Source organism: Aromatoleum petrolei (genome assembly GCF_017894385.1).
In the GTDB taxonomy this organism is placed as follows: domain Bacteria; phylum Pseudomonadota; class Gammaproteobacteria; order Burkholderiales; family Rhodocyclaceae; genus Aromatoleum; species Aromatoleum petrolei.
In genome coordinates this window covers 115,343-229,021 of record NZ_CP059560.1, presented here as the reverse complement: position 1 = coordinate 229,021, position 113,679 = coordinate 115,343, and the positions used below count along the sequence as shown (strand labels likewise).

Below are 113,679 nucleotides of genomic sequence, written 5' to 3'. Positions count from 1 at the left end.
TGCGGAAGGTCGCCATGCTCGCGCTTTCCTTTCGGTCTGCGGGCATCAGGAGATAGTAGGTGTAGTCGCCCATGTCGACGTTCTGGCGGAATGGGGCGACCAGCTTGCCGGAGGCAAGGTCGTCAGTGACCAGGAACTGCTGTGCGATCGCGAAGCCTTGACCTTCCACTGCGGCTGCATAGGCCATGGCGGAGCTCTGGTAGGTCATCCCGCCGCGCGCATCGACCTGCGCCTCGACGCCCGCCGCTTCGAGCCAGTGGCGCCAATCGTCCGGACGCGCGATCGAATGGAGCAGTGTCTGGTGGCGCAGGTCGGCCGGTTTGCGGATCTTCGCGCTGGCGGCGAGCAGGCTCTGGCTGCACACCGGGATGAGCACGTTGTCGACCAGGCGATAGGCGTTCACGCCGCTCCATTTGCCGTCGCCAAGACGGATCGCGCCGTCGATGTCTTCCTTGCGGAAGTCGACCGGGTCGAGCGATGCGGTGAGCAGCACTTCGATGCTGGGATTCGCCGCATGGAAGCTGGAGAGCCTGGGGATCAGCCAGCGCATCGCGAAGGTGGTGTAAGCGCGGATCTTGAGCTGCTTGCGCTTGGCGCGCTTGGTCAGTCGGCGGGTCGCCTCGCGCAGTCCGTCGATGGCCTTCGTCACCGCGCGGTAGTAGTCCTCGCCCGGTCCCGTCAGCGTGATCTGGCGATGGCCGCGGTGCAGGAGTTGGATGCCGAGCGTCTCCTCGAGCGACCGGATCTGCCGGCTGACGGCGCCGGGCGTGACGTGCAGTTCGTCGGCGGCGACGGTGATGCTCAGATGTCTCGCCGCGGCTTCGAAGGCGCGTATCGCGTTGAGGGGAGGCAGGCGGTCCATGCGTGCGAGTCTGTCACACGCTTGAGCTCTGCTCAATCCGCGCGCGGCGCGCGGCGCGCCTCGTGCAGACGGGCAACGGTGAAATCGATGAAGCGGCGCGTGCGCGCCGGCAGGTGCGCACGCTGCGGATAGTAGATGTACAGGCCGATGCGTTGGCTGGTGTGCTTCGCGAGCAGATGCACGAGCCGGCCCTCGCGCACCAGGGGGGCAGCGATGTAGTCGGGGATCTGGCCGATGCCGACGCCCTCGACGACGGCCTTCGCTTCCGCGTCGACGTCGTTGGTGGTGAAACGCGCGGCCACCTCTGAATAGACGGTCTGATGCCGTTCCGAGTACTCCCAAGGCATCAGCTTGCCGGTGTTCGTGTGGCGAAAGCCGGTGCAGCGGTGCTGCGCGAGATCCTCCCAGCGCCGCGGCCGTCCGTGGAGCTCCACGTAGCCTGGCGAGGCACAGATCCATTGTTCGATGTCCATCAGGCGGCGGGCGACAACGTTGCGGTCCATTGCCGGCCCCATCCGGAACCCGACGTCGATCTTTTCCACAACGATGTCGCTGAGACGGTCGTCGAGTTCGAGATCGACGGCGAGCGCCGGGTATTCCTGCATGAAGGGCGGGAGCAGCGGCTGCACGAGGTGCTGTCCGACCGAGCGAGGCGCCGTAATGCGCAGCGTTCCGCCGACTTCGCGGCGGGACGACTGCAATTCGTCCATCGCCGCCCGGATCGACGCAAGGGCCGGGCGCACCTGGGCAAGCAACTGCGCGCCTTCGTCGGTCAGGCTCAGCTTGCGCGTCGTCCGGTGCAGCAGGCGCACCCCGACCTGCGCTTCGAACTGTCGGATGGTCTTGCTGGTTGCTTGCGGCGCGACGCCTTGCTCGAGTGCGGCGCGGCGGAAGCTGCCCGTTTCCACGACCCGCGCGAGCGTCCACAGTGCTTTCAGTTCGTCCATGAATTCGCATCCGGAAGTTGCGAATGAAACGCTGATTATGCGTCTAGTTAGCCCTCTTTGAGGGGCATAGATTTCGTTCCGGGCCTGACCCATTCACCCACCCGAACGAGGAATCCAAAATGTCCAACGCCAACACCAAAGTCTGGTTCATCACCGGTGCCTCCCGCGGCTTCGGCCTGGAGATCGCTCGCGAAGCGCTTGCCCGCGGCGACCGCGTCGTTGCGACCGCACGCAAGCCCGAGGCGGTCGAGGCCGTCCTCGGGCGGCACGACAACGTGATGAGCGTCGCGCTCGACGTGACGAACGAAGCGAACGCCATCGCCGCTGCCGACGCGGCGGTTGCGCGCTTCGGCCGCATCGACGTGCTGGTGAACAACGCCGGCTACGGGCTGCTCGGCGCCGTCGAGGAGTCGAGCGCCCGAGAAGTCGAGAACCAGTTCGCGACCAACGTCTTCGGCCTGCTGCACGTTACCCGCGCGGTGCTGCCCCATATGCGCCGCGCCCGCAGCGGCCACGTCATCAATGTCTCGTCGATCGGCGGCTATGCTGCCTATCCGGGTTGGGGCGTGTATGGCGCGACGAAGTTCGCGGTCGAAGGGCTGACCGAAGCGCTGGCGCTGGAGCTTGCGCCGCTGGGCATCCGCGCGACGGTCGTCGAGCCGGGCTTCTTCCGCACGGATTTTCTCGATTCGAGTTCGCTCGTGAAGACCGCGGTCGAGCATGCGGATTACGCCGCGACCGTCGGCGAGATGCGGGCACTGATGGCCGGCGCGAACCACCGGCAACCGGGCGATCCGAAGAGGCTCGCGAAGGCCTTCCTGCAGCTGGCCGACAGCGCCGAGCCGCCCGTGCGCCTGCCGCTGGGGACGGACACGGTGACGAAGATCGCGGAGAAGAACCGCTTCGTCGAGGGCGAGCTCGCCGCCTGGCACGCGGTGGCGGTGTCGACCGATCACGACGACGTGGCGCGCGGGTGACGGCTTCGCCCCTGGGTGTGTACAGTGCGACTCTATGCCGGAACGTCGGTGCCGATGCTGGCGATCCAGGTCGGCGCGTTCGCACTCGCCGCAGCCGTGATGCTGCTGATTCCTCGCCAATCACCGGACGCCACCGCGGCGCCGCAGTCAGTGTAGCGTCGCGTGGAACATGTCTTCGGGCAGATGCCAGCTCGCGAACTCCTCCGCGGGTAGCGGCTGGCTGATGAAGTAGCCCTGAGCGACGTCGCACTTGAGCGCGGCCAGGCGAGTCCAAGTCGCCTGGTCCTCGACGCCTTCGGCGATCACGCTGAGGCCCAGGTCGTGGCCGAGGTCGATCGTCGAGCGCACGATCGCGTCCGAGCCTTCGTGCTCGAGCATGCGGCCGACGAAGGACTGGTCGATCTTGATCGAGTCCGTCGGCAAGCGCTGCAGATAGGTGAGGCTGGAGAAGCCGGTGCCGAAGTCATCGATCGCGAGGTGGACGCCCAAGTCCCTGAGGCGCTTGAGTGTCTCGAGCGAACCGCGCGGATCCTCCAGCAGTGCGCTTTCGGTGATTTCGAACTGGACGTTCCCCGCGTCGACGCCCCAGGTGAGGAAGAGCCCGCGGATGCGGTCCACGAGGCGGGAGTCGAGGAGGTCCCTCGTGGATAGGTTGATGGCCAGCGGCACCGCGATGCCGTCGGACTGCCAGGTGTAGACCTGTCGAAAGGCCTCGCCCAGCACCCAGTTCGTGAGCGGTGTGATCAGGCCGGCCTTCTCAGCCATCTTGATGAAGCGGTCCGGCCCGATCAGCCCGTGCTCGGGATGGGCCCAGCGCACCAGCGCTTCGGCGCCGCAGGGGATGCCGGTGGCGATGTCGACCTTGGGCTGGCAGTACAGGCGCAGTTGCTCGTCGGCGATCGCGTGATGCAGCTCGGCGACCAGCGACAGGTTGCGGTTGCAGTCACGGTCCAGGTTGCCGGTGAAGATGGCGAAGTTGCCTGGGCTCTGGCGTGCCTCGCGCGAAGCCAGCGCCGCACGCCGCATGAGGGCGTCCGGGCCGGGGCCGTGGCCGGGGAACAGCGCGATCCCGACGCGCGGCCGCGCGTCGATTGCGAAGCCGGACAGTTTGAGCGGTTGGTCGAAGGCCGCGAGAACGCGGACCGCTCTCTGCCCCGCGCGTTCGGCGTCAGTGTCGCGCCACAGCACTGCAAACTCGTCGTCGCTGACCCGCGCGAGCAGGTCCTCGTCGTCGAGAAGAGGGCGCAGGATTGCCGCAGCCTGGACCAGCAGTTCGTTGCCGTGCTGCGCCCCGAGCAGCTCGTTGACCTCGCGGAACTGGTCGAGCGCGACGATGCTGACGGCAAACGGGCGAGGCGTTCGCGGCGCTCGCGCGATCAACTCGCCGAGTCGTTTGTGGAACAGCGAACGGTTGGGTAGATCGGTCACCGGGTCGTACAGGGCCACGCGCTGCAAGGCCGCTTCGGCCTCCTGCTGGCGATTGCGCGCGCGGAGGGCTCCGATGCCGAACGCCACGTCCTCGGCAAGTTCGCTGAGCACGTTGACCTCCTCGTTCCCGAAGGCGTCCTTGTCGCCGGCGATGATGGTGAGATTACCCTCCACCTGGCCGTCGATGATCAGCGGAAAGGCACTCACGGCCACGTAGCCGCGTTTGCGCTGCTCGGCGTGCAGGAATGCGAGCGCGGGATCCTCCTGCACGAGATGGCTCACGCGCGGTGCGCCGCTGCGGATCGCGAGTGCGGTGGGATGCTTGATGTCGTCGGCCCACGACAGCGGGAAAACCTCCCAGATCCCTTCCTCGGCCCCCGCACACGCCATCATCCGGATGGTCCGTCTCTCGTCGCGGTCCGCGTAGCCGATCCATGCCATGCGGTAACCGCCCTGATCGACGATGGCGTGGCACATGTCCTGTAGCAGGGCTTCTTCGTCGACCGCTCGCGCAAGCGTCCGGTTGCCGGCGCTCAGCGTCTTCAAGGCCCGGTACAGGCGCTTGTAGTCCTCGATGGACACGCAGGCCGCTTCAGGGGGCCGCGTGCTTTCGTCCTTGGCTCCGTCCATGTTCCGCCTCCTTGCAGCCCGATGACCGAGGGGGCTCGCGAGGCGGCACCCGCGCATGCGTTCATCCCCGTCGCGAAGAGACGCGTGAACCACTCCGCAAAGCGCCTCATTTCTTAGTCAGGGAAGTCCGCGGTGCGTTCCATCGTGGCTTGCGCTGACTTGAGTAAAGCTCAAGCAAGTCCGCCCGATTTATCGATTGTCGCGGTTTTGTCGGAAAGCAACCATGGCGTCACTGGCCCGCACGGGCACAGCTGGACAATTTCGACAAGGAGACCGACGTGTCAGCCCAACCTTATCCGCTGTGGAGCACCGCTTCACCGGCTGCTTTGCTTGCTTCGCGCGATCTCGAAAGCGACGAATGGGTATTCCCACCCGTCGCCGACGCGTCGCCGCTCGCCCCACGCCACGCCACCGTGTCGGTGAGCGGGAGCGGGCGGGTGTACAGCTTCACGATGATTCACCCGAACCCGAAGAGCGGCCTGAGCCCGTATGCGCTCGGCTATGTCGATTTCCCCGGACCGGTGCGCATCTTCGGCCGCCTGCAGGGCAAGGACCGGCCCGCGATCGGCGACCGCTATCTGCCGCGGCCGGATGCGGACTTCGGCTACGTCTTCGAGGCCGTCGCGGCCTGAACCCTAGCGAGAGAGCGATATGCAGAACATCTACATGACCGGCGGCGCGATGACCGCCTTCGGACGTCATCCGGGCGTGTTGGCGCCGGAGCTTGCGCAGCAGGCCATCCTCAAGGCGATGGACGACGCGGGCGTCGCGCCGGGTGACATCCAGGCCGTCTATTGCGCGAACGTGCTGGGCGGCATGATCCTCGGCCAGCTCATCGTGCGCGACCTCGGGTTCAAGGGCATCCCCGTCTACAACGTCGAGAACGCCTGCGCGAGTGGCGCGACCGGCGTGCATCTGGCGCGGCACGCGATGCTCGCGGGCCAGTACGACACGGTGCTGGTCTTCGGCATCGAGCAGCTGACGACGCTGGGCGGCGGCACGATCCCGATGCAGCGCAACGACCACAAGACCGACCTATACGCCCGGGCCGGGATGGTGTTGCCGGCCGTGTATGCGATGCGCGGCACGCGCTTCCTGCACGAGCGCGATGCGAAGCCCGCCGATCTTGCCGCGGTGGCGGTCAAGAATCGGCGCCATGGCACCCTGAACGAGTTCGCGCAGCAGCGTACCGAGACGACGGTGGAGGAGGTGCTTGCGTCACGGATGATCGCCGATCCGCTGACCTTGCTGCAGTGCTGCCCGTCGCAAGTCGACGGCGCGGCGGCGGTGGTGTTGAGTACGCGCCGTCCCGACCAGGCGCGTGCCGTGAAGGTGCTGTCCTCGGTCGTCGTGTCCGGCATCCGCGAGGAGGCCGATGACGACATCCTCGATGCGGAGATCACCGCGCGCGCCGCGCGCCAGGCCTACGAGCAGGCCGGCCTCGGGCCCGACGATGTCGATGTGGTCGAGTTGCACGATGCCTTCACGATCGCGGAGCTGCTGTATTACGAGGCCTTGGGTCTGGCCCCGCGCGGGGACGCGGTGGCGCTGCTGAAGTCCGGGGCTACCCGGCTCGGCGGCCGCGTGCCGGTGAATCCGAGTGGCGGCCTGCTGGCGAAGGGGCATCCGCTGGGTGCGACCGGCGTCGCACAGATGGTCGAAGTGATGTGGCACCTGCAGGGACGGGCGGGGGCACGGCAGGTGGAAGGGGCCAAGGTCGGCCTGACGCAGTGCACGGGCGGCGGTATCGCTGGGGTCGATCACGCCGCGTCGTCGGTTCATCTGCTGGGGGTGTGACATGGATCAGAACAGATTCGACACCGGCCATGTCGCGGTCGTGACGGGGGCTGCGCGCGGCATCGGGCTCGGCATCGGGACGAGCCTCGCCCGCGACGGAGTGACGGTGGCTCTGCTCGACCGCGACGGCGCGGCGCTCGACGACGCGGTCGGGGCGCTGAGCGCCGAGGGCTTGAAGGTCATCGGCGTCACGGTCGACCTCACCGACTCGGCAGCGGTCAATGCCGCGTTCGGCGACATCATCGCGCGTGCCGGGCGCATCGACTATCTCGTCAACAACGCGGGTGCGGTGCGCGACACGCGCTTCCTGAAAATGACCGACGAGGACTGGGATCTCGTCGTCGATACGAACTTGCGCTCTCAGTTCCTGTGCTGCCGCGCGGCCCTGCCGGGCATGGTCGAGCGCGGCTTCGGGCGCATCGTGAACCTCTCGTCGCGGGCATGGCTCGGCGGCTTCGGCCAAGCCAACTACTCGGCGGCGAAGGGCGGGGTGGTGAGTCTCACGCGCTCGCTGGCGATCGAGTTCGCAGCCAAGGGTGTCACGGTGAATGCCGTCGCACCCGGCATCGTCGATACGCCGCTGTTTCGCAATTTCGATCCCGACGTCCAGGCGAGGCTGCAGAAATCGGTGCCGGTGCAGCGGATCGGCACCGCCGAGGACATCGCCAACGCGGTCGCCTTCTTCCTCGATCCGAAGTCGTCCTACGTGACGGGACAGACGCTCTACGTGTGCGGCGGGCGAAGCCTGTCGTCGCCGAGCGTGTGAGGAGGGCGCCATGAGTATCCGTTTCGAGACGCAGGGCGCGGTGGCCCTGATCACGATCGACCGGCCGGAGGCGCTGAACGCCCTCGATGTCGCCTCGCTGCGCGCGCTGCGCGCCTTCCTCGTCGAACTGCGGGACCGTGACGACCTGCGCGTCGCGATCCTGACCGGTGCCGGAACCCGCGCGTTCTGTGCCGGCGCCGACCTGAAAGGGACGCAGACGTCGCCGGCGAGCTACCCGGAAGCGCTGTTTCAGGCGCCCGAGCGGGCGGCTGATCTGGGGCTGTACATCCGCCTGATGGACCTCACCGACCTCGGTGTGGGCAAGCCAATCATCGCGGCGGTCAATGGCCACTGCCTCGGGGCCGGTCTGGAGATCGCGCTGCAGTGCGATCTTCGGCTGGCGTCCAGCAACGCGAGCTTCGGCCTGCCCGAGGTCGCGGTCGGATCGATTCCGGCGGTTTCCGGCCTGCATCGTCTCTTGAAGGCAGTGCCGTCGGCGCATGCCATGCAGATGGTGCTGACGGGCGAGCGGATCGGTGGAGAGCAGGCTCTGCGGATCGGGCTCGTCAGCGAAGCGGTGGCGGTTGACGCCCTGCTGGACCGTGCGATGTCGATCGCCGGGCGCATCGCGGCCAACGCGCCGCTCGCCGTGCAGGCGGTGAAGAAGCTTGCGCGGCAGACGAGCCATCTCGGCGAGGCCGACGCGCAGCAACTCACGGAGCTTTACTGGGGCGTGCTGCGCGATACCGAAGACCGCCTGGAGGGACGCAAGGCCTTTGCGGAGAAGCGAAGGCCGAATTACGTCGGCCGCTGACGCTGACGCTGACGCTGCGGCCGGCGATTTCGCACGGCGGCGTGGCCTGCAGGGAACCCATTTCCCGCATGCGCGCCATTGATTGAGTTTTTCTCAAACGTTGGGCTCGGATTAGTCGTTTGAAGCCCGAAAGTTGCAGCACTACGCTTGATTCATGGGACGGCCGGTGTCCGCACGAAGGCCTTCGGAGGCCAGCCGCGGGCACCGACCGATCCCGATAACTTGAAGCAACACCTGGAGGAGACAGCATGTTGATGCGAATCGACAAAACCCTGACGGCGACCGAGCGCGCGGCGGCGCTGGTCGCCGTGGGCCTGATGTTGGCGATCATGTTGGTGGTGAGCGCCGATGTCGTGATGCGCTATCTGTTCAACAGCCCATTCGCATGGGCTTACGACCTGATCGCGCTCTACCTGATGGCGGGCGTGTTCTATTTCGTGCTGGCCGATGCGCATCGGCAGCACGCACACGTCAGCATCGACATCCTGCAGGAGCGAATGGGGCCACGCCTGCGGCATGGCGCCGATCTGGTCACGGCCCTGGTCGGCGTCACCTTGTTCTCGCTGATCGCGTACATCGGGATCGAGCGCACGTGGGAGAGCTTCAACAACGACGAGGTGCTGGCCGGCACGATCGCCTGGCCGATGTGGCTGTCGTCGATCATCGTGCCGATCGGTTCGATTCTGCTCGTGCTGCGGTTGATGCTGCAGGTGGTCGTGCATCTGGCCGGCCTGGCGGGACGCTGCGTGCTGCCGGCCGACGACACCGCCCGCGCAAGCCACTCCGAGGAGATCGCACAATGACCACCGCACTCGTTGTTGCCGCGCTGCTGCTCATGCTGGCGATCGGCACCCCCGTCGGCTTCGCGATGGCGGCGGCCGGTTCGCTCGGCCTCATCCTGACCGGCGGCGTAGATGCGCTGCTCGGCGTGCTGCAGACGACGCCGTTGTCGATCGTGTCTTCCTACGAACTGATCACGATCCCGATGTTCATGCTGATGGCGGAATTCGTGCTGCTCAGCGGCGTCGCCGACGATCTCTTCCGTGCCACGGCGGCGTGGGTGGGCAACATCCGCGGCGGACTCGGCATGGCGACGGCCGTCGCGGGAGCCGGGTTCGGTGCGATCTGCGGCACGAGCACGGCGTCGGCCGCAACCCTGTCGGCGACCAGCCTGCCAGCGATGCTCAAGCATGGCTACGAGCCGAAACTCGCAGCGGGCGTCGTGGCCATCTCCGGTACGCTGGCCATGCTGATCCCGCCCAGCATCGCGATGGTCGTCTATGGGCTCATCGCCGACGTCAACATCGGCAAGCTGCTGGTCGGCGGCGTGATTCCCGGTCTGCTGGTGACCCTCGTGATCATGGGTACGGTGTGGTTCCTGGTCTGGCAGGACCCGGCACGGGCACCGTCGTCGGGAAAGACGCCGCTGTGCGAGCGGTTGCGCCTGCTGCGCATCGTCGGCCCGATGATTGCGCTGTTCGGTGCCGTGACGGGGATCATCTACTCGGGTATCGCCACGCCCACCGAAGCGTCGGCCCTGGGCGCCTTCGTTGCGATGCTGCAGGCCTGGCGCAGCGGAAAGATGACCGCGGAGGGGCTGCGTCGTGCGGTTCTCAAAGCCGCCCACGGGTCCTGCATGATCGTGATGATCCTGCTCGGCGCCAGCATCTTCGGCTACTTCTTCGCGCTCACCCAGGTCTCGCAGGACCTCGTGCAGTGGGTCGGCGGACTCGACGTGTCGCGCTGGGTCGTGCTGTTACTCCTCCTGTGCGGCTACATGCTGCTGGGGGCGTTCATGGACCAGATCGCGATCCTGATCCTGACCGTGCCGATCGTCGTTCCGCTGGTGCAATCGCTTGGCTTCGACCTCGTGTGGTTCGGCGTGATCATCATCGTCGTCGCCGAGATGGGCATGGTGACGCCGCCGGTCGGGCTCAACTGCTTCATCGTGTCGCGCTATTCCGGTCGGCCGGTTGGGGAGGTGTTTCGCGGCACGACGCCGCACGTTGTCGCCCACCTTGCCGCGATCGCGCTGCTCGTCGTCTTTCCGCAGCTGATCCTGTGGCTGCCCTCGCACATGCAATAGAGCATCGATCGAGATGCCTGCCAATCGTCCCCTGAGGAGACCCATCATGAACCGTCATCGTAATTCCCACCCCGCGTCGGTTACTCCCGCCGCGCGCCTTGCAGGTGTCGTGCTGCTCGGCCTTCCACTCGTCGCCTTCGCACCGCGCGGTGAGGCCCAGGAAAGCAGGATCGAACTGCGCATCGCCGATTCGCTGCCAGCCGGGCACATCATCGCGGAGAACCTGACCAAGCCGTGGATGAAGCTCGCCACCGAGCTGTCCGGCGGGCGCCTCGTCTTCAAGTACTACCCCGCCGAACAGATGGGGAAGGCCAAGGACATGCTGACGCTGACGCAAAGCGGCGTCATTGACATCGGGTATGTCGGCCCGTCCTACATCTCCGAGAAGATGCCGCTGTCGGCCGTCGCCGAGCTGCCGGGTGCGGCGACCAACGCGTGCCAGGTGATGCGCGCGTACTGGTCGCTGGCGAAGGACGACGGTCCCTTGTATACGAACGAGTTCAAGCCGAATCGCATTCGCCCGCTGCTGGTGGCGGCGCTGCCGCCCTATCAGATCGTCCTTGGCAGTTCGAAGAGCGTCAGTTCGCTGAAGGATCTGGAGGGAACCAAGCTGCGCGCGAGCGGCGGGGCTCAGAACCTGACGCTCGACCGGCTCAACGTCATCCCCGTGCGCATGTCGCCGCCGGAGATCTACGAGTCGATGTCGCGCGGCACCATCGACGGCACGCTGTTCTCCTTCGTCAGCGTCGAGTCGTACAAGCTGACCCCGCTCACGAAGACCGCCACGGTGGGCAGCAATTTCGGCACGGTGCTGGTCACCTATTCGATCAGCGACGCCAAGTGGGCGAAGCTGCCGCCCGAGGCGAAGCGGGCGCTCATCGAGGCCGGCGACCGGACGGTGCAGTCCGCCTGCGCGGCCTTCGACGCCCAGGAGCGAGCGGCGGGCGAAAAACTCAAGAGCGCCGGCGCGCAGCTCGTCGAGTTCAAGGGTGCCGACGGCGCTGCCTTCGGCCGCATCGCCGACGAGGTGGCAAGTGCCTGGGCGGCCGACCTGGACAAGCGCGGCAAGCCTGGAACGGCGACGCTCACGGCATTCCGCGACGCGCTGGCAAAGGCGAAATAGATCATGGCTGCGGCAATCATCGACCCGCCGGTTGCCCGACAACCGGATTCGCCCCCGCTCCGGGACGAGACAGGAATGTCAGCGGTGCTCGAGACATCGCTCGACAACCCCTTGCTGGAACACCTCGGCGTCCGCCTCGTCGGCGTCGACATGGGGCGCTGCGCGCTGGAGCTCGACCTCGAACCGCGTCACCTCAACCGCCAGGGGAGCCTGCACGGGGGTGTCATTGCCACGCTGCTGGACGCCGCCTGTGGTTATGCCGGGCTGAAGAGCCCGCAGGGGCTGCTCGGCCACGCCGTCACCGTGATGCTCAACATCGCCTACCTGAACAAGGTCGCGGCGGGGCGCGTGCGTGCAGAGGGCCTCGTCACGCGCACCGGGCGCAGCCTGTATTTCGCCTCGGCGGAACTCGCAACGGCGGAGGGCGTGGTCGTCGCCACCGCGCAGGGAACCTTCAAACGCAACATCCCCAGCCAGGAGACATGAAGATGTTACGCAATGCTCTCGACGGCCTGACCGTCCTCGACTTCACTCAGATCGGCGCCGGCCCGACCTGCACGATGCTCATGGCCGACATGGGCGCACGCGTGATCAAGGTCGAGGCCCCGGCAGGCGAACTCGGCCGCGGCCTCGGGCCCGCCTGGATCGGCAAGGACAGCGCGCTCTTCCATGCCTTCAACCGCAACAAGCTCGGCGTCGCGCTCAACCTCAAGTCGCCGGATGGCATCGCGGTCGCGAAGCGCCTGATCGCCGATGCGGACATCGTCGTCGAGAGCATGCGACCCGGCGTCATGGCGCGGCTCGGCCTCGGTCACGAGCAGCTCGCGGACGAGCATCCCGCGCTCATCTACTGCTCGATCTCCGCCTACGGTCAACGCGGCCCCTACGCCGATCGCGCCGGCGTCGACGGCATCATCCAGGCCGACTCCGGCCTGATGAGTCTGATCGGCATTGCCGGCAGCGAACCCTGCAAGGTCCAGGCGCCGGTAGTCGACGTCATGACCGGCTACGTCGCCTGCATGGGAATCCTCGCCAAGCTCGCGCAGCGCGACCGGGACGGGCAGGGCGGCCACCTCGACGTAAATCTGCTCAACTCGGCGCTCGCGCTGCAGCAGTCGTCGATCGCGAGTTACTTCGCCGACGGCGAACTGCCCGTCCGCTCCGGCAGCGCCGCCCCCTACTCGGCCCCCAACCAGGCCTTTGCGACGGCCGACGGCTGGATCATGGTTGCCGCATACACGCCGGCACGATGGGAACGCCTGTGCCAACTGCTCGGCCTGTCCGAGCTGATCGCCGACGCCCGTTTCGCCACGTCGCCGCTGCGCGTTGCGCACCGCACGGAAATGGTGGAAGCGCTGACAAAGGTTTTCCGGACGCGTCCGACCGAAGACTGGCTCCCGCTCCTGACGGACGCCGACATCCTTTGCGCCCGTGTCGCGACCTACGAGGACGTGATGGCGCACCCGCAAGTCGCCGCCAATCTGATGATGAGCGCGGTGCAGCACCCCGAACTGGGAGAGATCCGAATGCCGGGCTTTCCGATCAACAGCACCCAGGCGAATTCACTCGCTTCAACACCTGCGCCGGCCTGCGGCCAACACACGCGCGACGTTCTGCGCTTAGCCGGGTATTCGGATGTCGATGTCGATGTGCTGCGGGAATGGGGCGCGATCCATTGCGGGGAGAAATGTGCTCAGGCGCCCGCGCGTGAGCAGGCGGTCACGCAATGACGCGAGGAGTCTGGAGCGATCGCCGTTTTTCAACCCCATGCAGAGGTTTCGCGTCCGTCGGCAATTTGACAAAGTCATTCACCGATACGGATCTTCGGTGTTACCGACATCCCTACGCGCAGCTTCGCCGCCGCGGGCTGACCGGGATCGATGCGAATGCGCACGGGCAGGCGCTGGACGATCTTCGTGAAGTTGCCTGTGGCATTGTGTGGCGCAACGGCGGAGTAGCTGGCTCCGCTGGCCGGTCCCAGGCTTTCCACCGCTCCTTTCAGCGCTGCGCCCGGCAAGGCATCGACCTCGATATCCACGGCTTGACCCGCCTGTACGCGCGCGAGTTGCGTCTCCCGGAAGTTGGCCGTGATGTAGACGGCATCGAGCGGAACAATTGCCAGCAATGGTTTCCCGGCATTGACGAAAGCACCGACGCGTAGCGATTTCTGCCCGATCGTGCCGCCGATCGGTGCCGTGATGCGGGTATAGGAAAGCTTCAGTTCTGCGGCGGCTTGGGCGGCTTGCGCGTGGGCAAGAGCCGCCCTGGCTTTCCCAAGATCAGCTCGCAGAATGTCCACTTGCTGCCGGGCGACCTCAAGGCCCGCCAGGTCCTTTTCCCGGCTGGCCAATTGAATGCTCAACTGAGCTTCGGCCTGTTGCAGCGCTTGCACGGTGCCCGAACCGTCGTTGGCCAAGTTGCGGTAACGCGCATGATTCGCTCTGGCCAGTTCAAGCGCCGCCTCGTCTGCGGCAACTGCCGCGCGTGCTTGGCGTATTGTGGTTTCCTGTTGAACCACGCGCGCCTCCAGGCTGGCGATGCCGGCCTGGGCGCTGGCGACCTGGGCCTTCGCCGCGGTCACCACGACGACGAAATCACGGTCGTCGATGGTGGCGAGCAGGTCCCCTTCCCTTACCGGCTGGTTGTCCTCGATCAACACCCTGTCAACCGTTCCTGACACCTGCGGGGCTACCGTGGTGAAGTCCGCCTGCACGTAGGCATCATCCGTAGACTGGGTCGATCCGCTGGATTCGGCGCGATTGAGATAGAGAACACTGCCGATCGCCACTGCGAGCAGCAGCGCCGCACTGATGATCGTGGCTGTCTTCGGTAATGTCATGGAGGCTTATCCCTGTGAGGAAGTTGAAACAGAAGATGGGGACGAGGCAGCGCGCAAGTCGGGTGCGGGAACGTAGGTCAGGCGCAGCACGAGCGGAATCAAAAGGAGTGCGAGAACGCCCAGTACCCGATAGGCGTCGGCGACCGACAGCACCAGCGACTGCTGGCCGATGATGCTCATCATTTCGGAAGGCTCGGGCGGAAGCGCGAGGGAATTACCCACCAGAGCAGCATGGTCCAGCAGCATTTCCGCATGGAAGCGGCTCCGCGCGGTCATGAGCTGTCCCACCACCGCTGCGCCGCCCAGTGACCCGAAGGCGCGCAGCGTGTTGATGACGCCGGACACATAGGGCCCTTCTTGGGGCTGCACAACGCTGGTGGCGAGAAATAGCATCGATACTACCGCCATGGGCTGGCCAAGGGCTTGCAGCGTTTGCGCCACTACGAACTGGTCGCGGTTCCAGTCGGAGGTCAATTGCGCGCCGGAAACGCACGCGAGTGCGATCAAGAACAGCCCCGACGCGAACACGACGCGCGCATCGACCCACCTCTGGTACAGCAGCACTGCGACCACAGGCCCCAGCACCAGTTGCGGCAAGGCGACGGTCAGACCGATCGACGCCAGCTGGCGGGGCCGGTAGCCCTGGAGAGGCCCGAGATAGTTGGCCGGCAGTAGCGAGCTGGACATCAGCACCACGAGCAGGACGACAAACAGAATGAAGCCCAGTCCCAGGTTCCGACGTCCCAGGATCTGCAATTTGATGAACGGCGACGGGTGGTACCACTCGGACAGCAGGTAGATGGCCAGCAGGGTCAGCCCAGCCATCAGCGACACCGTGATCAAGGACGAATGAAACCACTCCAGCCGTACGCCTTGATCCAGTGCGACGGCAATCATGCCGAGCGCCGGTACGCCACATGCCATGCCCGACCAATTGGCCTGCCTGAAGCGTGCGATCTGGATGGGCTCGCGCGGCAGCCCCCAGCCCACTAACAATGCGGCGGCGACGGCGAGGGGAACGATCTGCCAGTACACCCAGCGCCAGTCGAGTAAGCCATCCGTCCAGTGTCCGGCCAGCCAGATCGAGAGATTGGGCGCGAAGGTGGCGGTCATCGCATACAGCGCCAGTCCATACAGCCGAACGGGTGTTGGCAGGAATTTCAGGGCCGCCATCATCAGCAATGGGATCGTCGTGCCGCTGGCAATGCCTTGCAGAAAGCGCAGGGTCAGCAGCAGGTTCAGATCGTGGATGAAGGGCAGGATCACCGCCAGCAGCGTGCAAGTTCCGAGCACCCACAGTTCGAGGCGGCGGAGCGTCAGCGTAATGGCAAACCACGCCGAAAATGGCATGGCAATCAACTCCCCGGCGCTGTACACCGTGGTCAGCCAGGAGGCGTCGTCGAGGCCCAAACCGAGTGCACCGCGTATATCTGCCAGCGCCAATGCGCCGACGCGGTTGTTGAACCCCGCCATCATGGCGGCGAGGAAAATGCCAAGCAGTCCTGCCATGGGGCGTTTCGATGACTTGGCCAAGGGCGCCCCGGTAGCAGGGCCGCCCGCTGTTTGCGACAATGCGGCGCCACTCATTGATTGGCCTTTGCCGGTGAAGTGACGCGCGACGCAATGGCAACCGCGCGATCCGATGAAGGCTCTGCCGAATCCCCACTGGCAACCCGCGACGAAGTCTTGAGTGCGTCCGGATCCCAACCGCCGCCCAGCGACTTGTACAGATTGACCAAGGTGAGCGCGGCGTTGGTTGCGCTGGCATTGAGACCGGTTTGGCTGGCAAGCAGGTTGCGCTGCGCAGTCAGTACGCTCAGATAGTCGGCGGCGCCTTCCTGATAGCCGCGCTCGGCAGCGTGAAGTGCCTGCTTGTTCTGCTCATAGGAATCCGACAAGTCGGCGTGCTGGCGCTGTTGGGCCGCCCAGGCATCCAAGGCGTTGTCCACTTCATGCCAGGCTCGCAATACCGTTTGCCGATACGCCAGAGCGGCCGTTTTTTGCCGTGATTCGTTGAGCGCCAGGCGCTGCGTCAATCGACCACCCTGGAAAATGGGTAGGTAGACCGTCGGACCGACGGAAAAGAAACGGGAATCCCAACTATCGAGATCGCCGCTTTCGAAGGCTTCCACGCCGATTCGCCCTCTCAAACCAATACGGGGGTAGAAGTCAGCTTTGGCCACACCGATGGCTGCTGTGGCCGCATGGAGCTGAGCTTCGGCGCGCAGAATGTCGGGTCGCCTGCGAGCCAGTTCAGAAGGGACGCCGACCGGCACGCTGGTTGGAAGCGAAGGCAAGGGCATGGTCTCGCGCAGTTGCACATCGAGTGCGCGCGGCTTTTCCCCCAACAACAGTGCAAGGGTATTCATCAGGGTGTTGCGACGCTGGATCAGCTCCGGAACCATCGCCTTGATCGTGGCCCACTGCGCGTGAGCGGACGAGGTTTCGAACCGAGTAGCGACGCCGTGACGCACGCGATTTTCGGCCAGCCTGAGGGTCCGCTCGGCAACGGTCAGATTCTGCCGAGCAATGTCCAGTTGGGCCTGCGTTCCGCGCAACTGCAAATAGGTTCGAGCCACTTCGGCCGACAAGGCCACCCGTGCCGCTTCGCGGTCATATACCGTGGCCTCCAAGGCCGCTGCTGCGCCCTCGCGTGCGCGTCGCGCGCGGCCCCACAGGTCGATCTCCCAACTGGCATCGAATCCGAGCTGCCAGAAATCGCTGGGGCTCGTCGGTGCACCCAGTGCGGCGAACTTTCCATGTTCGCTGAGCGCCTCACGCATGTGGCTGCCGCTGGCCGCCACGCTGGGCCGCAACTGCGAGGAGACAATTCCCAGTTGCGCCCGGCTTTGCTCAATGCGTTCGGACGCCATTTGCAGATCGAGGTTGTCCGCCTGCGCACGCAATTGCAGTTCGGCGAGCACTGCGTCGTTGAACAGCAGCCACCACCGGGAGGGAATGTCGGAATCGGACGTCGGGGCGACATCGGCATAGTCCGCCCTGGGCACCAGCGCCACTTCGTGAAGCCCGCTTTCAGGCTTCACGAAGTCGGGGCCAACCGCACAGCCCGCCAGCGAGGCTGCGCATAGCGTCGCGCTTGCGCACCGCCGTAGTTGTGAAAGCACCGGGTGTGAGGTCATTGCAGCGTCCCGTTAAAGGAAGGCATAGCGGCGGTGCCGCCGTCAGCGAACCGGCATCGAGATCGGTTCGTCGCCGTTCTTCAACAGGACAACCAGAAACTTGGCGGGCTCGGTGAGGCTGGCGTTGCGCGAGATCGTGTGAATATCGTCCGGGCCTTCGTAGAAGGTCTGGCCCGGTGTCAGCGTGACGGATTTGCCGCCGCGCACACCCATCACGATCGAACCTTCGAGCACATAGACGAATGCGTGCGCATTGTGACGATGCACGGAGCTTTCTCCGCCGGGCGCATAGTCGACCGTGATGACGACTCCGTCCTTGCCTGGATAGTCGGCCAGCGCTTTGCTCATCAGCGGTGTCACGTGCGCCGGGGGCGGGGGCTGCTCGGCGTCGGCGGCGCCGGTTGCCAACAGCAGCACCATGGAAAGGGTTCGGAAGTTGAGCATCGCGTGTTTCTCCTGGTGGGTTCGTGTGGGGCGGTGGTGGGCCGTCAGCCCGCTATTTCCCGCCCGGTGGTGGCGTCGGCTTATCCTTGCGCCGACGAGCGGCTGAGCCAGTTGTGGAAACGTGTCGGGCCGACCCGCGCGCCGTCGCCGGCAACCAGCGATCGATCGTCCAGCTCGCTGCCGAAATAGCGCGCATGGACGTCAGCGATCACCTCACGCATGTCCTTGCGCGCGCTGAGTAGCTTGCGGGCAAGCTCGTCGAGCGGGAATCGGTCGGGGCCGCCCACCTCGACGGTGCCATTCACGGGCGCCCCGACCGCCAGATCGGCTAGCACGGCCGAGACGTCGTCCGCCGCGATGGGCTGGATCAGCGCGGGCGAAATGCGAATCGCGCCGCCGTCGGCGCTCGAGTCGACAATGCCGCCGATGAACTCGAAGAACTGCGTCGCGCGCAGGATGGTGTAGGGAAGCTTCGACGCCTTGATCAGGTTTTCCTGGGCCACCTTGGCGCGGAAGTAACCGTTGTCGGGAAGGCGATCGGTGCCGACGATGGAGAGCGCGACGTGATGCTCGACGCCGGCGGCGGCTTCCGCGGCAAGCAGGTTGCGGGTGGACGTTTCGAAGAACTCCAATACGGCCTGGTCTTCGAACGAGGGTGAGTTGCTCACGTCGACCACGACCTGGGCGCCTGCAAGCGCTTCGGCCAAACCCTGTCCGGTGATGGTGTTGACGCCCGCGCGGGGCGATGCGGCCGTCGTCTCATGCCCATTGCGACGCAGCCTGTCTACAATGTTCGAACCGATAAGGCCGGTACCGCCGATAACCACGATTTTCATGCTCTGCTCCTCGACTGAGTGTCGATCACTCCATTGCGGCGATCGATGACTGCAGTGTGCTCGGCAGGTGGGCCGAAAACTTTGCCGACTTCTTGGGTTTTCCTTGGATTTGGCTCGCGTGTCTTTCCAGAACCCATGGAGTTACCGAGCCCTGAATGCTTCTAGTGTTTGACGACTGCGTGCTTGATCTCGACCGGCGGGAGCTCTCCCGGGCGTCCGGGATCGTTGCGACTGCGCCCAAGGTTTTCGATCTGCTGGTGTACCTGGCGGAGCGCCGCGAGCGCGTCGTCAGCCGGGACGACCTGATCGATGCCGTATGGAGCGGCCGGGTCGTCTCGGAATCCACCCTGGCCAGTCACATCAACGCCGTGCGCAAGGCCGTCGGCGACGACGGTCAGCAACAACGGGTGATTCGAACCGTTGCCCGCAAGGGGTTCCGGTTCGTCGCCGAGGTCAGGGAAATCGCGTCATTGGAGGGCGCTGCTGCGCCGGGTGCCGAATCCGCCGGATCGGTCGAAGTCCCGGCGTCTGCGCCGGCCCTGCCTGCCAAACCGTCGATTGCCGTCCTGCCCTTCGCGAACTTGAGCGGGGACCCGGAGCAGGAGTACCTCGCCGACGGCGTGGTCGAGGACATCATCGCGGCCTTGTCGCAAAACCGCTGGCTTTTCGTCGTCGCGCGCAATTCGAGCTTTACGTACAAGAATCGTGCGATGGACGTGAAACAGGTCGGGCGCGAGTTGGGCGTTCGCTACGTGCTGGAAGGCAGCTGGCGCAAGGCAGACAATCGCGTGCGCATCACGGGCCAACTGATCGATGCCACAACCGGGGCGCACCATTGGGCTGGCCGCTTCGAAGGGGTGCTGGGAGACATCTTCGAGCTGCAAGATCAGATCACCGAGACGGTGGTCGGTGCGATTGCCCCCCAGCTCGAGCGCGCGGAGATCGAGCGTGCGCGGCACAAGCCGACCGACAGTCTCGACGCCTACGATTACTATCTGCGCGGGATGGCCAGGCTGCATCACGGTACCAAGGAGGCCATCGATCAGGCGCTGACCCTCTTCCTCAAGGCAATCGAGTTCGATCCCGACTTTGCGTCAGCCTACGCGATGGCGGCGTGGTGTCACTGTTGGCGGAAGATCAACGGCTGGATGAGCGATCACCCGCAGGAGGTGGCGGAGGGTATCCGACTGGCTCGCCGGGCCGTCGAGTTGGGCAAGGGCGATGCGGTGGCCCTCACGAGAAGTGCGCATGCACTTGGCCATCTTGCCGACGACCTTCCTGGCGGCATTGCATTGCTGGACAGGGCGCTCGTGCTCAATCCCAATCTCGCGGCGGCGTGGTTCCTCGGCGCGTTTCTCAGACTCTGGCACGGCGAAACGGAAGAAGCGGTTGAGCACTTTGCACACGCCATGCGTTTGAGCCCGCTTGATCCCGAGCTGTATAGGATGCAGGCCGGACTGGCGGCCGCGCATCTCTTCATGGGGCACTTCGACACCGCATCGTCCTGGGCGGAGAAGGCATTACGGGAGCTGCCAAGCCTGCTGCTGGCGGCCGCCACCCTCGCGGCCAGCCATGCGCTCGCGGGGCGGGCGGCGCAAGCGCAGCACGCGATGGATAATTTGCGCCAGCTCGACCCACGCTTGCGGCTCTCCAGTCTCGCGGATTGGCTACCGATCCGCCGGCGGGAGAATGTCATCACGTTGGTGGACGGCCTACGCAGAGCGGGCCTGCGGGAATAAAGCCCTTCTGCAAGGCTTTCGATTGGCGCACTGCAAGGGGCTCCAACATCGGATCGCCCGTCCTTGGCCGAACGGGACGAGGCTTCCGCCACTGCGCACTTGCGTGCGCTTCGGGCAGAATTGCGCGAGATGCTCGAGACGTTGCGCGGGCCCCCAGGCAATCTGTTAATGGTGACGGCGAGAGGCAACTTTGGAAAAGTTGGACGTCCTGCGCAGGGTCGATGATGGGGTTTCTCCGAACAGGCACTTGTAGTAGGAGGAAAACATTCCCATGTGCCAGAACCCCCATTTGCAGGCAATGCCGCTAATCGAGTCCTCCGGAGTGGCGCGCAGCAATTCCTTGCGGACACCGTGGAGCCGAACATAGCGCAGGAACGTCGTGATGTTGATTCCCAGCACGTTGATGAATGCGTGGTGAAGTCCTCTTCGGCTCATCTTCAGATAAGAGCTGAGTTCGGCAACCGTTGGCGGATTCTCTCGATTGGCGATCACGTAGCTGCGTGCCCGCTCAACAATTGCGCGTTGGACCGAATGCGAGGTGCGAGGCGACTCTGTTTCCTGGGATCGTGCCCGCAGGGCATTTAGCGATGCATTCATTACCGTTTCGGCAACTGACTGCGCCGACGCACTGTGCTCAAAGATCTCGGGAGTCGAAGCCACTGAGGAAAGCACCGTTTCGAGCATCACGCGGTAGGTCTGAGCAGCATCCCCGGGCAAGGCGGCCGCATGCGACTTTGAAATCAATGGCAGTACATCCACTGCTGCGGAGTCCTGAGCGAACGAGTCAAATGCGTTGCAGTCGATGACCGTGACAAGAATCGTTGACTCCATAGGAGTCCGAAAATGAAGTTCCTCATTCGGGCAGAGCGTAATCAATGAATCGCGCTCCAAATGGCGTCCCTGCCAATAACCGTTGGGAGTTACGGAGGCAGGCACTCCTATCGTATAACTGTCGCAACGAGGGCTTGCCTTCTCATCGACGGATTGGCGGATCGTTTCCTTGAAGACCTGCATCGGACCCACCGTGGCTTCGATTATTTCCCCCTCGAAAGCGCCCTGTGAGAGTTGAAGATAGTCCTGCGACCAGTCGCGAAGGCTCGCGGCATGCTCGCACGCATCATTGGTCGAGATGATCGACACCCGTTCGTTTCGCCGACGCGGCGTCTCCCGGTCCTGAATCAGGCCAGAGTTCATTGTAGTTTTGTCTCCTCATGTGCTGCCGCGAGAATGCGGCCCCTTGCCCGACGGACCCGAGACGGTGAAGCAGTCCCCATCGCGCGCCGAACATGACGGTGCTAGCAGCACCAGCGAGATACATCTTAGGTGCTAGGCCAAGGCGACAACAAGCACCTTTGCCCGCGCAATCAACAGTAAGGCCGATTCTTGATAGCCCTGATGCGGGCGTGGCCGTTTCGCGATACACCGAATGCAGGCTCCGCCCTAGCATCCTCCCCACAGACCTGCGCGCCGTGGAAGCGTTCCGGTGCCGCGGGAGGTTAAACAGGGGGAGGACATGGATAGCGCCGTGCCGGATATCGCAGGTATGACTCGGGAAGTCGCAGTTCGGGCTCCGGAAATTGCCGTTTCTGTTGTCGATGCGTCCTCCCTGATCAAGACCGATGGCAGTACGCATTGGCGCCGGACGCTGGCCGATTCGGCGCTTGGAAATTTGTTCGAAAAACTAGCGCCGACCCATGTCTATCTCGGCAGTGAATTCTGCGAGCACTTGATCCCCGCGTCGCGTTCCTTGCTCAACGCGCTGGGAGTGGCGACCGAGTTGAATTGCCGCCTTTCACTGCTTACGCCGATTTCAGCGCCAGCCGATCTCCGGACCCTCGGTAAGCTATTGCCGCACCTACCTGACGAATCGGAGGTGATCGTGAGTGACTGGGGAACTGCTTACTTCATCCGGGAGCACTTCCCGAACCTGACGCTGGTCGCAGGGCGGATTCTATGTCGCATGGGGAAGGATCCGCGCATTCCCGCGGCCTATTCAGCTTTGTCTGCGCCCTTCGATGCGCGGCCAATGAAGGCCATGCTTGCGCGCCTCGGTTTTGTGCGAATGGAGGTTGATGTGCCGATCTTCGACTCACGACGGGCACTGTCATCGCTGCCGCTGCCGGGCAGCGTTCATGTCCCGTTCGCGTGTGTAGCGAAGGGAAGGATGTGTCGAATCGGCTCGACTGCAATGCGAGGCGTCGAACGATTTGCTGTGGGACGTCGCTGCCGGAAGGAATGTCTGCGGGTGAGCGCGAGACTTGCGCGACCGCATGCAGACGACCAACGGCAGGTGTTTCAGTTGGGTAATTCGATCGTGAGCCGGGTGACTGACGAGATGCTCACTGCCGTCCTGGATGCTGTCAATAGCGGATCTGTTTCACGGCTCGTCGTCCCTGGGGATCCGATATGAGAATTGTTGCCCCGATTTCAAGAGTGGAGGAAGTGGCGCTCCTGGCTCGCGAAGGAGCAAACGAGCTCTATTGCGGATTCGTCCCGGACGATTGGGTTGGCCGATTCAAGGTGCGAAATGCGAACCGCCGCCCCTCAGGAAACCTCCGCAGTCTGCGTGAGCTTGAGGCGGCAATAAGCTCGGCCCGGCAGAGCGGTTGCACGCTTTCACTCGTGCTCAACGCTCAGAGCTATTCGGATGAACAGCTTGAGGCGGCAGTCGAAATGGGGAAACTCTTCATCGAACGCGGGGGGGATGCGCTGATTGCGTCGGATCTGGGCCTGATCAGCGAGCTTTCCCTGCATCTTCCACTGCGACGCATTCATGTCAGCTCGGTCGCGACTTGTCGTAATGGCAGTGCGGCGCGCCTTTGCAGGGATCTGGGGGCCTCGCGATTGATCCTGCCTCGCGATGTCACGATCGAGGAAGCATGTGAAATTGCGGCGGAGGTCCCGGATCTGGAGACCGAGGTATTCATCCTCAATGACGGCTGCGTGTTCGAGGAGGGCGCCTGCAGCACTGTTCATCTACCCCAGCGCATGGGCGGTCCGATCTGTCTCGATCGCTATGTGAGCGACTATCGCCCGCGGGGCGCGAGGAAGCTGTCGGTGGCGCTGTGCCAGAGCCTCCGGGAAAACGATCAGGAATACGAGAAGTGGCTCTGGTATCGCTTCTCCTGCGGATTCACGACGAACGAGCAGGGCATGGCGTTCGGCCCCTGTGGCCTCTGTGCATTGCCAAGATTATTGAATGGCGGCGTTGCGGCCGTGAAGATCGCTGGCAGGGAAGCGCCAACCGCAAGAAAGCTTGCCAGCGTTCGGATGGTGAAGGCTGTGCTCGATCGCGTCGAGGCAGGTGAGCATGGGGAAGAAATCGTGCGTCTTGCACAGAATCTGCGCCCGTCCGTCGAGCACTGCAGGACGGGGTACATGTGCTACTACCCCGAAGTGCTACGAAAGGCCGTGTATTGAACGGGCTTTTGGATTGATCACGGAATCTGGTCGCATCCGACTTGGGATGACCGACCGCTCTATGGACGATTTGTCCAAATACCACTGCAACAGGAGACATAAAGCAAATGATCTATGAGATGCCCGGCAAAGCAGGCGCCAAGGTTCAGTTCAAGACCCGCTACGACAATTTCATCGGCGGCAAGTGGGTCGCGCCGGTGCGCGGCCAGTATTTCGAAAACGTCACGCCGATCTCCGGCCGGCCGTTCTGCCAGGTCGCCCGCTCCACCGAGGAAGACATCAATCTCGCCCTCGATGCCGCCCATGCCGCGGCCGACAGGTGGGGACGCACTTCTGCGGCCGAGCGCGCCAATATCCTGCTCAAGATCGCCGACCGGCTGGAAACCAATCTCGAAATGCTGGCCTACGCCGAGACCGTCGACAATGGCAAGGCGATCCGCGAGACCCTGAATGCCGACATTCCGCTGACGATTGACCATTTTCGCTACTTTGCCGGCTGCCTGCGCGCGCAGGAAGGCGGCATCAGCGAAATCGACGAACACACCGTGGCGTACCACTTTCACGAGCCCTTGGGCGTCGTCGGCCAGATCATCCCCTGGAATTTCCCGATCCTGATGGCGGCATGGAAGCTTGCACCCGCGATCGGCGCCGGCAACTGCGTGGTGCTGAAGCCCGCCGAATCGACCCCGGTTTCCATCATGGTGTTGGTCGAGCTCATCGCCGACCTGCTGCCCCCCGGCGTGCTCAATGTCGTCAATGGCCTCGGTCGCGAAGCTGGTATGCCGCTGGCAACCAGCAAGCGCATCGCCAAGATCGCATTTACCGGGTCCACCGCCACCGGCCGGGTGATCGCCCAAGCTGCTGCGCAGAACCTGATCCCGGCGACGCTCGAACTCGGCGGCAAGTCGCCGAACATCTTCTTCGAGGACATCGTAGCGGCGGACGATGCCCTCTTCGACAAGGCGGTCGAGGGCATGGTCCTGTTCGCCTTCAATCAGGGTGAAGTGTGTACCTGCCCCTCGCGCGCGCTGATCCAGGAGTCGATGTACGACCAGTTCATGGATCGAGTGTTGGCCCGCGTGAAGGCGATCAAGCAGGGCAGTCCGCTCGATACCGAGACGATGATGGGCGCGCAGGCCTCGACCGATCAGATGAACAAGATCCTGTCCTACCTGGAGGTGGGCCGCCAGGAAGGCGCCGAACTTCTGATCGGCGGCGACCGCGCCCGTCTCGGGGGTGAGTTGGCGGAGGGCTACTACATCCAGCCGACGCTGTTCAAGGGCCACAACAGGATGCGCATCTTCCAGGAGGAGATCTTCGGGCCGGTGCTGGCCGTGACGACCTTCAAGGACGAAGCCGAAGCGCTCGAGATCGCCAACGACACCCCTTACGGCCTCGGCGCCGGCGTGTGGTCGCGCGACGGCAGCCGTGCCTACCGCATGGGCCGCGGCATCAAGGCCGGACGCGTGTGGACCAACTGCTACCACGCTTACCCGGCCCACGCCACTTTCGGCGGATACAAGGAGTCCGGCATCGGTCGCGAAACGCACAAGATGATGCTCGACCACTATCAGCAGACCAAGAACCTTCTCGTGAGCTATAGCCCCAACGCCCTCGGGTTCTTCTGAACGCAACACAGGTAACGCGCTCGGGTTTTCCGAGCGTGTTACCAGGTATTCACGCTCGAATTCTTGCGGGGCCGGATCCGGCCCCTTTCCGGACCAGGTTTGTCTTGTTGTTCATCTCTCCTTCTCTTCCGATCAACGGATGAGATTCACGGGCGGCTCCGGCCGCCCGTTTTTTTTTGCCACGAATCAAGCGCCCTATTTTCTGCAAAGAATTTTTCGGTGCCCGTGTGAATCACTGAAGGCCGGATTTTGATATTCGCAACATCGAGTTTGGCCGATTCACGATAACCCCCATATCGCTTCAGCTCATAAAGTTTCGAGACGACGGAGCTCACCAAGACACCCCCGTCGCGTGATTCGCAAAAGCGTTGATTTGTGTAATTGCACTTAAGGCAGATTCTGGAGGAGATACACAATGGGAATAACCAATGCAGTCATGAAACCGTCCCGTCGCGCTTTGCTTGCGATTGCGGGGTTTCTGACGCCGCTCGTCTCAACCGGTGGCGCATGGGCTGCCGTATCGGCCGAGGCGCTGGTCAACAGCAAGTGCGCCTCGTGTCACACCGCTACTGGTGAGGGCAAATGGGATCGCATCAGCGAAAGTCGGCGTACGCCCGAAGGGTGGGACATGACGGTCGCCCGAATGTCGTTTGCCCACGGAGTAAAGCTCACGGGGGATGAGCGCAGTGCAATCGTGAAGCATCTTTCTGACGCATACGGTCTTGCCCCGGATGAAACGCTCACGCATCGGTACATCGTTGATCGTACGCCGAGCGTCGTCGAGCATGCCGAAAACAAGTTGATCGGTGATACCTGCGCGCGCTGTCATTCGTATGGGCGAATTGCCGTACAACGACGCACGGAAGCTGACTGGCGCAAGCTTGTGCACTTCCACGTGGGGCAGTTTCCTGCGATTGAGATCCAGGCAGGCGGACGCGATCGCAACTGGTTCGAGATTGCCACCGGGGACACTGTAAAAGAGCTGGCAAATCAGTATGGCTTCGACTCTGCCAGCTGGAAGCAGTGGAAGGCACAGAAGCCTGCCGACGCGAGCGGAACGTGGCGCCTGGTTGGACATCGCCCGGGGATGGGCGCTTACGAAGGAAGCGCGACGATCACACGGACCGGCGACGATCGCTATTCCGTCGACATGGTGATGCGTTACGAGAACGGTACTTCGGAGACGGCCAAGGGTGCGGCGGTCGTTTACACGGGGCACGAATGGCGCGCATCGGTCAAGCAGGGCAACCGCGAAGTCAATCAGGTAATGAGCCTCGGGACGGGGGGCACCGAGCTCACCGGGCGGTGGTTCGAAACCAACAACGATTCGATCGGCGGGACGATGCGGGCGGTGCGGGCCGACAAGGCGGCGCAGCCATCGGTGCTGTCAGTGCAACCGGCGATGCTGCGGGCAGGAAGTCGTGCGCGCATTGCCATCAACGGGGTGGGCCTGAATGGCGACGTGGATCTCGGAAATGGCGTGAAGGTCGCGAAGGTGCTCGAGCGCTCGGCGGACCGGGTGGTCGCGGAGGTCGAGGTCGAGAAGGATGCGGCGAGCGGAAGCCGGGCGGTCAAGGTCGGGTCGGCCGCGGGAAGCGATGTGGTGAAGATCTACCGGCAGATCGATTACGTGAAGATCATTCCCGAGCATCCGATGGCACGCCTTGGCGGTGGCGGCGGGGCGATTCCCAAGGTGCCCGCGCAGCTCGAGGCGATTGCCTTCGCTGCAGGGCCTGACGGCAAGCCGGGCAGCGCAGACGACATCGCACTCGGCCCGGTTCCGGCGGCGTGGTCGGTCGACAACCTCAACAAGGTTGCCGCCGAGATGAAGGACACCAAGTACGCAGGACGGATCGAGCCGAACGGACTCTTCGTGCCCAACGGGGCGGGCCCCAATCCGGAGCGCAAGTACAAGACCAACAACGCGGGCGAATTGAAGGTGATCGCGTCGGTCAAGGACGGCTCCCGTACGGTGAAGGCGACCGCGCCGCTGATCGTGACGGTGCAGCGTTTCAACGACCCCCCGATCCGCTGACACCTGGCTTCAAGGAGAAAGCAATGTCTGAAGCCGATCTGCTCTACGTGGATGCCCATGCGTTCCACGACCTTGCCGTGAAGGGGCGCCGGGTCCTGCTGCACGTGCCGAGCACGGGCATCTTCGATCTCGATGGCATGACGAGCGAGGTTCTCGATTTCGTGCGGCCGCGATCGACGGTGAGTTTCGGGGAATTGCAGGAACGCTTCCTCGATAGCGGTTCCCCCACGCTGGTTGCGGACGCAGTGGAGGATCTCAAGTCGCTTGGCGTCCTCAGGGCCGACCCCGCGATGCTCGACCGCGGTCCGGGTATCAGTGTCACCGAGTTTCCGCTCAGCACGATCGTTCTGAACGTGAATACGGGCTGCAACCTGAGCTGCACCTATTGTTACAAGGAGGACCTGACCACGCCGTCAAAGGGCGACAAGCTGGACCTGGAGACTGCAAAGAAAGGGATCGAACTGCTGTTGCGGGAGGGCGCGAAGCGCAGCCAGGTAAACGTCGTGTTCTTCGGGGGCGAGCCCCTGACCAACATGCCGCTCATCCGTGCGATCACCGCGTATGCCGAGGATCGTTGCCGCGAGGAGGGCAAGCAGCTCGACCTCTCGCTGACCACGAATGCCACCTTGCTGACCGAGGAGATCGTCGATTACTTCGACGAACATCGCTTCGGCGTCTCGATCAGCATGGACGGCCCGCAGGCCATCCATGACCGGCGACGCAGGACGATTGGCGGGAAGGGCACTTATGAGGTGGTTGCGGCCAAGACGCGGATGCTGCTGTCCCGCTACAAGTCGCGTCCGGTTGGCGCACGGGTCACGCTGACGGCGGGGTACTCCGATGTCTCGGCCATTCATCACCATCTGAAGGATGAAATCGGATTTGCAGAGGTCGGTTTTGCGCCCGTCACGAGCAATCCGGTCACTACCTTCAATCTCGTGGGCGACGAACTCCGCGGGGTGTTCGATTCGATGAAGTCCCTGGGGCGGGAGTATGTCGAGGCTGCCATCCGGGGGGAGAACACCGGCTTTTCCAACATGCACCAGATGCTCAGCGACCTCTACGAAGGACGTCGCAAAGCGCTGCCGTGCGGCGCGGGTGTGGGTTTGCTTGCCGTCGATCACAAGGGTGAGCTGAATCTCTGCCATCGCTTCACGGGGTCGGAGTTGCCGACCTTCGGCAACGTCGATTCGGGCATTGCCAAGGTAGAGCTCGGTGCATTTCTCGAGCACGCGTTGGACCGTTCCGAACGCGGTTGCGCTACCTGCCGCATCCGCAACCTGTGTTCGGGGGGCTGCTATCACGAGTCCTACGCCAATTTCAGTGACCCACATTCGCCCGTCTATCACTACTGCGAACTGCTGAGGGAGTGGGTTGATTTCGGGATCGAAGCGTATCTCGAAATCCTGGAGAAGAACCCCGCCTTCCTTCATCGCCACGTTGCCAACAGGAGCTCCGAACTATGAACCGAATCAAGCCGCTCAACCGCAAAGCCCACCAGATCGATAGCGCACCCACCGAGGACGCGGTGGAGAAGGTCGTCGCTATGTCCGCCGCCGTGGCGGGATGTTCAACCACTTTCGATCCCGGCTGGGAAATCGATCCCTTCATGGGGGTTGCCGGACTGTGTCAGCCGATGGAGGCCGATCTTTACGGGTGTTCCGACCCGTGCTGGTGGCCCGCTCAGGTGCCGGACACGCTGCACAACTACCCGGAATGGAACAGCGGTCGGGACGATGCAGCGCGCGACTGGAAAGCGCTGCAAAGCGTGTTCCCGAAGTGAGGCATCAAACCATTACGAAGAACCGGAGGAGTCCCGAGATCATGACATCGAAAATGACGACAACAACCCGCCTCGCAAGCGCCATCGCGGCATCGCTGGCGATGTATTCGGCGGGGGCCTTGGCTGCCAAGGACTACATCGTTACCGCGGCGCGACCCAATCTCGTGTTTGTCGCAGATGCGAAGGAACGCAAGGTCGTGGCGACGCACCAGATTCCGAACACGTCGATGGGCAACAGCCCGATCACGCTGGTGCCGTCCCGCGACGGCAAAGTCGCCTACGTGATCCATAACCGCTGGGAAACCGTGTCGGGCATCGATCTCGAATCGGGCAAGGAGGTGTTCCGCGCCGAATTGTCGGGAGGCGATATTCGCGGCAAGGCGCCCTATGCGATGGACCTGAGCCCCGACGGCAAGGAGCTTGCCGTGTTCGTGAATCCCACGCAGTTGCTCCCGGGCGAATACAAGTCGCTCGACCCGTACATTGCCGTCTATCGCACTGATGCAGGGACCGATGCGAAGCCGGCACGCAAGCTTTCGACACCGCGCCGCGTCTCGACGCTTGCCTATTCGGGAAAGGGAGATTCGCTGTATGCGTTCAGCTGGGACATGCTGAAACTGGACCCGCAGACGGGGGCCGTCAAGGGCACCCATCCGTGGCGGAGCTGGCAGCGCCCCAACCGGGGAGAGCCCGACACGCTCGCCATCTGGCCGCAGTGGGAGCAGACGAACATCTTTGCTACGCCATTCTACGTCGCGAGCACCGACAAGGCCGCCGGGGACCCGGCGGCGCTGCGGGCGGGAATATGGGCACTGGACCTGGAAAAGGACACGGTGAGCTTCAAGGAGTTCGAGGACGCGTCGGTCGTCCTGTTCTCGACGGCGATTAACCCGGTACGGCGCAACGAGGCCTATACGGTGTACACGCAGCTCACGCGGACCGACATGAACACCGGCAAGATGGACCGCGTCGATCTCGATCACACCTATTACAACGTGAACGTTTCGAGCGACGGTTCGGAACTCTACATCGGCGGTACGCAGGGAGACATCGCGGTCCACGACAGCAAGACCCTGAAGCGCATCGGAAACATCCGGACCCCGGGTGGCGGTGACCAGGTCCTGACCTCGTTGCGCATCTTCTCGCGCTGAGCCGGGACATGAGTGCAGAAGCCATTCGCATGGCCGGTGCGGCACCGGCTTCACGGTCGGCCGCGCAGGGCGAGGGGGCTCGCCTGAACGCGCTGTACCGCTGGCTGTGGGCGTTCATTCGTCCGGAAGCGCCTGCCTTCGCGGGTGTGCTTCTGCTCTCGTTCCTGGCGGTAGGGGCTGGTTTGGCGCAGCCCTACCTCACAAAGGCACTGATCGACGACGGCATCCTCGCGCAAGACCGGCAGGGTGTGTTGATGATCGGGGCCCTGATGGTGGGGCTGGCCCTGGTGGCACTGGTCATCGGATTTGCATGCCGCCGGATCCACGTTGCAGCATCCGCCCGGATGCTGCATCGCATGCGCGAATCGCTGTTCGCTCATGTGTTGACGCTTTCGCCCGTGTTCTTCTCGCAAACGCGACAGGGTGATCTGATCGCGCGATTGGAAGGCGATCTCGGGGAAGTGCAGCGTTTCGCTGTCGATGCCGTGCTTTCGGCGATCAACTCCATCCTGACGCTGATTGGGACCGTCGCGCTACTCGCGATGCTGAGTCCGATGCTCGCGCTCTATCTAGGTGTCCTGATGGCCATCAACGCAATTGTGCTGTCGTGGGTCAAGCCCCGCATCGAAGCACTTTCGCTGAAAGCACGGGACGCGGGAGTGGAGGTGTCGAGCTTCCTTGTCGAGAAGCTCGGCGCCGTGCGCTGCGTCCAGACTTACGTGGCCGAGAAGCGGGAGATCGCCCACCTGGCCGCGCTCCACCGCACGGTTCGTGATCGCATGCTTTCCCTGCAGGCCGTTGGCTACCTGGGGGGCGCATTCCCGAATCTCGTGTTGTCCCTAGCGGTCATCGGCATCTTCGTGGGCGGCAGCCTGGCGATGATCGGGGGTGATGCATTGACGCTCGGCACGCTGGTTGCATTCGCAACCTACGTCCAGCGGGCGAGTGCGCCCCTGCATGCGCTGATGGGCCTTTACCTGCAGTGGCAGCGCGTCAAGGTTGGTCTCGGCCGCGTGGAAGAGGTCCGCAGTCTGAGTCCGGCCGTGACTATGCCCGATCAACCGGGCAGTCGGCGCGTTGCTGCAGGCGAGCTTGTGATGCGTGATGTGGCGTTCGTGTATCCAGGATCGCCCCGAAGAGTGTTGTCCGAATTGAGCCTCACGGTGCCCGTCGGGGCGAAGGTCTGGCTGCGGGGAGTGTCGGGAAGCGGGAAATCGACGCTCATCGATCTGCTGCACCGACAGTTCGATCCCGCCAGCGGTTCGATCATGATCGGAGGTATCGATCTTCGCGAGCTCGATCCCCGGGTGTTGCGTCGGCACGTGGTCGTTGTTTCGCAGGAGCCCGTGCTCTTTTCCGGCTCCATTGCCGACAACATACGCTATGCCTGCCCCGATGCGACGCCTGAGGACGTCCGACGAGCGGCGCGCGCCGCCGGCGTCTTCGAGTTCGCCGAGCGACTGTCGGGCGCGCTCGATGCGACGGTCGGCGTGCGCGGGGCGAGTCTGTCGGGCGGTGAAAGGCAACGTGTTGCGCTTGCTCGTGCGCTGTTGATGAAGCCAGACGTTCTGATCATCGACGAGGGCACGTCCTCGCTAGACACAGCCCTCGAACAGCGCTTCTTGCAGGCGATCGATGCGCTGCTCCCCCGGGCGACACGAATCATCGTGAGCCACCGCGAACTCGATCCCGCCGCCTTCGATCGGATTATCGATCTCCCGCAAGGTGTTACATGCTGAGGCCGATCCGCGTCGGGCTGATCGACAGTGCGGTCCGTGGTGCACCAGCGGCCGCGGTCGTCGAGACTCGTCTCCTGACATCCGCGGGTAACGACAGAACGGGTCACGGCACGCAGATCGCAAGCTGCGTGCTCCAGCATTGCCCCTCCGCGGAATTGCTTGTCGCGCAGGTCTTTGGCGAGGGCCGCGACTCGTCCGTCGACGCGGTTCTCGAAGGTTTGGATTGGCTCGTCAGCCGGGGTGTGCAGCTAATCAACATGAGCTTCGGAATGGGGGGCGCGAGCGCGCGGCTCGCCAGCGCCTGCCGCCGCGCAGCGAGCGCTGGCGCCATTCTGGTCGCGTCTGCGCCAGCACGCGGAAGCGTCACGTTTCCGGCCGCGCTGGGCGATTGTCTCGCGGTGACGGGCGACGCGCGCTGCGCTCCTGGCGAAGTGTCATGGCTCGGTACGCCTGCCGCCGACTTCGGCACCCATCCCTTCTGCGATCCGCGCAATCCGGAGCGTGGCGGCGGCGCGAGTATCGCGGCGGCGCGGATGACGGGATTGATCGGGTCTTTGCTCGAAGGCGGTGCAGATGCGTTCGACGTACGACGCGAGTTGCGTTGTCGCGCAGCCTACGTTGGGGCGGAGCGGCGCCATGCGTGACCTCGAGAGCTGGATCACGGTCGTTGTCGTCGCTGCATTGTGCGTGCTGTTTCCCGGCGTCGGGGACCTGCTAGTCGCCAGCGCCGGTCTGGCACTGCTCGTGGCGGCGGTGTCCGATAGATACCGGCTGCGGGGTGTGCGGCTGGGTGTCGTGGGGCTATGGACTGCCGTCCTGGCCCTCGCGGTCCTGATGCTTACCGACCGCTTCGATGTCCGCTACGTGTGGCTGTACAGCGGTGCCGAGCTGCCCGCATATCTGAAGCTCGCGAACGTGTGGGGAGGCGACGAGGGAACCACGCTCCTGCTGGCGGCGGTGTGCGCGAGTCTGTTGGGACCGAAGCCCGCGGTTTGGCGTCACCCCGACGTCAATGCGATCGTCGCCGCCGCACTTGCGCTGACGGCGGCGCTGTCGGGTCCGTTCGTGGCGACGCCCGCCGATTGGCTGGCACGCGCTGCGTATCAGGGGATGAACGCGCACCTGATGAAGATCTGGATGCTCGCGCATGCGCCGCTGGTGCTGGCGGCGTATGCGTGGACCCTGTCCCTCGCTTCGCCGGCCATCGCCGCGCTCGCGGGAGCGCTGACGACGTGGCCCAACGACGCACTCATGCGGGCGCGGCGCGCCTGGGCGCTACTCACGGCAGGAATCGGCTTCGGCATGGTGTGGGCATTCGAGGATGCAATGTACGGGCAGGTTTGGCACTGGGACCCGGTCCAGACCGCCGTGTTCGCCGCTTGGTGCCTGCTTGGCGCGCATTTGCACGGCATTGCGGGCTGGCGTGCGGGGCGCCCGACATGGCGTTGGATGCCGCTGGCCGGGGCGCTTGCGGCGGCGCTGACGATGGTGGCGATGGGCGTTACGCGGCACGAAGCCCTTGCCAGCTCTCACCGTTACATCGGCGCGACGTCGTCCTCCTTATATTTTTCGCTCGCGGGCTTACTTGTCTTGTTCGCCGGCGTGGCGTGGATGTACGGGATGCATCGCGTCACGTCGATCCCGCTGCGCATTGGGGTCGCGGCCAGCGCGCTTCGTCTGACGCAACTCGCGTTTGCCATGCTGGGGCTGCTCGCGGGGGGCTATCTCGCGTGGGCTTTCATTGCCAGCGCGAAAGGGTTGCCCCGGCCGGAGGAATTGAAGCCCTTCTTTGCGACGCTGACCAACTGGGCGCGCGGGAGCGAACTACCGGCGCTGCGTACAGCGTTCGCCCAATGGGACGTCGATGGCTATGCGCTCGCGCGGGTATTGCTATTCCCGTTGATCGGCGTCGGACTGATCGGCGGTTGGTTCTTCATGCGGCGGGTTGCGACGCGCCTCGGTTGGATAACGTTGACTCTCGCATCGCTGGTGTGCGCCGTTGTCTGGTCCGATGGGGGAATGCTCGCACGGGAGTATTCGGGCACGGGTGTCCTGTCACAGCAGATTGTCGCCGTTCTCCCTCGTATCGATGCGAGTCTCATTGCGGGAGGATATCTGGCGATCGGCGTATTCGCATGGAGCATCAACGCTGCACGGAAGGCGGCGGCCAGGGGATATGTTCTCGCCCTCGGACTGGTGCACCTCGGTGCAATGCTGAGCCTGTGGGGGGCGCTGCTGTCGACCGCGCTGAACGGCTATTCGCAGCATGTCATCGATATTTCCAATGACAACTGGCGCGGCGAGCACCACGGATATGCGTTCCGCGTCACGACGCTGGATATTGACCGCACTGCCGACGGCGGCCGCCGGGACGGCAAGGGAAGTTTCCGCGCACTCGCACAGGTCGAGCTCCGAACGCCTTCGCAGGAAGTGATAGGCGGCGAGACGCTCTATCGCGATGCACGCGCTGCAGTCGCAGGCTATGCCGGTCCCGTACGCCAGATCTGCGAGATTCTCGACTACCGCTACGCGCGCTATGCCAATCAGCCGGGGTACGTCCTTCACCCCTTCATCGATCGGGGATGGGGGCGCGATGTCCAGGTTTGGGTCTCCACTTCCGCCGCGGTCGCCGCGCTCGAAGGCGGTGCCCAGCCGGAACAGGCAGTCGTCGTATTGCGAGTTTTCCCTTTCGCGTCGTTGCTTTGGATCGGACTCGTGATCACTTCGGGAGGCGCGTTGTGGCTTGCCTTCCGTTCAAGAAAGGAAACGTCATGAATCCCGTGGTCATCCTCGGAGCAGGTCCCTCGGCCTGCCTGCTTGCCCTCGCACTAGCGAGGGGCGGTCAGTCTGCCCTGGTGATCGGACAACCGCGTCAACGCGGTGCAGCGGAAGGTCTTTCCCAGCGCGTCATCGAGGCCTTGAGGCAGTTCGGATGTTCGCAGGCGCTATCGATGCTGGGGCCGCGCTGGCTTCGCGTGTCGTCGTGGAATGGCGCGGAAGTGGAGATGAATGGCGAATTCGTGGTCGAGCGCGTCGCGTTCGACCGCGCCCTGCTGGCCGATGTCCGTGCATCGGGTATCGACGTGCGAGAGGGGAAGGTGCGAACGCTGGAGCACGTCGAAGAAGGCATGTGGTACGTGCACTGGGAAGATCAATCCGGCCGATCGCAGCGGACAGCAGCGCAAGTCATCGTGGAGTGCCGCGGCCGTACCGCACCGAAGAAGGCGCCCGACCTGCAAGTCGAGGCAATGCGGGTAGCGGTCGCGCGCACATTTACCGGCGCGGCGATCCAGCCCCGCACGACGTATGTGGAATCCTTTGCCCAAGGCTGGGCCTGGGGGGCGGTCGAAGCTTCGGGGCTGGCGCATATTCAGATCGTGGTCCTGCCGGAGTCGGTCTCTGCGCACGGCGGCGATCTCGACGCCACGCACGCCGCCTGCTTCGAGCATCTGCACGGCCTGCGGCGGCGGTTCGGACGCAATCTTCGGCCTGTCGGGCCCGCGCGCGCCCGCGGCATCCAGCCGGCACTGCGAGGTGGCGTCGCGAGCAGGGATTTCTTGCGGGTGGGCGATTCCGCCTATAGCTGCGACCCCCTTTCGGGACACGGCGTGTTCGAAGCCGCTTCCGGTGCCATCGCAGCGGCGCCCGTGATCAACACTTTGCTGCAACGTCCGGACGACGCCTCCCTTGCAGTCCGGTATTTCACCGAGCGGGCCTCCGAGGTGTTTGCATCACGCGTCACTGCGGCTCATGAGCACTACCGGAGCGAGACCCGATGGCCGGACGCGGAGTTCTGGGAGCGCGCGATCGCTCCGCGAAGGCCTTCGATGGAAGTGCCGGAGATCAGGGAGCCCGCTTTCGTGATGCGTCCCGTCGTAGAGGACGGGTTCATCACCGATCGGAGCGTCGTCGTCAGCGATGAGCACCCCAGGGGCGTGCGCTTCATCGGCGGCATTGACCTTGCGCGCCTCGACCAGTTGGTCCGGACACTGCAGGTTCCCGATCCCGAGCGCCTCAGCCGGCTGCTGAGCGCTCCTCACGAATCAGTCTGCCGCGCCTTGCACTGGTTGCAGGCGCGGCGACTGGCCCCCAGGCCCGTCCAGTGATCTGGCACAGCCATCCACCGATGAAGAGGAGATACAAGAACGTGACTTCGACCAAGCATAACGTCGTGACTGCCCTGATTGCGAGCCTGCTCGCCGCCGCATCGGGCGCCCATGCGCAGGAAGCGTCGTCGCCCTATACCGTCAGCGCCAACGTAGGACTCTTTTCCCAGTATGTCTTTCGCGGGATCTCCTATACGCAGGAAAAGCCGGCAGTGCAAGGTGGCTTCGATCTTGCCCACGAGAGCGGCTTGTACGCAGGAATCTGGGGCACAAACGTGAGCGATACGGCGTTGAACAATGCCGTGGGCGAGATCGACGTGTATGGCGGATATGCAAAATCGATCGGTGATTTCAGCTACGACGTCGGCTTGCTGCAATTCACCTTTCCGGGTGGAGAGATCAACGGGACCAACGAGAAATACAACACGCTGGAAATTTATGCCGGCGTAACGTGGAAGTTCCTGAACGTGAAGTATTCGCAAACCCTGACGGATTACTTCGGCTTCAACGACAAGTCATTCGGACTGGGGCAGGGCGATTCGGATGGATCGCATTATATCGAGGGAAATCTGGCCTACGAATTCATTCCGGGCTGGAAAGCCCTGGCTCACGTGGGGCGCCAGCATGTCCGCAACTATGGCGATTACAGCTTCACCGATTGGAAACTGGGTGTCACGAAGGATTTCGACGGTGGCTGGCAACTGGGCGTGGCGTGGATCGATACGAGCGCGGATTCGGAACTCTATACCCTGTGTGATGGAAACAGCCGCTGCAAGGACACCGGGGCCAGCAAGTGGCTCTTACACCTGAAGCGGACATTCTGATTTCGCCCAGGAATCTTTTCCTCCTTTGTCCGATTCATCGGAGTTGTGGTCGTCGCTGGCGTGGTCGTTCATGAATATCAGCTGGCGCCGACCGCATTTTTTTGGGAAAGCCTGGAGACCGATGGGCGTGCGAGATCTGGAGCCTGCGCTATGTGATGGCGTTGCCCGCATGGCGGCGATCGTGAATGGAGCGATCTCATTAATCGCAGATGTGGCGAGTAGCTGTTGTCCAACACCGCCGAGCATGGCAGTCAGCCGCTTACGGTCGCACCGCTCTCCATCCAGCTCACCGTCGCGGCCTGTTGCACGCGCGCCGGGCGGATCAGGGCGCCCTGCGCGGCACCCCCGAGAGCATGTCGTCAGCGTGCTTCGGGTAGGACATTGTATTTACGGAGCCTGTACACCAGCGTCGGGCGGCTGATGCCCAGCACTCGGGCGGCGTGCGACAGGTTGCCGTTAGCCTCCGCCACGGCAGCGCGCAACATGGCCACCTCAGTTTCCGCCAGGCCTGTGTGTCCGGCGGCGGCTGTCGATAGCGATTCCGTTCCGCCCGGCTTGCTGACCCGTCCGATGCTGCCACTACGCTTCAACATGAACGCGGTGGTATCGACTTCCTCGCCGCCGGTGAACAGATGGCATAGGTCGAGCGCGCCGCCATCCTCGGCCAGGATGACCGCACGTTCTATCATGTTCTCCAGCTCTCGCACGTTGCCCGGCCAGTCGTAGGCGAACATCGCATCAACCGCCCGTTCGCGGAAGCCGGTGATGTGTTTATCGTGCTTGCGGCCCATGCGCTGGAGGAACCAGTTCATCATCAGGGGGATGTCGTCACGGCGCTCGCGCAGCGGTGGCACCTCGATCGGAAAGACATTGAGGCGGAAAAAGAGGTCCTCGCGAAATTGTCCGGCCTTGACGGCTTCGCGCAGATTCACGTTCGTCGCCGCAACCACCCTGACGTCCACCTGGCGCGTGCGTGTATCGCCCACGCGCTCGATCTCGCCCTGCTGCAGTGCGCGAAGCAGCTTGCCCTGCGCCGTGAAGCTCAGTGTGGCGATCTCGTCGAGGAAAAGCGTGCCATGGTCGGCCCGCTCGAAGCGTCCGGCGCGTGACGTCGTAGCGCCCGTGAAGCCGCCGCGCTCGACGCCGAACAGTTCCGATTCCATCAGGTGTTCCGGAATGGACGCGCAGTTCACCGCGACGTACGGGCCATTCGCGCGCTTGCTCAGGCGATGAAGGTTGTTTGCGAAGACTTCCTTGCCGACACCGCTCTCACCCAGGAACAACACGGTCGCGTCGGTGGGCGCCACCTTGTTGACCATGTGGCAGACCGTATTGAAGCCGGCGGAGACCCCCACCACGCCGAAGCTATGCTCCGGTGCGCTGGACAGCTGAGCGGCTATACGGCTCGTCGCGGGCAACTGCTCCTCGGCCTGTGGCGCCCATTTGACGAAATCGCCGATGCGCAGGAAGCGCAGATCATCCTGCGCGTCTTCCCATTCCTCCACCGGCTTGCCGACCACGCGGCATTTCGCGTGCCCCATTCCGCGGCATTCGGTTTCCCTCCACAGGATGGGACGGCCCATGAATGCGCTCGTGTAACCGCATGCATAACCGATCAGCATCCAGCACACCGATTCGTTGCCGATACCGTAGCTGGCGATATGGGCCTCCGCCTCGGAGCTGTCCACGAGATAGAAGTCGCCGAAGTAGTGGCCACGCTGGACGTCGATATCCAGCGCCACGGGCTCGCAATGCACCATGCCCTCCAGCGAGACGAGTTGTGGACCGGCGAGGAAGTCGTCATAGGTGTTCAGGCCGGCGCGGACCTTGCGCGCCATCGCCGCGTCCCGCGTGCCGGCCTGGTAGCCGATGCGGGTGATCAGCCCGCGCGCAGTCTCCTTGTCGAGGCTCTCGATCAGCTCCTGTCGCAGGGCGCCAAGGGAGCTCACATGCATGAGCATCATGCGCTGGTCGTCAAGCCAGATGCGGCCTTGCTGGGGCGCGAAACGCAGGCGCTTGGCGAGGTCATGGAAAGCCGGCACCCGAATTCCCTTGGAAGTCGCGTGGAGCTCTTGGTCAGTTTGCGCGGATGAGTCGGGCTCGGGTCCTTGGGGATGCCTTTTCGCCATGATTTCCTCGATCGCGGCCGGCGCGGTTGCTGGCACGGGAACTCGCCGCCGTGCATTGCAGGAGCCGGTCCGGCGAATGTCGTCCACCGGCCTGCGCAGGCCATACAGGATTCGATTGAAAGAGCTTATGCCCAGCCGCCGGATTGGGCGATTGGTTTCATCAAATAATAGAGAATCGCGAGTCTGGCAAGCGAGGTTTGTGCGAGTGAACGCCTGAGTAATCGATCATTTGATGAAAGAAACGTCCGGATCGATTCGATCAAATCATCGAATGGCGGCTGGGCACCGCGAGATTGCACCCGGCTGCGTGTGCAACGAGGAGGTCCCCGCCTTCGTCTGTCCGCTGCTTAGTGGGGTCTTGTCAGGAATATCACGATTCTTGCGCACCGCTCACGCCACTGGCACACATCCTGCTCGGGTCTGACATCACCGGGTTTTGCAAGTGCAGGTCTACCAATCCACGAAGGGGGCATATACATGACAACCCCAATAACATTACGACGGTCAGAGGCAGTGCGCTTCCTCAATAAGGAGGCAGTGCTCATGCGGAATGACGCGTTCGACGTGGAGCCGGACGACGAGCTGAGCGAGGATGCCTCGGTCGGCTATGAAGCGCTCTTTCGCAATACGCCCGTGGCGATCTGCCATCTGTTCAACCGCAGGATCAGGCGCTGCAACCGCCGCTACGAGGAATTGTTCGGGTATGAACCCGGCGAACTCCACAACCAGTCGGTCGGCGTGCATTACCCGAGTGACGAATCGTTTGGGACGATCGCCCGGAAATTCGGCCGCTTCTTCGAGTCCCATCACACCTTCAAGGACGAGCGGCCGTTCGTGCGCAAGGACGGCACGCTGATCTGGTGCATCGTCACCGGCACCTTGCTCGATCCGGCCAACCCCAAGCTCGGCAGCATCTGGGTGGTGCAGGACATCTCCGAGCACAAGCGGATCGAGGAGGAATTGAAGGCCGACGTCGAGAAGCTCGAATTCGTCGCGCAGCAGCGCACCGTGGAGCTCAGCCGGCACGTCGCGAGCCTCGAGGAGGAAGTCGCGACGCGCCAGCGCGCCGAGGAGGTCGCGAACGAGAACCGCGAGAAATACCAGAAGCTCTTTCACATGCTGCCGATCGGCATTTCGATCACCGATACGCAGGGCACCATCCTCGAGGCCAATTGCCAATTTGCCGAAATGGTCGGTTTGCGGCGTGCGTCGCCCGAGAACTGGCGCAAACTGCCGTTGCGTTTCTTTCTGCACGACGGCACGGAGATCCCGAGGCATCGCCTGCCCTGGCAGATCCGCGATTTTCAGAAAGATTCGATCGACAACATCGAGATCGGGATGCGCGACGAGAAGGGGCGCAAGCTGCGCTGGCTGAGCGTGAGCTCATCCCTGATCGAGCGGAAGGACGAGCAGTTCGTCGTCGCCGCCTTCACCGACATCACCTACCGCAAGCGCATCGAAGAGCTCGAACGGCTGCGTCACGCGGAGCTCACGCGCTTGGGCCGGATCAACTCGATGGCCGAAATGGCGGCGGCGCTGGCGCACCAGATGGGGCAGCCGCTGGTGTCCGCGGTCAATTACCTGAACGGCTGCCGCTTGCGTCTTGAGCGCGTCGACGGCGTCGAGGAGATTTCCGAGTCCATGGGGCTCACGCTCAAGTATCTCGAGCAGGCGGGCGAGATCCTGCGCCACGTCAAGGAGTTCGTGTGCAAGCACAAGCCCGACAAGGAACCCGAGAATATCAACGAGGTGATCCAGGACGCGCTCTCATTCCTGAATTTCGAGGTCCGCCGGCATGACGTCAGCGTCGACCTGCGGCTGCTGCAGGATCCCCCGCTGGTGCCGCTATGCAAAGTCGAGATTCAACAGGTGCTGTTCAACCTGATGAAGAACGGCATGGAGGCGATGACGGGCCTGCCGCCGGGGGCGCGCAAGCTCGTCATCGGCAGCGAGATCATCGATGAGGGTGGGGCGATGAAGGTGTTCGTCCAGGACCACGGCACAGGGCTCGAGAAGCGGTCTGCAAAGCGCGTGTTCGAGCCCTATTTCTCCACCAAGCCCGACGGGATGGGTATCGGCCTGACGATCTGCCGTTCGATTGTCGAGTCGCACGGCGGGCAGCTTTCGTTTTCGAGGATCGGCAAGGGCGGGTCGCGCTTTCAATTCACCTTGCCGATGTAGGGGAGGTCCGCGCCTGCACGAAGACCGAAGAGTCTCCGGCGGCGAAGACCATGCACAAAGGAGGAGTCCATGCAGGTGGAAAAACTTTCGCCGACCGTGTTCGTGGTCGACGATGAAGAGTCGGTCCGTCATTCGCTGAAGTGGTTGCTCGGCTCGATCGCGCTCGACGTGAAAATGTACGACTCGCCGCAGGCGTTTCTCGACACCGATGTTTCCTGTGACTACGGCTGCCTGATCCTCGATGTGCGGATGCAGGCGCTCAGCGGTCTGCAGTTGCAGGAAGTGCTGTGCGAGCGCGCCTTCAAACTGCCGATCATCTTTCTCTCGGCGTACGGGGATGCCCAGATGGGGGCGCAGGCCATCAAGAAGGGCGCCATCGATTTTCTGCAGAAACCGTACCGCAATCAGGATCTGCTCGATGCCGTCAATGCGGCCCTGACCCAGAGCAAGGAGACGTTGAGCAAACAAAGCGAGCAGCACAAGTACCGCAACTGTTTCGAAAGTCTCTCGCTGAGGGAAAAGGAAATCTTCGATCTCGTGGTCGAAGGAAACAGCAGCAAGGAGATCGCCAGAATCCTGGGAATCAGCCCGAAGACCGTGGAGGCGCACCGAGGGCGACTGATGAGCAAGCTGGGCGTGCGCTCGTCGGGCGAGCTGATTCAGTTGTCGATGCTCACGAACAGTCACTGCCTCGAGTGCAAATGGGCATCGCGACGCGCCAACTGAGGCCGGGATCCTGAAGCTTCATTCATCGTCGTCCTCGTCGTCGGATTCGAAGCCCAGGCGTTTGGCGCGAAACTCGTCGGACGGGGCGGCGAGGAGGGGCGCGGCGTTCGGGATCGAAGGGCGTCACGTGCACGTGCGAGGCGTCGGCCGCGACCTTGGGGAAGAAATCAAGTTTGCTCGCCAGCGGCGCGAGGAGCCAACCGCCAACCGCACGCTTCGGTCCAGGACAGGAAATCCCCGACGGGCATCGGCATCGCAACGAAATAGCCCTGCGCCTCGTCGCAACCGATGGCCCGTAGGCGCTCGCATATCTCCTGGTTCTCGACCCCTTCGGCGATGACGCGCAGCCCGAGTTTGTGACCCAGGTCCACGGTGGACTGCACGATCAGGGCGGCGCCTGCGTCTTCGAGCATCGGTTGGACGAAGGACTTGTCGATCTTGATCGCATCCACCGGAAGTTTCTGCAGATAAGCGAGCGAGGAGTAGCCCGTACCATAGTCATCGATGTACAGGCTCATGCCCATGTCCTTGAGTTGCCGCAGCGCCGTGAGCGCAACTTGAGGCTCGGCCATGATTGCGCTTTCGGTAATCTCAAGGCCGATCCAGCTCGGCCCGCCGCCCCAGGTGGTCAGCGCATCGCGGATTTGTTCGACGATACGCGGATCTTCCAGGTTGCGGGTCGACAGATTGACCTCGGCCTGCAGTCGGACTCCCGCCCGCTCCCACGCGCGGCACTGCATCAGAGTGGCTTCGAGCACCCATTTGGTCAGGGGACCGATGAGGCCGGTGCTTTCCACGAAAGGGACGAACTGGTCTGGCGAGATCAGGCCATAGGCCGGGTGCTGCCAACGGACCAGCATTTCCGTAGCGACGATCCGCCCGGATGCCAGTTCCAGCTTGGGCTGGCAGTACAGCACCAGTTGGTCGTTTGCGATGGCCGCTCGCAACTCGCCCATCAACTGGAGCCGCCGCGGGTGGTAAGGGTCGTCCTTGCGCGTGTACAGGGCATAGCCCTGTCCCAGTCGCATTGCCTGGCGCAGCGCCACTTCGGCGTGCCGCGTTAGCGTGGCCGCTTCGGTGCCGTGGCCGGGAAACACGGCTATGCCGATGTGGGCGCCGATTTCCAGCGTGAAGCCGCCGATTTCGAATGGCCGCTCCAGATCCCTCAGCAGCCCCGCAGTAAGGTTGCAGGCCTCCTGCACGCCCGCACCCGGGATCACGATGCCGAAGTGCCGTCCGCCGAAATGAGCAAGCACCGCATTGTCAGCCAGCATGCGTCGGCATCTGGGGCCGAACTCCTGCAGCAGACGGTCGCCGATGGGCTTGCCGAGGGTGTAATTGATGTCCTTGAAGCGTTCCAGCGCCAACATCAGCAGGGCAAGGGGCCGGCTTTGCCGCGATGCGGTGTCAATGGCCTCGTGTAATCTGGTGTCCAACTGGACGCGATTGGGAAGGTCGGTCAGTTCATCGAAGAAGGCGAGATAGCGGACCTTGTCTTCGGCGTTTTTCCGCTCCGTGATGTCCTCGATGATGGCCACCAGCGCCGGCGCGGCTGGCCCGCCATAGGGCAGCGGGGAAACGCTGACGTTGACCCAGATCGAACGGCCGTTCTTGCGCAAGTATCGCCGTTGGGTGCGATATGACGTCGCTTCACCGCTGCCCAGTTGCTGGATCTGCCGCGTTGCCTCGGCGCGTTCCTCTTCCGCCACGAAGGCCAGGGGTGCCAGGGCGCGGAGTTCTTCCTCGGAATACCCCAGTATCGTTTGCAGTGCCGGGTTGGCCGCGAGGATCTTGCCGCTCCAATCTGTGAGGGCGATTCCCGCCGCGAGGTTCTCGTAGACGGCGCGCCAGCGCTGCTCCGATTCGCGCAGGGCGTCGGAGCGCTCTTGCAGGGCCTGCCGGTTGTCGATGAGTTGATGCGTCAGCACGGACAAATCTTCTTCTTGAGTGGCCAACTCTTTCTGCAGGGCATCCCTTGCGGCCTTCATCGTCAGGAGATTGCGTACCCTGGCGCGCAATTCGTGTGGCGGGAACGGCTTGATGATGTAGTCTTGGACCCGCTCCGACAGGAGGTGCAGGCGCAGGGGCTCGTCGGCCCGTGCCGACAGCACCACCACCGGCACCTGCGCCAGGAGCTGACAGGCGCGCATCCGCGACAGGAGCTCAACCCCGCCGAGTTTGGGCATCATCAGGTCGGTCACGATCAGGTCGGGCACCACGTTGGTTGCCATCGCTAGGGCCTCTTCCCCGTCGCAGGCGGAAACGACGCGGTAATCGTGGCTGAGGATGTCGGCAACGAAGCCCCGCATGTCGGGGTTGTCATCGGCCACGAGCACCAAGGGCCGTCCGTCCTCGGTCGCGCCCTCCTGGGCCGAAGCCCCATCTTCCGGCATCGGCACTTCACGAGGCGCGGCGTCGGGCTTGATCCGCCCCAAGGTTCGCGGGCTGTCGGAGGACTTTCGGATCGGGGTCCCCGCCGGGGCGCAAAGCGGCATCTCGACCTGAAACAACGCACCGCCGCCGGGTGCGTCCAGGACCGTGATCGTGCCGCCGTGCAGCTCCACGATGCTCCGCGCGATGGCCAGTCCCAGGCCGGTGCTCCCAAAGGCGGGAAATGCAGTGTTCCCCTCCCCAAAGAATCGCTCGAAAACCGCGGCCCTGATCTCGGGCCGCACACCGGGGCCGCTGTCCCGAACGGAGAGCAACACCCTATCCGATCCAATCATCTCGATGGTGCACCCGATCCGACCGCCGACCGGCGTGAATTTGAAGGCGTTGGAGAGTAGGTTGAGAACGATCCGTTCGAATTTCTCCGTATCAAGTTCGGCTGGCAGCTCAATCGGCGTTGTCAGGGTGTAAGTGATCCCGCGCTGTTCGGCGAGCGCGTCAAAATTTCCGGCCACTGTATGCACCAGTCGCGCCAAGTCGGAACTTGCGTAGTCGAGCGCGAGCTTCCCGGCGTCGAACTTCTCTATATCCAGTAGATCATTGACCTGACGCAGCAGGGTCACTGCGTTCCGCTGGATGACTTCAAGATCACGGCGCTGATTGCGCGTCAGATTCCTTGCATCCTGAAGCAGAGACTCCGCCGGGCCGAGAATCAGCGTCAGCGGGGTGCGCAATTCATGGCTCACGTTGGCGAAGAAGGCGCTCTTGGCACTGTCAAGGCGCTGTACCTTGTCGAGCAGCTGCTCCAGCCCGTCATTCTTGCGCGCGATTTCCGCTTCGGCACGCTTGATTTCGCTGATGTCCCGCCCCTCGGCGAGCAGAAGCACGATCTGGCCACCGGCGGCCCGAATCGGCGCCAAGGAGAAATCCACAATGAGCGTCTCGGCTCCGCCTGAACGGCCATAGACTTCGACCTGGCCGCGTACCAGCTCGCCGACCCGGGCACGCCCTACGGCATTCCGCGCAAATTCCCGGACGCTTTCCGAAACCGCCCACCACCGCGTATCCCAGAACGCCTTTCCCACGACGTCCTCGATCCGCAACCCGGCGCCCGTAAGCGCGGCCCGATTGATCTCGATCGTTCGGCCGTCCGGGTCGAGTAGCCCGACGAATTGGACCATCTCATCGAGAATGATGCGCGCGAGCTTTTCCCGAAAAGTCTGGGTGCCATCGCGAGCCCGCAAGGTCACATCGCCAACCTGGAACATTGCGGACCCGGCAAACAGCCCGCCGTATACGGACCTCATGACACCCCCTGCCGCTATCGCGGATCGGGAAAAGGCGCCGGGGAAACGCCTCGTCTCTTGTCACCTGAATCGGACGAGACCGCTCCGCTCGGAACATCTACTTGCGAAAAGATGCTCAAACATGATCCAAGACGTCGCCGTGGCCGTGACGCTGGCGTTCCACACGCCGTGCCTGATGTTGCGGCAGGCCACTGCGGTCTGATCCCGGTCTGCATTAAGGCGGGCAGTGCCGGTTCAATGGCCGCAATGTCACCAACGTGGGCGGTGCGCAAATCCGGCGTGCCAGCAGGCACATGGCCACCGGATGCCTCGCGAGGATCACCCGCCCGCCTCGGGGAACTGCGCAGGGAACCCCGATGCCCCCGTTCGGACGCCGCTTCCAAGGCGCTCAGTTCGCAGTCCTAGATTCGTTTTTCAATGTAGCAGACCGGATTGACCATGCGCGTCCGATTGCCGTCGCCGGCATCGACGACGTGCATGCAAAGTTGGAAGCCGCCCCTGCAACGGCACCAGGCACCACAGACGCAAGTCGTGAACGGCAGTTCGATACCAACTTTCGCGAAAGAAGCGTCTGGAGTGGAAGAAGCTCGGCGGTTCCATTCACCTCCGTCTTGCGGAAGGCATTCGCCCGGCGAACGTTGACGGACTTGAGGCTGACGTCGAGCAAGCGTGGGATCTCCTTGCTAGGCTGGCCCTTGATCAAGGTCTTCAGCAACTGCACCGCGCCACGCCCACTCCGAATGCGCCGATGAGCGCCACCAAGCCTCGTTCGCGTAATCCGGGGATCATCTTCCGCGCACGACCTGCCCGTTCATGCGCGAGTCATGTCGAGTCCGGAGCCGACCGTGGGGGACGTCAGGGATAACTCCCTACTGATTAGGTGTGCGCACCAATTGTTGGTCAGCTGTGCGCAGCCTACATTCGTGCCGTCGGGTGGGGAGGTTCATACCGTGACCCTCATGATCGCGCGAGCCGCATCGACCCGTCCCGAACGGAGGAGACATAATCATGAATGGTTCCATGAAGTCATGGTGCGCCGGCTCTTTGGGCGCATTGCTTTGCGTGATGCTGAGCGGATGCGGCGCATCGGCGAATACGGCGAACATCGTAGAAGGCGGTTCGAAGGGCGCGAAACGCTCCGATGCGTTTCAGGCAGCCGCGGACAACGGGAAGACGACAGTCGTCGTCGGAGCGACCGGGGTTGTACTGACGTCATCTGACCGTGGCAATAGCTGGGCACGTCGGCAGCTCGATCCGCTCAGTTCTTTCGTGGGTGTCTCCGCCTGTGCCGACGGAAGTTTTGCGGCGCTCGATTTCTTTCATCGAATCTGGGTTGCGGATGCCGCCGGTGACAACTGGCAGGCACGCACGATCGAGGAGCCGACGAATCCGTTGGCAATCACCTGCGACGCCGGAAACCGGCTGTGGGTCGTGGGTAGCGGCAGCACCATCGCGTCGAGCAGCGACCAGGGGGCGAGCTGGAACACGACCGTCGTGGGTGACGACGCAATGCTCGCGAGCGTCCAGTTTCTGAATGAGCAGGAAGGATTCATAACGGGTGAATTCGGGGCCGTTTACCGCACGGGGGACGGCGGTTCGACATGGGAAGCCTTGCCGAAGATCGGCGAGGATTTCTATCCCTATGCAGCGGTCTTTGCGGATCGTGACCGCGGCTGGGTGTCCGGCCTCGCGGGAGTGGTGATGCAGACCACCGACGGCGGCAATAGCTGGAGCAAACGGATCAATGAGGCAGGCGCGCCGATATACGGCCTGGCGCTAGACAACGGTACCCCGCTCGGCGTGGGGGTCAATGGTCTCGTATTCCGGGCAAGCGGGGACCAGTGGAAGCTCGCCGGTGCACGCAAGTCCACCTATTTGCGCGCCGCCCTGCCATTTGGCGACGGCCGGATCCTTGTCGCCGGCGGGGTTGGGGGCGTGGAGGTAATGACACTCGACGACGACCCCAAGGTCGCCGCGACCAATTAAGCGAGGTCACGATCATGCGTCATCGCTTTACTCATGCAGTGCATCAACTCGAGAACGTCGCATTTCAATTTCCGCGCGCGATTCTGGCGGCGATCCTTCTCGTGACGGTTTTCTTTGCATTCAAGCTGCCCGGCATCCAGATCTATTCGGCGTTCGAGGACCTGCTGCCGCAGAACCACCCCTACATCAAGCTGCATAACGAGATCCGCGGCAGCTTCGGCGGTGCGAGCCAGATCGTCGTTGCCCTCGAAGTCGAGGACGGCGACATCTTTACCAACGAGACCTTGTCCCGCCTGCAGCGGCTGACACAGGGGGTCGACAGTCTGCCGGGGGTCAATCACAACCAGGTCGTGAGCCTTGCGCACCGCACGGTGCGCAAGATCTGGCTGACGGAAAGCGGCGAGATGATATCCCGGCTGTATTACGATCCGACGCAGCCGAATCTGACCGTGGAGGAACTCGAGACGCTCCGGAAGGACGTCATGGCGAACCCGCGTGTCTATGGCCTGCTGGTGTCCCCGGATCTCAAATCGGCAATGATCAAGGCGCAGCTGAATGAGACTGGCGATATCGATTACGGCAAGATTTTCGCTGAGCTGCAGACGGTGCGGGCCAACGAGGCCGCCGATGGGGTGAGAATCCACGCGACTGGCAATCCCGTGCTAATCGGGTGGGTGTACACCTATCTGCCGCAGATCATCCAGATCTTCCTGTACACGCTCGGGCTGATGGTCGCCCTGTTGTTGATCTATTTCCGGCGTCTGTACGGCGTGCTGCTGCCATTGCTCGGAATCACCCTGTCTTCGATCTGGGGGCTGGGTTTCATCTCGCTGATGGGCTGGAATCTTGATCCGCTGAACCTCGTGATTCCATTCCTGATCGCGGCCCGTGCGATGTCGCACAGCATCCAGCTGGTCGAGCGCTATTACTTCGAGCTGGGCGAGACGAACGATTCACGGCAGGCGGCGCGCAATGCGTTCGACGATCTGTTCCGGCCCGGCTCGCTGGCAATTGTCGTCGATGCAATCGGCATTCTGGTGCTCGTGCTCGGGGCAGCGCCGATCAATACGAAGATGGGCTATTACGCGGGTTTCTGGGCCTTCTCGGTCGTGTTCACGGTGCTGCTCTTCGTCCCGCTGCTGCTGCTCCTCCTGCCACAGCCGCGCGCCGTGGCCGCGCGCGAGAGCGTCCTGCGTCAGGTGGTTGTCGCGCTGTTCGGGGTGGTGGGCAGTCGCAGGGGGTCGATTGCGGTGCTCGTTGGGGCCGCAGTCCTTGTCATGGCGGGTGCCTGGCTGAGCCTTGGAGTGCAGGTCGGGGAGGCCGAGCCGGGGAGTCCGCTGCTCTACCCGCAGCATGACTACAACATCTCGTCGCGTGCGATCAACGAGCGCTTTCCGGGGTCGGAAGAGCTGTACATCGTGGCACGGACGGCCGACAAGGGCGGGCTGAAGAATCCCGAGGTGTTGCGCGCGATCGAGTCGTTCCAGAACACGATGCTGCAGGATCCGAACGTCGGCGGCACGAAGGCCTTGCCCGGCCTGATCCGCTCGGTCAACGGCCTGATCCACAACACGGATCCGCGCTGGAACCAGATTCCGTCCGACCCGAACGAGATCGGCGGCCTGATGTTCACCTTCATGGCCGCAAGCCCGATTCCCGGTGCGTTGAACGAGTATACGAACACTGACGAAAATCTCGCCAACCTTGTGTTCTTCTACAAGGATCATCAGGCGCAGACGATCGAGCGTGCCATCGGGCTTGCTCGGGAAGGCGTCGCGGCGTTGGAGGGCAAGGTTCCGGGCTTGAGCATCGAACTCGCAGGCGGCGCCGTCGGCGTCAATGCGGCGATCAACGATGCGGTCCGCCACGACAATTTCCTCATCGTCCCGCTCGTGCTCGCGCTGTCCTTCGCCTTCGTGTGGGCCTTCTACGGCTCGCTCCACGCTGGCTGGCTGATGGTCTTGCCGATGATCTTCGCCACGGTAATGACCTATGCGTACATGAGCATCAAGCACATCGGCATGAACGTGAATACCGTTCCGGTGATTGCAGTGGGCATCGGCGTCGGTATCGACTATGCGATCTACATCATGAACCGTATCCGCGAGGAAATGGCAGCACTCCAGGACCTCCGCAAGGCGGTCCTGAAGGCGATCGCGACGACGGGGTTCGCGGTGTCCTTCACCGCGATGACGTTGATCGCCGGTGTCGTCATGTGGATCGTGCTGTCGGATCTGCGCTTCCAGTCGGACGCCGCGCTGCTGCTCAGCCTGATGCTGCTCTTCAACGTGGTGGCGGCCATGCTGCTCGTTCCGGCGTGGGTCATGATCTTCAAGCCGCGCTTCATCACGGCGGTCTATCTCGACGAGGACCAGGTCATCCAGGTCCGCGAACACGAACCGGAACCGCCCTGTACGGCGGTTGCACAACCGGCGTAACGCGCACAACCCGGCGCAAGACTCCAACACAAATCGATTCGGGTCTACCAAGGGAGGAAATGCTGTATGAAGGCAGCAGGGGATTTTTCGCGTCCGAAATTGAGTGTTCTCGCCACGGCCTTGTCGCTGGCCGTGGCCGGACAGGTGCAGGCAGCGAACGACAACATTCCGGATCTGGGCGGTGACACTTCGCCCTGGGTCGCGGACGTGTATTACGAGAACCATACCGCACATCGCCATGATGCGGGGCTCGCCAAGTTCCGCAACACGCTGCAGGTCGAAGCCGACAAGCAGATGGGCGACGGCTGGGCCTTCCGCGGGATCCTGCGCGGAAGTTGGGATGGCGTGTACCGCATGAACCGGGGTGAATACGGCCGCCGTGCCGGCGGTCCCATCCGGCTTGAAAACACGGCCGCACCTCTTTTGCCGGCGGTGCCGACCAGCGCGGGTACGCCGCTGAACCAGCCTCAGGTTCCGCACGGCGGCGGGATCAACAACCCGATCGGAACGGCGATCGGCCTGCCGCCGACGAACGCCTTCGGTTTCGACCTCGCTGCGAATCCGAACGATGGCATGCGTGTGCTGGGAGATCGCTGGCACAAGACGGAGGGCGGCGTGGCCTTCGGTGTGCCCGTTCGCCCCTGCGACACCGACAAGCGCGGATGTCGCGACTTCGGCGGCTATGGCGACCTGAAGCTGGGTGAGCTCGAGGCGCCGGAGTTCAACGACCGGCTCGATTTCCTGCGCGAAATCTACGCGAAGAAGACCTTTCCGTTCGCCGACGGAACCGAGCTCTTCGTGAAGCTTGGACGGCAGCAGGTGGTATGGGGTCGCACCGATCTGTTCCGTGTGCTCGATGTGATCAACCCCATCGACTATTCGCGCAACAACATCTATGACGAGCTTCAGGACATCCGCATTCCGATGTGGATTGCCCAGGCGGAATACAGGATGGGCGCAAGCGACGCCATGCAGGACCAGAACGTCCAGGTGGTGTGGAATTTCGACCGATTCCGGCCGAACAACCTCGGGCAGTGCGGTTCGCCGAACGTGATTCTCGATGCGAGCTGCTTCTTCCGTGGCATGGCCAACCTGTGGGACAACGGCGGCACCGTCGCGAACTTCGCCTCCGTTCCCTCCGGCGTTGCGGGGGCATGGGCTGCGACGGATTTCGGGCCGCATCAGATCGGCATCCGCAAGGTGCATCTGCCTGAATGGTCGCTCTCGAACACGCAACTGGGCGTCAAATACGAGGGGATCACGAAGGACGGCCTCGCGTTTTCCCTGAATGCGCTGACCTACCGTTCGCAGTTGCCCAGCCTGCACGCATTCAGCGCAGGTACGGTGAATCCCTTCACGGGTGGGACGGGCAATACGACGCCTCCCGCGGCGGGGGTTCCGGTGAGCCGCCTGATCGCGTTCGACGTCCATTACCCTCGCGTGAACCTCATTGGCGGATCCCTGGATTTCCAGATTCCCGATGCCAATGCCGCGATTCGCATGGAAGCCGCGCTGACGCATGGCGAGGAGTTCCAGAATACGGCCCGCCGCGAGTTGTACTCGGAGAACAGGGTTCTGCGCACCGTCGTCGGCGTCGATCGTCCGACCTTCATTCCATTTATCAGCAAGACGCGGGCGACACTGATTTCGGCGCAGTTGTTCTGGCAGCACATATTCGATCACGAACAACACGAAGGCCCGCTGGGCACGGTGGGCATACCCGACTGGGAAGACAACTTTATCGGCACGCTGCTGATCAAGGGATTCCTCGCGGGTGACCGCGTCAGTCCGCAACTGATGATGGCGCGCGATTTCCGCGCGAAGGCGTTCACGATCGCGCCGCAGATCGAATGGAGTGTGAGCGACGACTTCAAGGTCACCCTCGGGGCGAACTTCAAGTATGCGAACGGCGACAACCACTACAAGTTCGACGACACCCGTTCCGCCAACCCGTATCCGCCCTTCACGACCTACACCGCAGCGGGCCAGCCCTTCGTGCCCGGATCCGCAGGTCTCGAGGGTCTCGAGCCCCTGGGACGCTTCCGCGCCGGCCCGATCGGTACAGCAGTTGCAGAAGACGACATCTACGTCACCGTTCGCTACAAGTTCTGACACCAATACAAGAGGAGACAGTGAAAATGACCAGATACTTTGCAGGGCGCAGCTCGATCGCGGTCGCATTGACCTGTGCGGTGGGGACTCTTCACGCGGCGACAGACGCCGACATCGATAAGTCCTTCTTTCCCTACAAAAATGCCGTACCGACGGCCACCGGCGTCACGGCCGGAACCGTGATCAACAAGGGGAACTTCGCGAATTTCGAGGCAGTGCTCGACCCGGGATTGCAGCGTCACCTCCAGGCAGGGGCGGTCGAGATCACCGTCGGAAAAACGACATCCTTCGACATCAACAAGAGCTATGTCGACGCGACCAGGGAGAACGCCGGCAAGGTGAAACTCGGCGCGAAACCGGGTGAGCTGGTCGGCTATGTCGCGGGGCGCCCCTTTCCGGAAGAGCCCGATGCAAAGGATCCGCGCGCCGGGGAGAAACTTGCGTGGAACTTCCGCTACGGCATGAACTGGGGCGACGGCTTGGCAATTTCGCCGTTCTATTGGAAATACCGCAACATGGACAGCGGCAAGGTCGAGCGCAACATCCTGTTCAATTTCCATTTCATCAAATACACGCATCGGTTGAATCAGGCGCCGACGCCGGAAATTTCGCCGAACCCGTCGAAGCTGTATCGCGCGACCTACGTGAACGTGCAGGAACCGCAGGACGTCAAGAACACGCAGCTGCTGATCCAGCGCTACGAGGACGACCTGAAACAGGATGACGCCTATCTCTATCTCGGTTTTCAGCGCCGCGTGCGTCGCTTGTCGACCGGGCAGACCACGGACGCATTTCTCGGTTCGGACATCATGATCGAGGACTTCGAAGGCTATAACGGCCGCATTTCGGACATGAACTGGAAGTACAAGGGCACGGTGAACATGCTGATGCCCTTTTATCACCACAACGACATGAAACTGTCGGACGAATACAAGGAGCCTGACGGCTACAAGTATGTCGCCTTCGGCGGCCAAGGGGGGTGCTTCCCGGACATTACGTGGCAGTTGCGCAAGGTGCACGTCGTCGAATCGTCCCCGGTCGACCCCAACCACCCGGTGAGCAGACGCGTGCATTACATGGATGCGCAAACTTCCGCAATGTCGCAGACGCTCGTGTATGACCGCAAGGGGGACTTGTGGAAGATATTCATGCTCGGAATGACGCACCCCGATTCGCATCTGGCCCAGAACAAGGACAGCGGGATTGTTCTGTTCGATGCATTCAGCATGATCGACGTCCAGGCGAAGCACTGCACGACAGGACAATTCAAGGGGCAGGCGGATGCCAAGATGGTCCCGGTCAACCTGTTCAGCGTTCAGAACATGCGCGGCGGAAACTAAGCCGATAGGTTTTCTCGGGGTCACTCTCCTCCCGCGGAAATTTTGCGCGCCTCTTGGCGCGCTTTTTTTTTGCACCGTCGAAATTGGCCGGGTATCGGCGACGGCTCGGGCGGATTGTCGAAACGACCATTCGACGCGGATTCCCGCCTTGCGCCGGCCGGTGGGGGTTGCCCCTTAAGCGTTAGGTGTGCGCACCAATTGTTGCGTCGCAGCCAGGCGCGTCTAATTGAATCCAGGTTGAACACGAAACCAATGCTGCGGAGGCACCATGTCAGATCAAAAGCCGAACAAGAAACCGGAGAAGAAGCCGGATATCACGTTCTTTCATCCGGACCTGCTCGAGGTACCCGCAGACGGCGGCGCGCCGTATCTCAAAGGGTATCGCTGCAAGGGGTGCGGCCAGCTGGATTTCCCCAAGCTGAGCCCGTGTCCGAGTTGCTGGGGTGAGGAATTCGAGGTGGTGCCGCTCAGCCGCCGCGGAAAGCTCTACAGCTTTAGCGACAATTTCATCGGCCAGGCGGGAATGAAAACACCTTATTCATTCGGCTATATCGATTTGCCGGAGAACCTGCGGATTTTTGCGCAGCTGGAAGGTGAGCCTGGCAGTTTCCGCTGCGACGAAGAGGTCGAGCTGACGGTCGGACCGGTGCGCGACAACCGCGACGGTGTTCCGCTGATCAGCTACAAGTTCCGCAAAGCCTAATCTTCGGTGGGTGAGAGACAATGAAATTGCAACGCAAAGTGTATATCGCCGGAGTCGGCGAGACAAAATTCGGACGGCATGAGGTCGATTTCGACGTGCTGGGCCGGGCCGCCGCATTCGAGGCGCTCAAGGCGTCCAACATCGACCGTCCGACAATGGTGCAGAGCGCCTATGTCGGTAACGGCACCAACGGAATGGTGGTCGGGCAGACCGTGCTCAAGGATCTGGGCATGTGCGGCCATCTTCCGATCATGACGGTGGAAAGCGCCTGCTCGGCCGGTGGCATGGCGGTGCATCTGGCGGTGCGGGACGTGGCGATGGGTCTCTCCGATGTGGCGATCGGCATCGGCTGCGAAAACCACACGCTGCATATGGCGCAAGGCACTGCCTTTGCCACGGCGATGTCGGACATCGAAACGGTGCACGGCGCAGTCATGACCGGCAAGTATGCGATGCGCGCGCAGCGCTACATGTACGAGACCGGTGCCACGGCCGAGGACCTGGCGATGATCACGGTGAAGAACCGTCGCCATGCGACCAACAACCCCTACGCGTGGTTCAAGGGCGAGATCTCGGTCGAGGAGGTCGTCAACTCGCGCGTCGTCGCGTCGCCGCTGACGCTCCAGCAATGCTGCGGCATCGCCGACGGTGCCGGCGCGGTGGTGGTGTGTTCCGAGGAGATGGTGAAGAAGCTCGGCATCAAGAAACCGATCCTGGTGGCGGGGTCGGTCGTGCGTTCCGGGCCGTACCACAACCGGCCGCGCGACATTACCGGCGACGACATCACGGAAGAGACCGCGCACCAGCTCTACGAGGAGTCGGGCATCGGTCCCGAGGACGTGAATATCGTCGAACTGCATGACGCCTTCACGATCGCCGAGCTGCTGTACTACGAATGCCTCGGGCTGTGCCCGAAGGGCGAAGGGCTGAAGTTCCTGCGCGACGGCAACTCGACGCACGGCGGCAAGTGTGTCGTCAGCCCGCGCGGCGGCATGCTCTCGTACGGACATCCGATCGGCGCCTCGGGTGCGGCGCAGATCGCCGCGAGCGTCAAGCAGATGCGCAACCAGTGCGCCGGCTACCAGGTCGATCCGGTGCCCCGCGTGGCGATGACACATGTGACGGGCGGTGGACTGTCGGGCACGGAACACGCGGCCTGCACGATGCACATGCTGGTGAGCGACTGGTAAGCGAGGGGAAACGAGATGGAAACCAAAGGCAAGGAAAGGGTGGCGTTGATCGTCAATGCCGACGATTCCGTCGGCGAGGCGGTGGCCATGCGCCTGGCGGACACCGGCACGCAGATCGCGCTGACCGGTTCGGACGCCGGCCGGCTCGACCGGATCGCATCGCGGCTTGTGGATCGGGGCGTGCCTGTGATTGCAGTCATGACCCGCACAGCCGAACCGGGTGAGATCCGGGAAAGCGTCGCGCGAGTGATGGCGCGCTTCGGACGGATCGACATCCTGGTGCAGAACGAGAGCGCGCTCGTAGCCAAAGCGTTGGAGGAAATTTCGGACGCGGATGTCGGTGCGGCGCTCGAAGCCGGCATCGCGGGCCCGTTCCACTACCTGCGCGAGATCGTGCCGGGGATGCGCAAGAGCGGCTTCGGGCGGGTGGTCAATATCAGCGACATCAACTACCTGGGACTCGCGCAGACCGCCAACGTCGCGGCCGCGCGCTCGGGCCTGTTCGGACTGACGCGGGCGCTGGCGCTGGAGTCGGCGCGCGACGGCGTCACGGTGAATACCGTTGTGATGGGCGATGTCGATGGCGGGACTGTCACCGATACCGAGCGGGAGACGCTCGTCGGGGGGATTCCGGTGAAGCGGCTCGGTACCCCCGCGGACGTTGCCAACGCGGTGGGGTTCCTGGCGGCCGATAGTTCGAAATACGTCACCGGGCAGACGCTGTTCGTCTGCGGCGGCAAGAGCGCCTATTTTTCGATGTCGATCTGATCAGGGAGGCGGCAATGGGAATTCAGAACAGGGTCGCGCTGATCACCGGGTCGGCGAGCGGCATGGGGAAGCAGACTGCGCTGCGATTCGCGGAGCAGGGCGCAGCGGTCGTCATCAATGACATCGACGCGGAAAAAGTCGGCGCGACGGTCGACGAGTTCGGCCGGATGGGGCATCGCGTGCTGGGGGCCGTCGCCGACATCAGCAACAAGGCGGCGGTCGATGGCATGGTGCAGAAGGTGGTCGATACGTTCGGTCGCATCGACATCCTCGTCAATAACGCGGGGATGGAGCGGGCAGGCGCGTTGCGCAAGCTCAGCGAGGCGGACTGGGACATCACGATCAACGTCAACCTGAAGGGCACGTTTCTGTGCACCCAGGCGGTGCACGGCCACATGGTCGAGAACGCCCACGGACGCATCGTCAATATCGCGTCCCGCGCCTGGCTCGGCGGTGCCGGTCAGTCGCCGTACTCCTCTGCCAAGGCCGGTGTCGTCGGCATGACGCGGTCGCTCGCGATCGAGTTGGGCCGCTCCGGCATCACCGTCAATTGTGTGGCGCCAGGCCTCATCCATACCCCGATGTGGGACGAGTTGCCGGAGAAAAATCAGCAGTTCCTGCTGTCACGCCAGCCTACCGGCAAGCTTGGTGATCCCGACGATATTGCGAACACGCTGCTGTTCCTCGCGGACGACGAAACGGGATTCGTCACCGGACAGGTGCTGTACGTATGCGGCGGGCGGAGCCTGTTCGCAGGTTGAGGCAGGGACCCGGGCGGCTGGAGGAATGTGAGATGGCACAGAACTTTTCGCGATTCAGGGTGCTGGACATGACCGGCGAACTTGGGCCTTACGCGGCCAAGATGTTTGCAGGGCTGGGTGCCGACGTGATCCACCTCGAGCCGCCCGCGGGCGACCCGCTGCGCCGCGTGGGTCCCTTTTTCCATAATGAACCGGGCATGCAGGCGAGCCTGCCGTACCTCTACTACAACGCGGGGAAACGGGGCCTCGCACTCGATCTCGAGAAGGAGGCGGGCCGCGAGGTTTTCCGCTGGCTGTGCCGCGACGCCGACCTGCTCATCGAAAGCTGCCGCCCGGGTTTGCTCGACGGGCTCGGCCTGTCATGGGAAGTGCTGCACAAGGACAACGCTCGCCTCGTGCAGACCTCGATCACCCCATTCGGGCGCACCGGGCCGATGGCCGCCTATCCCGGTTCGGACCTGACCTGTTCGGCGCTGAGCGGCTTCCTCTACCTCGCGGGGGTCGACGGCGACAAGCCGGTGCGTGCTCCCGACAATCAGGCGTACCGCATGGCCGAGGCGTATGCGGCCGTCGGTAGCGCGATTGCGCTCTTCAGCGCACAGCGCACGGGAAAGGGGCAGGTGGTCGATGTGGCCTGCATCGAGGCCGAGGCGATGGCGCTCGAGAACGCTGCGCAGTTCTGGGATCTGGAGGGCAAGATCCGGCGCGGGCGCGGGCGCGAAGCCGGCAGCGCGACGCTGCACCCATGTGCCGATGGCTACATCGCACTGGTTGCGATCATGGGGCGCAACAAGGAAATGTGGATCCCCTTCGTGCGCTGGATGGAAGCCGAAGGCGTCGAGGAGTGGCAGGCCTTCGACGACGACCGCTGGATCGATTACGCCTATCGCACTTCGGAGGCGGGTTACACGACCTTCTGCCGCGTCTTCGAGCGATACACGCGAACCCGCAGCAAAGCCCAGCTGTACGAGATCGGACAGCGCTTCAACGTCGCGGTGACGCCGGTGAGCGACGGACAGGATCTCCTCGCGAACCCGCAGTTGATGCATCGGAATTTCTGGCAGACGCAGTTCAACGACACGCTGGGAGCGGACATCACTTATCCCGGTGCGCCATACGAATTCGGCGAACTCGGGTGGCAACTGGGCCGCAATGCGCCGCGCATCGGCGAGCACACGCGGGAAATACTGACCGAATCCGGCTATACGGGATTCGAGATCGACAAACTCGTGCGGGTGGGAGCGGTATATGCCGAACAGTGTTGAGCGTGCCCTGGAGGGCATCGTCGTCTGCGATTTCTCGTGGGTCGGCGCGGGCCCGATCGCCACGAGCGTGCTGGCGCAGTGCGGCGCCGACGTCATCAAGATCGAGAGCGTGAAGCGGCCGGACACGCTGCGCCGTGGCGAGCCCTTCAAGGACGGCATCGGCACCGGCCTCGACCGCAGCGGCTACTTCGCGGCGCGCAACGCCAACAAGCGCGACATCGCGCTCGACATGAACAATCCGCAGGCGCGGGACATTGCTGTCCGGCTGATCGCGAAGAGCGACATTGTGATCAACAACTTCCGCGTCGGCCAGATGGAGAAGTGGAAGCTCGGCTGGGAGGAAGTGCAGAAGATCAACCCGCGGGCGATCTACGTCACGATGAGCCTGCAGGGCACCGAGGGGCCGCACAGCCGATTCATGGGCTATGGGGTGAACCTCAACGCGCTGTGTGGCCTGACGGCGCGTGCGGGTTTCCCCGGAAAAGCGCCGTTCGGCACCGGCACGAACTACACGGACCACGTCATGGTGCCGACGCACACCCTGTTCGGGATCATGGCAGCGTTGCTCGAACGCGAGGTCACCGGTCGCGGCCAGACAGTCAGCATCTCGCAGCTGGATTCGGCGATCTGCCTGACGCCGAGCGCGCCGATGGCTTTCGCTGCCAACGGCGAGACCCTCGGGCCGCTCGGTTATGGCGATTCGGAAGGTGCTCCGCACGGCGTTTATACGACGCTCGGCTATCGCAAGTGGATCGCGATCGCGGTCTTCGATGACACGCAGTGGGCCGCCTTGCGACGCGTGATGGGCAATCCCCCCTGGGCCGAGGAAGACCGCTTCGCGACGGCCGAAATGCGCCGCCGGCACGTGGCCGAACTCGACGAGTGCATCGAGTGCTGGACGGCCACGCAGCACGGCGACTGGGTGATGGACGCACTGCTGAAGGCGGGCGTGCCCGCGGGCGAAGTCCGCGACGCGCGCGAGGCAATCGAGGACGAGCAGCTGCGCAGGCGCGGTTTCTGGGCCTATCTCGACCACCACGAGGTCGGCGTCTCGCTCTACAACCGCGCGCCGATCGTGTTCTCGCACACCCCGCTGGAAATGAAGACCGCGGCGCCGTCGATCGGGCAGCACACGCGCGAGGTGCTGGGCGGGATGCTGGGCTATTCGCACGACGAAATCGAGGATCTGGTCAGTCAGGAGGTGCTGGTGTGAGCACTGTCGGCCAGTGATGTGGGTGGCCGATGACGCCGAACGCGCCGGGGCCGCAATTCCAGCCAGGAGGAGGACGAATCATGCATGAGCAACAAGCGCAGCAAGCCGGGACTGCCAAATACGTGCCCGCCGGCTCTTCGGTGTACGAGTGCCCCGAATGCGGCATGTCCGTAGCCGTCGGCGAGTACCACCCCTATGCGGCCTGTCTGATGGTGGCCGGCTGTCACGACGGTGCGACGATCCACGAGGCACTGATGGCCGTGTTCGAGGATGGCATGCGGGTGGCTGCAGAGAAATGCCGCAATAGCGGCAGCGCTTCGATCGCGGACAAGATCGAGTCATTGATGCGCTCGGACGCCGACTGAAGGCGTGGATCGGCAGGCCGGGCCCGATAAATACAGGACGAGAGACGAGACATGGATTTTTCCCTATCCGAAGAACAGACGATGCTCAAGGAGGTGGCCAGGCGGTTCACCACCAACGAGCTGATGCCCCTTGAGAAAGTCCTGCTGGAGCGGGAAATGCGGATGTGGACCGACGGGTACACGCTGCTGCCGAAAGATGATCATGTGCGCCTGATGAACATCACCCGCGACATGGGCTTCTGGGGCATCGAGGTCGACGAGAAATTCGGCGGTCAGGGGCTCGGGATGTTCGCCAAGACCCTGGTTGTCGAGGAAATGTCGAAGTCGCTCGTCGGTTTCTCGCATCACGGCTTCACGCTGCCGCCCGATGCCCCCAACCTCTACTACCTCAACGAATGCGGCACCGCTGAGCAGCGCGAGAGGCTTCTCGGCCCCTACTGCCGTGGCGAGATCGACTCCGCGATGATGGCGACCGAGCCGGGCGCGGGCTCCGACATCAGCGGCCTGACCACGACCGCCGTGCGCCAGGACGGCAAATGGGTGATCAACGGGTCGAAGATCTTCATCAGCAAATGCGACAAGGACAACCTGTTCTTCATCTGCATTGCGGTGACCGACAAGGAGGCGCCGACCAAGCGGCGCTTCACCGCCTTCATCCTCGACAAGGACACGCCGGGACTGCGCATTGGGGCCGAGATCCCGGTGATCGGCGCGATGCCGTCCTGGACCGTCTACCTGGACAACGTGCGGGTCGGCGACGAGGCCGTGCTGGGCGAGGTCGGTGATGCCTTCATCCCGCTGCAGAACCGCTTCGGAGTGCGACGCATCGAGCTCGCGGCGCACTGCACCGGCATGGCCGAGCGGCTGATCCAGATGATGATCGACCAGGCGAACCTGCGGAAAACCTTCGGTGAGCCGCTCGCGGAACGGCAGACGGTGCAAAACTGGATCGCCGATTCGACGATCGAGCTCGAACAGGTTCGTCTGCAGCTCTACTACACCGCGTGGAAGTCGGATCAGGGGCACAAGGACCTGCGCGTCGAGGCGTCGTCGCTGAAGATCGCCGCGACCGAAATGCTCACTCGCATCGCTGACCGCGCGATCCAGCTGCACGGCGGGCTGGGCCTGTCGCGCGAACTGGGCGTCGAATACGTGGCGCGGATGGTCCGGATCTGGCGGATCGTCGAAGGCGCCTCCGAAATCCATCGCATGTCGATCGCGAAGAAGCTGCTGAGCGACGGTACGACCTACAGCCCCTTTGTCGCGGCCTGAGTGGCGCGACAACACAAGAATGAAAGGAGAACAGCAATGCCGGTAATGCTGGAAGTAAAGAATCACGTCGCCTACATCACCCTGAACCGCCCCGAGGCGATGAACTCGCTCGACCCGGAGTCGATCGCCGATCTCGCCGAAATCTGGACGCGCGTGCGCACCGATCCCGACATCCGCGTCGCCGTGCTGACGGGCGCGGGCGAGAAGTCCTTCTGCACCGGCACCGACATGAAGAAGGCGCCGCCGCCGACCGAGTGCATGGCGGCGACCTATCTGCGCGAAGGTCAGCCTCTTTTGCCGCACATGAAGATGTGGAAGCCGATCATCGCGGCGATCAACGGCTATGCCGTCGGCGGCGGGCTCGAGATCGCGCTTGCGTGCGACATGCGGATCGCGTCGTCGAACGCGAAGTTCGGGCTTACCGAAGTCAAGGTGGCGAGCCTCGCGGGGCTGAATGGCACCCAGGCGCTGCCGCGTTCGGTGCCTCAGGCGGTCGCGATGAAGATGCTGCTCACCGGCGAGATGATCTCGGCGGAAGAGGCGCTGCGCTACGGACTCGTCAGCGATGTCGTCGAACCGTCCGCGCTCGCGGACCTCGCGCGCACGTATGCGGAAAAGATCGCCAGTGCCGCGCCCTTGAGCGTACAGGCGACGAAGCAGGCGGCAGTGCTGGGCAAGGACATGCCGCTCGAGCACGGGATCCTGTATTCGCACCTGCTGTGGGGCGTGCTGCGCGACACCGAGGACCGCAAGGAAGGCTTCAAGGCGTTCGGCGAACGGCGCACGCCGGAGTTCCGCGGCGCCTGACCAGCGGCACGACCTGAAGGGCGGGGCGGCCCGGCGAAGGCCGCTCCGCATGCGGGAGACACATCATGCGTCTGACGAGCAATTTCGAAGACAACCGGCGCCTGCCGGACGACATCGCCTTTGCGGTGGCCGATCCTGAGCGGCGGTTTCGCTTCGGCGCCAACCGCAATCCCGGCCTGACGTGGAGCGACCCGCCGGCCGGTACGCGGTCCTTCGTGCTCACGTGCCACGATCCCGACGCGCCGAGCCGTTTCGAGCACATCAATCGCGAGAACATCGTGATTCCCGAGGCGATGCCGCGGGTCGATTTCTTCCACTGGGTGCTCGTCGATCTGCGTCCCGCGTGCCGCGGGTTTGCCGAAGGCGAGTTCTCGAGCGGGGTTATGCCTCGCGGCAAACCCGGCCCTGCGACGCGATTCGGCGCGCGACACGGACTCAACGACTTCACGCGCGGCTTCGCCGGCGACGCGCACATGGCAGGTGACTACTTCGGCTACGATGGTCCGTGCCCGCCGTGGAACGACAAGCGCGTGCACCGTTACGTGTTCACGCTGTACGCCGTGGATCTGGAGCGTTGCCCGGTCGAAGGGCGATTCACCGGCCCTGATGTGCTACGGGCCATCCAGGGGCATGTCCTCGGCGAGGCCTCACTGACGGGGCGATATACGCTAAATCCCTGCGCAGCGCTGACCGAGGTGGCGTGAAGCAATAACTGAGACTGCTGCACTCCACGTTTTTCTTGCATAGTTAAACGCGGAGTTATACAGTCCTGGTTATGGCGCACATCACAACCAGCGTTGAATACGCAATCCATTGTCTCTTGTGGCTCGCCGGCGCGGACGGCAGAGCCCTGAGCAGCCGGGACCTCGCGGACTTGCAGGGGATCTCCTCGAGTTTCCTGGCAAAGATTCTGCCAAAGCTGGAAAAGGCGGGCATTGTCGTCGCGAACGAAGGCGTTCGTGGCGGGTACCGCCTTTCACGACCGCCCGAGCAGATCAGTTTTCTTCAGATCGTCGATGCCGTCGAAGGCGAAAAGCCGCTGTTCGATTGCCAGGAAATTCGGGATCGGTGCGCAGTCTTCGACGAAGAGCCTCCGGAGTGGGCCGTCACCGGGGTCTGCGCGATCCATGCCGTCATGCTGAAGGCCGAACAGGCGATGCGGGCAGAGTTGGCCGCGAACACCCTCGCCGATGTCGCCGCCTCCTTCGAGCGCAAGGCGCCCGCCGAATTCATTGTCCAGGTCCACGACTGGGTCAGCGACCGTATCGAGAGCCGTAAACCGGGACGTCCCCCCAAGGCCTCCAAGCCGCCTTCCTGAGCCCACCCAGGTCTGGCCCCCCTACAACTCGGATCCAACTCGCGGTCCTTCGCCGGACGGACCGCGAGTGTGCTGTCGCGCCTGTGCGGCGGGGATTCCTTCGTCCGGAATTCTGCAAAGGAAAACACCAATGCGAAAACATATTCTTATCGCCGGCTCGGGCTTCGCCGGCACCTGGGCCGCGATCTCGGCTGCTCGCGCGGTCGCGCTGGCGGGGAAGGAAGCGGAGGTCGCCATCACCGTCGTTTCACCTTCCGCGAACCTCGTGATCCGCCCCCGTCTATATGAGGCGGTGATCGAGGACATGAACCCCGACATCAAGCCCTTGCTCGACGCGGTCGGCGTGCAGCACGTGGCGGGCACCGTGACCGAAATCAGCTCTGACGCGCGTCGGGTCACCGTTGCCAGGGCTGATGGCCAAGCGGTGCAGATGCACTACGACAAGTTCGTGCTTGCCGCGGGCAGCCAACTGTTCACACCACCCATTCCGGGCCTCCACGAACATTCGTTCAACGTGGACCAACTGGAAAATGCGCGGAAACTCGAAGCCCACATCAGATCGCTGGCGGCCCGTACGCCGACCGGTGCGCGCAACACCGTGGTGATCGCGGGAAGCGGGTTGACCGGCATCGAGACCGCTGCGGACATGGGGGGGCGATTGAAGGCAGTGCTGGGTGACGATGCCGAGATCCGGGTCATTCTGGTCGAGCAGGCATCGACCATCGCCCCGCACCTGAGCGCCGCCGCTCGTGCCGTGGTCGAAGGGGCACTTGCGGAGTGCGGCGTCGAGTTCAAGGTCGGCGCTGGCGTCGTGTCGATCGACGCGCAGGGCATCGAGCTGTCGTCGGGGGAACGCGTCGAGAGCGACACCATTGTCTGGACGGCGGGTGCAAGGGCGCATGCCCTGGCCGCTCAGATTCCCGGAGAACATGATCGACTTGGCCGTCTGGTCGCCGACGCCTGCTTGCGCGCCCGAGGTACGGGCGATATTTTCGTGACCGGCGATGTCGCCCGCGCGGCCACGGACGATCTCGGCCACTTCGCGCTGATGTCCTGCCAGCACGCGATGAGTCTCGGCCGCGTCGCCGGCCATAACGCGGCCGCGGAACTCGTCGGCTTGCCGCTGCACTCGTATAGCCAGCCGAAGTATGTGACGTGCCTGGACCTGGGGCCCTGGGGCGCCCTGTACACCGAGGGTTGGGGCCAGCAAGTCTCCCTGGTGCGGGAGGACGCCAAGTCACTCAAGCGGGAAATCACGACCAAATGGATTTACCCGCCGGCGCCGGATCGCGAGGCAGCTTTCGCCGTCGCCAATCCCGATTTCGTCATCGTTCCGTGATCGCTCACAATCTTGTGATGCCGGGCGCGTCTATCGTGCCCAGACGATCTTCCCGCCGATCAGAGTCATGACGACCTGCGCGCGCGCGAGATCGTCGGCCGTCGCCCACTCTCCGGCGCCTTCGACAAGGACGAGGTCGGCGCGCCGGCCCGCTTCGATCGTTCCCGTCGCATTTTCATCGCCGGCTGCGCAGGCGCCTCCGCGCGTGTAGAGGCGCAGCGCATCGGCTGCTGTAATCGCCTCGTCAACGGCCACGCCTCGCCCGGCCCCATCGCGTCGGCTGACGGCCGCCTTCAGGCCTTCCAGCGGAACACAGGACACGAGCGGAGCGTCGGATCCGAACGCGAGCGGGATGCGGTGACGTAGGAAGGAGCGGAATGGAAAGAGGGCGGGGTGCGCCGGGTCCGGTTCCCGCGCATTCAAGGCTTGTGCAGCCAGCGGCAACAGGCCGGGTTGCGCGACGACGATTGCTCCACTCTGTGCGACGCGGTCCAGCCACCCGGTCGGGCACGCCGGGCAGTGCTCGAAGCGCGGGCGCAGGCGGGGTGCGAGACCGGCCTGGTCAAGCCATGCAAGCGTGTTCAGCGAGCGGTCGAGCAGCGTGAGGTCCGGGACGTGGAAGGCCAGCTGGAAACCCGCGCGGTGGGCCGTCAAGGCAGTGGCGTCGATCAGTTCCTGCGCTGGCTCAGGGTCACCCGTACTTTCGTCGAGAGCGATCTTCGCTGCGCCCAGTCGTAATTCTTCCGGAGGACAGTCGGGATGGGTGCTGCCCGTGCGCATCCCCAGTTCGGCGAAGGCGTCCACACTGTCTGCGCCGGTGAACAAGGAAATGCGTGGGCTGATGAGACCCCGCCGCTTGTAATCGACCATCGCATGCCAGTGTGCGGGCGTGTTCGACCAGCTCGTGTCCTGCAAGGACGTGATGCCGCATTCGAGGAAGATGCGGTTGGCAGTGCGCAGACCCGCTTCGATCTCGTCCGAGGCAAGGGGCGGAATCGCTTGCGCCACCTGTGCATGGTTGCCGGAGACGACGCCGTTGAGGCGACCGCTCGTGTGTTCGCGGTGTACGATTCCCGCATCGGATGAAACCGCCGATTCGTCGATGCCGCACAGCGCCAGCGCCCGGCTGTTGAGCACGCAGTACTGCCCGGCACGCTCCACGACGATCACCGGTTGGCCTGGGGCAGCCTGGTCCAGTTCCCACCGCGTCGGTAACCGCTGCTCTGCGAGGCGGGTCGGGTCGCAGTTGGCCGCGCGCAACCAGTGCCCGTAACCCGTGTCAGCCGCGCGGGATCGAATCGCGTCGATCAGGCCTGCAATGTCGCTTACAGCGGGCGACGCGCAGTCGACATAGCGCGTGGTCATCGCCAGGGCGACCGGGTGACAGTGCGCATCGTTAAATCCCGGAATCACCGTCCTACCCTGGCAATCCACCAGTCGCGTCTGCGGCCCTGCAAGCGCGGCACGCGCGAACTGATCGCCGACATACAGGATGCGGCCGTCGCGGACCGCGATCAGATCATTGGCGCGCCTACCCGGCATCCACTCGGGCGTGAAGGCGACGAGGTTGAACAGGATCAGATCGGCATTCATCGCTCGCCGGCGGCAGCCGCCTCGTGGCGTTTGACGGCCAGATAGTACTTCAGGGTTTCGCGCAGCCCGTTGCGGAACGGCGTGTGTGCGAAGTCAAACAGCCGGTCGATCTTCGTGCCGTCGTAGACCAGATCCTCGTCGATGGGGAAGGGCAGCGGAAGGTTACTGCGCGCGATCTCGGCGGGAGCTAACCTCAGTGTATTGACTGCCTTGCCGGTGATTTCGCTAAGCACCTCGACAATGCGGGCGTAGGAGACCGGCTCGCCCGAGGCCAGATTGAAGGTTTCGCCGAACGCGCGCGGCTCGCCGATGCACTGCCAGAGCAGGCGCGCCATGTCGACGACCCAGATGAAATTGAACACGGACGTATCCGGCTCGGGAACGACGATGGGCTCGCGGTGGCGCAGGCGGTCGAAGAAGTAGGTCTCGCGCGGCGCATAGTTGTAATAGCCATAGACGATGGCCGGCCGCAGCACCGTCAGCACGATCCCGAGCCGTTCGCACGCACGGCGCGCGGACTGCTCGGCGAGGCATTTTTGATAACCGTAGTCGGCGTATTCGCCCAGTTCCGGCTGCGGACCGTCGAGGGTCGGGGCGTTCTCGTCCACGGGCCGGCGCCCCGTTTTGCGGTATACGGTGGTGGTGCTGATCAGCAGATACTGGCGAACCGTGCCGCGCAGGTTGTCAAGCAGGGTCTCCACATGCGCCGGGGTGTAGGCACAGAAATCGACGACCGCATCCCATTCACGAGCCGGAATCGCATCGCGCACCTGGCCCGCCAGTTCGCGGTCGCCGACGTGCTCGGTGACGCCGTCCATGCGCAAGGGCAGCTTGCCGCGGTTGAATACGTGGATCTCCGCCCCCGGCATCTTCAGCGCCTCCTCGACAAAGACGCGGCCGCAAAAATAGCTGCCGCCGATGACCAATACCTGTTTAGACATAGGAGACTCCCGTATTCCCGCTTCAGCCGATGAGCACGCTCAGGCGCCGCAGGGCCGGATCGTCGATGCGTTCGTGGATGTGCGGACCGTGATCGACGAGAAAGGGACTGTCGGAGTCGGTCAGGCCTTCGGCCCGCAGTTCGGCGATGGTCATGGCACACAGCGCCTCGATGTGCGCACGCTTCTCGTTCGCGTCCGCCGACGACATCATTGCGGTGATTCTGTCATGCACGAGGAGGCCCAACCGCGGTAGTGCCGACAGACCGCGGTGCCGCCACTTGTAGTACGGCGCATAGCGACGGTTCAGCAGATAGACCAGCGACATCAGATCGTTGCAGAACGAGGTTTCCGCATATTGCGCGACGAACGCTTCCCCGCGCCCGAGCGCGCGCGTGAAGTTGTATTGACCTGCCTGGCCGATCGACATGCAGCGCGCCGCGATCTTTGCGAGCCGGACGTCCTCGGGATAGAACGCGAGCAGCCGTCGCCGACGCTGCGAGAAATCGTCGAGCGGGTCGTGGAAGACGCGGCCGGAAGTGCAGGCCGCGAGATATTTTTCCGGAATGCGCAGCCAGTCGAAAAGCGTCTGCGGGCCGTCCGGATGGCCGAGGAACTGCTTGTACCAGGTTCCCGTTTGGAACACGCCTATGCGTCCTTCGCCCCATTCGGTGGTCGAGCGTGCAAAGCCGTCGAAGCACTTCGGCAGCCGGTCGTAGGCCTGTTGTAGCGGCGCGCCGATCGCCGCGTAATCCTCATCGCTCAGCCACAGGCAGAATCCCGGCCCCCAATCATGGTCGCGCGATTGCTCGTCGTCGAAGCCGAGGCAATCGGAGCCGTCGCCGGCGAGCCCCACCGCGATGCGGTCGCGCCACGCGGCGAACTCGCCGGCTAGCAGTTCCCCGCCGTAGCGGTCGAAATACCGTTCGGCGAGTGTCAAACCGTTCATGGCGCGACCGCGTAATCGATCACTTCAACTGTCTCGCTGCCGGTAAAGGCCTGCTCGGCAATTAGCGCGTTCAGCCGTCGCCCGACATCGGCATCGACATATTTTTCGCCGCACTGCTCGCACAGGCCGGCGGGCACCTTCTTGATGACATACAGCCGGCCTTCGAGACGGTAGTCGAAGTTGCCGACAGTCACCTGCTTGATGGCGCCGCCGCAGAAGTAGCAGGTCGTGGTCGAATCGGACATTGCTGGATCTCCGGGGGAACGGTGCAGGGCCGTGCGCCAAAAGGGGGGAGCGGGCACGTAGGCGTGGATGACGGCGAGCCAGTCGTCGGCGCGTGGCGCTGCGACGACGTGAACCGGTTTGCGGTCGTGGATGGCGCACAGGAGGTAGGCAGGATCCCGCCCGCAGTGCCGGTGTTCCTCGATGATCCGGCCGGAGCGCAGGGCGGTTTCGATCTGCGGCACCGCGATCTGTCCGGCCATCAGCGAACGGATCACGTGCTCGGACAGCACGTAGCGCGCGGCTTCGGCGCGTGCGGCGATCCATGCGCTTGCGCTGTCGGGGAGGGGAAGGGTCATAGGCAAAGCGGCCTCCGCGCATTCAGCAGGCCGAGCGCCGAGCGCAATTCCGGCTATTGATAGACGCCGGTGAAAATTTCATTCTCATCGGCAAACATTTTCTTGAACTTTGCCCGTGCATCGGCGCGCACGCGTTCGGCATGCTCATGATCCAGTCCGCGCCCCTGAATCCATTTCTCCAGATTGACGCCGCCGGGCAGCCATTTCTCCAGCGTCTCCCGTTCATACATCCATGCCTTGTCCCTGACGCCCAATGCGGACAGGATTTCCCAGACTTCGTCCTTGGTTTCGTCGTGGCAATAGACACACATGACGCAGCGGTTGAGCTGGAATTCCGTGATCAGCTTGCGGTCGTATTTGACGGCGGGGATCTTCTTTTCCTCGACGTAGGGATCCAGCTTCCTCGCCAGTTCCTCCACTTCCTCGCGCAGGCCGAACACGAGCCATTTTCCCCAATGCTCGAGATATTGCTTGTTGGTCAGCGGCTCGCCGCGCAGGGTGATGTAGTTGTAGCGGTACTCGATGTGGTCAAGAGGAACGACGAAGATGAAATGCGATTCCGGCCGATCGACGATCATGTGATGCCTCCCTATCAGCCTCCGGCAATGGCCGGAATCACGTTGATGACATCGCCCGCGCTCAGTCGGGTCTTCATGCCATCGAGGCTCACGGCGTTACGACCATTGACGAAGAATACGAACTGGGGTGAAAGGTCGCCATCATCGGTCGACAGTGCCGCAGCGAAGCCCGGATTGTGCTGATCGATCAGGCCGATCAAGCTTGCGACCGTGGTGTCCGCCGGAGCGTCGAGGGCGAGCTCGCTTTGTTTGATGCCCAGGACGCCGAGCAGATTCAGCCTGACGTCGATCTTCATGCCGTCTCTCCGTGTTTGAGCACGCTTTCGGCGTGATTCAGATCGCGATAGCCGTTCTTGCACACCAGCCGATGCAGAGCCTCGACCGCGAGATTTCGATTGGCGGAAACTGCTGCCTCGATATTCTCGAAATACAGCTCCAACGTTTGATCGCTGTAGGTTTCCAGTTCGCAGCCGAGATAGATCCCGAAGTTCCGGCCGTCGCCTGTTTCATCCATGCTGCGGCAACATCGCCGGTAAAGGGCGGGATAGCGACGCTCCAACTCTTCCTGCCAATTGCTTTCCACCGTGACGATCATGTCGATCAGCGGATTTTTTGATAGCGGCGGAATCAGGTTGTCCATGCGCGCGTATTTTTCGGCGAGCAGGTTACGTCCAACGCTCTCGGCCAATTCCAGGTCGGCCAGATAGGAGGCGAGCATCGGCCGCGTCCACGTTTCGAACAGGCTGGAACGGATGGTCTTGAAATTGCCGGGGGCGCTCTGACAGGGGGCGTGCCGGGCGCTCCTGACCCGGACGAACATCTGCCATTCGGCTTCCAGGACGTGGTCGAGCAAGGACGCACTCATTGCTGTGACGTCCTCGATTCACGCATTTCGCTGACGATCAGTTCGCCAAACAACTTGGGCAATTGCTCGCTTTTGTCGACGAACTTCACGAGACTGCCGTATTCGTCGCGCAGCGACTGTTTGGCGGACAGACTGCAACTGACGCCCAGTGTGAGCAGGCTGATGCTGTTGCCCTTGCAGTACTTGAGGGCATCCGCCACGCCGCAACCCCAATTCGAGGCGCCGTCGGTGATGTGGACCAGCAGTGTTTTCTTGCCTGGTATGCGGGTATTCATTGCCGTGGCGATGATCGCTTCGCCGGAAGCCGTCCGCCCGTGCGGCAGCACCGTCAGCATTCGGCCACCACGATATATCTCGGTGATGCGGCAGGCGTTTCTGACCTCGTTGTAGGCGAACAGTCGCGCGTTGGGCGCGTACTCCAGGATCGCAGTGAACAGCGTCTGGTAGATCATTTCCGCCTGGTCCCATTGAGTCGGGTCGGCCATCGATCCGGTTGCGTCCACCAGCAGCACGACGTTCTTGCGCATATCGAACTCGTGCTTCTTTTGTTGGAACACGGCACCGGTCGTGTGGGCGCGGTAAAGGCGGCGGCTATGGATCTTTCCCGAACTGAGGCCGCGGTTGAAAACGCTCCGGCGATCGGTGGCGTTTCGCACCACTTGCTCCAGCTTGTGCAAAAGCTGGCGATCGACGCGGTTGCGCGCGAGCATCACGATGTCGTTGCCCTCGACTCGTGCGACGTTCTCGAAGTTTGCGACGTTGCCCTTGATCTGATCGGTGAAATCCCGGTTCTTCTGCGGTAGCGCCGCCTCGATCAGGTTGGCGTAATTGACGATGGTGGCCTTGACGGCCGCTTGCTCTGCCTCTTCCTGGGCCAATTCATCATCATCGCCCATGTCGGGCATCATGAACCGGTCGCTGCGGTCGCCTGGCCAGAAGCGGATGTGACCGAGCACTTCGCGCCAAAGGTTTTCATAGAGATCGAGGCGGAAATCACATCGGTCGCTGACGCTCGGAAGTGCCGGGCAGTCGTCGCGCAGGGCCGGCACGATGCTGTTCATGGTCTCCATCGGCTTCCTGTAGTACTGGTCCAGGCTGCCGCGCATGACCAGGCCGCCCAGCGTGAGATCGCTATGGCCGTGCTTGTAGAGTTCGGGGTCGCGATGGGCCGCCAAACGCCACCAAAGATGCAACATCTCGGACAGGGTGGGGGGCTTGATCAGGCTCTTCAGCGTCTTGACGATACGCCAGTCACGTGCCACCTCGGCGTAGTAGCCAAGCACGCTCGTGTTGGCGAGGCCGTCGACGTAAACGGACTCGCAGACGCTGAAGAACATGTCGAACTTGTATTCGTACTGCGTCGGCGGCTGTACGCGCTGCCTGAGCATTTCGCGCAGCCGCTCGGACCACTCGACGCGCTTGTACGCTTCCTGCACCATGATGCCGACCATCAGATCGGTCTTGCCCGCCGGCACCGGATACGTCCCCATTATCGGTGTCGGATCGAGCGCGAGCGCGTTGTCGAGCTCCATTCCCGACCAGACGATTTCTCCGACATTGCGGCCGATGAAAGTCGACAGTTTTCGAATGGCGACCAATAGCTTCACCAACTCGACCGATTCGATCGGCGACTTGTCGCGACGCCAGAAATCCGAATAGCCCTCTTCGCCGGGGATGACGAAACGCGTGACGTCGCCCGCGTCGTTCATCAGCCTGAGTGTGGTGTCGTAGGTCATGGCAATGGAAGACCTCAGGCAGCGATGTATTGAACGTACTCTGTCTTGCTTTTTTCCACCTTCCCCTGATTCACGTGCAGCGACAGCAAAACCGATTCGAGCGTCTTCTTGTCGGTCTGGAGGCTTGTCACGATGGCTTCGCGCAGTGTTCCGCCTGCGGCGATCATCTCGCCCAGCATCAGGATCTTGCGTGTGGAAACGTCGACGCCCAGGTCGGCATTGGCGCGAATGCTGTTCGCCACCGTGATGATTTCCCTCGCCTGTTCATGCGTCACGCCGGTCTTCTTTTCCAGCACCTCGATTTCCACTTCGTTCGGCAGGAAATCCATTGTCGTGACATAGAAGCGATCGCGCAGGGCCGGGTCGAGCAACTCGGTGCCGACGAATTCGGCCCCTTCGTTGAGCGTCGCGAAGAAAACGACCCCGGGCGCCACCTGCAACAGTCCCAGTTCGTCCATCCACACCTGACGATCATCGGAGAGGATGGAGAAGAGCATGTTCAACGCCTTCGGGTGCTCGGGGCGATTGATTTCCTCAAGGTGAATGACGCAGTTGGGTGTCTGGATGGCCTGCGGGAAGAGGAACTGCTTGTAGCGAGTCTCCCCGTTCTCCAGCGCGTATTCACCGAACAATTGCCCCGGCTCGGACAGGATGCCGATCTGGAAAGTGGCCAAAGGCAGCCTGTTGACGGCAGCGTATTGCCGCACCAGCGAAGATTTGCCGCAACCCTGCTTCCCGACCACCAGGACGTTGACGGGATGCTTTTTGGATATCTTCGAGAACTTGTCGAGAAAGCTCTGGTTTTCCGTACTTACATAGTAGTAAGGGTCAACTTCCGGAACGAACAGGCCATTTGCGCTAGAAGAAATTTTCATGATCTCTTGTTACCCTCATCGAGAGGTGAGCAACATTCGTCCGATGTTCAGACGTGGTCGCGGAAGCTCAGTTTTCCTTCCTCGTGCCGGGCACAGGTCGTGTTCTCGACGTCCCTCAGCCAGCGTTTCCACACGCCCCCCATGGCGTGACGGTTGGCGGTGCATTGGCCGCGGTGCGGGTCGGTGGGATCGGGGGTTTGCCACTTGCAGCTCCGGCACGGCCGGGATGTCCCTGCTTCCGTGTGCGGCTGGTTTTGTAGGCTCTTTTCTGCTTGCATGATTTGTCTCCAATATCTTCTTGTGTGATTCAAAAGGGAGGGGGGCGGAACGCTGCCCCTCCTTTTAGCGGCGCTTCTCAGAGTTCGACGTTCAGGAATTCCAGATCGGACGCGCTGAAGTCCTGTTCCTGACGGGCAATGATCGTGTTCTGTCCATAGGTTGGAATGTCGACGAAGCGGGCGCTATAGCCTGAAACGCGAACGATCAGGTCATGGTGCTTCTCCGGTTCGCGCTGCGCGGCACGCATTTCGTCCGTGCTGACGACATTGAACTGAACATGGTCGATATTCAGGTCGTGCCACGTCTTCATGTACGAGTTCCAGATCTCGAAACCATGTTTGGAGCGCATGATCGGCACCGACAAACGCTGGTTCAGCAGGTTGCCCTTCTGGTTCTTCTGCACCTTGGAGACCGAGCGCAACACCGCCGTCGGACCTTTCTTGTCGGTGCCCATGTAGGGAGAAATGCCGCCGTCGTCCGCCGCCTCGCCGCCGAAGCGGCCGTCGGGCGTGGGGCCCGTGCGCGAACCGACCTCCATGTACAAGCCGACGGCCTGGCCTGTCGGCATCACCGGACCACCCGAGTAGTTGGTGATCTTGCGCATTTCGCCGCCGATGATTTCCTCGTAGAAGCGCGTGATGATGCTATCCGCGTAATCGTCGTCGTTGCCCCACTTCGGCGCCCGCTTGAAGTCGACCCGCATTTCCTCGAAGCCTTCCCAGTTCGCCTTCAGCGCCTGACTGAGCTGCTCGAGCGTGTACTTCTTGTCCTCGAACACCAGCTTCTTGATCGCGACGAGGGAGTTCGCCGCGACGATCGTCGTGATCGGGTTGTGCCAGCCGTTGGGCTGTTCCGACAGGGCGCACGCGTCCATGCCGAGTTCCATGCAGCCGTCGTCGATCGCGGACACGAAGGGCATCTGCAGGAAGCGCTGTTCGAAGTAGCGCGACACATCCTTGGTGCTGATACAGAGGTTGATCGCGTACTGGTACTGCTCGCGGAAGGCCTCCCAAACGTCCTCAAAGGTCTTCAGTGACGACAGATCACCGGTCTTCGGGCCCAGCTGCATGTCGGCGTACGACCAGTCGTAGCCGTCATTCAACGTGATTTCGAGCAGCTTGGCCGGGAAGATCGAGCCGCCGCCTTCCGAACGGGTCTTTTGCGTCTTGCGCCGGCCGTGGATGCCGGGCGACATGCACAGCACGTTGACCCAGTTGTGGGCTTCCTCGTCGGTGGCGCCGTTGCCGTTGAGACTGAACTTGGCGTATTCCTTCATCTGCTCCGTGCCGATCTCGTCGTGCTTGATCGACGGATAGCCGAGACCGTCGCGGATGCACTCGAAAACCCAGCGCAGCGTCTTGTCGCGGTTCTTCTTCGAATAGCGGAAGACGATGGAAGGCTCGGCCGTGCGGATCCGCTTGGCCGCCTCGAGGATGGCGTCGGTCATGTCGTTGCACGCATCCTCGCCCTTGGCGTTGGTGCCGCCGACGGTGAGGATGAACAGATCGTTCGAGCCCGGGAAGATCTCGCGGTAGGCGCGCGACTTGCCGGCGCCGTGCTCGGAAATCTTCAAACGTTCCATCTCGACCAGTTCCACCGCATCCATGTGGCTCATCGGCTGGAATTTCTTGTCGACGACGGAGGCCTTGTAGTACGGCCAAAGCAGCGTGTCTTCCTTCTGCGCGTAGCCGCTCGCGTAGCGTTCGATGGCGTGACAGATCAGGAAGGTGAAGAATTTCGCCTGCATCGCGTCCTTGAGGCCCTTGCAGGGCTCGGCGGGAATGCGCTGACAGATGTCGGCGATTTCGAGCAGCTCGGCCTGGCGCTTCGGATCGGTCTCGAAGTTTTCCGCGACGATCTTGCACAGCCGGCCCTGCCGGCGCGCCCAGCTGATCACCGCCTTGCAGGCGATGACCATCGCCTTCCAGTTGTCGATCTTCGCGATGTTGTCCAGGCCCTTGGTGCCGTCCCACGGGAAGGTGGACATGTCGGCCTGGGCTTCGGCGATATGCTTTTCGGCGAGCTTGATGCGCGCGAGCAGCCCGTCTTCCAGCACGGTTTCGTAGGGCGGCACGATGCTGTTGTAACCCGAGGCGAAGGACGGCGCCTCCATGCTGCTGACCTGATACATGCGCCCGAGGTCTGCCGGATCGAAATAGGGTTGGCACTTGCTCTGCAGGCTGTGCGGCTTCCAGTATTCGTTGATCGCCGCAGCCTCGTCGGCCGGCTGCGGCGAGTAGTCGCTCCGCAGGTAGTCCTGCACGGCCATGTGGGACAGTTCGGGATACAACGGAAACATGTTGGGATCTTCGGCGTGGTAGCCGACGATGAATTCGTCCTCCTGGAGCACCAGGGTCGACTTGTTCAGGACGTTCGCCAGGCCCAGCGCACGGCGGATGGCTTCCGGCTGGCCTTCGCTGGCCTTGTGCGCTTCGGTGAGATAGCGCATGCGCTCGATGCCGGCCGTGACGCTCTTTTCGATGAATTCGCCGGCAGATGCGTGTTTCCAGCGGCAACGCTCTTTCAGGCGCTTGGTCCTCGCCGTCGAAGGCTTTTGCAGATGCTCGTGCAACTCGTCGGCCGGAATTGTCGCTTCAGCCGGATTTTCCGGCGTGAACCTGAGCGTATTCCCCTTGTACTCCAGAACCTTGGCGCTTGCGATGTCATTCATGGCTGTCTCCTCGGGATTATGTTTTATCGTTTCGCGCAATACGCTTCGCAGTGCGTGCTGTTCTCGAAGACGGGCTTGGAGAGCCAGTATTTGCCTTTTTCATCTTCCTTTTGTCGCACGCAATCGGCCTTGCCGGCTTCGTAGTCATCGGCGCCTGGGGGGACAGGAAAGAAATTGGTGCACTGCTTGCATGTGGTCGTTTCCATGGATATGTCTCCTTTGATTATGTGATACACCCAGTGCCGACATCGCGAATCGTTTCGTGCTTGTCCGTCGTGATACCGACCAACCCGCCGATCGTCACGCTTTTGATGCCCGCGAGCTTCAAGCCTTTTGCCAAAGGCACTACCGTCTCGGGCGGGTTTTCCTCCACACCCAAGTATTTGTATTCTTTTTCCCTGCCCAGGGAGCAATATTTTCCTTCTCCATAGACGTGGTAATTGAGAATGTCGACGCCATCCAGTTGTGCGGAATGACGACCCAGATAGCTGATGTAGTCGTCGAAGTCTTGGGGGGAATCGTTGAATCCAGGAATTACGGGAATATGGATGCGGATATTGGCCCCGGATTGAATGAGGCGCTCGATGTTGTCGAGTATTGGCTGAAGCGGCCAACCAATTACCTCTTCATGCTTTTTGGAATTAAGGGATTTCAGGTCGACGATGAAAAGATCGACAAAGTCCAGCAGCGGCTCGATAACTGTCCAGTTCTTGGGAAAGCAGGACGTTTCGATTGCCACGTGGACGTCGCGCGCCTTTATTTCGCGCGCCAGTTCCAGCGTGAATGCAGGATGGAAGAGGGGATCGCCGCCGCTGATGGTGACTCCGCCGCCGCTATTGCGGTAGAAGAGGGAGTCCGATAAGGCTTCGCGCAGGATTTCCTCAACGCTCATGCGTTGCCCGACGGTGGTACGCGCGTCGGTCAGGCAGGCGGCGACGCAACGCATGCAGCGCTGACAGTCCGTGCGGTCGATCTCGACGGTCGTGCGGCCGTCCGAGTTGAGCACCAGTCGGGACGTCCCCGCGGGGCAGACGGCCACGCATCGGCCGCAGCCAACGCATCGCGCCGGGTAATAGTAGAACTCCTGTCGTACGTCCTGGGTTTCGGGGTTGTGGCACCACGGGCAACGTAGCGGGCAGCCCTTCAGGAAGATGGTCGTCCTGATCCCGGGCCCGTCCTGCAGGCTGAACCTCTGTATTTCGGTAACAAGAGGAATTCTCACGGCGGCCTCTGCAGTTGTTGCGCGTCAAACAAATGAGGGGTGCGACTATCACGCGACGGAGGACGCAGGTTCCGAGGCACTCAGGGCCTGCGACCGTGGATTGAATTAAGCACCACCCGTTGAACGTAACCAATTGGTGCGAACACTTAACGAAGGGGGGGTTGCCCCTAATGCAGTTGCGGCATCGCAGGCGCACAATCGGATCAGGCTCGGATCCAGGGATTGATATCTCTGCCGAAAGTGGGTCCCCGGTCGATTGCGCTGGCGCGTCCGGGAATGCGGGGAGATGGTGCGCATGAGGGATGACGAGTTCGACGCGGCATTGAACGACGAGCTGAGCGAGGATGCGTCGGTCGGCTACGAGGCGATCTTTCGCAACACGCCGGTGGCGATCTGCCACTTGTTCAATCGCAGGATCAGGCGCTGCAACCGGCGATACGAGATATTGTTCGGATACGAACGCGGCGAACTCGACAACCAGTCGGTTCGCGTGCATTACCCGAGTGATGAATCGTTTGCGACGATCGGTCGGAAATACGGCCACTTCTTCGAGCGCGATCACACCTTCAAGGACGAGCGGCCGTTCGTGCGCAAGGACGGCACGCTGATCTGGTGCATCGTCACCGGCACGTTGCTCGATCCGGCCAACCCCAAGCTCGGCAGCATCTGGGTGGTGCAGGACATCTCCGAACACAAGCGGATCGAGGAGGAATTGAAGGCCGACGTCGAGAAGCTCGAATTCGTCGTGCAGCAGCGCACCGTGGAGCTCAGCCGGCACGTCGCGCGTCTCGAGGAGGAAGTCGCGACGCGCCAGCGCGCCGAGGAAGTCGCGAACGAGAACCGCGAGAAATACCAGAAGCTCTTTCACATGCTGCCGATCGGCATTTCGATCACCGATACGCAGGGCACCATCCTCGAGGCCAATTGCCAATTTGCCGAAATGGTCGGCTTGCGGCGTGCGTCGCCCGAGAACTGGCGCAAACTGCCGTTGCGTTTCTTTCTGCACGACGGCACGGAGATCCCGAGGCATCGCCTGCCCTGGCAGATCCGCGATTTTCAGAAAGATTCGATCGACAACATCGAGATCGGGATGCGCGACGAGAAGGGGCGCAAGCTGCGCTGGCTGAGCGTGAGCTCATCCCTGATCGAGCGCAAGGACGAGCAGTTCGTCGTCGCCGCCTTCACCGACATCACCTACCGCAAGCGCATCGAAGAGCTCGAACGGTTGCGCCACGCGGAGCTCACGCGCTTGGGCCGGATCAACTCGATGGCCGAAATGGCGGCGGCGCTGGCGCACCAGATGGGGCAGCCGCTGGTGTCCGCGGTCAATTACCTGAACGGCTGCCGCTTGCGTCTCGAGCGCGTCGACGGCGTCGAGGAGATTTCCGAGTCCATGGGGCTCGCGCTCAAGTATCTCGAGCAGGCGGGCGAGATCCTGCGCCACGTCAAGGAGTTCGTCTGCAAGCACAAGCCCGACAAGGAACCCGAGAATATCAACGAGGTGATCCAGGACGCGCTCTCATTCCTGAATTTCGAGGTCCGCCGGCATGACGTCAGCGTCGACCTGCGGCTGCTGCAGGATCCCCCGCTGGTGCCGCTATGCAAAGTCGAGATTCAACAGGTGCTGTTCAACCTGATGAAGAACGGCATGGAGGCGATGACGGGCCTGCCGCCGGGGGCGCGCAAGCTCGTCATCGGCAGCGAGATCATCGATGAGGGTGGGGCGATGAAGGTGTTCGTCCAGGACCACGGCACGGGGCTCGAGAAGCGGTCCGCGAAGCGCGTGTTCGAGCCCTATTTCTCCACCAAGCCCGACGGGATGGGTATCGGCCTGACGATCTGCCGCTCGATTGTCGAGTCGCACGGCGGGCAGCTTTCGTTTTCGAGGATCGGCAAGGGCGGGTCGCGCTTTCAATTTACCTTGCCGATGTAGGGGCGATCTTTGCAGGAAAGTGACGTGAGTGTCGGATGCATAGGCTTAGTGCCCGGTCTTGTGGCCAAACTGTCACCGGTTCGATCCCGGTATGTGGCACCTGTGCCAAGAAAACAGACGGCCTGGGACGCCGGTTTCCATTTTTTCGCGCGAATTTTTCTACATGCTTCGCGTACGTGATTCTCCCCAGGCTATTGTCCTGGCTGTCCCATCGTCAGCCTGCACCGCAAGTCGCTCCTGACGGGTTGGAATATTTCGAGCCTTCGAGGTCATAATCGGACATTCCAGTTCTGTCGAGGAGGAGGTCCGCTATGTCAGCAATGCCCGATGTGGAATCCGTCAGGGAAGTGCTGCGGCAGGTGATTGACCCTGAGGTCGGGGTCAATATCGTCGATCTCGGTCTGGTCTACGGCATAGACATCGCACCCGGTCAGATCTCCATCCGGCTGACGATGACGTCGCCGGCCTGCCCCATGGGCGACATGATCATGAGCGACATCGATGCTGCGCTCGACGCGGCCTTGCCGCCGGAGATCGGCGTGGTGGTCAATCTCGTGTGGGATCCGCCATGGTCTCCCGAGATGATGAACAAGGATGCGCGCAGTCATTTCGGTTGGTAGTTACGTGCTGCCGCAAGGGTGCAGCGGGGGCAGGGGGCTGGGAGGTGGAGCAGAGTGAGTGCTGATCGGCGGAGCGTTCCGCGTGTGCCGTTGCTGTTGCTGGGCATGCTGTCATTGGTTTTTGGCGTCGCTGCGGGTTTGGCGCGGCTGGGGGCTGACATGCCTGCGCCCGCTGCGGCGCTGGCCGGATGGCATGCTGCCTTGATGATTTGTGCATTCTTCGGGACCGTCATCGGTCTCGAACGTGCGGTGGCGCTCGGGGGGGCTATCGCCTATCTGGGGCCGCTGGCTTCGGGCATCGGGGGCGTGGCGTTGCTGGCCGGCTTGCCCTTGCCTTGGGTGGAGTCGCTGTTCGTCTTTGCGTCGTGCGTGCTCTTCGGTGGGGCGATCGCTGTCGTGCGCCGGCAGTCGGCAATGTTCACGCGTACCCTCGCGGTCGGGGCAGGGTGCTGGCTGGCGGGAAATATGGCCTGGGTAACAAGCGGTTCGGTCCAGGCCGCGATTCCTTGGTGGCTCGCATTTCTTGTGGTCACGATCGCTGGCGAGAGACTCGAACTCACCCGCTTCCTTCCCGCGCGGCGCGAGGCTGCGCCGCTTTTCCGCATTGCCACCGCGACAACGCTCGGCGGCGCCGTCGCGGCATGGTTTTCCTCGTACGGTTTGATGTTGTTCGCGGCTGGACTATTTGGGCTATCGCTGTGGTTGCTGCGTTACGACATCGCGCGGCATAACGCACGACAGCGCGGGCTCGTCCGTTACATCGCGCTCTGCCTCCTCTCCGGCTATGTGTGGCTGGCCGCAGGGGCGCTGATCGGGCTCGTGGGCGGCTTCGCTCCCGGCCATCCGCTACGCGATGCGGCCCTGCATGCGATCGCGCTCGGTTTCGTGTTCGCAATGGTGTTCGGGCATGCGCCGATCATCTTTCCAGCTATCGCGCGGGTCAAGATTCCTTATCATCCGGTCTTCTATCTGCCGCTCGCACTGCTTCATGTCTCGCTCGTGATTCGCGTTTTAGGGGGCATCGGTGGCGGCGATGCATTGCCTTTGCTGCGGCTCGGGGGGCTCGCCAATGCGTTCGCGCTCCTCGTCTTCGTGATGACAATGGTGGGTAGCGTGCTGCGCGGCAGGGGTGCTGGCCGGGGATAGTGCGTAGTGATCTCGGTCGCAATACACCGCATGTTGGTACATGCGAATGTGATGTGATCGTCGCGTCCGTTCGCATGGAGCGTGCGTTGCAGAATGTATCGGAAGCGGAGGGCGCGGGCCGGGGGCGAATGCGATAGCTGCTAGAATTGCGCCCTTCCTGATTCACTGCATCGATCTTGCCTGAGAAATGAAAAGACTCGAGTCGGCCTTCGAACACATGCTCTTCGCCAGCCGTTGGCTGATGGCGCCCGTCTTCTTTGGGCTGATTCTGGCCTTGCTGGTGCTGCTCGTGAAGTTTGGAAAGGAGGTCTGGTTCCTCTTCAGCCACATCATGAGTGCGAGCGGCGCCGAGATGATCATCGGGGTGCTGTCGCTGGTCGATATCGCGCTGATCATGAGCCTGTTGATCATCATCATGTTCAGCGGCTACGAGAACTTCGTGTCGAAGATGGAGGACCTGCACTCCCATACCGACCGTCCCGAGTGGATGGGGCATATCGGTTTCTCCGACCAGAAGATCAAACTGATCGGTTCGATCGTGGCAATTTCGGGTATCGAGTTGCTGAAGGCCTTCCTGAATGTTGATAACGTGAGCGACCGCCATCTCGCGTGGATGGTCGGGATTCACGTCACTTTCCTGGTATCGGGCGTGCTCTACGCCGTGATGGATCGCCTGCAGGGCAAGGGGCACTGACGCGACGTGTTCGCCTGCAGGGAGCCTAGACCTGCAGGCGTTCAAGCAGCTCGCGTTCAACCTGCAGGATCTGACCGTCGAGAGTGAGGCGCTGCCCACTGATCAGGAAAGTGTCTTCGGCCCGCTCGCCCAGTGTTGCGATCTTTGCCGTGTGCAAACGGATTTCGTGACGTGCAAGCACCTCAGCGACGGCGAACAGGAGGCCGGGGCGATCCGCTGCGACGAGGGAGAGGATGAAGTGTTTTCCCGGTTCGTCCGGGTGAATGCTGATCTGCGGGGTGATCGGGAAATGCTTCATCTGGCGGGAGAGGCGGCCTTGTGTCGGACGGTCCGGTGGTCCGGGGTGTTTGAGTCGTTCCGTCAGTTCATGCTCAAGCAGCTGGATGACGTCGCGATAGTGTGCGGCATTGCCCGGGTCCTGCAGGATGAAGCTGTCTAGCGCGTAGCCATGACGCGTCGTGTGCACCTTGGCGTCCAGGATCGAGAACCCGAGCCGACCGAAGAAACCGGTCATGCGCACGAACAAGTCTTTCTGGTCCGAGGTAAACACCATTACCTGCACGCCTTCCTCGTCGTCCAGGACCCGTGCCTTGACCACCGGCTCTTCGCTTTCCGGGCGGAAATACAGGATGCGGGTGTGCCACGCGATCTCTTCCGCCGAATGGCGCATGAAGTACACCGCGTCGAGCTGCATCCATAGGGCGTCCTCGACGCCCGGGCGCAGGCCGTGATAACGGAGCAGCCCGCGCGCGTCCTCCTGGCGGTCGTCGAGGCCCAGCGCCTGCTGCGGCGTGGCGCCGCGCAGCAGACGTTGCGTGGCGAAGAACAGGTCTTCGAGCAGCTTGCCTTTCCATCCGTTCCAGACCTTGGGGCTCGTGCCGCGGATATCCGCATGGGTCAGGAGGTAGAGGGCCGTGAGGCGCCGCTCGGTCTGCACCGTGTCCGCGAAGCGGCGGATGACGTCGGGATCGGACGTGTCCTCCTTCTGGGCGACCTGCGACATGGTGAGGTGATACGCCACCAGCCATATGACAAGGTCGGCGTCCTCCGGCGACAGGCCATGATGCTCGCAAAATTCGCGTGCGTCGGCCATTCCCAGCTGGGAGTGGTCGCCCCCGCGTCCCTTGGCGATGTCGTGGAAGAGGGCGGCGATGTACAGTAACCAGTGACGCTCGAACCCCAGGATCAGGCGCGTCATCAGCGGGTACTCGTGGGCATGCTCCCCCATCGTGAACCGCCGCATGTTGCGCAAGACCATGAGGATGTGCTGATCGACCGTGTAGACGTGGAACAGGTCGTGTTGCATCTGGCCCACGATGCGCCGCCACGCGGGCATGTAGTGGCTCAGGATGCCGTATTGGTTCATCCGTCGGAACTCATGCACGATGCCTCGTTTCTGCTTCAGCAGCTCGAGGAATAGTGCGCGGTTGGCAGGATCGGCGCGGAAGGCCGCATTGATTCGGGTACGGTTCAGCCACAGCGCGCGTAGCGTCCGCGCCGTCATCCCCTTGAGTTCCGACCGCTGCTGCAGTAGCAGGAAACACTCGAGGAGTGCCCGCGGATGTCGCTCGAAGGTGTCTTCGCTGCGGATGTCGAGCAGTTCGCGCACTGCCTGGAAGCGTTCATTGATCACGAAAGCGGCGCCGCCCCGATTGGGGAAGATCTCGGCACCGTAGTTCTGTAGCAGGATGGTGTTGGTCTGCGTGACCTTCTTGGCGTTCACGTAGTAGCGCTGCATGAACACTTCGGAGGCCCGCTTGGCTGCCGTCGCCTCGATGCCGAAGGCGCGCGCCAGCTTCTCCTGATGATCGAACAGCACGCGATCTTCGGCTCGTCCGGTCAGGTAATGCAGACGGATGCGCACGTGCTGCAGGAAGCGCTCGATGCTGCGCAGTTCGCTCGCCTCGGCGCCGGTTATGAGGCGCCGCCGCGCCAGATCACGCCAGTTTCGGCCGAGTCCCGCAGCGCGGGCGATCCAACCCAGCATCTGCAGATCACGAAGGCCGCCCGGGCTTTCCTTGCAGTTCGGTTCGAGCGAGTAGGGCGTGTCGTTGAAGCGCGCGTAGCGGTTATCCTGTTCGAGCTGCTTCGCCTTGTAGAAAATGCGCACGTCGAGCTGTTCCCGGTAGCGTCGGGAAAACTCCTCGAATAGGTGTGCGTTGCCGTCGAGCAGCCTCGCCTCCAGCAGGTTGGTCTGGATGGTGATGTCCTCTTCGGCGGCTTCGAGGCACTCGTCGAGTGTGCGGACGCTTTGGCCGATCTCGAGGCCGACGTCCCACAGGGCGCCGATCAGGGTGCTGATGCGGGCCTGCAAGGGGCTGTCGGCTGGGGTCGGCAGGAGTACCAGAAGGTCCACATCCGAGTGCGGGAAGAGTTCTCCGCGTCCATAACCGCCCACGCCGAGCAGTGCCACCTCACGCGGCATGGAGCATGCACGCCACAAGTGCACGATCGCCTCGTCGACCAGATGGGCCCGCCCCTTGAGGACGGTCGATGTCGCCGGGTGTGCCTCGTAGGCGGCGCGGATGCGGGCATTCCCGGTCGCGAGGTGCTCGCGTGCATGCGCCAGCGCCGCCTGGAAGTCATCGATCGACATGGCGCTCATGGCTTCCTCGGGCTGGCGGTCGTTACCGGAGAGATGGTGCCGTGATCGCAGGGGCGGGCGGGCAGCCGGGCGACAAGGTCAGGACTTCGAAGCCGGTGTCGGTCACGAGTATGGTGTGCTCCCACTGCGCGGACAGGCTCCGGTCCTTCGTGACGATGGTCCAGCCGTCGGGAAGCTCCGAGATCGCCGCCTTGCCGGCGTTGATCATGGGCTCGATGGTGAAGGTCATGCCGGCCTGCAATTCGGGCCCGGTGCCGGCCTTGCCGTAATGCAGCACCTGCGGCTCCTCGTGGAACTTGGCTCCGATGCCGTGACCGCAGAACTCGCGCACGACGGAGAAGCCGCTGCCTTCCGCGTGCTTCTGGATGATCTGGCCGATGTCGCCGAGCCTCGCTCCGGGCTTCACGACCGAGATGCCCAGCCACAGGCACTCAAGCGTCACCTGGCACAGGCGCTTCGCGAGGATGGATGCGTCACCGCCGACGATGAACATCCTGCTCGTGTCGCCGTGGTAGCCGTCCTTGATCACGGTGATGTCGAGATTGACGATGTCGCCCTTCTTCAGCGCCTTGTCGCCGGGAACCCCGTGACACACCTGGTGGTTGATCGAGGTGCAGATGGACTTGGGGTAGGGCGTGTATCCAGGGGGAGCGTAGTGCAAGGGCGCTGGAATGGTCTGCTGCACGTTGACCATGTAGTCGTGGCAGAGCCGGTCGAGTTCGCCCGTGGTGATGCCGGGCTTGACGAAGGGTTCGATGTAGTCGAGCACGTCAGCCGCAAGGCGGCCGGCAACGCGCATTTTCTCGATTTCGTCAGGCGTTTTTATGGCGATGCTCATTTTCAGGGGTTGGCGCGCAAATGAGAAAGGCTAGCGCATGGTGGGAGTTGCGGCAAATGCACGCCGCTCTCTCAGCACGCCGCCTGCTTGTGAGCAGCATCTCGATCTTGAGCGGGGTAGTGCGAACCTGCTATCATTACCGGCTTGTCTGCCAGTGGTGGCAGGCAAAATCCACACGCCCGGCAGAATGCCGTAGGGGTCCGTCGAAAAGCGATGCGCTTGGGACGGTTCGGGTCATCCTGGAATGACCATGCCGGGCGGAGGCTCAACCCTTAAAGTTCGGAGTAGCAAATGTCTGTCACGATGCGTCAGATGCTGGAAGCCGGCATCCACTTTGGTCACCAGACCCGCTTCTGGAATCCGCGCATGGCCCCGTACATCTTCGGCCAGCGCAACAAGATCCACATCGTCAACCTCGAGAAGACGATGGTCAAGTACAACGAAGCGATGGACTTCGTGCGCAAGCTTGCCGCCAATCGCGGCACCATCATGCTGGTCGGCACCAAGCGCCAGGCGCGCGAAATCATTGCCGAAGAAGCCCGTCGCGCGGGCATGCCCTTCGTTGACGAGCGCTGGCTCGGCGGCATGCTGACCAACTTCAAGACGGTCAAGCAGTCGATCAAGCGCCTCAAGGAAATGGAAGCGATGGTCGAGGACGGCTCGATCGAGCGTCTGTCCAAGAAGGAAGCGCTGATGGCCTCGCGCGAAATGGACAAGCTGCAGAAGTCGATCGGCGGCATCAAGGACATGGGCGGCCTGCCGGACGCGCTGTTCGTCATCGACGTCGGCTACCACAAGATTGCCATCACCGAAGCGAAGAAGCTGGGCATTCCCGTCGTTGCGGTGGTTGATACCAACCACTCGCCCGAAGGCATCAACTATGTGATCCCGGGCAACGATGACTCCTCCCGCGCGATCCGCCTCTATGCACGCGGCGTTGCCGATGCCGTGCTGGAAGGTCGCAGCCAGGTTCTGCAGGACATCGTCGCCGCCGGTTCGGACGAGTTTGTCGAAGTCGACGAGTCGTCGTCGGGCGAGCAGGCCTGAGTTTCCTCGGCCCTGGAGACAGGGCCGATATGCATACGAATTTGAGGAGTTAGCATGGCGGAAATCACCGCAAGCATGGTCAAGGAACTGCGCGAGAAGACCGACGCGCCCATGATGGAATGCAAGAAGGCTCTGACCGAGGCTGCCGGCGACATGGGTAAGGCCGAAGAGATCCTGCGCGTGAAGCTTGGCAGCAAGGCCACCAAGGCCGCGTCGCGCGTTGCCGCCGAAGGCGTCGTTGCAATCAATATCAGCGCCGATGGCAAGCTCGGCAGCATCCTCGAGATCAACTCGGAAACCGACTTCGTCGCCAAGAACGACGAGTTCCTCAAGCTGGCTGCCGATTGCGCCGCCCTGGTTGCCGAGCGCAATCCGGCTGACGTTGCCGCGCTGTCGGCCCTGCCGCTGGGTGACGGTACGGTGGATTCCGTGCGTGCCGGGTTGGTGGGCAAGATTGGCGAAAACATGACGCTGCGCCGCTTCGTGCGCGTCGAGGCCAAGGGTAGCCTGGCGTCGTACATCCACGGCGGTGCCAAGATCGGCGTGCTGATCGATCTCGTCGGTGGCGACGAGCAACTGGCGAAGGACCTGGCGATGCACATCGCCGCGTCGAAGCCGAGGGCTCTCGACGCTTCCGGCGTGTCGCAGGATCTGATCGAGTCCGAGCGCCGCGTTGCGCGCGAGAAGGCTGCCGAAGACGCTGCCAAGTCCGGCAAGGCAATCCCCGAAGATATCCTCGCGAAGCGTGTCGAAGGCTCGGTGCAGAAATTCCTGAAGGAAGTCACCCTGCTTGGCCAGCCTTTCGTCAAGGACGACAAGCTCACCGTCGAAGCACTGCTCAAGTCGCGCAATGCCTCGATCGCGAGCTTCACGCTCTACGTCGTGGGTGAAGGCATCGAGAAGAAAGTGACCGACTTCGCCGCCGAAGTCGCCGCCCAAGCCGCTGCCGCCAAGAAGTAAGAGGTCCATGATGAGTGTCGCCGCCTACAAGCGCATCATGTTGAAACTGTCCGGTGAAGCCCTGATGGGTGACGATCCGTACGGTATCAACGAAGAGGTGGTCAGCCGCATCGTCGCCGAAATCGCCGAGGTCACGCACCTCGGCGTGCAGGTCGGCGTGGTGATCGGCGGCGGCAACATCTTCCGCGGGATGAAAGGCGCTGCGTCCGGCATGGACCGCGCCACCGCGGACTACATGGGCATGCTCGCAACGGTAATGAACGCAATGGCGTTGGCCGATGCGTTCCGGCGTGCCGGTGTCGAAGCACGCGTGCAGTCGGCATTGCGCATCGACCAGGTCGTTGAGCCGTACATTCGCGGCCGTGCCATCCGCCATATGGAGGAAGGCAGGGTCGTCATTTTTGCTGCCGGTACCGGCAACCCGTTCTTCACGACGGATACGGCCGCTGCCCTGCGTGGGTCGGAAATGGCTGCGCAGATCGTGCTGAAGGCGACCAAGGTCGATGGTGTATATACCGCCGATCCGCATAAGGATCCGCAGGCGAAGCGCTACCATCGCATCAGCTTCGATGAGGCGATCGGTCGCAACCTCGCCGTGATGGACACCACCGCATTCGCGCTGTGCCGCGACCAGAAACTGCCGATCAACGTGTTCTCGATCTTCAAGCCGGGCGCGCTCAAGCGCGTCGTGATGGGCGAAGACGAAGGCACGCTGGTTCATTCCTGAGGATTCGAGAATGATTGCCGAACTCAAGAAAACGTCCGAGCAGAAGATGCACAAGTCGATCGAGGTGCTCAAGGCCGACCTGGCCAAGGTGCGCACCGGTCGCGCCCACACCGGTCTGCTCGATCACGTGATGGTCGAATACTATGGCAGCCCTGTGCCGATCAACCAGGTCGCCAACATCACCCTGATCGACGCACGTACGATTGGCGTCCAGGCATGGGAGAAACCCATGCTGGGGAAGATCGAGAAGGCCATCCGCGACAGCGATCTGGGTCTGAACCCGGCGAATATGGGCGAGATGCTGCGGGTGCCGATGCCTGCCCTGACGGAAGAGCGCCGGCGCGACCTGACGAAGGTCGTTCGCCACGAAGGCGAGAACGCCAAGGTGGCCGTGCGCAACCTGCGTCGCGACGCCAATCAGCAACTCAAGGATGCAGTCAAGGACAAGGCGATCTCGGAAGACGACGAACGCCGCGCCCAGGACGACATCCAGAAGCTCACCGACAAGCACATCGCCGAGATCGACAAGCTGCTCGCACAGAAAGAGCAGGAACTGATGCAGATCTGATCCCTGCGGGATCGGGCTTGTCGGCGGGATACAACGCGGGAGATGCCTGATGGCGCGTAAACCCTTTACCAGTTCCACGCGCGCAATCCCGGAGGTATCCGGCGTTCCGCAGCATATCGCCATCATCATGGACGGGAACGGGCGTTGGGCGCGCAAGCGCTTCATGCCGCGGGTGGCCGGCCACGGAAAGGGCGTCGAGTCGGTCCGCGCCGTGATCCGGGGGTGCATGGCGAAAGGTGTGTCCCACCTCACGCTGTTCGCCTTCAGTTCCGAGAACTGGCGTCGTCCTGCTGACGAAGTCTCCTTCCTCATGCAGCTCTTCATGCGCTCGCTGCAAAAGGAAATCGATCGTCTGCACGAGAACAGCATCCGCTTTCGGGTGATCGGCGATCTTTCGCGCTTTGACCCGGCGCTCGTCGACATGATCCGCCGGGCGGAAGATCTCACGGCGCGCAACGACAGGCTTACGCTCACGATCGCCGCCAACTACGGCGGGCGTTGGGACATCCTTCAGGCCGTCGAGCGGATGCTGGCGAAGTACCCCGAGCGCCGCTCGGGATTCTCGGAGGAAGATCTGAGCGCGGAACTGTCGCTGAACTACGGTCCCGAGCCGGATTTGTTCATACGCACCGGCGGCGAACAGCGCATCAGCAACTTCCTGCTCTGGCAACTCGCGTATTCGGAGCTGTACTTCACCGATACGCTCTGGCCGGACTTCGACGAGAAGGTACTGGATCTGGCGATCGCGTCCTATCAGTCCCGTGAGCGCCGGTTCGGGCGCACCAGCGAGCAACTACGCGAGACCGAAAAGGCGTCGAAACAGGACGAGGTGAGCCGGAACCCGGCCGACCATGCTTAAGACCCGGATCATCACTGCATTTGTGCTGCTGGGTGTCCTGCTTGGCGCACTTTTCCTCCTTCCGCCCGTCGGGTGGCTTGCTTTCGCCAGCCTGATCTGCGCAGGGGCGGCGTGGGAGTGGGGCGGACTGGCGCGGTTCACGGGTGCTCGACGTCTGAGCTTTGCCGTGTTGATGGGTGCCGCCTGCTTCTTGCTCGGAGCTGTTGCGGGCCTCGCGAGCGATGCGCCGCAGCGTCCGGTCGGGCTTTTCGGCTTCTATGGACTCAGTGCGGCGTTCTGGCTTGCGGTGGTGCCGTTCTGGCTGCAGCGCAAATGGCACTTGCAGGGAAATGCGGGTGGGATGCTGGTCGGCCTGATTGTGCTCCTTCCCCCGGCGCTTGCGATGGCACATCTGCGCTCGGTCAGCCCGCTGCTGCTGCTGGCGGTGATCGCGGCCGTGTCGATCGCCGATATTTCGGCCTACTTCACGGGGCGCGCCTTCGGGCGGCGGAAGCTTGCGCCGGAGATCAGCCCGGGAAAGACTTGGGAGGGGGCTGGCGGGGCAGTGGCGGGCGTCACGGTCTTCGGCTTGGTGTTGGCCCTTGGCTCTTCGCTCGCGATCGCGCGCACGCCGCTCGTCGCAGGACTGCTTCCGCTGCTTGCCGGGTTCACCGCGGTGAGCATCATCGGCGATCTGTTCGAGTCCCTGCTGAAGCGGCAGGCCGGACTCAAGGACAGCGGCACCTTGCTGCCCGGACACGGCGGCATTCTTGACCGCATCGACAGTCTTACCTCAACCCTCCCGCTGGTGGGCCTCGCTGCCCTCTGGTTCGCAAATTGATCGATGCCTGATACGACACTGCAACGTGTGACGGTGCTCGGAGCCACCGGCTCCATCGGCATGAGCACGCTCGACGTCATTGCCCGTCACCCTGACCGCTTCGAAGCCTTTGCGCTCACGGCGCAGGAGAGCGTCGACCGGATGTTCGAGCTGTGTGTCCGCTTCTCGCCGTGCTTCGCGGTAATGGTGAATCCGGCCGCGGCTGCCCGGCTGCGTGAGCGGCTGCACGGCGTTGGGGGGAAGACCCAAGTGCTCGACGGCGCCGATGCGCTGATCGAGGTTGCGCGCCACGAGGACGTGGATGCGGTGATGGCTGCGATCGTCGGCGCCGCGGGGCTCGCACCGACGCTGGCCGCGGCGCGCGCCGGCAAGCGCGTTCTGCTTGCGAACAAGGAGGCGCTGGTTCTTTCGGGCTCACTGTTCATGGATGCCGTTGCCGTGAGCGGGGCGCAGCTGCTGCCGATCGACAGCGAGCACAATGCCGTGTTCCAGGCCCTGCCGCACGATTACCGGCGCAATGCCGACGAACGCGGTATCCGGCGCATTCTCCTCACGGCGTCGGGCGGACCGTTCCGTGAGCGCTCGGCGGAGAGCCTTGCCAGCGTCACGCCGGACGAAGCCTGTGCGCATCCGAACTGGGTCATGGGGCGGAAGATCTCCGTCGATTCGGCGACGATGATGAACAAGGGTCTCGAAGTCATCGAGGCGCACTGGCTGTTCGGCCTGCCGGCAGAACGTATAGAGGTCGTGGTCCACCCGCAGAGCGTGATCCACTCGATGGTCGAGTATGCCGATGGCTCGGTTCTGGCTCAGCTTGGCAACCCCGATATGCGCACGCCCATCGCGCATGCCATGGCGTACCCTGACCGCATCGACGCGGGGGTGCGTTCGCTGGACCTGTTCGAGATCGCGCGCCTGACCTTCGAGCGCCCGGATTTTCAGCGTTTTCCCTGCCTCGCGCTGGCCTACCAGGCGCTGCGCGAGGGCGGCGCGGCGGCGGCGGTGCTGAATGCAGCGAACGAGGAAGCGGTGGCGGCGTTCCTCGAGGGGCGCCTTGGATTCCGCGGGATCGCGGATGTGATTTCGGCGACGCTGGAACGCGCGCATCGCTTGTCGGTCGACTCGCTCGATGCAATTATCGATGCGGACGCGCGGGCGCGTGACATGGCGTGCACGGAGATCCTCGCTCGCAGCACTAGCCAATGAATCTCTTCGAATACCTGATTCCCTTCATCCTGGCCCTCGGGCTGCTGATCCTGGTTCATGAGCTGGGGCACTACCTCGTCGCGCGTTGGTGCGGCGTCAAGGTGTTGCGCTTTTCGATCGGCTTCGGGCGCCCCCTGCTGAGCTGGACTGCCGGCGCCGATCGTACGGTGTGGGCGCTTGCGGTCTTCCCGCTCGGTGGCTACGTGAAGATGCTCGACGAGCGCGAGGGCGACGTCGCGCCCGCGGAGCTGCACCGCGCCTTCAATCGGCAGAAGGTAGGCAAGCGTTTCGCGATCGTCGCCGCCGGTCCGATCGCCAATTTTTTGCTCGCTGTGGTGCTTTACTGGGGGCTCTTCGCGACTGGTACCGAGGAGCTGAAACCGCAGCTCGCGGTGACCGGTCCAGCGACGCCCGCGGCGGTCGCGGGAATCCGCGACGGCGATCTGGTGCTGGCGGTGGACGACGAGGCGGTGCGGAGTTGGCCGGAGCTGCGCTGGGTACTGCTGCGCCATGCACTTGATGCGCGCGCGATCTCGCTCCATGTCCGTACCGCGGAGGGCGTCGAAACCTATCGGTCGCTCGACCTCACCGGCGTAAAGATCGAGGACGGCGAGCAGGATTTGATTGCGAACGTCGGTTTGCGGGCGTGGCGCCCGGTGATCCCGCCCGTCATCGGGAAAGTCGTCGAAGGTGGTGCGGGCGCGCGCGCGGGATTGCTGCCGGGAGACCGGTTCGTCGAGTTCGACGGACAAAGTCTCGTGTCCTGGAGCGAGCTGGTTGAACGCGTGCGCCAGCGGGCGGGGCAGTCGATCGCCGTGCTGGTGCAGCGCGGCGATCAGCGCATCGAGTTGAAGCTGGTACCGGATGCCGTTGATGAACGGGGAACCCAGGTGGGCAAGATCGGTGTCGCGGTGGCCGACGGAGGGGCGAGCCGGGAAGCCTTGTTTGCCGTCGTGCGCTACGGTCCGGTTGAAGGGCTCGGCAAGGCGCTGGCGCAGACTTGGGAAACCAGCGTGCTGAGCCTGAAGATGATCGGGCGCATGCTGACCGGCGAGATCTCGTGGAAGAATCTGTCCGGTCCGGTGACGATTGCCGACTACGCAGGCCAGTCGGCGAAGCTCGGCCTGGGGCACTACTTGAAGTTCATCGCCCTCATCAGCATCAGCCTCGGGGTGCTGAATCTGCTGCCCATTCCGGTGCTGGATGGGGGGCATTTACTGTATTATGTGATAGAGATTATCAAGGGCGGTCCCATCCCCGAGCGCATCATGGAGATCGGTCAGCAGATCGGTCTGGTCGCGCTTGCGATGCTGATGGCGTTTGCCTTCTACAACGACATAACCCGTCTCATTTCCGGTTGACTCCCCGATGAAACTGAAGCTTCTGTCCGGGCTCGTAGCGGCCCTTTTTGCCGCTGCCCCGGTGTTTGCATTTGAACCGTTCGTCGTCAAGGATATCCGCGTCGAAGGCATCCAGCGCACCGAAGCCGGCACCGTCTTCAACTACCTGCCCGTGCGTGTTGGCGAGACCTTCACGGAAGCACAGGCGGCAGAGGCGATTCGCGGCCTGTTTGCCACCGGGTTCTTCAAGGACGTGCGCATCGAAGCCGAGGGCGACGTCCTCGTGGTGCTGGTTGAGGAGCGTCCCGCGATTGCACAGATCGACTTCGTCGGCGTGAAGGAATTCGACAAGGACGCGCTCAAGAAGGGGCTGAAGGATGTCGGTCTCGCCGAGTCGCGGATTTTCGACCGCGCCCTGCTCGAGCGCGCCGAACAGGAACTCAAGCGGCAGTACCTGAGCCGTGGCAAGTACGCCGCCGTGATTGAAACGACGGTGACGCCGCTCGAGCGCAATCGCGTCGGCATCAACTTCAAGGTCGATGAGGGCGATGTCGCAAAGATCCGCCAGATCAGCATCATCGGCAACAAGGCGTTCAAGGAGTCGGAACTGCTGGACCTGTTCCAGCTCACGACGCCGGGCTGGCTGACCTGGTATACGAAGAACGACCAGTATTCGCGCCAGAAGCTGTCGGCCGACCTCGAGACGATGCGCTCGTACTACCTGAACCGCGGCTACCTCGATTTCAATATCGACTCCACGCAGGTTTCCATCACCCCGGACAAGAAGGACATCTACATCACCCTGAGCATCACCGAGGGCGAGCGCTACTCGGTGTCCGGCGTGCGCTTTGCGGGCGATCTGGTGTTGCCGGAGGAAGAATACAAGAAGCTGGTCGTGATCAAGCCGGGCGAGATTTTCTCGCGCGAGAAGCTGACCGAGACGACCAAGGCCGTGGCCGACCGTCTGGGCAATGAAGGCTACGCCTTCGCGAACGTGAATGCTTCGCCAGAAGTTGACAAGGAGAAGCGCGAAGTCGCGTTTACGATCTTCGTCGATCCCGGTCGTCGCGTGTATGTCCGACGCATCAACGTCGGCGGCAACACCAAGACCCGTGACGAGGTCATCCGCCGCGAAATGCGCCAGATGGAGGGAGCGTGGTACGACGCTGCACAGATCAACCGGTCGCGTACGCGGGTCGATCGCCTGGGGCACTTCGAGGAGGTCAACGTCGAGACCCCCGCCGTGGCGGGCACGACCGATCAGGTCGATGTGAACTTCAACGTCAAGGAGCGGGCGACCGGCAACCTTTCCCTGGGTGCCGGCTTCTCAAGCTCCGAGAAGGTGGTTCTCTCCGCGTCGGTGTCGCAGCAGAACTTGTTCGGCTCGGGCAATGCGCTGACCCTCGCGCTCAATACCAGCAAGTCGAGCCGTACCTATGCGCTGTCCTTCACCGACCCGTACTACACGATCGACGGCGTGAGCCTGGGTTGGGATCTCTACCACCGCACCTACGACCCGTCGAACTCGCTGTCCGTCGCACCCTACAAGACCGTGTCGACCGGCGCCGGCGTGCGCATGGGCTATCCGATCGGCGAGGACGACTCGATCAATTTCGGTCTCGCGGTCGATCGCACCCGGATCACGACTTTCGCCGACAGCCCGATCCAGTACATCAACTTCTGCAAGGAGCAGGGGTGTAGCAACGATAACGGCATCGGCAACGTGACTGTCAACAGCCTGGTCGCGTCGGCCGGCTGGGCGCGCGATACGCGCGATAGCGTGATCTACCCGCGCAAGGGCAACTTCCAGCGCGTGTTCGGCGAAGTCGCCGTGCCGCCGGGCGAGCTGAAGTACACCAAGCTCAACTACCAGTACCAGCACTGGTTCCCGTTCGGCCGCGACTACGCGCTGATGCTCAACACCGATCTGGGCTGGGCCAAGGGCTTTGGTGGCGAAACGCTGCCGTTCTACAAGAATTTCTATGCCGGTGGTATCGGCTCGGTGCGCGGCTTTGAACAGAGCTCGATTGGTCCCAAGGACGATCGCGCGATTCTGAATCCCGACGGCAGCGTACGGCGTTCGGCGACCGGCGATTCGCTCGGCGGCAACCGGCGCGTGATCGGCAACGCGGAATTCTATTTCCCCTTGCCCGGCTCCGGCATGGATCGCTCGTTCCGCATGTCGGCCTTCATCGACGCGGGTACCGTGTGGGCATCCGGGGACAAGGCGAATCTGGCCGACCTGCGCTACAGTACCGGCTTGGCCTTCTCGTGGAGTTCGCCGATCGGTCCGCTGAAGTTCAGCCTCGGCATCCCGCTCAAGAAGGAAAAGGATGACGACCTGCAGAAATTCCAGTTCCAGCTGGGCTCGGTGTTCTGATCGACACGCCCCCTGATATCCGTTGGAGAGATAAGTGAAAGCAACGACATTGTCCGTTCTCGCCGCTGCGGTTCTGAGCATCGCGGCTCCGACGGCATTCGCCGAGTCGAAGATCGGGTTCGTGAATTCCGATCGCGTCATGCGCGAGGCGGCACCGGCAGTGCGTGCCCAGCAGCGCCTGGAGAAGGAGTTCGAGAAGCGCGACCAGGAGCTCCAGCGCCTCGGTAAGGAATTGCAGGCGACGCAAGAGGATCTCGAGCGTAACGGCGTGACGATGGCCGAAGCCGATCGTCGCACCAAGGAACGCACTTTCAACGACCTGAACCGTGACTTCCAGCGCAAGCAGCGCGAGTTCCGCGAGGATCTCAACCAGCGCCGCAATGAGGAGCTCGCATCGGTCCTCGATCGCGCGAACCGCGCCGTCAAGCAGATCGCCGAAGCGGAGAAGTACGACGTGATCCTTCAGGAAGCCGTTTATGCCAGCCCACGGATTGACATCACCGACAAGGTGATCAAGGCGCTGGCTGATACCAAGTAAGGCGGACGTTGGGCTACATGTTCAGGCTGGAAGAGCTGGTCGCCCGCCTGGGCGGCGAACTGGTGGGCGATCCGGCCACGGTGGTGCGGCGTGTGGCGACGCTCGATCAGGCGGGCGAGGGCGATCTGGCCTTCCTCGCGAATCCCAAGTATCAGTCCCGTCTGAGCGGCTGTCGGGCTTCGGCGGTCATCGTCGCGCCAGCTGCGCGATCGCTCAGCGACCGACCGCTGATCGTCACCAAGGATCCGTACGCCTATTTCGCACGCGTCGCGCAACTGTTCAATCCGCCCGAGGCGTTTGCGCCGGGCGTGCATGCGACGGCAAGTGTCGCGAGCCCCGTTCCGTCTTCGGTATCGGTAGGGGCCGGGGCCTCGATCGAGGCCGACGTGACCTTGGGCGAAGGCGTGGTGATCGGCCCGGGGTGCCGTATCGGCAGGGGGGCGAGCATCGGCGTGCGTACGCGCCTGCATGCCAACGTCTCGATTTATTCCGGCTGCGTGCTCGGAACCGACTGCATCGTGCATTCGGGCGCGGTCATCGGGTCGGACGGATTCGGTTTTGCACGTGAACGTGACGGCAGCTGGATCAAGATTCCCCAGGTCGGACGCGTCGTCATCGGTGACGACGTGGAGATCGGCGCGAACACGACGATAGACCGCGGCGCGCTCGACGACACCGTGATCGGCAAGGGCGTGAAGCTCGACAACCAGATCCAGATCGGCCACAACGTGCGCGTCGGCGACTACACCGCGATCGCGGGGTGCGTAGGGGTCGCGGGCAGCACGACCATCGGGGCGCGCTGCATGATCGGCGGCCAGGCCGGGATCATCGGCCACCTCAATATCGTGGACGACGTGGTCGTTTCCGCGGGTACATTGGTCACGAAGTCGATTGTCAGGCCCGGTGTCTATACCGCCAATCTCCCGGTGCAGGGGCACGCCGACTGGGTCAAAAACTTTGCGCATCTGCGCCATCTCGACGCGCTCGTGGATAGAATACGCGCCCTCGAACAACGCCTCGAAGAACACAAGCCTGAGTGAGCTCCATGGACATCAACGAAATTCTCCAATACTTGCCGCATCGCTACCCCTTCCTGCTCGTGGATAGGGTGCTGGAGCTCGAGGAAGGCAAGCGCATCCTGGCGCTCAAGAACGTGACGATGAACGAGCCATTCTTTCCGGGGCATTTTCCGCATCATCCGGTGATGCCGGGGGTGCTGATCGTCGAGGCGATGGCGCAGGCCGCTGCGCTGCTGTCCTTCAAGACGATGGGCATCAAGCCTGACGAGAATTCGGTGGTGTATTTCGCGGGCATCGACAACGTGCGCTTCAAGCGCCCCGTCGTGCCGGGCGATCAACTGCAGTTTGACGTCGAGATCACGCAAGGCAAGCGCAACATCTACAAGTACAAAGGCGTTGCGCGAGTGGCGGGTGAGATCGCCGCGGAAGCCGAACTGATGTGCGCACTCAAGACTCTGTCATGATCCACGCGACCGCCATCGTCCACCCCGGCGCCAAGCTCGGGGCGAACGTCTCGATCGGCCCGTACTCGATCGTCGGCGAACACGTCGAGATCGGGGACAACACCCGCATCGGCCCGCACGTGGTGGTGGAGGGCCGGACGAAGATCGGCCGTGACAACGAGATCTTCCAGTTCTGTTCGATCGGCGCCGCGCCGCAGGACAAGAAATACGACGAGGAGCCGACGCTGCTCGAGATCGGGGATCGCAACACGATCCGCGAGTTCTGCTCGTTCAACGTCGGCACCAGGCAGGATGCGGGCGTCACGCGCATCGGCAGCGACAACTGGATCATGGCCTACGTGCATGTCGCGCACGATTGCCACGTCGGCGACCACACGATCTTCGCCAACAATGCGACGCTCGCGGGACACGTGCACGTCGGCGACTGGGCGATCCTCGGTGGCTTCACGGGCGTGCATCAGTTCGTGCGCGTCGGCGCGCACAGTTTCTGCGGTGTCGGCACCGTGCTGCTGCAGGACCTGCCGCCGTATGTGACCGTCGCGGGCAACCCGGCCAAGCCGCACGGCATCAACAGCGAAGGATTGCGTCGTCGGGGTTATTCGGCTGACGGCATCGCCGCGATCAAGCGCGCCTACCGTGCGCTGTACCGCGCGGGCCTGAGCCTCGACGATGCGCGTGCGCGCGTCGGCGAGATCGCCGCCGAGCACGCGGAAGTTGCAGCCTTCGCCGACTTCATCTCTGCGTCGGGGCGCGGTATCGTCCGCTGACGCCATGGCGATCCGCATTGCGATGGTGGCGGGCGAGGCTTCGGGAGACCTGCTCGCGAGTCACCTGATCCGGGCGATCCGGCACAAGATCCCCGATGCGGAATTCTTCGGCATCGGCGGGCCGAAGATGCAGGCCGAGGGCTTCGATGCGCGCTGGCCGTGCGAGCTGCTCGCGGTGCATGGCTATGTCGATGCGCTGAAGCGCTATCGCGAACTCTCGGGGATACGCAGGACGCTGCTGAAGCAGGTGAAGGCCGAGCGGCCCGACGCCTTCATCGGTGTCGATGCACCCGACTTCAACCTCTGGCTGGAGGGGAAGGTCCGCGCCGCGGGAATGCCGGCGATCCATTTCGTCAGTCCGTCGATCTGGGCGTGGCGCGGCGGGCGGATCAAGGGCATCGCGCGGTCGGTGTCGCACATGCTGTGCCTCTTCCCCTTCGAGCCGTCCCTGTATGAACGGGCCGGCATCCCGGTGAGTTATGTCGGCCATCCGCTCGCGGACGCCTTTCCGCTGCATCCGAATCGCGCACAGGCACGCGAACTCCTGGGCCTTCCGGTCGAGGGGCACGTGATCGCGCTGCTGCCCGGAAGTCGGCAGTCGGAGGTACGCAATCTGGCGCCGACCTATATCGAGACGGCGAAGATCCTGAGTGAACGCCACCCGGAGCTGTCCTTCGTCGTCCCCCTGGCGACGCGCGAGACGCGCGAACTGTTTGCCGCGGCGCTGCGCAGTGCGCAGGCAGGGGAGCTGCCGATCCGCATGCTGTTCGGGCATTCGGTTGAGGCGATGACGGCGGCCGACGTGGTGCTCGTGGCGAGCGGCACGGCCAGCCTCGAAGCTGCGCTGCTGAAGCGGCCGATGGTTATCAGCTACCGCATCGGCAAGTGGCAGTACCGGCTGATGAAGCGCATGGCCTACCTGCCGTGGGTGGGCCTGCCGAACATCCTGTGCAACGAGACCGTCGTGCCCGAGTTGCTGCAGGACGACGCGACGCCTGCGGCGCTCGCCGATGCGCTCGATCGCTGGCTTGGTGACCCCGACGGTTGTGCGCAGCTCGCGGAGCGTTTCGACGGGCTGCACCGACAATTGCGCCAGAACACGGCGGAGAAGGCGGCTGCTGCGATCCTTCCTTATCTTAACAGGGCTCCCGAATGGAATCCGTCCCGGCAACCGGCCTGATCTGTGGCGTCGATGAGGCGGGCCGCGGGCCGCTCGCCGGTTCGGTGGTGGCGGCGGCGGTGATTCTCGATCCGGCGCAGCCGATCGAGGGACTCAACGATTCGAAGAAATTGAGCGAACAGGCGCGCGACCGGCTCGCGCCGCTGATCCGCGAGCGGGCGTTGGCCTGGGCGGTGGCGGAGGCGACGGTGGAGGAGATCGATCGGCTCAATATCCTGCATGCGACGATGCTGGCGATGCAGCGGGCTGTCGCGGCGCTGGGTTGGGTACCGGATCTTGTGCGCGTCGACGGAAACCGCTGCCCGAAGCTCGCTGTTCCGTGCGAGGCGGTGGTGAAGGGCGATGCGACGGTGCCGGCGATCGCGGCCGCGTCGATTCTCGCCAAGACCACCCGCGACGCGCAGATGCTGGAACTGGATGCAGCCTTCCCGCAGTATGGCTTCGCGGCCCACAAGGGCTATCCGACCGCGGCGCATCTGGCAGCCTTGCGGCAGCACGGAGTGATCGACTGCTATCGACGCAGCTTCGGTCCGGTGCGTGCCCTGATCGACAATCCTGAACTCTGGCCTGCGGGGACGCTGCTGTGACACTCCGGCATCTGGTGCTTTTCCTTCATCTGGCGAGCGTGATCGTGTGGGTCGGCGGCATGGCCTTCGCTTACCTGTGCCTGCGTCCGGCTGCGACGGCACTGCCGCCGTCGCAGCGCCTGCCCTTATGGGTGGGGGTGTTCGAGCGCTTCTTTCCGATGGTGTGGGCGGCGGTGGTGCTGCTCCCCGTGACCGGTATCGGCAGGCTGATCGAGGTCGGCTTCGGCAACGCGCCGCGCGCCTGGCACGTGATGATGCTGACCGGTCTGGTGATGATCGTGGTGTTCCTGTGGATCTGGTTCGGGCCGTGGCGGCGCCTGAGAGCGGCCGTGGCGCGCGAGGAATGGGCGGCGGGCGCGGTGGCGCTCAATCAGATCCGGCAATGGGTCGGGTTCAACATCGTGCTCGGCGCCGTGACGGTGGCGATCGCGACGTTGGGGCTGGGCGTCTGAGGCTGGCTTGAAAGCGATCTCCTCCCGTGACAACGCCAATGTAAAGCGCCTGCACGCGCTCGCAACCTCGGCGCGCGAGCGCCGCAGCAGTGGATCGACCCTGCTGGATGGCGCCCATCTGGTTCAGGCGGCGCTCGATGCCGGGTGGCCGCTGTGCGAGATCGTGGTGAGCGAGCAGGGGCTGCAACGGCCGGAGATCGGCGCGATCGTCGCACGCTGTGGTGCTCTGCCCGCGCTGCAGCTCACCGATCCGCTGTTCGCGCATGTGAGCCCGGTGGATTCGCCTTCGGGCGTCCTGGCGGTGATCGATATTCCCCATGCGCGCATGCCGAAGGCGCTGCGCGAATCCGTGCTGGTGCTCGATGGCGTGCAGGACGCGGGAAATCTCGGCACGATCCTCAGAACGGCGGCAGCGGCGGGGCTGAAAGAGGTCCTGCTCACTCCGGGATGTGCGCAGGCGTGGTCGCCGCGCGTGCTGCGCGCCGGGATGGGCGGGCATTTCTGCCTGAACATCCATGAGCATGTGCAGGTCGGCGAGGTGCTGCGCGGCTATCCGGGGCAGATCCTCGCGACGGGGCTCGGTGCGGGGGCGCGTCCGCTCTATGACTGCGATCTGCGCGGGCCGGTCGCGTGGTTGTTCGGTGCGGAAGGGCAGGGATTGTCGGCGGAGGTCGCGGCGCTGGCGAACGGACTGGTCGTGATCCCGATGCCGGGGGCAGTCGAGTCCCTGAATGTCGGGGCGGCCGCGGCGATCTGCCTGTTCGAGCAGGTACGCCAGCGGCGTGCGGACGGGCGCGCTTAGTCGGGTCCTGCGGCGCGGGATCAGTCCGGCAGGCGCAGTGCGTCGCTCGCCTTCGTCGGATCGCCATCTGCGACGTGTGGGACGACTCCCAGCAGAGGGGCGGGAATCCTCGCTTTCAGCGCAGCGAGGTTTTCATCGAAACGCAGCATCGCGGGATCGACGCGGTTCGCGATCCAGCCGGCGAGTTGCAGGCCGCGGGCAGCCAGCGCCTCGACGGTCAATAGGGCGTGATTGATGCAACCCAGGCGCATGCCGACGACGAGGATCACCGGTAGTGCGAAGTCCACGGCGAGATCTGCAGTGTCGTAGCGTTCGTCGAGCGGGACGCGGAATCCGCCGACGCCTTCGACGATCACGACGTCGGCGCGCACGGCGAGCTCCTCGAAGGCGCGCAGGATGCGCGCGGGTTCGAGCCGGACGCCTTCTTCGGCGGCGGCGATGTGCGGGGCGATGGGACTCGCGAGGCAATAGGGGTTCAGCAGCCGCAGGCCCGGATCGAAGCTGCCGGCGGCGCGGATGCGGGCGGCGTCTTCGTTGATCCGTTCGCCGTCGACGAGCTCGGCGCCGGCGGCGATGGGCTTCATCCCGACTGCGCTGTGGCCGGCGGCGCGTGCGACGTGCAGTAGCGCGCAGGTGACGAACGTCTTGCCGATTTCGGTGTCGGTGCCGGTGAGGAACCAGGCGCGGCGCTCAGTCATGGTCGGTCTCCTGTTTCCTGAGGGCGAGCAGGATGAGGTCGTAGGTGGCGGGTAGCAGGCCGTCGGGCCGGCGGTACGTTTCGTAGACGGCTTCCAGCGTGCGCCATGCGGAACGGCCGAGGGGCTTGCGGCGTCGTTGTTCGCCGACGCTGTGTGCGCCGATGGCCTTGATGTCGCGTAGCAGGCCGCGCAGGTCGGGTGCCAGGGCGTAGGCGGGCTCCAGGTCGCTGGCGACGGTCGTCAGGCCGGCTTTCTCGGCGGCCTCGATCCATTCGGCTGGCGGGTGGAAGCGGATCACGTGGTTCGCCTCGTCGACCCGTGCGAAGGCTTCGCGCAGCTCCCACAGCGTGGCGGGGCCGAGGGTGGCGATCCAGGCGACCCCGCCGGGGCGCAGAGCGTGGGCGATCTGCGCGAGGGAGAGTGCGGGGTCGCACCATTGCAGTGCGAGGCTGGACCAGGCCGCATCCAGGCTGCCGGGTGCCAGCGGCAGGGCTTCCAGGTCGGCGCATAGCGGTGAAATCGCGCCGGCGGAGCTGTTCTGGCGCACGCGCGCGAGCATGGCCGGGGCGAAGTCGAGCGCGACGATGTGGGCGGCCGGATGGGCGCGCGCGATCAGGTCCAGCCCGAAGCCGGTGCCGCAGCCGGCATCGAGGATGCGGGACACGGATCCGGACGGGGGCGTGGTCGCTGCGAGGGTCGCGAGGCGATGGCAGACTTCGCGCTGCACGGCGGCGGCGCGGTCGTAGCTGTCCGCGGCGCTTTCGAAGGCCTTGCGCACCTGCTGCTTGTGGCGACGGTGCTCAGTCATCGAGGCAGTCCGCCATGAGTGCGGCGCATTCGTCCGGACGTGACAGGAAGGGGGCGTGACCGCAGTCGTTGATGGTCGCGAGCCGTGCGTCGGGGAGTTGCCGTGCGAGCCATTCCGCTGCGGCGAGCGGCATCAGTGCATCGCCAGCGCCGTGGATCAGCTGCGTGGGTTGGCGGATCTCCGGGATGAAGACGCGCAGGTCGGTGTTCGCGAGGACTTCCAGCGCGCTGGAGAGGCCCGGGACGCGCTCGGGACCCGTGTCGGCGAGGGCCGCGGCGAGTTCTCCCGCAACGGCCCGCCGGCGTGCGTCGCCAAGCGACTGCAGGGCGACGAATTTCTTCTGCGTGCCGGCAGGATCGGTCGCGAAGTCTGCATTGAAGGTGGCGACGGTTGCGGCGTCGAGGCCGTGGGGCCACGGGGCGTCGCTGCTGCGGGCGACGAAGCAGGGGGTGGCGCCGATGAGGATCAGGCGCGCGACCCGTTCGGGATGGCGGCGGGCGAGGTCGAGCGCGATCAGGCTGCCGAGCGACCAGCCGCACAGCACGGCGCGTTCGGGCAGTGCAGGAAGCAGTGCGTCGCTCCATGTTGCGAGATCGGCGGAGGGCGCCGGGAGGGCGTCGCCGTGGCCGGGCAGGGCGGGTGCGAGGGTGACGACGCGCGACGGCAGGGCATCGCGCAGGCCGGCCCAGACGTTCGGGGTCAGGCCCCAGCCGTGCAGCAGGACCAGTGGCAGGGCGCTCAAGCGGCGTGCTCCAGTGCATTCAGCGCGGCGACGAGGCGCTCGACGTCCTGATGCGTGTGCGCGGCAGTGAGCGAGATGCGCAGGCGGGCGCTGCCCTGCGGGACGGTGGGCGGGCGGATCGCCGGGACCCACAGGCCGGCGTCCCACAGCGCGCGGGCGACGGCGAGCGTCTCGGCGTTGTCGCCGATCACGACCGGCTGGATCGGGGTGCGCGAGGGCATCAGTTGCCAGCGCCGCAGTTGCAGTCCCGTGCGGAGTTGTTCGATCAGTGTGGCGAGGTGCACCCGGCGCGCGTCGCCGTGCTCGATGAGGTCGAGGCTCTTCAGCAGGGCCGTCGCGAGGGCGGGCGGTGCTCCGGTCGTGAAGATGTAGGTGCGGGCTGCCTGCATCAGCCATTCGACGACGTCCGCCTGGCCGGCGACGAAGGCCCCGGAGACGCCGGCGGCCTTGCCGAGCGTGCCGATGTAGACGAGACGCCACGAGGCGAGGCCGGCTTCGCGCAGCGCGCCGCGGCCATCCGGACCAAGGACGCCGAAGCCGTGGGCGTCGTCGACCATCAGCCAGGCGTCGAAGCGTTCGGCCAGCGCGAGCAGTTCGGCCAGCGGCGCGACATCGCCATCCATGCTGAACACGGAGTCGGTGACGATGAGCTTGCGCTTCGCGGTGCTCGCGGCAAGGGCGCGCTCGAGGGCGGTGAGGTCCGCGTGCGGGAAGCGATGCAGGTCGGCGCGCGAGAGCAGGGCGCCGTCGACGAGCGAAGCGTGGTTGAGGCGGTCGGCGAAGATTGCATCGCCGCGCCCGACGAGGGCGGGGATCACGCCGGAGTTGGCCATGAAGCCGGTCGACAGGTAGAGCGCACGTTCGCAGCCGACGAAGGCGGCGAGCCGGCGCTCGAGTTCGTCGTGCACGGTGTAGTGGCCGCTGACCAGATGCGAGGCGCCCGAGCCGCTGCCCCAGCGATCGGCGCCGGCCTTGAGAGCCGCGGCGAGCTCGGGCTCGGCGGCGAGGCCGAGGTAGTCGTTGCTGCAGAAGGCGAGCATGTCGCGGCCGTCGACGCGCGCGCGCGGGCCGCAGGGGGTGTCGAGGCTGCGGCGCACACGGCGCAGGGACCGGGCGTCGAGTTGGGCGAGGTCGGCCTTCAGCGAATCGAGCAGCATGGGCGGTCGGTCAGGTGAGGGCTTCGGCCAGCGCGGCGGCGGCTCCGGCGACGAGGTCGGCGACGTGGCCGTCGTCGAGCACGTAGGGCGGCATGAAGTACACGGTGTTGCCGACGGGGCGCAGCAGGACGCCGCATTTGAGCGCGGCCGTGAAGAAGCGTCGCGAAAAGTCGGGGCGCTCGGTTGCGACGTCGAACGCGAGGATCATGCCGCGCTGGCGCAGGTGGTTGACCGCGGGATGATCGCCAAAGCGGGCGCGGACAGCGTCGCCGAGGCGTTGCGCGAGGCCGCGGTTGGCGGCGAGAACGTCGTCCTGGGCAAAGATGTCCAGCGTTGCGAGCGCGGCGCGGCAGGCGAGCGGGTTGCCGGTGTAGGAGTGCGAATGCAGGAAGCCGCGCGTCGTGGCGTCGTCGTAGAAGGCAGCGTAGATGGTGTCGGTCGTCAGCACCAGCGACAGGGGCAGATAGCCGCCGGAGATTCCTTTCGACAGGCACACGAAGTCGGGCCAGATGCCGGCCTGTTCGCACGCGAAGAAGGTGCCGGTGCGCCCGCAGCCGACGGCGATCTCGTCGGCGACGAGGTGCACTTCGTAGCGGTCGCATAGTGCGCGGGCCAGGCGCAGGTACTCGGGGTCGTACATGACCATGCCGGAGGCGCCCTGCACGAGCGGCTCGACGATCAGCGCGGCAGTTTCGGCGTGGTGTTCGGCGAGGTGGGCTTCGAGGGCGCCGGCGGCACGGCGGGCGACGTCGGCTGCCGATTCGCCGGGCTCGGCGAGGCGGGCGTCGGGCGTCGGCACGATGCTGCCGGCGCGCACCAGCGGGGCGTAGGCGTCGCGGAAGATCGCGACGTCGGTGACCGCGAGCGCGCCGACCGTCTCGCCGTGGTAGCTGCCGGCAAGGCTGACGAAGCGGGATTTTTCCGGCCGGCCAAGGTTGCGCCAGTAATGGGCGCTCATCTTCAGCGCGATCTCGGTCGCTGAGGCGCCGTCGGAGGCGTAGAACGCGTGGCCGAGGCGGTGGCCGGTGAGGGCGGCAAGGCGCTCGGATAGCTGGACGACCGGTTCATGTGTGAAGCCGGCGAGCATCACGTGCTCGAGGCGTTCGAGCTGGTCGCGCAGGGCCGCGTTGATGCGCGGGTTGCAGTGTCCGAAGAGGTTCACCCACCAGGAGCTGATGCCGTCGAGCAGGCGTCGTCCATCCGCATCGATCAGCCACGGCCCTTCGCCGCGCACGATGGGCACCAGCGGCAGATTTTCGTGCTGCTTCATCTGCGTGCAGGGGTGCCAGACGGACTTGAGCGAACGATCGAGCAGCGAATTGGGGAGCGGCGAGGAGGCGTGCATCTGGGCTTCCGGCGGGGGCAACCGCGAAATGTCGCGCAACCGGGGGTTCCTGTCAAACCCCGCCGGAGCGCAGGCGGCGCGATTTGATAACATGTGGCATCCCCAACCCGAAGAACCCATCCCATGATTTTCGTGATTTCCCCGGCCAAGGCGCTCGACTATGAAACGCCGCCGGTGACCGATGTGCATACGCAGCCCGACTACCTCGACGACGCGGCCGAATTGATCGCCGTGATGCGCGAGAAGTCGCCCGCCGAGGTTTCCGCGCTGATGGATATCTCGGACCAGCTCGCGACGCTCAACGTGGCGCGCTACGAGACCTGGGCGCCGCCGTTCTCGCTCGCGAACGCGAAGCAGGCGGTGCTGGCCTTCAACGGCGACGTCTATGACGGACTCGATGCGACGACCCTGTCGCCGGCTGAACTCGAATGGGCGCAGGCGCATCTCCGCATCCTGTCGGGCCTGTACGGCCTCCTGCGGCCGCTGGACCTGATGCAGGCGTACCGCCTGGAGATGGGCACGCGTCTCGCGAATTCGCGCGGGAAGAACCTGTATGCATTCTGGGGCGACAAGCTGACGGTGGCGCTGAACGGGCTGCTCGCACGGGAACGCGAGGCGGGCGCGATGCCGGTGCTGGTCAATCTGGCGTCGGAGGAATATTTCAAGTCGGTGATGCCGGCGAAGCTCGTGGCGCCGGTGGTGACGCCGGTGTTCGAAGACTGGAAGGGCGGGCGCTACAAGATCATCAGTTTCTATGCGAAGCGCGCACGCGGCCTGATGTGCCGCTACGCGATCCGCAACCGGGTCGAGGACGTCGAGGGGCTGAAGGGTTTCGACCTGGATGGCTATGCGTTTGCGCCGGAGGTGTCCGACAAGGACACGCTGGTGTTCCGTCGGCGCGTCGAGTGAGGACCGGGAGATGAAGATCAGCCACAGCTTCGATTCGGGCGCGATCGAGGTCTTGAGTCTCGACGACCCGGAAAACGTCCGCCTGCGTCTGCGTGCGGACAACGCGGCGGAGTTCCGCCAGTGGTTCCACTTCCGTGTCCAGGGGGCGGCGGGGCGGGGCCTGCGGATGGTGTTCGAGAATGCCGCGGAGGCGGCGTATTCGGACGGATGGCCGGAGTATCGTTGCGTCGCGTCCTACGACCGGCGCAACTGGTTCCGCATCGCCGCGACGCGCTACGAAGACGGGCAACTCATCGTCGAGCACACGCCGGACCACGACAGCGTGTATTACGCGTACTTCGAGCCGTATTCCTACGAGCGTCACCTCGACCTCGTCGGCTGGGCGGAGACCTCGCCCTTCGCGCATGTGGATAGCGTCGGATCGACGGTTGAAGGGCGCGAGCTCGACCGCATCGTCGTCGGGCGGGAGACGCCGGCTCACCGGCCGGTGTGGATCGTCGCGCGGCAGCATCCGGGCGAGACGATGGCCGAGTGGTTCATCGAAGGTCTGCTGGAGCGCCTGCTGGATGCGGCGGACCCGGTTGCGCGCCGGATCCGCGAGCGGGCGGTGCTCTACATCGTGCCGAACATGAATCCGGACGGGGCCATTCACGGCAACCTGCGCACGAATGCGGCGGGGCGCAACCTGAATCGCGAATGGCGCACTCCCGACGAGCAGGCGAGCCCGGAGGTCTTTCACGTGCGCGAAGCGATGGAAACGACTGGCTGCGACCTGTTCCTCGACATCCACGGCGACGAGGCTTTGCCCTACGTGTTCTTTTCGACCGCGGAGGAGGTGCCGGGCTTCACTGCCGAGGCGGCCGCGCGGCAGGCGCGGATCGTCGCGGCCCTGTCGGCGGCGAGTCCGGACTTCCAGACTGAGCACGGCTACAAGCCGGGGCGTTTCGGCGAGGAACTGCTGACCCTGGCAAGCAAGTGGGTGGCGCACCGCTTCGGCTGCGTGTCGCTGACGCTGGAGATGCCGTTCAAGGACAACGCGAACATGCCCGACGGCCATGCGGGATGGAGCAGTGCGCGCAGCAAGCGCTTGGGCGCGGCGATGCTGAACGCGATCCTCGCGCACCTCGAGGGTGCTTGAGGATCGGTGTTCGTCAGGCGAACAGGTTGAGCAGTCCGTCGAGGCCGACGTGGTCCAACCGGCAGGCTGCCGCCTTGCGCAGCACCGGTTTGGCACGGTAGGCGACGCCGAAGCCGGCTTCGGTGAGCATCGGGAGGTCGTTCGCGCCGTCGCCGGCGGCGATGACCTGCTCCGGGCGCAGGCCGAGGCGTTCGCGGGCGGCCCGCAGGTGGGCAGCCTTCGCTGCGCCATCCACGACCGGGCCGCTGACGCGCCCGGTGAGCTTGCCGTCGACGACGTCGAGCCGGTTGGCGTGGGCTTCGTCGAAGCCGAGGCGGGCCTTCAGGCGTTCGGTGAAATAGGTGAAGCCGCCCGACACGAGCACGGTATGGATACCGGCCGACTTGAGGCTGCGCATCAGGCGCTCGGCGCCGGGGTTGAGCTGCAAGCGCTGCTCGTACACTTCGGTCAGCGCCGATTCGGGCAGGCCGGCGAGCAGGCTCACGCGGCGGGTGAGTGACTCGGTGAAGTCGATCTCGCCACGCATCGCGGCCTCGGTGATCGTGGCCACTTCGGTCTTGAGGCCCTGCATGTCGGCGATCTCGTCGATGCACTCGATGTTGATCAGCGTCGAGTCCATGTCGGTGACGAAGAGGCCGAAATCGGCCAGCCGGCGGCCGGGGGCGACCCACGCCCAGTCGAGCGCGGCGGTGGCGCACACGGCTTCGATCTCGGCGTTTTCGTGCCCGCCGACGAGGCGGAAGGCCTGCGGGTTGATCTGTTCGATGGCGCTGGCGCCGGTGAGCTTGGCGACGGTTTTCAGGGCGACCGAATCGACGTCCTCGCCCTGTACGACTAGATTCATTCGGCGCGGCTCCTGCGTTGCAGTGCTTCGCGCAGGACGGCATGCGCCTTGCGGATCATGTCGGCGGTGTCGTCCCAGCCGACGCAGGCGTCGGTGACCGAGCAGCCGTACTTGAGCTGCGACAGGTCGGCGGGAATCGGCTGGTTGCCGGCCTCGATGAAGCTTTCGATCATGAGGCCGACGACCGACTGATTGCCTTCGCGGATCTGGTGGATCACGTCTTTCATGACCAGCGGCTGCAGGTCCGGCTTCTTCCACGAGTTGGCGTGCGAGCAGTCGACGACGATGTTTTGCGGCAGCTTGGCCTTCGCGAGCGCCTGTTCGGCGAGCGAGATCGACACCGTGTCGTAATTGGGTCGGCCGCCGCCGCCACGCAGCACGACGTGGCCGTAGCGGTTGCCGCGCGTGCGCAGGATCGCGGACTGACCCTGGCCGTTGATGCCGAGGAAGCTGTGCGGGTGCGAAGCCGAGACGATGGCATTGATCGCGACGTCGAGGTCGCCGTCGGTGGCGTTCTTGAAGCCGACCGGGGTGGACAGGCCGGACGACATCTCGCGGTGGGTCTGTGACTCGGAGGTGCGGGCGCCGATCGCGGTCCACGAGATGAGGTCGCCGTAGTACTGCGGGGCGATCGGGTCGAGCGCCTCGGTGCCGGCGGGCAGCCCGATCTCGTTCACATCCATGAGGAAGCGGCGCGCCTTCTCCATGCCTTCATCGATGCGGAAGGAGTCGTCCATGTACGGATCGTTGATGTAGCCCTTCCACCCGGTGGAGGTGCGCGGTTTCTCGAAATACACGCGCATCACGAGCAGCATGGTGTCGGAGACTTCTTCCGCGAGCACCTTCAGGCGACGGGCGTAGTCGACGCCGGCGACGGGGTCGTGAATCGAGCACGGTCCGACGACGACGAAGATCCGGTTGTCCTTGCGGTCGAGGATGTTGTTGAGCGCCCGGCGACCGGCCAGAACCGTCTCGGCGGCTTTCTCGGTCAGCGGGACGCGCGCCTTGATCTCCTCCGGCGAGGGCATGTGATCAAGGGCGACGATGTTGAGGTTTTCGGTATTGGCGACAGGCATGGCGCGCTCCGCAGTGCAGCAAAGAGAAAGATTGTAACCCGAAGCGCGGGGGTGTCGGGACGGGGGTGCGCGCCCGCCGTGTCAGGCGAGTGCGGCCGGGGCCTGTGCAGTGAGCGCCTGCTTGCGCGCGGTTGCGGCGCCGAGCAGGGCGAATCCGAGCAGTGTGCCGTCGGGCGCGAGGAACTGCGCCTCGACGCCCCTCTCGCCTTCCGAAGCGGGCAGGATGTGCCACCGGCCTTCGGCATTCGCGGCCGGAGGGCAGACGACGGTCGGGCATGCTGGGGTCTTTACGACGACGGGCATCGCGGGGTAGGCGACCGGTGTCGGCTTGCCGGCCAATGTGGCGGCGAGCGCGCGGGCCTGATGCATGATCGGCATCACGAAGGGCAGGACCAAGCCTTCGACTTCCGCGCAGTCGCCGAGCGCGTGGATGTGCGCATCGGAGGTGGCGAGCAGGCGGTCGACGCGGACGCCACGATTCACGGACAAACCGGCAGCGGCGGCGAGCGCGGTGCGCGGGCGCAGGCCGACGGCGGAGAGCACGAGGTCGGCGTCGAGGATGCTGCCGTCGTTTAGGGCGACGCGCCAGGCGTCGCCGCTGCGTTCGATGGTGGTTGCGGAGACGTTCATGCGGAACGTGACCCCCGCCGCTTCGAGTTGTTGCCGAAACCACCCCGCTGCGGCCTCGGGCAGCAGGCGGCCGAGCGGCCAGGCGGCGATGTCGATGACGGTCGGGGCGATGCCGCGCGCAAGCATGTCGTTGGCGAATTCGCAGCCGATCAGGCCGGCGCCGAGGACGACGACGCGCTTCGCACCGTCGAGCCGCGCGGCGAAGCGGGCGAAGTCGTCGAGGTCATTCACGGACAGGACGTCGCCCGCGCCGTCGCCACCGATGGGCAGGCGGATGGGATCCGCGCCGATGGCGAGGACCAGGTCGCGGTAGGCGATGCGTTCGCCGCTGGCCAGCACCGCGATGCGGTCTGCGGGTTCGATGGCCGCGATCTCGACGTGGGGGCGGATCGTGGCGAGCACTTCGCCGGCCATCTTGTCGGCGGTCTTCATGACCAGGCTCTCCGGCGTCTTGCCGGCCGACAGGGCGTTGGACAGCATCGGCTTGGAGTAGAACCCGGCCGCGTCGCGACTCAGGATCATCAGCGGGGTGTCGCGGTCGAGCTTGCGGAATTCGCGCGCGAGGTTGTATCCGGCAAGGCCGCTGCCGGCGATGACGATAGGCTCGGTCATGAAGGCGATCTCTTCGTGGATGTTGTGATTATTCGGGGCGAGGAGCGGTGCGGGGCCTGCCTCCGCTCCGTACGACGTTGGGGTCGGGGGTGGAGCGGAGCGGGGCAGGCGTGAGGGAATCGGGCGCGGAGGCCGCAGATGCAGCCTCCGGCCGGGTCAGATGGCGACCATCTCGAAGTCGGCCTTGGCGACGCCGCAGTCAGGGCAGGCCCAGTCGGCGGGGATGTCTTCCCAACGCGTACCCGGAGGGATGCCCTCGTCGGGGAGGCCGGCGGCTTCGTCATAGATGAAACCGCAAACGATGCACTGGTAGGTCTTCATGATCTTCTTTCCGTTGTGTAGGGGTTGTCGGGGGCGGACGGATCAGGCGGAAATCCTGTCGAGCACCTGCTGGTATTGATTGGCGTGGCGCTCTTCCACCTTGGCCAGCGCGGCGAAGCGCTTGGCGGCCTTTTCCAGCACGGTCTTGAACTGTTCCGCGTGTTCCTTCGATTCGGCGATCTGTTCGTCGATCTCCTGCACCGCAGCCTCGTTTCCTTCGGCAACTGCGACGTGGCGGAAGTTCGGATACATCTCGGTGTATTCGTAGGTTTCGCCTTCGATCGCGAATTGCAGCGCTCGTGCCGGGCTCATCTTGTCCCTGGGGAAGAGGAGGTCGAGGTGGCCAAAGGCGTGCATGACTTCCTGGTCGGCGGTGGCCTCGAAGGCCTTGGCGGTCTCCTCGTCACCCATCTCGCGGCACAGCTTGGCGAAGTAGCGGTACTTGATGTGCGCCATCGATTCGCCGGCGAAGGCGGATTCGAGGTTCTTGATCGTGAGCGACTCGGGGTTGTGGAAGGGGCTGGCCATCGTTTCTCTCCTTGCGTCGTTGATGTTGCGTTGAGTGAATGTTACGCAACGAGGCTGGATTGAAAAAATTGAATGTTTAGATGTAATGGATAGCGGGGGGCTATCATTTGAGGCGTCGAGATGCCTCCGGGATCCGTAGAGTCGTTTCGCAGTATCGACAGCGATATCGCCGCCGCAGGGGGGAGGGCGGTGCAGAGGGGCAGGGAGCTAAGCGACGCAGTCGGCAGCCTTCCTGGGAAGGCGGACGCCATCGGCCCGGGGAGGGCGAGGGCGCGATTGCGCCCTTTGTGCGGGTGGGTTACAGACCCAGGGTTGGATTGGCCAGCAGTGCTTCGATCAGTCGCGACATGTTGTCGGCCGGCGTGTCGTCGGGGCGGGTGAGCGGGTCGGGGCGCACCTTTCCTTCCAGATCATGCAGGTGATTGGGGAAGGTGGTCAGTTCGCGGTGCAGCGGCGCAGTATCTATGCCCAGTTCTGCGTCGCCGTAGCTCCATCGGAGCGAGTAGGCGTCGTCCGCCGCGTAGCGCACCATGAGCGTCACGCCGTTCTCGAGGTTCACGATGAGGGCGTCCTGCTTGTGCTCGACCGGTCGCGACAGGCGGGAGCTGAAGGTGCGGTCGATGTAGTCGGCGAGTTCGATCTGCAGACTCATGTCCGTCCGGCCTCCTTCAAGCACTCCGACAGCATCGCACGCACGGTTTCGCGCGTATCGGCGAGGATGCGGGCACTGAGATACTGTTCATAGGCCGGGTGTTCCGGAATCTGACCGTTGTAGATACGTTCCAGCAATTCGATTTCGTCGGCCGCGCCGCTGGACTTGAGGATCACGCCACGGTTCTCGCGCAGTTCGTAAATCAGCCTTGACAGTTGTTCGAGCTGTTGCGCGTCGTTGGGCTCGATATCGTCATAGAAGCTTGCCATGATCGTCGCTCACATTTTGCTGTCGTGAAGGGCGCCGCCGTCGAGCACTGCCATGTCGGGGGTGATCGCGTCGAAGGCCAGGACCTTGCCGCCGTGTGCCTGGGCGAATTTCTGGGCGTCAGCCTGCTGGGCGAAGGAGCCGATCGTCGGTCCCATCGAGCCGTGGCGCGAACTGCCGATGACGTACCAGGCCGTCTTCGCATCGATCCAGGCGTCGCGCGGCTGGTCCCAGTCGGCCTTCCCCATGTCCTGCACGAAAATCGCCTTCACCGGACGTACCTGTTCGGGCTTCAGGTAGATGCCGAACATCTCGACCGTGTCACAGAAGAACTCGGGTTCGGGACGGTCGGCGTAAAAGATCTGTGCCTTGGGGCCGGGGTAGTCAGCGAGGAGCATGCCGTCGAGCGAGCACGCGGTGCCCTGGTCGATCTCGACCGCGGCGAGCGTCTTGCCGCCGTCGCTGCCAGTCGGGCCGCAGGCGGCGAGAAGGCCGGCTGCGAGGGCGGCGAGGAGGCTTCTTCGGAAGGGCATGAGGGAAAAAGGCAGGTGGGACATCATTTGCGGAATCTCCATGCGGCGACGCCCAGGGGCGCTGCGATCCACGCGGCCATCACGAGGCCCAGCAGCCAGGGCTCCGCGAGCGCGCGGGGGAATACGGTGGCGAGTCCGTACAGAATGCGTACGTCGTCGAGGGTGAAAATATTGAGGATGCGGAAAACGTCCGCGGGGTTGAGCAGTAGCAGATAGGGGAAAATTTCGCCGCCGTACTTGCCCCCGGTGACGACCAGGGCACCGAGGATCAGCAGGTCGAACACCAGTACGAAGAAGAACCACAGTGCGATGGCCATGCCCGATGCCCGGGTGCGATCCGCGGCGAAGACTGAGATCATCACTGCAAGGCTGAGGAAGGCGAGACCGAGCAGCACGGAACTCAGCATGAAGCCGAAGAAGTGGAACAGCGCCGTGAGGTCGAGTTGCGATGCGAGGACGACGGCGACTAGGCCGAAGCCCGCGATGGTCGAAAAGGCGAGCGCGGCGGCGAGGCCGAGGTATTTGCCGAGCAGTAGCTCGAAGCGCGTGATCGGCATCGACAGCAACAGGTCGAGCGAGCCACGCTCGCGCTCGCCGACGATGGCGTCGAAGCCGAGCACCAGCGCGATCAGGGGAACGAGGTAGATCACGAGCGAAACGAGGCTCGCGATCGTGAACTCGATCGAGCGGAAGCCCACCGTGCCCTGCTGCGCGCCGCCGAAATACGCGATCACGAGTGCGAAAACGGTGAACACGAGGGCCACGGCGAGCACCCAGCGGTTGCGGATGCGGTCCCAGAATTCCTTGCCGGCAAGGGTGGCGATCTGTCTGAGTTCCATCGTCACGTCTCAGTCGGAG

General features: G+C 63.7%; 106 protein-coding genes (2 of these 106 only partly in view). 64 read left to right on the top strand and 42 right to left on the bottom strand.

Translation table 11 applies throughout. The features are described from left to right. On the bottom strand, positions 1–862 hold the 5' portion of the coding sequence (gcvA, locus tag ToN1_RS00985) for a transcriptional regulator GcvA (RefSeq protein WP_169206399.1). The gene continues 50 nt to the left of window position 1, outside the view; 862 of the gene's 912 nt are visible here — the first part of the coding sequence; the start codon lies at positions 860–862; its stop codon lies beyond the left edge, outside the window. Between the two features lie 32 nt (positions 863–894). Further along, a complete protein-coding gene (locus ToN1_RS00980) occupies positions 895–1,809 on the bottom strand; it encodes a LysR family transcriptional regulator (RefSeq protein ID WP_169206398.1) in 915 nt (304 codons plus the stop codon). A gap of 119 nt (positions 1,810–1,928) precedes the next feature. Between ToN1_RS00980 and ToN1_RS00975 the strand changes: the two genes are divergently transcribed. Beyond that, positions 1,929–2,786 (top strand): oxidoreductase, encoded by an 858-nt coding sequence (locus ToN1_RS00975; protein ID WP_169206397.1) that lies wholly within the window; start codon positions 1,929–1,931, stop codon positions 2,784–2,786. Between the two features lie 147 nt (positions 2,787–2,933). On the opposite strand, the gene ToN1_RS00970 is transcribed toward ToN1_RS00975, so the two are convergent. Then, entirely contained in the window at positions 2,934–4,844 is a 1,911-nt protein-coding gene (locus tag ToN1_RS00970; RefSeq protein ID WP_169206396.1) for a putative bifunctional diguanylate cyclase/phosphodiesterase, read from the bottom strand. 278 nt (positions 4,845–5,122) lie between these two features. Here ToN1_RS00970 and ToN1_RS00965 point away from each other — a divergent pair, with 278 nt between their 5' ends. The 9 genes from ToN1_RS00965 to ToN1_RS00925 all read left to right on the top strand — a co-directional run bounded on the left by ToN1_RS00965 (position 5,123) and on the right by ToN1_RS00925 (position 13,160). After that, a complete protein-coding gene (locus ToN1_RS00965) occupies positions 5,123–5,476 on the top strand; it encodes a Zn-ribbon domain-containing OB-fold protein (protein ID WP_169206395.1) in 354 nt (117 codons plus the stop codon). A 19-nt stretch (positions 5,477–5,495) separates the two neighbouring features. Next, complete coding sequence (locus ToN1_RS00960; protein WP_169206394.1) at positions 5,496–6,641, top strand: thiolase family protein; 1,146 nt, start codon at positions 5,496–5,498, stop codon at positions 6,639–6,641. Between the two features lies 1 nt (position 6,642). After that, the gene (locus ToN1_RS00955) at positions 6,643–7,407 is read left to right on the top strand and encodes an SDR family NAD(P)-dependent oxidoreductase (protein WP_169206393.1); all 765 of its coding nucleotides are present in this window, start codon (positions 6,643–6,645) and stop codon (positions 7,405–7,407) included. Positions 7,408–7,447: 40 nt separating this feature from the next. Next, positions 7,448–8,221 (top strand): enoyl-CoA hydratase/isomerase family protein, encoded by a 774-nt coding sequence (locus tag ToN1_RS00950; RefSeq protein ID WP_210147954.1) that lies wholly within the window; start codon positions 7,448–7,450, stop codon positions 8,219–8,221. A gap of 248 nt (positions 8,222–8,469) precedes the next feature. Next, positions 8,470–9,024, top strand: a complete 555-nt coding sequence (locus tag ToN1_RS00945) for a TRAP transporter small permease subunit (protein WP_210147953.1) — start codon at positions 8,470–8,472, stop codon at positions 9,022–9,024. Beyond that, positions 9,021–10,307 (top strand): TRAP transporter large permease, encoded by a 1,287-nt coding sequence (locus ToN1_RS00940; protein ID WP_169206391.1) that lies wholly within the window; start codon positions 9,021–9,023, stop codon positions 10,305–10,307. Before ToN1_RS00945 ends, ToN1_RS00940 begins: the two co-directional genes overlap by 4 nt. Positions 10,308–10,353: 46 nt before the next feature. Then, a complete protein-coding gene (locus ToN1_RS00935; protein ID WP_169206390.1) occupies positions 10,354–11,430 on the top strand; it encodes a TRAP transporter substrate-binding protein in 1,077 nt (358 codons plus the stop codon). 75 nt (positions 11,431–11,505) lie between these two features. Beyond that, positions 11,506–11,916 (top strand): PaaI family thioesterase, encoded by a 411-nt coding sequence (locus tag ToN1_RS00930; RefSeq protein ID WP_169206389.1) that lies wholly within the window; start codon positions 11,506–11,508, stop codon positions 11,914–11,916. A 2-nt stretch (positions 11,917–11,918) separates the two neighbouring features. Further along, positions 11,919–13,160, top strand: coding sequence for a CaiB/BaiF CoA transferase family protein (locus tag ToN1_RS00925; RefSeq protein ID WP_169206388.1), 1,242 nt, complete (start codon positions 11,919–11,921; stop codon positions 13,158–13,160). Between the two features lie 74 nt (positions 13,161–13,234). Here the strand turns inward: ToN1_RS00925 and ToN1_RS00920 are convergent, their stop codons facing one another. The 5 genes from ToN1_RS00920 to ToN1_RS00900 form a co-directional block, all read right to left on the bottom strand. Then, complete coding sequence (locus ToN1_RS00920; RefSeq protein WP_169206387.1) at positions 13,235–14,269, bottom strand: HlyD family secretion protein; 1,035 nt, start codon at positions 14,267–14,269, stop codon at positions 13,235–13,237. Positions 14,270–14,275: 6 nt separating this feature from the next. Further along, positions 14,276–15,778: an MFS transporter gene (locus ToN1_RS00915; RefSeq protein WP_244860931.1), complete on the bottom strand. Its 1,503-nt coding sequence runs from the start codon at positions 15,776–15,778 to the stop codon at positions 14,276–14,278. A gap of 74 nt (positions 15,779–15,852) precedes the next feature. Continuing rightward, positions 15,853–17,409 (bottom strand): efflux transporter outer membrane subunit, encoded by a 1,557-nt coding sequence (locus ToN1_RS00910; RefSeq protein WP_169206385.1) that lies wholly within the window; start codon positions 17,407–17,409, stop codon positions 15,853–15,855. A 42-nt stretch (positions 17,410–17,451) separates the two neighbouring features. Beyond that, positions 17,452–17,853: a cupin domain-containing protein gene (locus tag ToN1_RS00905; protein WP_169206384.1), complete on the bottom strand. Its 402-nt coding sequence runs from the start codon at positions 17,851–17,853 to the stop codon at positions 17,452–17,454. Between the two features lie 80 nt (positions 17,854–17,933). Then, positions 17,934–18,689, bottom strand: a complete 756-nt coding sequence (locus ToN1_RS00900; RefSeq protein WP_169206383.1) for an SDR family oxidoreductase — start codon at positions 18,687–18,689, stop codon at positions 17,934–17,936. A gap of 155 nt (positions 18,690–18,844) precedes the next feature. On the opposite strand from ToN1_RS00900, the gene ToN1_RS00895 reads away from it, so the two are divergent. Then, positions 18,845–20,428, top strand: coding sequence for a winged helix-turn-helix domain-containing tetratricopeptide repeat protein (locus ToN1_RS00895; protein ID WP_169206382.1), 1,584 nt, complete (start codon positions 18,845–18,847; stop codon positions 20,426–20,428). A gap of 165 nt (positions 20,429–20,593) precedes the next feature. Here ToN1_RS00895 and ToN1_RS00890 read toward each other — a convergent pair whose 3' ends face one another. After that, the gene (locus ToN1_RS00890) at positions 20,594–21,622 is read right to left on the bottom strand and encodes a helix-turn-helix domain-containing protein (RefSeq protein ID WP_169206381.1); all 1,029 of its coding nucleotides are present in this window, start codon (positions 21,620–21,622) and stop codon (positions 20,594–20,596) included. Between the two features lie 319 nt (positions 21,623–21,941). On the opposite strand from ToN1_RS00890, the gene ToN1_RS00885 reads away from it, so the two are divergent. From ToN1_RS00885 to ToN1_RS00830, 12 genes are all read left to right on the top strand, one after another. Beyond that, on the top strand, positions 21,942–22,838 hold the full coding sequence (locus tag ToN1_RS00885) for a hypothetical protein (protein WP_169206380.1): 897 nt from the start codon (positions 21,942–21,944) through the stop codon (positions 22,836–22,838). Continuing rightward, positions 22,835–23,848 carry a U32 family peptidase gene (locus tag ToN1_RS00880; protein WP_169206379.1) on the top strand — a complete coding sequence of 338 codons (1,014 nt, stop codon included), beginning with the start codon at positions 22,835–22,837 and terminating at the stop codon, positions 23,846–23,848. The genes ToN1_RS00885 and ToN1_RS00880 overlap by 4 nt, the downstream gene beginning before the upstream one ends. A gap of 107 nt (positions 23,849–23,955) precedes the next feature. Beyond that, on the top strand, positions 23,956–25,476 hold the full coding sequence (adh, locus tag ToN1_RS00875; RefSeq protein WP_169206378.1) for an aldehyde dehydrogenase: 1,521 nt from the start codon (positions 23,956–23,958) through the stop codon (positions 25,474–25,476). A 457-nt stretch (positions 25,477–25,933) separates the two neighbouring features. After that, positions 25,934–27,511, top strand: coding sequence for a quinohemoprotein amine dehydrogenase subunit alpha (gene peaA / locus ToN1_RS00870; RefSeq protein WP_244860930.1), 1,578 nt, complete (start codon positions 25,934–25,936; stop codon positions 27,509–27,511). A 23-nt stretch (positions 27,512–27,534) separates the two neighbouring features. Beyond that, the gene (peaB, locus tag ToN1_RS00865; protein WP_169206376.1) at positions 27,535–28,977 is read left to right on the top strand and encodes a quinohemoprotein amine dehydrogenase maturation protein; all 1,443 of its coding nucleotides are present in this window, start codon (positions 27,535–27,537) and stop codon (positions 28,975–28,977) included. Then, positions 28,974–29,294: a quinohemoprotein amine dehydrogenase subunit gamma gene (qhpC, locus tag ToN1_RS00860; RefSeq protein ID WP_169206375.1), complete on the top strand. Its 321-nt coding sequence runs from the start codon at positions 28,974–28,976 to the stop codon at positions 29,292–29,294. Before peaB ends, qhpC begins: the two co-directional genes overlap by 4 nt. 41 nt (positions 29,295–29,335) lie before the next feature. Continuing rightward, positions 29,336–30,445, top strand: coding sequence for a quinohemoprotein amine dehydrogenase subunit beta (peaD, locus tag ToN1_RS00855; protein ID WP_169206374.1), 1,110 nt, complete (start codon positions 29,336–29,338; stop codon positions 30,443–30,445). 8 nt (positions 30,446–30,453) lie between these two features. Next, positions 30,454–32,184 (top strand): ABC transporter ATP-binding protein, encoded by a 1,731-nt coding sequence (locus ToN1_RS00850; RefSeq protein ID WP_169206373.1) that lies wholly within the window; start codon positions 30,454–30,456, stop codon positions 32,182–32,184. Then, positions 32,178–32,828 (top strand): subtilisin-like serine protease QhpE, encoded by a 651-nt coding sequence (gene qhpE, locus ToN1_RS00845; protein WP_169206372.1) that lies wholly within the window; start codon positions 32,178–32,180, stop codon positions 32,826–32,828. Before ToN1_RS00850 ends, qhpE begins: the two co-directional genes overlap by 7 nt. Further along, on the top strand, positions 32,758–34,959 hold the full coding sequence (gene ccsA, locus ToN1_RS00840; RefSeq protein ID WP_244861096.1) for a cytochrome c biogenesis protein CcsA: 2,202 nt from the start codon (positions 32,758–32,760) through the stop codon (positions 34,957–34,959). Before qhpE ends, ccsA begins: the two co-directional genes overlap by 71 nt. Continuing rightward, the gene (qhpG, locus tag ToN1_RS00835; protein ID WP_169206370.1) at positions 34,956–36,290 is read left to right on the top strand and encodes a flavin-dependent monooxygenase QhpG; all 1,335 of its coding nucleotides are present in this window, start codon (positions 34,956–34,958) and stop codon (positions 36,288–36,290) included. Before ccsA ends, qhpG begins: the two co-directional genes overlap by 4 nt. 41 nt (positions 36,291–36,331) lie before the next feature. Further along, positions 36,332–37,114 carry a TorF family putative porin gene (locus ToN1_RS00830; RefSeq protein WP_244860929.1) on the top strand — a complete coding sequence of 261 codons (783 nt, stop codon included), beginning with the start codon at positions 36,332–36,334 and terminating at the stop codon, positions 37,112–37,114. Positions 37,115–37,473: 359 nt separating this feature from the next. Here ToN1_RS00830 and ToN1_RS00825 read toward each other — a convergent pair whose 3' ends face one another. Then, positions 37,474–39,279, bottom strand: coding sequence for a sigma-54-dependent Fis family transcriptional regulator (locus tag ToN1_RS00825; RefSeq protein ID WP_244860928.1), 1,806 nt, complete (start codon positions 39,277–39,279; stop codon positions 37,474–37,476). Between the two features lie 507 nt (positions 39,280–39,786). Here ToN1_RS00825 and ToN1_RS00820 point away from each other — a divergent pair. Next, positions 39,787–41,424: a PAS domain-containing sensor histidine kinase gene (locus ToN1_RS00820; protein ID WP_169206368.1), complete on the top strand. Its 1,638-nt coding sequence runs from the start codon at positions 39,787–39,789 to the stop codon at positions 41,422–41,424. Between the two features lie 69 nt (positions 41,425–41,493). Then, on the top strand, positions 41,494–42,150 hold the full coding sequence (locus ToN1_RS24880; protein ID WP_169206367.1) for a response regulator transcription factor: 657 nt from the start codon (positions 41,494–41,496) through the stop codon (positions 42,148–42,150). 167 nt (positions 42,151–42,317) lie between these two features. On the opposite strand, the gene ToN1_RS00810 is transcribed toward ToN1_RS24880, so the two are convergent. Next, positions 42,318–45,845 carry an EAL domain-containing protein gene (locus ToN1_RS00810; RefSeq protein ID WP_169206366.1) on the bottom strand — a complete coding sequence of 1,176 codons (3,528 nt, stop codon included), beginning with the start codon at positions 45,843–45,845 and terminating at the stop codon, positions 42,318–42,320. Positions 45,846–46,233: 388 nt separating this feature from the next. Continuing rightward, positions 46,234–46,566, bottom strand: a complete 333-nt coding sequence (locus ToN1_RS24980) for a LuxR C-terminal-related transcriptional regulator (protein WP_169206365.1) — start codon at positions 46,564–46,566, stop codon at positions 46,234–46,236. 287 nt (positions 46,567–46,853) lie between these two features. Between ToN1_RS24980 and ToN1_RS00800 the strand changes: the two genes are divergently transcribed. The 16 genes from ToN1_RS00800 (at position 46,854) to ToN1_RS00725 (ending at position 64,722) form a co-directional block, all read left to right on the top strand. Then, the gene (locus tag ToN1_RS00800) at positions 46,854–47,831 is read left to right on the top strand and encodes a WD40/YVTN/BNR-like repeat-containing protein (protein WP_169206364.1); all 978 of its coding nucleotides are present in this window, start codon (positions 46,854–46,856) and stop codon (positions 47,829–47,831) included. A 14-nt stretch (positions 47,832–47,845) separates the two neighbouring features. After that, positions 47,846–50,269, top strand: coding sequence for an efflux RND transporter permease subunit (locus tag ToN1_RS00795; protein ID WP_169206363.1), 2,424 nt, complete (start codon positions 47,846–47,848; stop codon positions 50,267–50,269). Between the two features lie 66 nt (positions 50,270–50,335). Continuing rightward, on the top strand, positions 50,336–52,381 hold the full coding sequence (locus tag ToN1_RS00790; RefSeq protein ID WP_169206362.1) for a DUF1302 family protein: 2,046 nt from the start codon (positions 50,336–50,338) through the stop codon (positions 52,379–52,381). A 26-nt stretch (positions 52,382–52,407) separates the two neighbouring features. Beyond that, complete coding sequence (locus ToN1_RS00785) at positions 52,408–53,721, top strand: DUF1329 domain-containing protein (RefSeq protein WP_210147951.1); 1,314 nt, start codon at positions 52,408–52,410, stop codon at positions 53,719–53,721. Positions 53,722–53,989: 268 nt separating this feature from the next. Next, a complete protein-coding gene (gene bbsA, locus ToN1_RS00780; RefSeq protein WP_018992966.1) occupies positions 53,990–54,424 on the top strand; it encodes a benzoylsuccinyl-CoA thiolase subunit BbsA in 435 nt (144 codons plus the stop codon). 20 nt (positions 54,425–54,444) lie between these two features. Continuing rightward, a complete protein-coding gene (gene bbsB / locus ToN1_RS00775) occupies positions 54,445–55,614 on the top strand; it encodes a benzoylsuccinyl-CoA thiolase subunit BbsB (RefSeq protein WP_169206361.1) in 1,170 nt (389 codons plus the stop codon). A 15-nt stretch (positions 55,615–55,629) separates the two neighbouring features. Beyond that, on the top strand, positions 55,630–56,382 hold the full coding sequence (locus tag ToN1_RS00770) for an SDR family NAD(P)-dependent oxidoreductase (RefSeq protein ID WP_169206360.1): 753 nt from the start codon (positions 55,630–55,632) through the stop codon (positions 56,380–56,382). Between the two features lie 14 nt (positions 56,383–56,396). Further along, on the top strand, positions 56,397–57,143 hold the full coding sequence (locus tag ToN1_RS00765; RefSeq protein ID WP_169206359.1) for an SDR family NAD(P)-dependent oxidoreductase: 747 nt from the start codon (positions 56,397–56,399) through the stop codon (positions 57,141–57,143). A gap of 32 nt (positions 57,144–57,175) precedes the next feature. After that, a complete protein-coding gene (locus ToN1_RS00760; RefSeq protein ID WP_169206358.1) occupies positions 57,176–58,408 on the top strand; it encodes a CaiB/BaiF CoA transferase family protein in 1,233 nt (410 codons plus the stop codon). Continuing rightward, positions 58,392–59,621: a CaiB/BaiF CoA transferase family protein gene (locus tag ToN1_RS00755; RefSeq protein ID WP_169206357.1), complete on the top strand. Its 1,230-nt coding sequence runs from the start codon at positions 58,392–58,394 to the stop codon at positions 59,619–59,621. Before ToN1_RS00760 ends, ToN1_RS00755 begins: the two co-directional genes overlap by 17 nt. A gap of 80 nt (positions 59,622–59,701) precedes the next feature. Continuing rightward, positions 59,702–59,986, top strand: a complete 285-nt coding sequence (locus ToN1_RS00750) for a hypothetical protein (RefSeq protein ID WP_244860927.1) — start codon at positions 59,702–59,704, stop codon at positions 59,984–59,986. 51 nt (positions 59,987–60,037) lie between these two features. Beyond that, positions 60,038–61,258, top strand: a complete 1,221-nt coding sequence (locus ToN1_RS00745) for an acyl-CoA dehydrogenase family protein (protein ID WP_169206356.1) — start codon at positions 60,038–60,040, stop codon at positions 61,256–61,258. A gap of 36 nt (positions 61,259–61,294) precedes the next feature. Continuing rightward, on the top strand, positions 61,295–62,065 hold the full coding sequence (locus tag ToN1_RS00740) for an enoyl-CoA hydratase/isomerase family protein (RefSeq protein WP_169206355.1): 771 nt from the start codon (positions 61,295–61,297) through the stop codon (positions 62,063–62,065). A gap of 65 nt (positions 62,066–62,130) precedes the next feature. After that, positions 62,131–62,769 carry a YbhB/YbcL family Raf kinase inhibitor-like protein gene (locus tag ToN1_RS00735; RefSeq protein WP_169206354.1) on the top strand — a complete coding sequence of 213 codons (639 nt, stop codon included), beginning with the start codon at positions 62,131–62,133 and terminating at the stop codon, positions 62,767–62,769. 71 nt (positions 62,770–62,840) lie between these two features. Next, positions 62,841–63,383 carry an RrF2 family transcriptional regulator gene (locus ToN1_RS00730; protein WP_169206353.1) on the top strand — a complete coding sequence of 181 codons (543 nt, stop codon included), beginning with the start codon at positions 62,841–62,843 and terminating at the stop codon, positions 63,381–63,383. A 130-nt stretch (positions 63,384–63,513) separates the two neighbouring features. Further along, a complete protein-coding gene (locus ToN1_RS00725) occupies positions 63,514–64,722 on the top strand; it encodes an NAD(P)/FAD-dependent oxidoreductase (RefSeq protein ID WP_169206421.1) in 1,209 nt (402 codons plus the stop codon). A 30-nt stretch (positions 64,723–64,752) separates the two neighbouring features. On the opposite strand, the gene ToN1_RS00720 is transcribed toward ToN1_RS00725, so the two are convergent. The 13 genes from ToN1_RS00720 to bssD form a co-directional block, all read right to left on the bottom strand. Then, positions 64,753–66,315, bottom strand: coding sequence for an amidohydrolase (locus ToN1_RS00720; RefSeq protein ID WP_169206352.1), 1,563 nt, complete (start codon positions 66,313–66,315; stop codon positions 64,753–64,755). Further along, the gene (locus ToN1_RS00715; RefSeq protein ID WP_169206351.1) at positions 66,312–67,256 is read right to left on the bottom strand and encodes an SDR family oxidoreductase; all 945 of its coding nucleotides are present in this window, start codon (positions 67,254–67,256) and stop codon (positions 66,312–66,314) included. Before ToN1_RS00715 ends, ToN1_RS00720 begins: the two co-directional genes overlap by 4 nt. A 22-nt stretch (positions 67,257–67,278) precedes the next feature. Next, positions 67,279–68,202: a DUF4037 domain-containing protein gene (locus ToN1_RS00710; RefSeq protein WP_169206350.1), complete on the bottom strand. Its 924-nt coding sequence runs from the start codon at positions 68,200–68,202 to the stop codon at positions 67,279–67,281. After that, a complete protein-coding gene (locus ToN1_RS00705) occupies positions 68,199–68,783 on the bottom strand; it encodes a YgiT-type zinc finger protein (protein ID WP_169206349.1) in 585 nt (194 codons plus the stop codon). Before ToN1_RS00705 ends, ToN1_RS00710 begins: the two co-directional genes overlap by 4 nt. A 53-nt stretch (positions 68,784–68,836) precedes the next feature. Continuing rightward, entirely contained in the window at positions 68,837–69,361 is a 525-nt protein-coding gene (locus tag ToN1_RS00700; protein WP_169206348.1) for a hypothetical protein, read from the bottom strand. 14 nt (positions 69,362–69,375) lie between these two features. Next, positions 69,376–69,657, bottom strand: coding sequence for a MoaD/ThiS family protein (locus ToN1_RS00695; protein ID WP_169206347.1), 282 nt, complete (start codon positions 69,655–69,657; stop codon positions 69,376–69,378). Then, positions 69,654–70,214: a DUF4125 family protein gene (locus tag ToN1_RS00690; RefSeq protein ID WP_244860926.1), complete on the bottom strand. Its 561-nt coding sequence runs from the start codon at positions 70,212–70,214 to the stop codon at positions 69,654–69,656. Before ToN1_RS00690 ends, ToN1_RS00695 begins: the two co-directional genes overlap by 4 nt. Positions 70,215–70,222: 8 nt before the next feature. Beyond that, positions 70,223–71,962: a vWA domain-containing protein gene (locus ToN1_RS00685; RefSeq protein ID WP_244860925.1), complete on the bottom strand. Its 1,740-nt coding sequence runs from the start codon at positions 71,960–71,962 to the stop codon at positions 70,223–70,225. A gap of 14 nt (positions 71,963–71,976) precedes the next feature. After that, positions 71,977–72,837 (bottom strand): AAA family ATPase, encoded by an 861-nt coding sequence (locus ToN1_RS00680; RefSeq protein ID WP_169206345.1) that lies wholly within the window; start codon positions 72,835–72,837, stop codon positions 71,977–71,979. Between the two features lie 47 nt (positions 72,838–72,884). Beyond that, on the bottom strand, positions 72,885–73,115 hold the full coding sequence (locus ToN1_RS00675) for a benzylsuccinate synthase beta subunit family protein (RefSeq protein ID WP_084600614.1): 231 nt from the start codon (positions 73,113–73,115) through the stop codon (positions 72,885–72,887). Positions 73,116–73,192: 77 nt separating this feature from the next. Further along, the gene (locus ToN1_RS00670; protein ID WP_210147950.1) at positions 73,193–75,787 is read right to left on the bottom strand and encodes a glycyl radical protein; all 2,595 of its coding nucleotides are present in this window, start codon (positions 75,785–75,787) and stop codon (positions 73,193–73,195) included. A 23-nt stretch (positions 75,788–75,810) separates the two neighbouring features. After that, a complete protein-coding gene (locus tag ToN1_RS00665; protein ID WP_169206343.1) occupies positions 75,811–75,993 on the bottom strand; it encodes a benzylsuccinate synthase gamma subunit family protein in 183 nt (60 codons plus the stop codon). 17 nt (positions 75,994–76,010) lie between these two features. Beyond that, the gene (bssD, locus tag ToN1_RS00660) at positions 76,011–77,009 is read right to left on the bottom strand and encodes a [benzylsuccinate synthase]-activating enzyme (RefSeq protein ID WP_169206342.1); all 999 of its coding nucleotides are present in this window, start codon (positions 77,007–77,009) and stop codon (positions 76,011–76,013) included. 295 nt (positions 77,010–77,304) lie between these two features. Here bssD and ToN1_RS00655 point away from each other — a divergent pair, with 295 nt between their 5' ends. From ToN1_RS00655 to ToN1_RS00640, 4 genes are all read left to right on the top strand, one after another. Further along, positions 77,305–78,942, top strand: a complete 1,638-nt coding sequence (locus ToN1_RS00655; RefSeq protein ID WP_169206341.1) for a PAS domain-containing sensor histidine kinase — start codon at positions 77,305–77,307, stop codon at positions 78,940–78,942. A 311-nt stretch (positions 78,943–79,253) separates the two neighbouring features. Next, positions 79,254–79,562, top strand: coding sequence for a metal-sulfur cluster assembly factor (locus ToN1_RS00650; protein WP_169206340.1), 309 nt, complete (start codon positions 79,254–79,256; stop codon positions 79,560–79,562). An 84-nt stretch (positions 79,563–79,646) separates the two neighbouring features. Further along, complete coding sequence (locus ToN1_RS00645) at positions 79,647–80,708, top strand: hypothetical protein (RefSeq protein ID WP_244860924.1); 1,062 nt, start codon at positions 79,647–79,649, stop codon at positions 80,706–80,708. A gap of 187 nt (positions 80,709–80,895) precedes the next feature. Next, positions 80,896–81,402: a TIGR00645 family protein gene (locus tag ToN1_RS00640; RefSeq protein WP_169206339.1), complete on the top strand. Its 507-nt coding sequence runs from the start codon at positions 80,896–80,898 to the stop codon at positions 81,400–81,402. 25 nt (positions 81,403–81,427) lie between these two features. Here the strand turns inward: ToN1_RS00640 and ToN1_RS00635 are convergent, their stop codons facing one another. Both ToN1_RS00635 and map read right to left on the bottom strand, forming a co-directional pair. Beyond that, positions 81,428–84,007, bottom strand: coding sequence for a [protein-PII] uridylyltransferase (locus ToN1_RS00635; RefSeq protein WP_169206338.1), 2,580 nt, complete (start codon positions 84,005–84,007; stop codon positions 81,428–81,430). Between the two features lie 22 nt (positions 84,008–84,029). Beyond that, positions 84,030–84,845 (bottom strand): type I methionyl aminopeptidase, encoded by an 816-nt coding sequence (gene map, locus ToN1_RS00630; protein ID WP_210147949.1) that lies wholly within the window; start codon positions 84,843–84,845, stop codon positions 84,030–84,032. Positions 84,846–85,136: 291 nt separating this feature from the next. On the opposite strand from map, the gene rpsB reads away from it, so the two are divergent. From rpsB to ToN1_RS00545, 17 genes are read left to right on the top strand one after another with little or no spacing between them, the layout of a single operon-like run. Beyond that, complete coding sequence (gene rpsB / locus ToN1_RS00625; RefSeq protein ID WP_169208603.1) at positions 85,137–85,892, top strand: 30S ribosomal protein S2; 756 nt, start codon at positions 85,137–85,139, stop codon at positions 85,890–85,892. A gap of 54 nt (positions 85,893–85,946) precedes the next feature. Then, the gene (gene tsf / locus ToN1_RS00620) at positions 85,947–86,852 is read left to right on the top strand and encodes a translation elongation factor Ts (protein WP_169208604.1); all 906 of its coding nucleotides are present in this window, start codon (positions 85,947–85,949) and stop codon (positions 86,850–86,852) included. Between the two features lie 10 nt (positions 86,853–86,862). Beyond that, positions 86,863–87,579 carry a UMP kinase gene (gene pyrH / locus ToN1_RS00615; RefSeq protein WP_169208621.1) on the top strand — a complete coding sequence of 239 codons (717 nt, stop codon included), beginning with the start codon at positions 86,863–86,865 and terminating at the stop codon, positions 87,577–87,579. A gap of 10 nt (positions 87,580–87,589) precedes the next feature. Further along, positions 87,590–88,147 carry a ribosome recycling factor gene (gene frr / locus ToN1_RS00610; RefSeq protein WP_169208605.1) on the top strand — a complete coding sequence of 186 codons (558 nt, stop codon included), beginning with the start codon at positions 87,590–87,592 and terminating at the stop codon, positions 88,145–88,147. A 49-nt stretch (positions 88,148–88,196) separates the two neighbouring features. After that, positions 88,197–89,006, top strand: coding sequence for a polyprenyl diphosphate synthase (uppS, locus tag ToN1_RS00605; protein ID WP_169208606.1), 810 nt, complete (start codon positions 88,197–88,199; stop codon positions 89,004–89,006). Further along, positions 88,999–89,826 (top strand): phosphatidate cytidylyltransferase, encoded by an 828-nt coding sequence (locus tag ToN1_RS00600; protein ID WP_169208607.1) that lies wholly within the window; start codon positions 88,999–89,001, stop codon positions 89,824–89,826. The genes uppS and ToN1_RS00600 overlap by 8 nt, the downstream gene beginning before the upstream one ends. A gap of 3 nt (positions 89,827–89,829) precedes the next feature. Beyond that, entirely contained in the window at positions 89,830–91,032 is a 1,203-nt protein-coding gene (gene ispC / locus ToN1_RS00595; RefSeq protein WP_169208608.1) for a 1-deoxy-D-xylulose-5-phosphate reductoisomerase, read from the top strand. Next, positions 91,029–92,393: an RIP metalloprotease RseP gene (gene rseP, locus ToN1_RS00590; protein WP_169208609.1), complete on the top strand. Its 1,365-nt coding sequence runs from the start codon at positions 91,029–91,031 to the stop codon at positions 92,391–92,393. The genes ispC and rseP overlap by 4 nt, the downstream gene beginning before the upstream one ends. A gap of 7 nt (positions 92,394–92,400) precedes the next feature. Then, positions 92,401–94,752, top strand: a complete 2,352-nt coding sequence (bamA, locus tag ToN1_RS00585) for an outer membrane protein assembly factor BamA (RefSeq protein ID WP_169208610.1) — start codon at positions 92,401–92,403, stop codon at positions 94,750–94,752. 34 nt (positions 94,753–94,786) lie between these two features. Beyond that, on the top strand, positions 94,787–95,290 hold the full coding sequence (locus ToN1_RS00580; protein WP_169130937.1) for an OmpH/Skp family outer membrane protein: 504 nt from the start codon (positions 94,787–94,789) through the stop codon (positions 95,288–95,290). A gap of 17 nt (positions 95,291–95,307) precedes the next feature. Beyond that, positions 95,308–96,330, top strand: a complete 1,023-nt coding sequence (lpxD, locus tag ToN1_RS00575; RefSeq protein ID WP_169208611.1) for a UDP-3-O-(3-hydroxymyristoyl)glucosamine N-acyltransferase — start codon at positions 95,308–95,310, stop codon at positions 96,328–96,330. 5 nt (positions 96,331–96,335) lie between these two features. Continuing rightward, a complete protein-coding gene (gene fabZ / locus ToN1_RS00570; RefSeq protein ID WP_169208612.1) occupies positions 96,336–96,773 on the top strand; it encodes a 3-hydroxyacyl-ACP dehydratase FabZ in 438 nt (145 codons plus the stop codon). Beyond that, entirely contained in the window at positions 96,770–97,540 is a 771-nt protein-coding gene (gene lpxA, locus ToN1_RS00565; protein WP_169208613.1) for an acyl-ACP--UDP-N-acetylglucosamine O-acyltransferase, read from the top strand. The genes fabZ and lpxA overlap by 4 nt, the downstream gene beginning before the upstream one ends. Before the next feature lie 4 nt (positions 97,541–97,544). Further along, positions 97,545–98,720: a lipid-A-disaccharide synthase gene (lpxB, locus tag ToN1_RS00560; protein WP_169208614.1), complete on the top strand. Its 1,176-nt coding sequence runs from the start codon at positions 97,545–97,547 to the stop codon at positions 98,718–98,720. Continuing rightward, positions 98,693–99,307: a ribonuclease HII gene (gene rnhB / locus ToN1_RS00555; protein WP_169208615.1), complete on the top strand. Its 615-nt coding sequence runs from the start codon at positions 98,693–98,695 to the stop codon at positions 99,305–99,307. Before lpxB ends, rnhB begins: the two co-directional genes overlap by 28 nt. Beyond that, a complete protein-coding gene (locus tag ToN1_RS00550; RefSeq protein ID WP_169208616.1) occupies positions 99,304–99,759 on the top strand; it encodes a CopD family protein in 456 nt (151 codons plus the stop codon). The genes rnhB and ToN1_RS00550 overlap by 4 nt, the downstream gene beginning before the upstream one ends. A 7-nt stretch (positions 99,760–99,766) precedes the next feature. After that, positions 99,767–100,561, top strand: a complete 795-nt coding sequence (locus ToN1_RS00545) for a TrmH family RNA methyltransferase (RefSeq protein WP_169208617.1) — start codon at positions 99,767–99,769, stop codon at positions 100,559–100,561. A 20-nt stretch (positions 100,562–100,581) separates the two neighbouring features. Here the strand turns inward: ToN1_RS00545 and bioD are convergent, their stop codons facing one another. The 5 genes from bioD to bioA are packed head-to-tail and all read right to left on the bottom strand — an operon-like array spanning position 100,582 to position 105,311. Then, positions 100,582–101,259 carry a dethiobiotin synthase gene (gene bioD / locus ToN1_RS00540; RefSeq protein ID WP_169208618.1) on the bottom strand — a complete coding sequence of 226 codons (678 nt, stop codon included), beginning with the start codon at positions 101,257–101,259 and terminating at the stop codon, positions 100,582–100,584. Further along, the gene (locus tag ToN1_RS00535; protein WP_169208619.1) at positions 101,252–102,067 is read right to left on the bottom strand and encodes a methyltransferase domain-containing protein; all 816 of its coding nucleotides are present in this window, start codon (positions 102,065–102,067) and stop codon (positions 101,252–101,254) included. The genes bioD and ToN1_RS00535 overlap by 8 nt, the downstream gene beginning before the upstream one ends. Then, positions 102,060–102,809, bottom strand: a complete 750-nt coding sequence (locus ToN1_RS00530) for an alpha/beta fold hydrolase (protein ID WP_210147948.1) — start codon at positions 102,807–102,809, stop codon at positions 102,060–102,062. The genes ToN1_RS00535 and ToN1_RS00530 overlap by 8 nt, the downstream gene beginning before the upstream one ends. Then, on the bottom strand, positions 102,806–103,966 hold the full coding sequence (gene bioF / locus ToN1_RS00525; RefSeq protein ID WP_169208856.1) for an 8-amino-7-oxononanoate synthase: 1,161 nt from the start codon (positions 103,964–103,966) through the stop codon (positions 102,806–102,808). Before bioF ends, ToN1_RS00530 begins: the two co-directional genes overlap by 4 nt. A 10-nt stretch (positions 103,967–103,976) precedes the next feature. Further along, the gene (gene bioA / locus ToN1_RS00520) at positions 103,977–105,311 is read right to left on the bottom strand and encodes an adenosylmethionine--8-amino-7-oxononanoate transaminase (RefSeq protein ID WP_169208855.1); all 1,335 of its coding nucleotides are present in this window, start codon (positions 105,309–105,311) and stop codon (positions 103,977–103,979) included. A 123-nt stretch (positions 105,312–105,434) separates the two neighbouring features. Between bioA and yaaA the strand changes: the two genes are divergently transcribed. Then, positions 105,435–106,220 (top strand): peroxide stress protein YaaA, encoded by a 786-nt coding sequence (gene yaaA / locus ToN1_RS00515; protein WP_169208854.1) that lies wholly within the window; start codon positions 105,435–105,437, stop codon positions 106,218–106,220. Between the two features lie 10 nt (positions 106,221–106,230). Next, positions 106,231–107,358, top strand: coding sequence for a M14 family metallopeptidase (locus ToN1_RS00510; protein ID WP_169208853.1), 1,128 nt, complete (start codon positions 106,231–106,233; stop codon positions 107,356–107,358). 13 nt (positions 107,359–107,371) lie between these two features. On the opposite strand, the gene serB is transcribed toward ToN1_RS00510, so the two are convergent. The 10 genes from serB to ToN1_RS00460 form a co-directional block, all read right to left on the bottom strand. Continuing rightward, positions 107,372–108,202: a phosphoserine phosphatase SerB gene (gene serB / locus ToN1_RS00505; RefSeq protein ID WP_169208852.1), complete on the bottom strand. Its 831-nt coding sequence runs from the start codon at positions 108,200–108,202 to the stop codon at positions 107,372–107,374. Beyond that, positions 108,199–109,278: a 3-deoxy-7-phosphoheptulonate synthase gene (locus ToN1_RS00500; RefSeq protein WP_169208851.1), complete on the bottom strand. Its 1,080-nt coding sequence runs from the start codon at positions 109,276–109,278 to the stop codon at positions 108,199–108,201. The genes serB and ToN1_RS00500 overlap by 4 nt, the downstream gene beginning before the upstream one ends. Before the next feature lie 81 nt (positions 109,279–109,359). Continuing rightward, positions 109,360–110,520 carry an NAD(P)/FAD-dependent oxidoreductase gene (locus tag ToN1_RS00495; protein WP_169208850.1) on the bottom strand — a complete coding sequence of 387 codons (1,161 nt, stop codon included), beginning with the start codon at positions 110,518–110,520 and terminating at the stop codon, positions 109,360–109,362. 156 nt (positions 110,521–110,676) lie between these two features. Continuing rightward, positions 110,677–110,841: a rubredoxin gene (locus ToN1_RS00490; RefSeq protein ID WP_169208849.1), complete on the bottom strand. Its 165-nt coding sequence runs from the start codon at positions 110,839–110,841 to the stop codon at positions 110,677–110,679. Positions 110,842–110,883: 42 nt separating this feature from the next. Beyond that, positions 110,884–111,369, bottom strand: a complete 486-nt coding sequence (locus tag ToN1_RS00485) for a rubrerythrin family protein (protein ID WP_169208848.1) — start codon at positions 111,367–111,369, stop codon at positions 110,884–110,886. A 298-nt stretch (positions 111,370–111,667) separates the two neighbouring features. Further along, positions 111,668–112,021, bottom strand: a complete 354-nt coding sequence (locus tag ToN1_RS00480) for a toxin-antitoxin system TumE family protein (protein WP_210147947.1) — start codon at positions 112,019–112,021, stop codon at positions 111,668–111,670. Next, positions 112,018–112,290: a hypothetical protein gene (locus ToN1_RS00475; RefSeq protein WP_169208818.1), complete on the bottom strand. Its 273-nt coding sequence runs from the start codon at positions 112,288–112,290 to the stop codon at positions 112,018–112,020. Before ToN1_RS00475 ends, ToN1_RS00480 begins: the two co-directional genes overlap by 4 nt. Positions 112,291–112,299: 9 nt before the next feature. Then, entirely contained in the window at positions 112,300–112,848 is a 549-nt protein-coding gene (locus ToN1_RS00470; RefSeq protein ID WP_244860921.1) for a nitrous oxide reductase accessory protein NosL, read from the bottom strand. Next, positions 112,845–113,660: an ABC transporter permease subunit gene (locus tag ToN1_RS00465; RefSeq protein ID WP_169208819.1), complete on the bottom strand. Its 816-nt coding sequence runs from the start codon at positions 113,658–113,660 to the stop codon at positions 112,845–112,847. The genes ToN1_RS00470 and ToN1_RS00465 overlap by 4 nt, the downstream gene beginning before the upstream one ends. 9 nt (positions 113,661–113,669) lie before the next feature. Next, positions 113,670–113,679: the final stretch of an ABC transporter ATP-binding protein gene (locus tag ToN1_RS00460; protein ID WP_169208820.1), read on the bottom strand. It continues 932 nt past the right edge of the window; only the last 10 of its 942 coding nucleotides appear in the window; the start codon falls outside the window, past its right edge — the gene reads right to left on this strand; the stop codon is at positions 113,670–113,672.

Bases quoted from the DNA above. Each gene is read 5' to 3' on its own strand.
- rpsB (WP_169208603.1), top strand. From the start codon at position 85,137: ATGTCTGTCACGATGCGTCAGATGCTGGAAGCCGGCATCCACTTTGGT.
- ToN1_RS00785 (WP_210147951.1), top strand. From the start codon at position 52,408: ATGACCAGATACTTTGCAGGGCGCAGCTCGATCGCGGTCGCATTGACC.
- ToN1_RS00960 (WP_169206394.1), top strand. From the start codon at position 5,496: ATGCAGAACATCTACATGACCGGCGGCGCGATGACCGCCTTCGGACGT.
- ToN1_RS00800 (WP_169206364.1), top strand. From the start codon at position 46,854: ATGAATGGTTCCATGAAGTCATGGTGCGCCGGCTCTTTGGGCGCATTG.
- ToN1_RS00935 (WP_169206390.1), top strand. From the start codon at position 10,354: ATGAACCGTCATCGTAATTCCCACCCCGCGTCGGTTACTCCCGCCGCG.
- adh (WP_169206378.1), top strand. From the start codon at position 23,956: ATGATCTATGAGATGCCCGGCAAAGCAGGCGCCAAGGTTCAGTTCAAG.
- map (WP_210147949.1), bottom strand. From the start codon at position 84,845: ATGAGCATCGCCATAAAAACGCCTGACGAAATCGAGAAAATGCGCGTT.
- ToN1_RS00475 (WP_169208818.1), bottom strand. From the start codon at position 112,290: ATGGCAAGCTTCTATGACGATATCGAGCCCAACGACGCGCAACAGCTC.
- ToN1_RS00910 (WP_169206385.1), bottom strand. From the start codon at position 17,409: ATGACCTCACACCCGGTGCTTTCACAACTACGGCGGTGCGCAAGCGCG.
- ToN1_RS00850 (WP_169206373.1), top strand. From the start codon at position 30,454: ATGAGTGCAGAAGCCATTCGCATGGCCGGTGCGGCACCGGCTTCACGG.
- lpxD (WP_169208611.1), top strand. From the start codon at position 95,308: ATGTTCAGGCTGGAAGAGCTGGTCGCCCGCCTGGGCGGCGAACTGGTG.
- ToN1_RS00880 (WP_169206379.1), top strand. From the start codon at position 22,835: ATGAGAATTGTTGCCCCGATTTCAAGAGTGGAGGAAGTGGCGCTCCTG.
- bbsB (WP_169206361.1), top strand. From the start codon at position 54,445: ATGAAATTGCAACGCAAAGTGTATATCGCCGGAGTCGGCGAGACAAAA.
- ToN1_RS00820 (WP_169206368.1), top strand. From the start codon at position 39,787: ATGCGGAATGACGCGTTCGACGTGGAGCCGGACGACGAGCTGAGCGAG.
- bioD (WP_169208618.1), bottom strand. From the start codon at position 101,259: ATGACTGAGCGCCGCGCCTGGTTCCTCACCGGCACCGACACCGAAATC.
- ToN1_RS00650 (WP_169206340.1), top strand. From the start codon at position 79,254: ATGTCAGCAATGCCCGATGTGGAATCCGTCAGGGAAGTGCTGCGGCAG.
- ToN1_RS00915 (WP_244860931.1), bottom strand. From the start codon at position 15,778: ATGGCAGGACTGCTTGGCATTTTCCTCGCCGCCATGATGGCGGGGTTC.
- yaaA (WP_169208854.1), top strand. From the start codon at position 105,435: ATGATTTTCGTGATTTCCCCGGCCAAGGCGCTCGACTATGAAACGCCG.
- ToN1_RS00900 (WP_169206383.1), bottom strand. From the start codon at position 18,689: ATGAAAATCGTGGTTATCGGCGGTACCGGCCTTATCGGTTCGAACATT.
- ToN1_RS00490 (WP_169208849.1), bottom strand. From the start codon at position 110,841: ATGAAGACCTACCAGTGCATCGTTTGCGGTTTCATCTATGACGAAGCC.
- ToN1_RS00485 (WP_169208848.1), bottom strand. From the start codon at position 111,369: ATGGCCAGCCCCTTCCACAACCCCGAGTCGCTCACGATCAAGAACCTC.
- ToN1_RS00905 (WP_169206384.1), bottom strand. From the start codon at position 17,853: ATGCTCAACTTCCGAACCCTTTCCATGGTGCTGCTGTTGGCAACCGGC.
- ccsA (WP_244861096.1), top strand. From the start codon at position 32,758: ATGCGTTCGACGTACGACGCGAGTTGCGTTGTCGCGCAGCCTACGTTG.
- ToN1_RS00600 (WP_169208607.1), top strand. From the start codon at position 88,999: ATGCTTAAGACCCGGATCATCACTGCATTTGTGCTGCTGGGTGTCCTG.
- ToN1_RS00465 (WP_169208819.1), bottom strand. From the start codon at position 113,660: ATGGAACTCAGACAGATCGCCACCCTTGCCGGCAAGGAATTCTGGGAC.
- ToN1_RS24880 (WP_169206367.1), top strand. From the start codon at position 41,494: ATGCAGGTGGAAAAACTTTCGCCGACCGTGTTCGTGGTCGACGATGAA.
- ToN1_RS00970 (WP_169206396.1), bottom strand. From the start codon at position 4,844: ATGGACGGAGCCAAGGACGAAAGCACGCGGCCCCCTGAAGCGGCCTGC.
- ToN1_RS00940 (WP_169206391.1), top strand. From the start codon at position 9,021: ATGACCACCGCACTCGTTGTTGCCGCGCTGCTGCTCATGCTGGCGATC.
- ispC (WP_169208608.1), top strand. From the start codon at position 89,830: ATGCCTGATACGACACTGCAACGTGTGACGGTGCTCGGAGCCACCGGC.
- ToN1_RS00535 (WP_169208619.1), bottom strand. From the start codon at position 102,067: ATGACTGAGCACCGTCGCCACAAGCAGCAGGTGCGCAAGGCCTTCGAA.
- tsf (WP_169208604.1), top strand. From the start codon at position 85,947: ATGGCGGAAATCACCGCAAGCATGGTCAAGGAACTGCGCGAGAAGACC.
- pyrH (WP_169208621.1), top strand. From the start codon at position 86,863: ATGAGTGTCGCCGCCTACAAGCGCATCATGTTGAAACTGTCCGGTGAA.
- ToN1_RS00640 (WP_169206339.1), top strand. From the start codon at position 80,896: ATGAAAAGACTCGAGTCGGCCTTCGAACACATGCTCTTCGCCAGCCGT.
- peaD (WP_169206374.1), top strand. From the start codon at position 29,336: ATGACATCGAAAATGACGACAACAACCCGCCTCGCAAGCGCCATCGCG.
- fabZ (WP_169208612.1), top strand. From the start codon at position 96,336: ATGGACATCAACGAAATTCTCCAATACTTGCCGCATCGCTACCCCTTC.
- qhpG (WP_169206370.1), top strand. From the start codon at position 34,956: ATGAATCCCGTGGTCATCCTCGGAGCAGGTCCCTCGGCCTGCCTGCTT.
- lpxB (WP_169208614.1), top strand. From the start codon at position 97,545: ATGGCGATCCGCATTGCGATGGTGGCGGGCGAGGCTTCGGGAGACCTG.
- ToN1_RS00705 (WP_169206349.1), bottom strand. From the start codon at position 68,783: ATGACCCTTCCCCTCCCCGACAGCGCAAGCGCATGGATCGCCGCACGC.
- ToN1_RS00720 (WP_169206352.1), bottom strand. From the start codon at position 66,315: ATGAATGCCGATCTGATCCTGTTCAACCTCGTCGCCTTCACGCCCGAG.
- bioA (WP_169208855.1), bottom strand. From the start codon at position 105,311: ATGCACGCCTCCTCGCCGCTCCCCAATTCGCTGCTCGATCGTTCGCTC.
- ToN1_RS00790 (WP_169206362.1), top strand. From the start codon at position 50,336: ATGAAGGCAGCAGGGGATTTTTCGCGTCCGAAATTGAGTGTTCTCGCC.
- ToN1_RS00920 (WP_169206387.1), bottom strand. From the start codon at position 14,269: ATGACATTACCGAAGACAGCCACGATCATCAGTGCGGCGCTGCTGCTC.
- bamA (WP_169208610.1), top strand. From the start codon at position 92,401: ATGAAACTGAAGCTTCTGTCCGGGCTCGTAGCGGCCCTTTTTGCCGCT.
- ToN1_RS00890 (WP_169206381.1), bottom strand. From the start codon at position 21,622: ATGAACTCTGGCCTGATTCAGGACCGGGAGACGCCGCGTCGGCGAAAC.
- ToN1_RS00745 (WP_169206356.1), top strand. From the start codon at position 60,038: ATGGATTTTTCCCTATCCGAAGAACAGACGATGCTCAAGGAGGTGGCC.
- rseP (WP_169208609.1), top strand. From the start codon at position 91,029: ATGAATCTCTTCGAATACCTGATTCCCTTCATCCTGGCCCTCGGGCTG.
- peaB (WP_169206376.1), top strand. From the start codon at position 27,535: ATGTCTGAAGCCGATCTGCTCTACGTGGATGCCCATGCGTTCCACGAC.
- ToN1_RS00500 (WP_169208851.1), bottom strand. From the start codon at position 109,278: ATGCCTGTCGCCAATACCGAAAACCTCAACATCGTCGCCCTTGATCAC.
- ToN1_RS00895 (WP_169206382.1), top strand. From the start codon at position 18,845: ATGCTTCTAGTGTTTGACGACTGCGTGCTTGATCTCGACCGGCGGGAG.
- ToN1_RS00675 (WP_084600614.1), bottom strand. From the start codon at position 73,115: ATGCAAGCAGAAAAGAGCCTACAAAACCAGCCGCACACGGAAGCAGGG.
- ToN1_RS00945 (WP_210147953.1), top strand. From the start codon at position 8,470: ATGTTGATGCGAATCGACAAAACCCTGACGGCGACCGAGCGCGCGGCG.
- ToN1_RS00755 (WP_169206357.1), top strand. From the start codon at position 58,392: ATGCCGAACAGTGTTGAGCGTGCCCTGGAGGGCATCGTCGTCTGCGAT.
- ToN1_RS00810 (WP_169206366.1), bottom strand. From the start codon at position 45,845: ATGAGGTCCGTATACGGCGGGCTGTTTGCCGGGTCCGCAATGTTCCAG.
- ToN1_RS00655 (WP_169206341.1), top strand. From the start codon at position 77,305: ATGAGGGATGACGAGTTCGACGCGGCATTGAACGACGAGCTGAGCGAG.
- qhpE (WP_169206372.1), top strand. From the start codon at position 32,178: ATGCTGAGGCCGATCCGCGTCGGGCTGATCGACAGTGCGGTCCGTGGT.
- ToN1_RS00980 (WP_169206398.1), bottom strand. From the start codon at position 1,809: ATGGACGAACTGAAAGCACTGTGGACGCTCGCGCGGGTCGTGGAAACG.
- ToN1_RS00955 (WP_169206393.1), top strand. From the start codon at position 6,643: ATGGATCAGAACAGATTCGACACCGGCCATGTCGCGGTCGTGACGGGG.
- ToN1_RS00795 (WP_169206363.1), top strand. From the start codon at position 47,846: ATGCGTCATCGCTTTACTCATGCAGTGCATCAACTCGAGAACGTCGCA.
- ToN1_RS00710 (WP_169206350.1), bottom strand. From the start codon at position 68,202: ATGAACGGTTTGACACTCGCCGAACGGTATTTCGACCGCTACGGCGGG.
- ToN1_RS00730 (WP_169206353.1), top strand. From the start codon at position 62,841: ATGGCGCACATCACAACCAGCGTTGAATACGCAATCCATTGTCTCTTG.
- ToN1_RS00510 (WP_169208853.1), top strand. From the start codon at position 106,231: ATGAAGATCAGCCACAGCTTCGATTCGGGCGCGATCGAGGTCTTGAGT.
- ToN1_RS00470 (WP_244860921.1), bottom strand. From the start codon at position 112,848: ATGATGTCCCACCTGCCTTTTTCCCTCATGCCCTTCCGAAGAAGCCTC.
- ToN1_RS00495 (WP_169208850.1), bottom strand. From the start codon at position 110,520: ATGACCGAGCCTATCGTCATCGCCGGCAGCGGCCTTGCCGGATACAAC.
- ToN1_RS00760 (WP_169206358.1), top strand. From the start codon at position 57,176: ATGGCACAGAACTTTTCGCGATTCAGGGTGCTGGACATGACCGGCGAA.
- ToN1_RS00885 (WP_169206380.1), top strand. From the start codon at position 21,942: ATGGATAGCGCCGTGCCGGATATCGCAGGTATGACTCGGGAAGTCGCA.
- ToN1_RS00680 (WP_169206345.1), bottom strand. From the start codon at position 72,837: ATGAAAATTTCTTCTAGCGCAAATGGCCTGTTCGTTCCGGAAGTTGAC.
- bbsA (WP_018992966.1), top strand. From the start codon at position 53,990: ATGTCAGATCAAAAGCCGAACAAGAAACCGGAGAAGAAGCCGGATATC.
- ToN1_RS00975 (WP_169206397.1), top strand. From the start codon at position 1,929: ATGTCCAACGCCAACACCAAAGTCTGGTTCATCACCGGTGCCTCCCGC.
- ToN1_RS00930 (WP_169206389.1), top strand. From the start codon at position 11,506: ATGTCAGCGGTGCTCGAGACATCGCTCGACAACCCCTTGCTGGAACAC.
- serB (WP_169208852.1), bottom strand. From the start codon at position 108,202: ATGAATCTAGTCGTACAGGGCGAGGACGTCGATTCGGTCGCCCTGAAA.
- frr (WP_169208605.1), top strand. From the start codon at position 87,590: ATGATTGCCGAACTCAAGAAAACGTCCGAGCAGAAGATGCACAAGTCG.
- ToN1_RS00725 (WP_169206421.1), top strand. From the start codon at position 63,514: ATGCGAAAACATATTCTTATCGCCGGCTCGGGCTTCGCCGGCACCTGG.
- ToN1_RS00740 (WP_169206355.1), top strand. From the start codon at position 61,295: ATGCCGGTAATGCTGGAAGTAAAGAATCACGTCGCCTACATCACCCTG.
- uppS (WP_169208606.1), top strand. From the start codon at position 88,197: ATGGCGCGTAAACCCTTTACCAGTTCCACGCGCGCAATCCCGGAGGTA.
- ToN1_RS00670 (WP_210147950.1), bottom strand. From the start codon at position 75,787: ATGAATGACATCGCAAGCGCCAAGGTTCTGGAGTACAAGGGGAATACG.
- ToN1_RS00480 (WP_210147947.1), bottom strand. From the start codon at position 112,021: ATGAGTCTGCAGATCGAACTCGCCGACTACATCGACCGCACCTTCAGC.
- ToN1_RS00635 (WP_169206338.1), bottom strand. From the start codon at position 84,007: ATGAGCGCCATGTCGATCGATGACTTCCAGGCGGCGCTGGCGCATGCA.
- ToN1_RS00695 (WP_169206347.1), bottom strand. From the start codon at position 69,657: ATGAAGATCGACGTCAGGCTGAATCTGCTCGGCGTCCTGGGCATCAAA.
- ToN1_RS00665 (WP_169206343.1), bottom strand. From the start codon at position 75,993: ATGGAAACGACCACATGCAAGCAGTGCACCAATTTCTTTCCTGTCCCC.
- bioF (WP_169208856.1), bottom strand. From the start codon at position 103,966: ATGCTGCTCGATTCGCTGAAGGCCGACCTCGCCCAACTCGACGCCCGG.
- ToN1_RS00925 (WP_169206388.1), top strand. From the start codon at position 11,919: ATGTTACGCAATGCTCTCGACGGCCTGACCGTCCTCGACTTCACTCAG.
- ToN1_RS00765 (WP_169206359.1), top strand. From the start codon at position 56,397: ATGGGAATTCAGAACAGGGTCGCGCTGATCACCGGGTCGGCGAGCGGC.
- rnhB (WP_169208615.1), top strand. From the start codon at position 98,693: ATGGAATCCGTCCCGGCAACCGGCCTGATCTGTGGCGTCGATGAGGCG.
- ToN1_RS00735 (WP_169206354.1), top strand. From the start codon at position 62,131: ATGCGTCTGACGAGCAATTTCGAAGACAACCGGCGCCTGCCGGACGAC.
- qhpC (WP_169206375.1), top strand. From the start codon at position 28,974: ATGAACCGAATCAAGCCGCTCAACCGCAAAGCCCACCAGATCGATAGC.
- ToN1_RS00750 (WP_244860927.1), top strand. From the start codon at position 59,702: ATGCATGAGCAACAAGCGCAGCAAGCCGGGACTGCCAAATACGTGCCC.
- lpxA (WP_169208613.1), top strand. From the start codon at position 96,770: ATGATCCACGCGACCGCCATCGTCCACCCCGGCGCCAAGCTCGGGGCG.
- ToN1_RS00685 (WP_244860925.1), bottom strand. From the start codon at position 71,962: ATGACCTACGACACCACACTCAGGCTGATGAACGACGCGGGCGACGTC.
- ToN1_RS00770 (WP_169206360.1), top strand. From the start codon at position 55,630: ATGGAAACCAAAGGCAAGGAAAGGGTGGCGTTGATCGTCAATGCCGAC.
- ToN1_RS00715 (WP_169206351.1), bottom strand. From the start codon at position 67,256: ATGTCTAAACAGGTATTGGTCATCGGCGGCAGCTATTTTTGCGGCCGC.
- ToN1_RS00700 (WP_169206348.1), bottom strand. From the start codon at position 69,361: ATGATCGTCGATCGGCCGGAATCGCATTTCATCTTCGTCGTTCCTCTT.